The sequence below is a fragment of the Rhodococcus sp. NPDC056516 genome, from assembly GCF_042794655.1.
GTDB lineage: Bacteria > Actinomycetota > Actinomycetes > Mycobacteriales > Mycobacteriaceae > Rhodococcus_F.
In genome coordinates this window covers 1-84,711 of the sequence record NZ_JBHTTG010000013.1, presented here as the reverse complement: position 1 = coordinate 84,711, position 84,711 = coordinate 1, and the positions used below count along the sequence as shown (strand labels likewise).

The following is an 84,711-nucleotide window of genomic DNA, read 5'->3' as shown; positions in this document are numbered from 1 at the left end:
CCTCGGGGGCTGCGGGTGTGCTCCAACCCGGGCCCGGGGGGGTGGTGGTTGGTGGTGGGCGGCCCCCCCCCCCCGCCGACTGCAGCGTCGATGGGGCTCGAGCCACCTCGCTTCTGCGAGCAGTGCGGACGTCGCATGATCGTTCAGGTCAGTCCTGACGGATGGTGGGCGAAATGCTCCCGTCACGGTGTCGTCGACTCGATCGACGCCGCCCGCAGGTAGCGTCACTCTGTGTGATCTCTCTTCGGCAGACTCGTCTGCGCACCGCGATCGTGATCGCCGCAACCACTGCGGGCGTGAGCGTGCTCGTTGGTGTGCTGTGGGCGTTCTTGGCTCCGGCAGAGCACCTGTTGGTGGTGTCCGAGGGGCGCGGCGTCGCGTTGACCGGTGAGAGTCTTCACCAGTTCGACGCGAGCGCAGTATTCATCTGGCTGGCACTGATCGTCGGTGTGCTGTCGGCGGTGGCTGCCTGGCTGGCACGCCTGAGTCGAGGCCCGTATGCCCTGGGCGGGTTGATCGTCGGCTCAGCGGTAGGAGCGGGCCTGATGGCACTCGTGGGTTCGGGTGTGACCAAACTGCGATTCCCCACGGCCGACAATCCGGCGGTCGGGGAGATCATCGCGCGGGCGCCGAACATCGGCACCTTGCTCGTCCTTCTGTTTCAGCCGCTCGCGGCGTGCGTCGTGACTTTGGTTCTCGCAGTGCTCAATCCGTACGACGACCTCGGTGTGGGTGACCATCCGGAATCTGGGGATCCAGAATCCGGGGATCGGGCCACCGAGACCGAACAGACCGAAGACGAGATCCAGCCGAAGCTCCCGTAGCTGTTACGTCGCTACGCCGGCGACGTCGACGAGCGCTTCGCTTCGGACTTCATTCGCACGTCACCCAGCAGTCGGCCCGAAATCAGCGCCCCCAACCGGCGGGTTGCGAAGCGAGTGCTGATCGAGGACACCCAGTTCGGCAGTCCTGATACGACGGTCGGCGGCGCGTTGCGTCGATCCAGTGCTCGGAAAGCGGTGTCCACCACCTGAGTTGCGGTCTGCATTCGCCCGACCGCTGCGTCCTCGGAGCCGACTACGTCGAAGAACTCGGTGCGCGTCGGACCGGGGCATACTGCCAACACGGTCAATCCGCTACCGCGAGCTTCTGCCCAGAGCGCTTCGGTGAAGTTGAGTACGAACGCCTTTGATGCGCCGTAGACCGCCATGCCCGGTGTCGGCTGGAAGGACGCGGTGCTGGCGATGTTGACCAGTGCTCCGCGGCCGGTGAGAAGGTCGGGCAGGAATGTGTGCGTCAGTTCGACGAGTGTGGCGATGTTGAGCTGAATTTCGGACGTGACGCGCTCGAGGTTTTCGTCCACGAATGCTCCGTGTGTTCCGAATCCGGCGTTGTTGATCAGGGACGTGACCGTGATGTCGCGACTGGCGAGTTCTTGGCGCAGGGTCGCGCCGACGCCGGGTGCGGCCAGGTCGGCGGGCAGGACTGTCACGGTGATGCCGTGGGCGCCACGGAGTTCGGTGGCGAGTGCCTCGAGGCGGTCTGCCCGCCTGGCGACCAGAACGAGGTGTGCGCCGCGAGCGGCAAAGCGATGAGCGAATTCCACTCCGAGCCCAGCGCTGGCTCCGGTGATGAGGACGGTGGTTCCGGCTACGTCGATGGCCATGGTGGCTCCTTCGGTTCGGGTGATCCCAAATGTAGGCACTGACACCATAGTTGTCAATGACAACATTTTGATATGGTGCCACCATGCCCGCCCACGAACAGCCGTACCATCACGGCAGCCTGCGACAGGAACTCCTGGCGTCGGCCGAAGCAACACTCGAACGAGATGGCGTCGACAAGTTGTCGCTGAGGCAACTCGCGCGTGAGGCGGGCGTGAGCCACGCGGCTCCGGGCAAGCACTTTCGTGATCGCCAGGCTTTGCTCGATGCCTTGGCCGAAAGTGGATTCCATCGGATGACCGGTGCGCTCGAGCGGGCAGTCGCGGATGCTCCACCGACCGCGAGGGCCCGGTTCTCCTCGCTCGCCAATGCCTACGTGGATTTTGCGCTGGACCATCCCGGACTTTTGTCGTTGATGTACAGCAACAAGCATGCACCGGGCGCCGCCGAGACTGTCGTCAACGCGGGGCACGCGACGATGGACCTGACCGTCCGGCTCGTATCGGAGGCTCAGGCTGCAGGTGATATTGCCGCCGGTGATCCGGAAAGTATTGCGCTGGTTGCTTTTGCGACGTTCCATGGCGTCGCGACGCTTGCTGCGGGCGGAATGTTGGGCGACGTACCGGTCGGCGATGTGGTGAACGCGGCCTCGACGGTCTTCTGGGCGGGGCTTTCTCGATCTGTCTGAGGTGGGGCGCGCGCAATTCCCCAGAGTTCTCACAGAACCAGCACAAGGGAAGCACAAGATTGCGGACTTACATAGGGGTCAAGAAGTTTGATTCCGACTGGAGGTTCCGCAATGAGTGTTTCAGAGATCGCCCCGAACAGGGGAGTTGTACTTGTCACGGACATCGGATTCGAGCACGGTGCGCGCACTGCCGCCGAGTTTCTCGACGCTGGTTGGAGCGTGGCAGTCACGGCGCGGACGGTCACCGAATTGGTGCGCGTCATGGCGGGAAAACCCGCCCATCGCTTCTTCGCGATTGTCGCCGATCCGACGGATCGTTGGCAGGCCGATCGGATTCTCGATCGGGTGACGGCGCGGTTCGGTGCAATCAACCGGGTCATCGATCCGGCCGGCGCCGTGGCCTCGGTGTGGTTGCAACGCGGAAATCTCGAAGCCGTTGCCTGACAGTGTGATCGGTGTCAGCTCGGGGGCCGTAGTGCGGCAAATTCGTCGGTGACCCGCAAGGTGGAGTCGGTGAAACGGTACAGCGCCGGTGGACGTCCACCCGACTTGCCGGACGGTGCGGTGTTGCCGGTGGGAGTCAGAACGCCTCGACGCCCCAGGACGCGTTGCAAGTTGGTGGCATCGACTTGGTAACCGAGTGCAGCGCAGTAGATTTCGCGAAGCGTCGACATCGCGAACTCTTCGGGCGCCAGCCCGAATGCGATGTTGGTATAGGAGAGTTTTGCAGCCAGTCGATTGCGCGCGTGCCGCACGACAGTTCCGTGGTCGAACGACATCTCCGGCAGTTTCGAAACCGGGTGCCAGGCAGTGTCCGGTGGAAGTTGTGGATCGGCACTGAGGGGAACGAGTCCGAGGAAGGTCGACGCGATGCGGCGCGGGCCCGGCACTCGTTGTGGATCACTGAAGACGGAGAGTTGTTCGAGGTGGGCGACCTTTCGTAGGTCGACCTTCTCGGCGAGGAGACGTCGAGCGGACGTCGTCAGGTCCTCGTCGTCGCGCAAGGTACCCCCGGGCAGGGACCACGTGCCCTTCTGTGGGTTGAGTGCACGCTGCCACAGCAGCACGGCCAACTCTTCGCGTCCTTGTGGGCAGTGATCGCCGTCACCTGCGGCGATGCTTGCGGGGAAGGTGCGAACTTGGAACACCGCTGCAAGCACTTCGTGGGTGGTGTTACTATTGGGCACGTTTTCGATCCTAAGTCGAAAACCTCGAATACGGAAATCCGGGCCAGCCCGTCCGGATTTGAACTGGGTGACGAGCCCGGGTTCACGGTGAAGGAGAACGCCATGACGACCACGACGTTATGGGAGGGATCGGCCTCGCAGATTCACGACGGCCCCGGCGGATACAACGGAGTCGAAGCGACCCCCGAGTGGGCCGCTGAGATCAAACGTCTGGCTCGCGAACGCGGCGCGACGATTCTTGCGCACAACTACCAGCTGCCTGCGATTCAGGACGTCGCCGATCACGTCGGAGATTCCCTGGCTCTCTCGCGAATCGCAGCTGAGGCACCCGAGGACACGATTGTCTTCTGTGGTGTGCACTTCATGGCCGAGACAGCGAAGATTCTGTCGCCGTCCAAGACCGTGCTGATCCCGGACGAGCGGGCCGGTTGCTCGCTGGCCGACTCGATCAATGCCGAGCAGCTTCGTGAGTGGAAGGCCGACAACCCGAACGCGCTCGTGGTGTCGTACGTGAACACCACGGCAGAGGTGAAGGGACTCACCGACATCTGCTGTACCTCGTCCAATGCCGTCGACGTGGTCAACTCGATCGATGCCGACCGCGAGGTGCTGTTCCTGCCGGACCAGTTCCTGGGAGCTCACGTCAAGCGCGTGACCGGCCGTACCAACATGCAGATCTGGGCGGGCGAGTGCCACGTGCACGCCGGCATCAACGGTGACGAGCTGACGGCCAAGTCCAAGTCGCACCCCGATGCCGAGCTGTTCGTGCACCCTGAATGTGGTTGCGCCACTTCGGCTCTGTACCTAGCCGGCGAAGGCGCGGTCCCCGCGGACAAGGTCAAGATCCTCTCCACCGGCGGAATGCTCGACGCTGCCCGCGTCACCAAGAGCAAGCAGGTTCTGGTCGCAACCGAGATCGGGATGCTGCACCAGTTGCGTAAGGCGGCGCCCGACGTCGATTTCCAGGCCGTCAACGACCGCGCATCGTGCCCGTACATGAAGATGATCACGCCTGCCGCGTTGCTTCGCTGCCTTCTCGAGGGCAAGGACGAGGTCCACGTCGATCTCGAGATGGCCAAGCGTGCGCAGAAATCGGTGCAGCGCATGATCGAGATCGGTAAACCGGGCGGCGGCGAGTGACCAGCCCTGCCGGGCGTTTCGCCTGGGAGGCCCATGCCGACCTGGTCGTCGTGGGAGGCGGTGTTGCCGGCCTCACCGCAGCGCGCACCGCTTCTCTGCGGGGACTGAAAGTACTCACTGTCAGCAAGGGTGGTCCGACGGACACCTCGACTCAGTACGCGCAGGGTGGCATCGCGGTCGTCGACGATCTGAATACGGATTCCGTCGAATCGCACGTTGCGGATACGTGTGAGGCCGGCGTCGGTTTGTGCGACGAGGAAGCCGTCTATTCCATCGTAGAAGCTGGTCACGATGCTGTTGCAGCGCTGGCCGCGTTGGGAGCGGTCTTCGATCGCGGGCGAGACGGCGAGGTGTCGCGCACCCGCGAGGGTGGGCACAGCACACGTCGGATCATCCACGCCGGCGGCGACGCCACGGGCGCGGAAGTGCAGCGGGCTCTCAATGCTGCCGGCCTGCCCGTCCTGTTCGGTGCAGCGGCAGTTCAGGTGGTGACCAACCGCCGTGGGGTGTGTGGACTCGTCGTCTCTTCCCCGGAAGGGCTTGGGGTGATCCATGCACCAGCGGTCCTGCTCGCTACCGGCGGACTCGGTCAGCTGTATGCCTGCAGCACAAATCCGCCTGGCGCAACTGCGGACGGAATCGCGTTGGCACTCGAAGCTGGTGCGGCGATTGCGGACCTGGAGTTCGTTCAGTTCCATCCGACGGTGCTCTTCACTCCGGGTGGGGTAGGCCGCCGACCCCTGATCAGTGAGGCGGTCCGCGGCGAGGGTGCGATTCTTGTCGACACCAACGCTGATTCGGTGACCGCAGGTGTTCATCCGCTGGGTGATCTCGCCCCGCGTGATGTGGTTTCGCGGGCAATCGCAGCACGCCTACGAGATCTCGGCACCGATCACGTCTATCTCGACGCACGAAAGCTCGACGGCTTCGATTCGAGATTCCCGACCATCACCGCGTCCTGCCTCGAAGCCGGTATCGATCCACGCACCCAATTGATTCCGGTCGCTCCGGCTGCGCACTATTCGTGCGGGGGAGTCGCCACCGACGTCCATGGACGAACGGGAGTGCCTGGACTCTACGCAGCGGGTGAAGTGGCTCGCACGGGATTGCACGGCGCGAATCGCCTTGCGTCCAACAGCCTTCTCGAGGGTTTGGTAGTCGGGGAGCGTGCAGGAATCGCAGCTGCCGAGCGTCGCGATGTCCATGCCGAAGTGGTCAACGTGGTGCGCAAGCCGATGCCGATCCTGCCGCGAGAGACCGTGCAGTCCGTCATGACGGCACACGCGTCGGTGGTTCGCGACGGAGGCGGTCTCCAGACTGCGCGAGCCGCGCTTGCCGACGCCGAACAGACAGTGGCGGTGGCCGCTCCGGATCTCGAAGACGCGGCGCTCACACTGACCGCGACTGCATTGGTCGACGTGGCCGTGGCGCGAACCGAGAGCCGTGGCTGCCATACCCGCACCGACTATCCTGAGACAGATCCGAATCAGCGTCGCAGCACTCGGATCAAGATGGGCGCCGATGGAGCGCTCGAAATACCCGACATGTTGTTGACAGGAGTTCATTGATGACCGAGCAGAAGATCCTGCCCGCGCCGCTCGACCGTGACGAGCTGCTCACATTGGTCAGGCTCGCTCTCGACGAGGATCTGCGCTATGGCCCCGATATCACCTCTACCGCAACGGTTCCCGCTGATGCGGTCGCGAAGGCTTCGGTCGTGTCACGATCATCGGGTACCGTCGCCGGCATCGACGTCGGACTGCTTGTTCTCGACGAGGTGATCGGCGCGGGAAACTACGAGGTAGTCGATCGGGTCTCCGACGGAACTCGGGTTGCGCCAGGTCAATCGGTGCTCACCGTTGTCGCGCCCACCCGCGGACTTCTCACGGCAGAGCGGACGATGCTCAACCTCGTCTGCCATCTCTCGGGGATCGCGACGGCGACATCACAGTGGGTCGACGCCATCGCCGGCACTCATGCCAAGGTGCGCGACAGTCGAAAGACGTTGCCAGGCCTGCGCTCTCTGCAGAAATATGCAGTTCACGTGGGCGGGGGAGTCAACCACCGCATGGGGTTGGGTGACGCCGCATTGATCAAGGACAACCACGTTGCTGCTGCCGGTTCGGTGGTTGCTGCACTGCGCGCTGTCCGCGAACTCGCGCCGGACATCGAGTGTGAAGTAGAGGTCGACAATCTCACTCAGCTCGATCAGGTGCTGGCGGAAAAGGTCGAACTTGTTCTGCTGGACAACTTCCCGCTGTGGCAGACGCAGATTGCGGTCCAGCGCCGCGACGCTGTTGCTCCCGAAACCAAGCTCGAGTCCTCGGGCGGTCTCACCATCGACGTTGCCGCAGAGTACGCCCGAACCGGCGTCGACTACCTGGCCGTAGGTGCACTGACACACTCGGTGACGGTGCTCGACCTCGGACTCGACATGTAAGTGCCGCTAGTGCTGGGCGTCCAGCAGTAGCGGGACTGCCGAGCGAAGCGCGCTTGTCACGGTTGTGACTGCCGGGTGTGCGTCGGAGCCGGCTCGGTGGGCGATCTTGGTCCGTCGCCGAATAGGCATCGGCGTGAGCCGCACTCCCGGTGGTGGATGACTTGCTCCGAGTTCCGGGACCAGTGAAACTCCCTGTCCCGCAGCAACGAGGGCGAGAACAGTGGCGAACTCGTCGATGTGATGACGCACTTTCGGTGTGAACCCGGCAGCTTGGCACGCGCGAATGGTCATTGCGTGGCAAGCGGTTCCGGGGATCGCGGTAATCCAGGGACGTTCTACGCAGTCGGTCAGCGATGCGACAGCGTTACCGGGATCTGACTCGATGTCACTCGAAGCGAGGTACACGGCTTCGCTGCACAGCGGCAATGTCGTCAGGCCCGGTTCGGTGGGGCGAGGGACGAAGTCGTAGTCGTGAATCAAAGCCAAGTCCAAATTCCCGGCTCGTAGCGCGTCGGCGACGTCGGCTGGGTCGATTTCCGAGACCATCGGTTCCAATCCCGGGTGCTCGTGCGACAGTGCGATCAAGGCCTGAGGGAGGATCGCGCGTGCGGCGGTCGGGAACGTACCAATGCGTAGCGGTCCGGCGAGGCCACGACGAGCGTCGACCAATTCACCCGATGCCTGTTCCAGGCGTTGCAGGATGACTTCGGCGTGACGTGCGAGGTTCTCGCCTGCCGGCGTGAGGCGCACCCGACGCCCCGTGCGTTCCAAAAGAGGAACTCCGGCTTCACGTTCGAGAACGGCCAACTGCTGCGACACGGCAGAGGGACTGAACGACAACGCCTCGGCGACGGCAACGATGGTGCCGCGCAGCGCTAGTTCACGCAAGAGTCTCAGTCGACGAACATCAAGCATCAGCTCAGCTTACGCTCGACGATGGAAACGCGAACTAGACCTACAAGGTTTGTTGGGTGAGGCTGAGTTCTGTGACTACTGCTCGAATTGACCTCGCCGGAATCCATGTCCCACTGATCACCCCGTTCGAGAGCGACGGGCGTATCGCAACCGACGCACTCGAACGGCTTGCGCACCAGGTTCTCTCCGATGGTGCGGTCGGACTCGTTGCGCTCGGGACGACGGCGGAGAGCGCAACGCTGACGGAGCAGGAGAGAGTGGCCGTTCTGGACACCTGCGCGAGCGTGTGCCGTGCGCGGGGCGCGACGTTGATCGTCGGCGCCGGCGGTAGCGACACGGTGGGCAGTGCGCGGGCGCTCGACGGTCTGAGTCGGTGGCCGGAGGTCTCGGCGGCGTTGGTTCCGGTTCCCTCATTCACGAGGCCGTCGAAAGCCGGTGTGGTGGCGCATTTTACGTACCTGCAGGAATCGGGTCCGGTACCGCTCGTCGTCTATCACGTGCCGTACCGAACTGCGTGCGATTTGGACGGTCGCACACTGCGGGAGCTGGGAGCGTTGCCCGGGGTTGTTGCTGTGAAGTATGCCGCCGGCAGTATCGACGCAGCTGCCGTCGAACTCTTCGCGGATCTTCCGGACGACTTCGCCGTACTGGCCGGGGATGATCTGTTCCTCGCACCGCTCCTGGCCTTGGGCGCGTCCGGCGGCATTTTGGCTTCGGCTCACGTGTCGACTGGTGACTTCGTCCGCTTGGTAAAAGCCTGGGACAGTGGCGATGTGGACAGTGCTCGCGACCTTGGACGACGGTTGTCGAAGCTGTCCGGGGCCCTGTTTTCCGAACCGAACCCGACTGTGATCAAGGGTGTGTTGCATGCGTTGGGGCAGATTCCGACGCCTCATGTGCGATTGCCGTTGCTACCGGCGAGCGATGAATCGGTGGATCGAGCGCTGGAGATCTATCGCTCTTGACTCGAACGCGTGTTCGAGTATTGTTGGGGGTGGGGATCGGGGGATTCTATGAGTGTCTTGTTGTCGGACGTGGTGTCTGGTTCTGCGGTGGGGTTACGCGGACGTCTGTGGCAATTGACTGCCGCGGAGTTACGCGCTGCTGCTGTCGAGGCGAGTGCGGAGATTCTTCGGCTCGAAGCCGTGCGGGTGGCGGTGGTGGACGAACTCTCGATGCGCCCGGACGATCAGGTGATCGCCAGCCGCGGCGTCGGTGCGTGGTTGGCGGCGAACACGATGCTGCAGGTTCGTGACGGGAAGAAGATCGCCGCCCTGGGTGCCGCGCTACGGCCGTTTCCGGCGGTAGCGGCTCGGTTCGATTGTGGGGATTGCTCGTTAGAGCATGTCGTGTTGATCGTGGCGTTCTGTGAGTCCCCGCCGAAGGGGATGCCGGAGGAAGCGTTGCCTCGCTGCATCGACTTGTTGCTCGCGGCTGCGTCGGGTGTGGAGGCGACGACGACGAAGGTGCGGCACGTCATCGCGACCTTGGAGCGGGTGTTCGAATCCGATGAGATTCCACCTGCCGAAGATGTCGACCAGAACGAGCTTCGGATCGCCTCGACACTCAATGGCCGGGTGGTGGTGCGCGGTGATTTCGACGCCCTCACCGGCGAAATGCTGTTATCGGCGTTGTCGAATCTGACGATGCCCACCCCAGCAACCGACGGAACCCCCGACGCACGCTCGGCGGCAAAGCGGACAGCAGACGGGTTCACCGAACTGATCCGCCGGTATCTGGACTGCGCCAAAACCGGAACCGACGGTGGGCAACGACCACACGTGAACGTGCACATCAACGCGCGCGATTTGGCTGAGCATCGGGATTGTGCCGCTGCGCCTTCTGATGGCGGAGAGTCTCTGTCGGATCTTGATGTCGGGCACATGCCATGGCTCGGGCCGCTTTCGGTGTCGCAGACCAGGCTTCTGGGGTGCGATTGTTTCCTGTCGACTGTTCTGCTCGACGCTCACGGCACACCGTTGGATGCGAAACCCGGAAAACGATTGGTCAACGCCGAACAGAGAGTGGCGTTGATTGCCCGCGACAAGGGCTGCGCGTTCCCGGGGTGTTCTTGCGTACCCGCGTGGACGGATGCGCACCATATTAGGCACTGGGCGAACGGTGGTCCGACGGTGATGAACAACCTTGTCCTGCTGTGCCGCTCGCACCACCGGCTGATGCACCGCAAAACGGGGTTCGTCGGAAAATGGGAAATCCGCATCGGCGTCGACAACAAACCGTGGTTCATCCCGCCTCCCTCGATCGACCCCGGGCAGCACCCGCGGCCGGCGAACACCACCTTCAAAACCTGACCGAGTGGTGGGACACGTTCAGAGACATAACTTCACGCCGATAGGCTCCATCTCGCAGATCCATCCGAGGCGGAGCCTAGAGGTCGTGCCGCTGTGGGCCGCACCTGTGGATGGTCGTATCGAGGGGAGGGATCATGACCGTGGACGTTGTGCGGGCGATCGCAAGTGATGCGCCGGCGATCTTGGCGCTTCGGCATGGAGCGGAAGACTGGTTGGCGGAACGTGGAATCGCTCAGTGGCGTCCTCGCGAAGTGTCTCTCGAGCAGATCGAGGCCCAGATTTCGCGAGGGGAGTTCTATGTCGCGCGAGACCAGGTGCAGTCGATCTGCGGAGGAGGGCGCGGTACCTGCGGCTCGATTGTGTGGAAACGAATGTGCGATTGCGTCGCTACTACTTGGACGCCGGTTTTACCGAGGTCGGGCGTCGTGACTTCGGAGATGATGCCGACAACGGTTGGTTCAGCGTCGTGCTGTTCGAGCGCACTCTGACCTGAGCCATTCACAGCAACCTTCCAGCCGGGTCCCAGTGCCGCCAGGGTTGGAGACGCGATCGTTGACAGGACAGTAACTCGTGAAGGGACTTCCTGATGACCGCCGTTCTGCATCCGGCCCCACCTCAGCGGCCGGCACCAACTGCCCATCGAGCGGAGCCCTCGCCGTCGTGGTTCCGCACTCGCCGTACAGGATTGGCGCTGACGACCCTGTTGGCGGCAACGGCGGTCCTGTACTTGTGGAATCTGACCGCGAGTGGATACGCCAACACGTTCTACGCAGCGGCTGCGCAGGCCGGCTCACAAGATTGGAAAGCGTGGTTCTTCGGGTCCCTCGATACCTCTAATTTCATCACGGTCGACAAACCGCCCGCTTCGTTGTGGGTCATGGGTCTGTCCGGACGGATCTTCGGATTTTCGAGTGCCAGCCTTCTAGTTCCGCAGGCATTGATGGGCGTCGGATCGGTTGCGCTCGTGTATGCGGCCGTCAAACGAGTGGCGTCGCCCGCTGCGGGTCTTGTTGCGGGAGCTGTGTTGGCAGCTACACCGGCTGCTGCCCTGATGTTCAAGTTCGACAATCCCGATGCACTGTTGGTTCTGCTCATGACTCTCGCCGGCTACTTCGTGATTCGGGCAATGGGCACGGCGATGGGTCGACGAGCCGCGATGTGGGTAGCCCTCGCCGGTGTTGCGCTGGGGTTCGCTTTTCTCACCAAGATGTTGCAGGGATTGATGGTATTACCTGCATTCGGAGGTGCGTATGTGATTGCCGGACAGGCACGTCTGCGAGCTCGCTTGGTCCACTTGGCGATCGGAGCCACGGCCGTTGTCGTATCGGCCGGTTGGTGGGTATTGGCAGTGTGGCTGTGGCCGGCGGATTCTCGCCCGTACATCGGTGGGTCGACCAACAACAGCGTCATGGACTTGGTGCTGGGATACAACGGATTGGGTCGACTTTTCGGTAACACCGGTGGCGGTGGCGGAATGAACGGTGGCAGTGCAGGTTCGAGCTTCGGGGGGAGTACCGGACTGGAGCGGCTGTTCGGCAGCGAGATGGGTATACAGATTTCCTGGCTGATTCCTGCGGCACTGATCGCAGTGGTATTCGGACTCCTCGCTCGGGGACGCGCACCGCGCACAGATATTCTCCGCGCGTCGTTGATCCTGTGGGGTGGTTGGTTTCTCGTCACCGGCCTGATCTTCAGCTATATGTCCGGCACGATCCACCCCTACTACACAGTTGCGCTTGCGCCCGCCGTCGCGGGGATGATCGGGACCGGTGGATACGCTCTGTGGTTGGTCCGTGCCCGTTGGATCGGACGTTGCGGCTTGGCTGCGATGATGCTGGCCGCAGGAATCTGGAGTTGGGTGTTGTTGCACCGCAATTCCGACTGGCTGCCGATGCTGAAGTGGATTCTGTTGGTAGGCACGATCGTCGGCGCGATTCTGGTTCTGGTGGGAGCCAAGGATCGATTCCGAAAGCTTGCTGTCGCTGGATTGATCATCGGCTCGTTGGCAGGGATAGCAGGTTCGGCGTCTTACGCGATTGCCACTGCCGCAGCCGCGCACGGCGGATCCATTCCGACAGCCGGACCAGCCGGTGCGGTGTCCGATTCCGGAATGAGCGGGGGAGGAGGTATGGGTGGGGGCCCGGAGCTGCGAAACGGTGACGCTCCGCCGAGTTCTTCTGACGCGACTGTAAATCCGGCGTCGAACGGGCAAGAACTGAGTAGCGGCAGCGAAAGTGCTTCAGAGTTGACGGCAATGCTGGTCAATGCGGGCACCACGTGGTCGGCCGCGACCAACGGTTCGCAAAGCGCAGCAACTTACGAGTTGGCCAGCAATACCGCGGTGATGGCGATCGGCGGTTGGAGTTCCGATCCCGCACCGACATTGGATCAATTCATCCAGTACGTGGCAGACGGAAAAATTCACTACTACATTGCCGGTGGCCAGGGCGGAAGCCAGAGAGAGGGCCAAAGCGGGGACAGCACGTCGAGTGCCATCCAGGAATGGGTCGAAGCCAATTTCGGATCGACGACAGTGGGAAATTCCACGGTGTACGACCTCACTGGGTATGTCGGATAGTGACGTAGTTGTTGCCGTAGGCAATGATCGAGAAATGTCTGGGCACACCGCACACGAGTCGAACCGTCGTCGCGAGCAATGGACCTGGCGCGACGGGCTGGTGATCGTCTCGATCGTCGCATTGGGAACTGTTGTCGCGGCGGTGACGAACGAGGACACAGGCACGTCGATTCCTGGCTGCGATTCGGTTGAATCGCCGGGTCCGCCGGTACGATTCAACTACGGTTCCGCGGGCGAGCCTGGCTATGACGATCCGGACTATCCATGGTTCTCGGGGCCGAAGGCCACCGCTATGAGCGATGCGTTACTCCAATCGTTGCCTTCCGATGTCGAGGTTGTATTTGCGAGTCCGTCGAAATCGTTCGAGTTTGCGCCGATCCAGAATTTCCGGGGTGCATCGTTTCCTGACGGGGTCGACCCGATCGAGTTCAGCGGTTCGACGAGGGCAAGCGGGGCGGTAAGTCGCGGCGGGCAGACGGCCGATGTCTCGGTTCAGGTTCGTGCATGGGATCAGCCGGTGCCGCCGTGCTTGGAGGGTCTTGTGGATCGGCGGGAGCATCTCGCGAACGGAACAGTGCTGGACATTGCGGATTTCGAGGACGAAGTCGCTTCGGATGTCGGGGGCGAGCGAGGTGTCGTCGCGTATCTCGGCGACGGATCCCGGGTTGTTGCCAGCATCGACACGTCGACGGAGACTTCGACGGGTACTGGTCCGCTTTTGACGATGGACGAACTGATCGGGCTCGCAACCGGGCCGGGGCTTGCGGTGACTGCGCCGGTTCCAGACTCGACGCCGCCGCCGATGGCATCCTGCTACACCGATTCTGTGAATGCCGGCCCACCTGCGACGCGCATGGATGTCGACCGACTGAATCAGTTGCTCGACACACGGTGGAAAGACCTCGGCGCGGCAGGCGTCACCTTGGAACGCCCGCTCGGTTCGTTGGTTCCAGATGATTACGGACAGGGTGGAGTGTGCGAGCGGATCGTCGCTTCGACAGCGGACGGCAGCAGCGATGTCGAAATATCGGTTGGTACCGCCGTGCCGGAACCGGGTGAGACACTCACGTTGCCAGGCTCCACCGCCGTGACTCGCCTGACTGATCCTTATGGCTCGGGCGACGACACGGTCCGGGTTGTCCACCCCTCGGGCGAAACCGTCGTGGTGACCCAGTTCGTGAAATCGGCTGGCTCCACCACAGCACCACCCTTGACAATCGAACAACTCGAGTTCATTGCAACCACTCCAGGACTGATGCTTTCGGCTCAGTGAGTGTGGTGCTGGCACAATAGTGACGAATTGTTCGGACCCAGTTTTGTTCGTACCCTGTAACCTCGGAGGCTCAACGAATGGGCGATGCCAGCCCTGCTCGCGGTGACGATTTCTCCACCTGGTTCATCGACCAGTTCTCCGTGTACTGGCAGTCCGGTGGTGGGGCTCGTATCGAAGGTCGGATTGCGGGCTATCTGTTGATCAGCGAGTCGCCAGGGGTCAGTGCCGAAGAGTTGGCGCAGGCACTCGGAGCAAGTCGCGGATCGGTGTCCACCTACATTCGCCGGTTGATCGACCGGGGCTTCGTCAAACGCACGCGCAAGCCTCGGGATCGGACTCACTACTACGTCATGGATTCCGACGTGTGGGGCGGATTCCTCGAAACAGAGCACGTGTATCTCGAGAATCAACGCAAGCTTGCGACCGAGGCGCTGCAATACGCAAACCCCAACGGCCCCGCGTACATTCGTGTGCTCAACATGCGCGATTACATGGGGTGGATCATCGACAATCGCATGCTGAGCAGTGAGTGGATGCGATTCAAGAGCGAACGTGACGGCAAGAAGCCCGCATCCGAATAGGACGCGGGCTTCTCGATCGCACGGTGCGTATCTACATCACTTGTTCAGCTTCGCGATTGCCTCGTCGATCATCGGTACGTAACGCTCCAGCGACCAGGGCACGGTCAGTGGGTTGATCATCGAGGAACCCGTGACGAAGGGCTGTTCGGTCGGAGCGATCACAGTTCCCCGAGCCACGGCGGGGATGGCTTGGTAGGCGGGTTGCGCTTCGATCTCGGCGCGATTGGCCGGGTCCGAGTAGAAGGTGAAGAGCAGGTCGGACTTGTCGAGGAGGTTTGCGTTCTCCAGGCCGATGACGGCTGAGTCTGTTCCTTCCGATTCCGTCAAGGTGTAGACGACGGGATCCACCTGCAAGCCGAGTGCGCGGACCATGGCCACACGCTGCTCTTCGGCGAAGAAGACGCCGAGCGTTCCCGGGCCCGTGTTGTAGATGAAGGAGAAGCTGACGTCGGCGTAGTTCGGATGTGCTGCAGTCGATTCCGCGAACTGCGACTTGATCTTGTCGATTTCGGCCGTTGCCTTCTCGGATTCACCCATGGCTTTGCCGATGACGTTGATCTGCTCTTCCCACGTGATGGTCCACGGGCTCTCTGCGTAGGCGACGGTCGGCGCGAATGCGTTGAGTGAGTCGAACTGCTGCTGAGTGATGCCGGACCAGGGGGCGAGGATCAGGTCTGGTTCGAGAGCGATGATCGCTTCGATGTTGAGGTCGGTTCCGCCGGTGAACTGCTCGGGCAGTTCGCCACCTTGCTTCGTGACCGCTTCGTGGACCCACGGCAGATATCCGGTGTCGTCGCTGCCCCATGCGTACTTTTCGACGCCGACCGGGATCGTGCCGAGCGCGATCACAGTCTCAGCCGATCCCATGCCGAGGGTTACGATTCGCTCGGGCTTTTCCGTGATGACGGCGTTTCCGAGTGCACTTTCGATGGTGACGGTGTCGAAGTCGCTGTTGCCTGATTCGGTTTCAGCGTTGTTGTTGCTGCATCCACCGACCACTAGGGCGGCAATGACCAATCCACTCAGCGCCACAGTTCGGCGAAGTGAGCGCACACGGGCGTATCGCATGAGGAACCTTCCGTTGTCGATGCGCCGAGGAGTGAGACTCCGACGGATCGCAGCCGACGGCCGGTTCCAGGCGCGTCAGGAAGCATAGGCTAGCCTTCGCCAAAGTTTCAAATCTGTTGAAAGTTCATCCAGGGCGGTCGAAAGACGCTGATCGGCAAACGTCCGCTCGGAAGGGGAGCGATAGACGTTTGCCGATCACGTTCAGCAGGTAGGCACGTCGACCGTGATCCTCGGTTCGTCGACCAGCGGCTGGACCGGTACGCGCGCCTCGCCCTCGGCTGTGGGCTCGGTCAGATCGAACTTCAGTTCAACAGTCTGTCCTCGCGGAATGACGGCCCTCGTCATGTAGGCCGGGTGACCCTGCTCTGATCCGTTGACGGCAAACGAAATCTGCCCGCCCACCGAGACCGCGTCGAGTTTTGCTCCGGTCGTTGCCAGCAGGGTGACTGCGGCCACGTTGGTGCCCTTGGGCAGTCGTCCGGGGTTGTCGACGATCCCGCTGACGTATTCGGTCAGGTCGGCGTCGGGTGCGTTGTTCGTCAGTCGAACGGTGACCGTTGTCTTTCGGGTGTCGCCGGTGCACGTCTGCGCTGTGTAGTCGATTTCTCTTGTGAGGTAGTAGTCGAGCTTGTTGCCGGCTTGGTTGTTGATCACCACACCGGCATACGGCGCCGAATCTCCGGGGATCGTATGACCGAGGACCGTGTCGGCGAGCACCGATTGTTCGTCGGGGTGCGAGCTCCACACCGCGATTCTGCCCTCGCTGACGCCCTTGCCCAGTGCTTCCAGCAGTGCGCTCGGGGACTTGATGTTCCCGGTCATCTTCTCGACGACGCGGGCCGCGATCGTCTGCAGATACTGCTTTCGTGCCTTGTTGTCGGAAGGGAAGCGTGCGTACGCGGTCGACTCGGTCAGCTCCACGACATTGTCGGCCGTCACCGACTCCCCGTCGGGCATCTTGATCGGCCCCACCGCTTTCAGAATGTAACTCAGGGCTATCGGATCGGTCGCTATCGCACCGTCGACCATCTCACCCCCGGACTCCTGTGACCACAGGGACTGCCAGATCTGTGCCGCGTAGGGAAAGTGCGAGCTGAGGTTGCTGTTGCGAGAATCGGTGGTCGGGCGACTTGTTCCGTAAAGCTGGTTGAAGTCAGGACCAAGGTCTATCGGTTGATTGTCCAGTGTTAGTTCGGAGTTGGGGGAGAGCGTGTCCACCCGAGCGGCGCCGTCGTCGACTCGGACGATGCCGTATCCGCCCAAGAGGCCACCGGTTCCGCGGGCTTCCGCATTGGTCTGGAAACCGATGAAGTAATTGCGCGGTCCGTCGGTGCCGAGCATCGCCGGTGCGATGCGAGCCGCTGTGGCGGTGTTCGTCAAGAGGGTAGCCAGTTCGCTTGTCTGCGACTGCAATTCTGCTCGGGCATCGTTAACTCGGCCCAGGTACTTCGATTCGGGAACTTCCTGTGCCTGCGACGACAGCAATTCCGCGGCGATAGCTGTTTCGGCCAGTTTCGGTTCTGCTTCGCGTAACGGTGCGAGTGCCAAGCGTCCGCCGGGCTGCACCAATTCCGTTGGTGCGAGTGAAGTTCCGACAGTGACAGCAGGACCGAGAACGTCACGCGTGAGTCCCTGGACGACCTCGGTCATCTGGCGCGTCGAGTCAAAGGGCGACCCGATGACAGGAACAGCGGCGGCGATGTTCCAGGGAAGCGAATGGGTGTTGTCATAGGCGGTCGACGCCGCGAGATCGGCTTCCGCCGCGGCGGACTCTGCGACCCCCGTATCCCCGGCAAGTAGTGCACTCTTTGCCGATTGTGCATGGTCGCGAGCCGCTTCCAGGTTGCCCTGCGCCTCGTATGCCGTGTAACCGAGCCAGGCCACAAAACCACCCACGAGCAGTGTCGATGCCGTGATCGCGACCGCTGTTCGGTGGCTTCGGAGAAATGCAGCCGACCCCTTGGGTTCGCGCTCCTGACCGCTCGGTGGGATGTTGTCGGAGCCGATCGGTTCAGCCCCGGAATCGTCGTCGGACTTTGGTCCCACCGTGTCGTTGTTCATCCGCTGAAGCTCCTGACGTTTGAGTGCGTGAAAGCTGCGTCGACATGTCTAGCAGTGTTGGCCCGGTGGTGAAAACTTAGACGAGACAGTAGGGTTCGGTTCGGCCGTTCGTGGTGTTCGCTCCCATGGATTCACGTGATCAGCCACCGAATGTTCGTGAATAACAAGGCTGGTGAAATGTGAGGTGACGGGTTGAGTGCTTTTCCGTTGTCTCGGGCTCAGCTCGCGCTGTGGTTCGCGCAGCAACTGAGTCCGTCAACTCCGTTCGTGGTGGCTCAGTACGTGGAACTACGAGGACCGGTTGACGTCGACGCGCTGATCGAGGCAACGAATACGGCATGTCATGAAGTGGAGTCGGCGTTCGTTCGCCTCGTCGCTACTGATGCCGAGCCGCTTCAGGTCGTCGATCACTCCATCGTCGACGATCTCGAATACCTCGACCTCCGCAGCAATGACGATCCAGTTCAGCGCGCGAACGAGTGGATGACAGCGGAATACTCACGGCCACTTGACGTGATGTCGGATCGCTTGATCTCGGCGACCTTGCTGCACCTGGCAGACAATCACTATTTCTGGTATTCGCATGCCCATCACCTCGTGCTCGACGGGTATGCGGCGATGACACTCACCACGCGAGTGGCCGAGCGCTATTCGCATCTTGTTCACGGCAAGAAGCTGACTCCTTTCGGTGGTGCGGGGGTACGTGCGCTGCACGACCTCGATGTCGACTACCGATCCTCGGCGCGGTATCGATCGGACGAGCAGTACTGGACGGAGATGTCCGAGGGCCTGCCTCGCCCGGTTCGCCTCGCCGACGGCGCCGGGCTGACGTCCATGCCGCAGCGCATGATGGTGCAGACCTTGGATCCGACTCTTGCAAAACAGCTTTCGGATGTCTCGACGGAGTGGACTACGTCCGAGGTGGCGATTCTCGTCGGTGCGTTCGCGTCCTATCTCGGTCGGATGACTGATTCGGACGACGTCGTCCTCAGCCTGCCGGTGTCCGGCCGCACCACGGCAAGGTCGAGACGTTCGGGTGGAATGCTGTCCAACATCGTGCCTGTTCGTGCGCAACTTGATCGGGATCTGTCGCCACAAGAGTTGGTGCGTCAGATCTCGGTGCAGATGACCGGCGCATTGCGGCATCAGCGATTCCGTTACGAGGACATGGGTTTCCAGGGAGATCAGGGCGGATCCCGCGACTCGGCGGGCCCGGCAGTGAACGTCATGATGTTTCACGAAGCGATTCGGCTCGGTGACGTCGTCGGCGAATTTCACGTCCTCACATCCGGACCCACCGAAGATCTGTTCTTCAGCATTTATCCGTCGATCGCGGGGGAGAACGTTCGCCTGTCCTTCGAAGCCAATCCGCGCCTGTACAGCGAACGTGATCTGGCGATGCACCATCGTCAGTTCGTTCGGCTACTCGAGGGATTCCTCGACTCGGCCACGAGGGGGCTCGGTGACCTCCTTGTCCTCTCGGCGGACGAACTGAATGATCTGGTCCCCGCGCTGGGTGCGCGGACGGACGGATTCGCGACGCTCGATTCGGTCATCAGAGACGGGGCAGGGCGGGGGAGTGCCGTCGCGATCCGTGACCAAGGTGTGGACGTCACCTACGACCAACTCGGCGCTCGCGCGGATGCACTGTGCGCCTTGCTCGTAGAGAACGGCGTCGTCCGAGGTGACGTCGTCGGGATCCTCGCCCCGCGGTCGACCGATTCCGTAGTTGCATTTCATGCAGTGGCGCGGGCCGGTGCGGCTCTTCTTTTCGTGGATCCTCAAACACCCTCCGAGCGTGTCGCTTTCATTCTCGACGATGCCAACGTGTCCGTTGTGGTCGGTGGCGATCCGGCAGGCGTGCCGGCTTGGGTCTGCGTCGTCAGTCCCAGGGGCGACGAAACTGTCGATGGGCCGATCGATCGAGGTTCGGAGGCCGGTTCATCTATCGCCGACGTGTCCCTGGACGATACCGCCTACGTGGTCTACACCTCGGGGTCGAGCGGACGGCCGAAGGGCGTCGCGGTCACGCACCGAGGCATTGTGCCGTTGTTGCGTTCTCACACACGGCGACTGGACATCGATAATTCCTCCCGAGTCGCGCTCCTGGCATCCACGTCGTTCGACGTGGCGATCCTCGAGATTCTGCTTGCTCACGGCTGCGGTGCGACTGCCGTGATCGTTCCTCCCGGATTGATCGGCGGAGTGGACCTCGAAGACTTCTTGCGGCTCGAGGGTGTCACGCATTTGATCTCGACACCATCGGTTGCGCTGACGATGGATCCTCGGGAACTGCCGGATCTTCGAGTGTTGAACGTGGGCGGCGAGCGACCGCCGGGGGCGCTCGTCGATGCGTGGTCGAGTCACGTCGACATCGTGAATTCGTACGGCCCCAGTGAAGCAACTGTCGCGGCCTTTATGAGCGAGCCGCTCGTGCCTGGCGCTGGCACACCGATCGGGCGTCCGATCGACGGCGTTGCCGCTGTGGTGTTGGATTCGTGGTTGCGTCCCACTCCGGTCGGCGCCGCGGGTGAGCTGTACGTGATGGGACAAGGACTGGCGCGTGGGTACCTCTCGCCGACGCTGACGGCGGAGCGTTTTGTCGCGGCGCCCATCGGTACGGCCGACGCTGGCGCACGCATGTACCGCACCGGGGACGTGGTTCGGTGGAACGATGCCGGTCAACTCGAGTTCTTGGGCCGCACTGATCAACAGGTGAAGATCCGTGGAGTACGCGTCGAACTGGGCGAGATCGAAGCTGTGCTCCTGTCTATTCCTGGCGTCTCGCAGGCAGCAGTGGTGGAGCGATCCGGGTCGATTGCAGCGTATGTGACCGTGAGCGAAGACGGAGACGACCGACCTCGTCCGTTGAGTCAGGAGGCGGTGCTCGACCATCTGGCTTCACTACTTCCGCGTTCCATGCTTCCGAGTTCGGTGACGATTCTGGAGGCGTTGCCCGTCACAAACCATGGAAAGACAGACCGTGCAGCGCTCCCTGAACCGACGACAACCGCTGTCGCCGAGCAACGCTCGGCGGTAAGCCGCCCGATCGAGTACGACGAGGAATTGATTGCCTCGGTGATGGCCGAGGTCCTCGGTGTCGGAGTTCTCGGACCGCACTCCGACTTGTTCGCCTGGGGCGGTAGTTCTCTCGACGCCGTGTACGTCGCCGCACGAGTGAGTTCCGCCCTCGGAAGGCGGGTGGGTGTCAGGGACGTATTCGGTGCCCCGACGCCGGCGCAGCTGGCCCGGAAGATCCGCGAGGGTCGGGCGGAGTGGGTGGTGGAACCCCAGCGCATTTCCGACGACGTCACCGTGGAAATCGCTCCGGCACAACAACGTCTGTGGCTGCTCAATCGTCTGGATTCGCAGTCGTCGGCGTACAACATTGCGTTCGAGGTCTCGTTCAGTGGAGTTCTGGATGCAGCGGCGATGAGGGAGTCGGTAGTTGACCTGACCGATCGCCATCCCGTCCTGCGCACGGTGTTCTCGTTCGACCAGAACCGCGACACGTGGCCGATCCAGGCTACGTCTGCGGCTCCGGTGACTCTGATCGAGGTTCCGTCTGAGGATTACGAGACTGCGTCAGCGGATTTGGTTGCGGCCGGGTTCGACCTGGCGACCGACGCACCTCTTCGCTTGATCCTCACCTCGGAGAGCGACGCCGACCATCGCATGACCGTGGTTGCCCATCACATCGCCCTGGACGGTCTTTCGTTCGCGACGATCGTCTCGGACCTTGTTGAGGCGTACGACGCCCGCGCCGCTGGGAGTTCGCCGATCTGGCCTTCGCCCTCGCTCGACTATCGCGACTATTCCGCTTGGCACAGAACCGTTCTCGGTGATCCTGCGGATCCGCAGAGCCTGGCTGGCCGTCAGTTGGAATTCTGGGAAACAGCTCTCGCCGGCGTTGATCCGACTCTGGCGCTTCCTGCGGACAGATCCCGCCGGCCGGACCAACCGTCGTCGGCGCGGGACGTGACGTTCGAACTGTCCTCGCCCGTCCACGCGGCGCTGAACGAAATTGCCAGAGCACACGACTGCACGACCTTCATGGTGCTGCACGCCTGCCTTGCGATCGCGCTGAGCAAGATCACCGGTGCGCCCGATATCGTCATCGGAACCCCGACGTCCGGTCGAACACACCCCTCGTTCGACGGCTCCGTCGGTATGTTCGTCGGAACCGTGGCGCTGCGAACGCTCCTGCTCGATGGAGACACCTTCGGTGAGTTCTTGACTCGAGTACGCGACGTCGACGTGGCGGCACTGTCCAATGCCGACGTGCCGTTCGACTGGGTAGTCGAACGGGCGGTCGGTGGGGCCGCAGGCGAGAAGAATTCCTTCCTGCACGTGGTTCTTGCCGTCGATCCGGTAGCTTCGGTTCCCGAGATCGCCGTGGGAAAGATGACGGCTCGAGGAATTCCGTTGCCTCCCGCGCACCCGCGGTTCGATCTCGAAGTGACTGTGCGCGAAGATCGTACGGTTGACGGAGGTGCGAGCGGCATTTGGGGTACCTTCCGATATGCCGCCGATCTGTTCGATGCGGCCACCGTAGGCGGTTGGGTCGAGCGACTACGTCGAGTGTGCGACTCGGTCACCGAGAACTCGTCAATTATGTTGCGTGACATCGATGTTCTCAGCGTCGACGAGCGCGAAAAACTGCAGGTGCACGTGCCGGCGCCAGCACTTGGTGCGAACTCACTGTCCGACCTGTTCGCCGGGGTCGCGACGAAGCGGTCGAACGCGATCGCCGTGACGAGTGGAAATTCTCGGGTCACCTACGCAGAGTTGCACGTTCGTTCGGAGGCGCTCGCAGCCGCCTTGATCGATCGAGGAATTCGAGTGGGGGATCGGGTGGCCGTCGGCCTCCCTCGCTCGATCGACCTGGTAGTTGCAATTCTCGCGGTCGTTCGGGCGGGCGCCGCGTACGTCCCGATCGACCTGCAGTATCCCGACGCTCGCATCCGATACGTACTCGCCGATGCGCGTCCGAAAGCGATTCTGTCGACGCCCAGCTACGCTCCGCGTTTCGGTGAGTACGAACATGCCGTCGTATCCGTCGACGAGACGGCTGACGCGGCGCAATGCTGGCCACTTGCGCCCTTGGAGTCCGCCGCTTACGTGATCTACACCTCCGGATCAACCGGCGCCCCCAAAGGCGTGGTGGTATCTCAGGGCAACGTGTTGGCTCTGCTCGCCTCGACTCGAGAGATCTTCGACTTCGGGCCCGAAGATGTGTGGACGATGTTTCATTCGTACGCATTCGACTTCTCGGTATGGGAGATGTGGGGTGCGCTGACCACCGGCGGATCTTTGGTGATCGTGGACGGTGACGTCGCGCGCTCACCCGAAAGATTCGTGGATCTGATTGTGCGGGAACAAGTGACCGTTCTGAATCAGACCCCGGCTGCCTTCTACGCGTTGGCGGAAGTCACGCAGGAAATGCTGCTTCCGCTCCGGTCGATTGTTTTCGGCGGTGATCGCCTCGACGTGGGGCGCGTGGAGGCCTGGTTCGATCGGCACCCGGATGTGCGGGGCGTCAACATGTTCGGAATCACCGAAACCACCGTTCACGTCACCAGTGTCGAACTGTCAGCCGGCGACGGAGCTGCCTCGCCGATCGGATCTCCGCTACCGGGCTTGCGCAGCTACGTACTGGACACCGCGCTCGCGCCTGTCCCTCCCGGATCTGTCGGCGAACTGTACGTTGCCGGTCCACAGGTGGCCGCAGGCTACTTAGGTCAACCCGGGATGACCTCTTTACGATTTGTGCCTGAACCGGGATTCGACGGGTCGAGGATGTACCGCAGCGGCGATCTCGTCCGTTGGCGAGCCGGTCGACTCGAATATGTTCGCCGCGCCGACGGTCAGATGGCCCTGCGCGGTTACCGTGTCGAACCGGGCGAGGTCGAGACCGCGCTACTGGCTCACAGTTCGGTGGAGCAGGCCGCGGTGGTGGTGCGAGAACTCGACAGCGGGCCGACATTGGTCGGTTACATCACCCCGGAGAAGGGACACGACCTCGAAGGCGTATTACGCACTGCCCGTTCGTTGTTGCCCGGGTACATGGTGCCGTCGGCTTTGATGTCGCTTGCGTCATTGCCGGTCACGATCAACAGCAAGGTCGACCGTGCGTCGCTGCCGACCCCGGTGTCTCTCACGCAGCCGTCTCGGCAGTCACGAGACTTCTTCGAGCAGACAGTCGCAGCCATCCTGAGCGATTTGATGGACGTTCCGAATGTCGATCCGGTTCGGAATTTTTTCGATCAAGGGGCGAATTCCTTGATCGCCACTCGGCTCTCGTCACGACTGAACGCCGTCCTGGGCTGCAACCTCGACGTCCGCGACGTCTTCGAGCACCCATTTGTCGATCAGCTGGCCGGAATAGCTGCTGCCCGAATCGGTGTGGGGCAAGCGTCTCCGGTGTCCTTGGTGCCTCTGTCTTTTGCTCCGCGTTCGGACAATACAGAAGTGCAGCTGTCAGCTTCGCAACACCGAATGTGGATACTGAATCAGTTGGATACAGAGTCCGCCGGCTACAACATTCCGATCGTGTTGCGCCTGACGGGTGAATTGGACGTAGTTGCAGCCGAACTGGCAATTCGTGACCTGATCGATCACCATCGCACCCTGCGGACCGTGTACCCGGTTGTCGGTGAGCGCCCGGTTCAGAAGGTGCTCGACGTCAGGGAAGTAAGTCCGCCGCTTCAGCTCCAGGCCCTCGCGGGCGAGGACGCCGAGAATCGCGTCGCAGAACTGGTGTGTTCGGGCTTCGATGTCACCACGGATCCGCCTGTACGGGTGGCCCTTTTCCAGGTTTCACCCGACGAGCACGTCCTGGCCGTCGTGGTCCATCACATTGCCGCCGACGCTCGATCGCTGGAAGTGTTGGTACGTGACTTCACTGCCGCGTACATCGCTCGCGCGGAGCAGCAAGCTCCGCAGTGGACGCCGCTCGCGCTTGAGTACGCCGATTACACTGCATGGCAAAGAGAATCGGGGATTCCAGACACGGTATCCAACTACTGGAAGCAGGCTCTCGAAGGCCTTCCCGAGCAGGCGACGCTACCCCTGGACCGCCCACGCTCGACATCCGCTCGCGCGTCGAGCTGTCGAGTGGTGATCTCAGGTTCCGTACGGACGGGCCTGCAAGCGGTGGCACGATCGAACAACGCAACCATGTTCATGGTTGTCCACGCTGCTCTCGCGGCGCTGCTGGCGAGGCACACCGGCAGCAGTGACGTGGTTGTCGGCACTGTCGTGTCCGGACGCACCGCACCTGAACTCGATGAGCTCGTCGGTATGTTTGCCGGCACGATTGTTCTCCGAACCGAAGTCGATCCATCGGAGTCCTTCGGCCAGTTGGTCGAGCAGGTTCGTCAGCGCGACGTATCGGCGTTCGCGCATGCAGAGATGCCTTTCGAATCACTGGTTGATCTGATCGACCCACCGCGATCGCGCTCGCGGCACCCGTTGTTCCAGGTGGCGCTCTCGTTCCAAACAGTGCATCCCACCACCTGGTCCGTGCCGGGGTTGTCCGTCACACAGATTGCTCCTGATGTCAGGCACGCAAATTTCGATCTGCAGCTCAACGTCACGGATTCAGGGATCGGCGGCGGTCTCGCCCTCGAATTCGTCTACAACGCTGATCTATTCGGCGATCTGACGGTATCGAGCTTTGCGGGCCGGTTCGAGCGCTTCCTGGGTCAAGTGTCGATCGACCCGCAGGTCGCCGTAGGGGAAATCGACCTGTTGGACAGTGCGGAACGAGCTCTTCTCGTCCCCGCACACGGCGCGGCCGACCGGTCGGGTCGATCTCGACGTTCCGGTACGACGCTTGCCTCGATGCTGCGCTTTGGCGTCGAATCCGCCCCGGATGCTGTGGCGGTCGAGGACGAGGGCAACGCACTGACTTATCGGGAAGTCGATGCCCAGTCGAATGTCGCAGCCGACGAGTTGCGCGCCCGGGGAATCGGAGTCGACCAGGTCGTTGCCTGGACTGCAGATCGGTCCGTTGCGTCGATCGTGCAATTGTGGGCAATCGCGAAGGTCGGGGCAGCTCCGGCGTTGGTGGATCCGGAACAGCCGCAGGCACGACTACGCGGTGTCCTCGAAACACTGGGCGAAGGCACGATCGGCGGCCGCAACGCTGGTGGTGAGAACGCTGGTGGTGAGAAGGTCACAGACTCGGCGGGCGAATATTCCGACAGCCTTGCGGCATACGTAGTCTCCACTTCGGGGACGAGCGGAACCCCGAAGGCTGTCATCGTGACCAACGGCGGGCTCGACGTCATCGCCGAAGACCTGCCGGCTAGGTTCTCGGCTGGACCAGGTTCTCGCGTATTTCATCGCGGAGCACCAGGATTCGACATGACGTTGCTCGAGGTGCTCATCGCGAGTACGTCCGGGGCGACGCTCGTCCTGGCGAAGAACGACGAACTGTTCGGTTCGGGACTCGCATCAGCGCTGAGGCGCGAGCGTATTACGCATCTCTGCGCCACACCTACCGTCGTCGCCTCGATCGGTACTCCGTCGCTGCCGGACCTTGCAACGGTGATGTTCGGAGGCGAGCGGCTCAGCGGTGCGTTGGCGAAGCGTTGGCACGCCGGACGCAGAGTGATCAACGGATACGGACCCGCTGAGTCGACGATGTATTCGCTTGCTACCGAGCCCCTGTCGAGTGAACACTTGTCGACCGACAGTCACGACGGGTCCGTCGGACATCCGCTGGCCGGTGTCGACGCGGTGGTGCTCGATGATCGACTCGAACCGGTGCCGCCGGGAGTTGCCGGAGAACTTTATCTCGCAGGTCGTATGCTCGCACGCGGGTACGCCGGCCAACCTGCCCGAACTGCGGAGCGATTCGTGGCAACCAGTTCAGGCGCCAGGATGTACCGGACCGGTGACCTGGTGATGTGGAGGCCTGACATCTCCGAACCGGCAACCCAGAAGCCTGAAGGCAATAATTATCGCCTGCACTATCTCGGACGAACCGACGCGCAGGTGAAGGTCAACGGTGTCCGGATCGAGCCGGGTGAGATCGAAGCAGTCATCCAGTCTGTCGCTGACGTCGATTTCTGCGTCGCCGGGGTACGGACCCCCGAAGGTGGAAGTCCGCTGTTGGTCGCCTACGTGAGAAGTTCAGGCGCCGAGAGAGTTGACACGGGTCGACTTCGCGCCACGGTCGCAGAAGTTCTTCCGACGTACATGGTTCCGCATGTCATCGTCGACATCGAGGGCGACCTTCCGATGCGGAACGGCAAGGTCGACTTCGCCGGTCTACCGTTGCCGGCACTCGATGCTTCCCGCATAGAGGGCCCGGACACTGACACTGAGCACCTGGTTGCTGCAGCTTTTGTCGCCGTTCTGGGCGGAGACGGGGACGATCGTGACGCAGACTTCTTCTCGCTCGGGGGCAACTCGCTCTCGGCCGCGGAGGTCACGTCACTCCTGAGTAGTTCTCTGGGACAGGTTGTTCCGCTGAGGACCGTATTCGAGCATCCGACGGTTGCGGCGTTGGCAGCCCGGCTCGATTCGCTCGAGCAGGACGACTCGGTGACCGATCTTGTCCGACTGGAACCGCGCCGCGATCCCACGCCCGCACCCCTGTCACGGAACCAGCGTGCGATGTGGGTACTCAATCAGCTGGACACAGCGAGCGGTGCGTACAACCTGCCGATCTGCATCGAGATCGACGGTGAACTCGACGTGTCCGCGCTGCGTCAAGCCGCGACCGATCTTGTCGGCCGGCATGAGGTCCTCAGAACCCGGTATCCGGGCACTCCACCGGTTCAGGTCGTAGATCCTCCGTCTTCGGTGGCAGTGGAAACGCGACTGGTCGGCGACGTCGAGGTCGAAGTGCTGCTGCGAGAGTTCGGCTCGCGCGGTTTCGACGTGGCCGCAGACCTGCCGGTGCGCTGGATGCTGCTCCAACTGTCGCCGGTCAGACATGTTCTGGCGGTAAGTTTTCACCACATCGCAGTCGACGGGGTGTCGATGCGAACTGTGGTCGGCGATCTCCTGACCGCTTACGGCAAGCGCCGAGCCGGACTGGATCCGCAGTGGCCTCCGCTGCCGATCCAGTACGGGGATTTTGCCGCGTGGGAGGCAGCGAGTGACGTTTCCCTTGTGGTCGAAGAGTTCTGGCGCCGAGCACTCGACGGCGTGACGTCTGTGTCACCGCTGACGGTGGATCACACTGACGACGGACCGGTTTCCGCGGCGCAGCGAGTGAACTTTTTGATACCAGCCGTCGTCACCTCGGCACTGCAGGCGCGAGCAGACCGGATGAAGGTCTCGCTGTTCGCGGTGGTTCATGCGGCACTGTCCGTGGTGCTTGCCAAGCTGAGCGGGAATCCCGACGTCGTGATCGCGACCGCGGTCGACGGACGGCGTACGCCCCAACTCGACGGCGTGGTCGGAATGTTCGTCGATACGGTGACTCTGCGCCTGCGGATCGACGGGGACATGCCGATCGATCTTCTGTTGGCTACAGCTTTCGATGCTGACGTGGCAGCGTTCGAATACAGTTCTGTTCCTGCCGAATTGGTTGGTGAGTTGCTCGGTGGACGAACTCCCCAAGTTGCGCTGGGTCTGCAGAATTTTGCGCTCCCTGCCGTGGAGGTGGCCGGTCTCACGATCGAGGCTCGTGAAATCGAGACCGCAACAACGAAGTTCCCCATGCATGTCTCGCTCGCACCCGCTGTCGACGGATCATTGACCGGCGCTGTCGTCTATGCCGCGAGCGCGTTCGATCCGTCGAGCGCCGACGCGGTTACTCGACATCTGTCGAGAGTGCTCACCTCGATTGCCGAGGATGTGCCAGTACTCGTTTCGGATCTCGCGGTGGGCGCGGCGCCCAGTTGGACTGCTGTCGAGGTCGATTCGTCTCGGACGCTCACCGAGATCTTTGCCTCCACAGCGGCGCGATTCCCGAACAACATTGCTCTCGACGACGGACAGAGCACGGTGACGTATGCCGAACTCGACTCCGCCTCGGATGCTCAAGCCTGGGAACTGGTGGCTCGGGGAGCAGGGCCGGGCGCTGTGTACGAGATTCCGGCAGTGCGAACTATCGCTTACCTGGTCCGAATGTTGGCCATCACGAAAACGGGCGCGGCATTCGTGCCGATCGACCCTGACCTGCCGACGGCACGGTTGAAGCAGCTGCGCACAGTGCTCTCCGACCGCAGTCCTGTTCCCGGCCGGCAGTATCCGGATTCAGTTGCGTACGTCGTTCACACGTCCGGGTCGACCGGTGAACCGAAAGGCGTTGCAGTCACCCACCGAGGACTGGGCCTTCTGACCGAAGACGCAATCCGGAAGTACGGGGTGACTTCGGACTCGGTTGTGCTGCACGGATACAAACCGACGTTCGATGCAGCGATCCTCGAGATGATGTTGGCGATCGGTGCCGGGGCTACCTTGGCGGTCGCGCCTCGTGAGGCTTTCGGAGGAAGGGCACTCGAAGAGTTTGTCGCAGAACGCGGTGTCACTCACATGTTGTCGACTCCGGCCGTACTCGACACCATGGCACCGGAGCGGTTCGACTCGCTCGAGGTAGTGGCAGTCGGTGGCGATGTGCTCTCACCTTCCACCGCGCGCGCGTGGAGTCGCCGTGCACGAATGCTCAATGCGTACGGACCGACTGAATGCACCGTGGTCACGACTGTCGCCGAGGTGGATCATCGGGTCACCATCGGAGTTCCGCTCACCGGAATCGGTGCAGAGGTACTGGATACGCGACTGCATCCGGTGCCGTGGGCCGGGATTGGTGAGTTGTACGTCAGCGGACCCGGGCTGGCGATGGGCTACGCCGGAGATCCCGCCGGCACCGCCAGTTCGTTTGTCGCCGCACCAGGTGGGCGCCGCCGTTACCGGACCGGTGATCTGGTTCACCGCCGCACCGATGACACGCTCGGATTTGTCGGACGCTCCGATCGCCAGATGAGTGTGCGAGGAATCCGCGTCGAGCCTGCCGAGATCGAATCGGCCCTGCGTCGGTGCCTCGGCGTCGAGGCCGCTGCGGTTGTCCTCGTCGACGAGATCGCTGTGGCATGTGCGGTTGGTGAGTCATTGGAGTCGGATCAGCTGACAATCGAGTTGGCAGCGATGTTGCCTGCATACCTGATGCCCGGCCGAGTAGTCGTGCTGGAGTCGATCCCGCTCACGTCGAACGGAAAGCTGGACGCAGACGCGTTGCGGCATCATGTGTTCGAGAGCCAGACACCTGACGCAGCAGTGACGGTTTCGGAGGAACTCGTCACCGCTGTCATGTCGGAACACGTGTCCGGAAGCTTCGGCGCTCTGCACAACCTGTTCGAATCGGGGGGTGATTCGTTGGCCGCGGCCGCGGTGGCAGGTCGGCTCGCCTCGATCTTCGCCCGGGACGTGCCTGTTCGAGCCGTCTTCGACAATCCGTCACCGCGAGCGATGTCTCAGTGGCTTTCGTCGAGCGCATCCGACGGCACACGCCGCGATTTGACTCGACGCGTTCCCGGGATGCCCGCGCCGCTGGCGCCCTCTCAACAGCGACTCTGGCTGATCAATCAGCTTCAGCCGGAATCGACCGCGTACAACCTGACGTTTGCAGTAATCCTGGCAGAAGGCATCGATCGCTCGGTATTGAGCAGCGCACTCGGTGACGTCGTCGATCGCCACGCCGTACTGCGAACTGTGTTGGTTCCGGGTGAGTTCGGTACACAGCAGGTCGAAATAGATTCTGTTGCATTCGATCTCACTCCGGTGCCGGCCGACGACATCCGTGCGAGCGCTCGATCCTTCTCGAATGTGCAGTTCGATCTCGAACGAGAAGTTCCGTTCCGAGTGCGTGTATTCACCGAGAATGCAGGGGTCGTCTCTGCAGGATCGACGGTCCTGGTCATCGTTGTTCACCACATCGCAATCGACGGTGCTTCGATGGGACCGATCCTGGCCGATTTCGCGGCAGCCCTCGAGGCCAGGGCAGTTGGAAAAGAATGGGATCGCTCCGCCGACGGGATCAGCTACGGCGATTACAGTCTGTGGGCGAGAGAGAGTTTGGGTGATCCCGAGGATTCTCTCAGCGTGGCTCACCGGCAACTCGACTACTGGTCGAACGTCCTTCGTGGCGTCGAGGATGTGTTGGCTCTACCCGTCGACAAACCCCTGAGTCCGCTGTCCTCACGATCCGACGAGATGGTGACGGAAGTCCTCGACGGCACCACCTACGACGCGTTGTCCGCGTTGGCCCGCTCGCACGGCGTCACGGTATTCATGGTCGTCCACAGCGTGATTGCCGTGCTGCTCGCTCGTGAGTGCGTCACGGATGATGTCGTTGTGGGAGCAGCGGTGAGTCTGCGCAACGATCCGGCGCTTCGCAATGTCGCCGGCATGATGGTGGGCACCGTCGCGTTGCGCACGAGGATCAACTCCGCCGACCACTTCACAGCAGTCTTGGACGAGGTTCGCCGCGTCGATCTGGAAGCGATGGCGAACGCGGACGTCTCGTTCGACGACGTAGTCGCGAAGGTCGATCCGCCGCGCAGGATGAACGAGCATCCACTGTTCACGGTCATGCTGGCGTATCGACGAGCGCTCGAGTTGCCGCAGATCGACGGGGTAACTGTCTTCGACCTCGACATCGCAGGGGCATCGACGGGCTACGACTTGACGTGGGATCTGGTCGACGCCGGTGACAGTCTGACCATTCGATTGTTGTACGCCACGGACAAGTTCCGGAAGTCGACCGCGGAACTGTTCATGCAGCGGGTGACACGCATCGTCGAATTGGTGACAGCCGAACCCGAGATTGTAGTCGGGGAGATCGAACTGTTGTCCGGACTCGAACGCTCGGCGTTGACCGTTGCGAATCCCCGCAGCGTCGAACCCCTGACGATTGCCGACATTTTCGAACGTGCACTGCGTCAGGCACCCGACGCAGTAGCGCTGGAAGGGAACGGCCGACTCTGGACTTACCGCGACCTGCACGAGGCGTCGTCGCACTGGACGCGCGAGTTGGTGGGCCGGGGAATCGGGCCTGACGACGTCGTCGCCGTTGCGCTCGGTCGCGGACATCTGTGGATCGTTGCGTTGTGGGCAGTGACGCGGGTAGGCGCAGCGTGGCTGTCGCTCGATCCGGCGCTGCCGACAGTGCGCCGGCAGACGATGGTCGAGGAGTGCGGTTCGGTTGTCGGCTTGACAGCAGAAGGTGCAGCCGAGAGTTTGCCCGATTGCGTCGAATGGTTGTCGATGGATGAATCACGCACTGCGAGTGAGGCTATCGAGGTGTCGGCAACGCCGGCTCGTCCCGACAACCTTGCCTATGTCATCTACACGTCGGGTTCGACGGGAAGACCCAAGGGCGTCGAGGTTTCACATCGCGGAATCATGAATGTCTACACCGCGCACGCCGAGATCGCCCAGCTCGATCGCGGCCCCCGAGTCCTGCAATTGGCGTCGTCGACCTTCGATGCGTCGGTGATAGAGATTCTTCTGGCGGCTGCGGGGTGTGGAACGTTGATTCTGGCTCCCGACTTCGTCTACGGGGGAGAGGAACTCACGAGTCTGCTGGTGGCTACCGACGTCACGCATTTGATCGTGACGCCGACCGTCCTGGCGACAGTCGATCCGGATACAGTGCAACCGTTGATCGTCGAATCGATGGGGGAGCCGCTCTCTGCGCGCCTTGCGTCGGCGTGGTCACCCCGACATCGCATCGTCAACGGATATGGGCCGACCGAATCAACGATCGCGGCATCGATTTCCGCGCGGATCACTGACGGGGACATCACTGTCGGCACTCCAGTCCCTGGTGCGACGGCACTTGTCCTCGATCAGAGGCTTCGACCGGTTCCGGATGGCGTTGCGGGAGAACTGTTCCTCGCCGGTGAGAATCTGGCACGGGGGTACGTCGCCTCCCCGGGTCTGACGTCCGAGCGCTTTGTTGCCAATCCTTATGCGGTGGGGACTCGGATGTACCGCACGGGTGACCTCGTTCGTCGTCGGCGTCACGACCGAGCGCTCGAGTATCTGGGCCGCAACGACGCACAGGTGAAGGTTCGGGGTGTTCGCGTGGAACCGGCGGAGGTCGACGCGGCTCTGTCAAGCCATGGAGCAGTGACCTTCTCGGTTACCGTTGTCTCCGACGATGAGCGCGGGTCTACTGAGCTTCGGTCGTATGTAACTCTGGCGGAGAACAATTCTGTGACGGAAAAGGAGCTGCGTGACTTTGTCTCCGGCTTGCTGCCGAAACACCTGCTGCCTTCCTCGGTAACGGTGGTGGTCCGGGTCCCGTTGCTCGCATCGGGGAAGATCGACGTCGCGGCTCTTCCTGCTCCTGCACCGCAGGTAGGGTCGAGTGTGGATCGACCCGTCTCGGCTACCGAACGTCAAGTGGCACAGGCATTCGAGAGTGTCACAGGCGCGGTATCGGTGGGCCGTCATGACGACTTCTTCGAACTCGGCGGTACGTCCATGGGAGCCGTTCAGGTGGCTTCGCGAGTGCGTGAGGCCCTGAACAGAGATTTTCCTGTTCAATGGATTTTCACCGATCGAACTGTGGCCGAACTTGCCTCTCGGTTGGACCTCGATCATGCCGATGACTTGGAGGGTGATTCGTCTCGTTCGGATCCGCTGGACACGATCGTCATGTTGGGCGGCAATCCTGACGACGTACGGCCGCCGTTGTTCTGCGTGCATCCGGTCAGTGGAATTGCCTGGTGCTACGCCGGACTCGTCGGTCGGCTCGAAGGTCGACGGGTGTACGGCATCCAGGCAACGGGAGCAGGTGAGCTACCCGGCACGGTGGCGGAGTTGGCGTCGGGGTATGTCGATGCCGTACGGATGGTGCAACCGTCGGGTGAATACCATCTGCTGGGGTGGTCTGCCGGCGGAACGATCGCGCTCGAGATGGCGAGCCAGCTCGAAGAGGCCGGCGACCTGGTCGGTTCGGTTGCAATGCTCGACGCACTGCTGCCGGAGATGATGCCGTCTGTACAAGCAGCCCCGGAGCCTTCCGAACTGTTCGCGCAGATCGGGCTGACTGAGGTTGAAACGGCTACCACAGCAGTGACTTTCGTAGACGTCGCAGCGGAAATCAGAAGGCAGACCGGTATGGATTTCCTCACCGATGCGGTTCTCGAATCGGTAGTCGGCCGGGTGGAAAAACTGTCGCGAATCGTCCGGGATCACAGGCCGAGGCCCTTTTCGGGGTCAGTGGAACTCTTTGTGGCGCAGCATGATCTGCCTGAACATCGTCACTTGGTCGAAAAGTGGTCTGAACTGGTGGGCCCGTTGCGAACGTATCTGGTCGACTGCTCTCACTCGGAAATGTCGAGCATAGAGGTTTTGGCGAGCGTCGCGAAAGTCCTCGTCGACAATCGCCGAAGCATCGAATCCGAAGCGGGGGAGCGCAATCACACTGGGGTGCAGTAGATCTGCGGCGCCGGGACTTTGGTCCGGAGTTTTCACCCCCGGGGGTCCCCATGCTTCCGTTCCGCAAGTAGAACCCGTAGCATTTTCCTTGTGGCAGTAAGCCATTCAGAAACTATCTCCGGAGGATCGTATGTTGGGTTCCCTTTTTTCCATCAGCTCTGAAATCGGTGTCCCGTCCGTCGACGCGCTCTTCGAGGCTGCTCGGACCATCATCGGCGCGCTCTTCGGCCTGAGCTGACACGTCGCAGCGACCTTCCCCCGCGGTGAAGAAGTCCCTGTTCTCCGACGAGGAGAACAGGGACTTTCGTGCAGCCTGCAGGTGAGCGTTTGCGTGGCGGTCAGTGGGTGACCTACCGGCCGTTCTGTTGATACGCGATCGCTGTCAGCGATCCGACTTCGACGTTCACGTCTGCGGTGCTGGTGAGCCCGATCTTGTGGGTCGACTGCCCGGGAGCGCTGCAGGCACCAGAAGGTCGGAACCGGGGGCCTCGACAAAAGTTGTCGCTGTGCGCGGGTAGCTCGCTCAGTCGATGCCGAGCATCTGCTTGAGTTCGTGCACGCCTGTCACTTCGACGGGATACGGCGGTGCGACAAAGTCTTCGCGACTGAGGGTGAAGAGACGACGCACGGTCATTCGGCCGTCGGCAGCCAACTCCTCTATCGTGCCGTCTGCGCGGTACCCGACTTTGGTCGACACCGTGATCGAGGCGGGGTTGTCGGTGAACGCCGACGACGCGACGCTGCGTGCGCCCAAAGAGTCGAATGCGAATGCGCAGATAGCCTGTCGGGCGAGAGTACCGATACCCCGGCCTTGGAACTCACGCCCGATCCACGAGCCGGTTTCACCGGTACGACTGTTGGGGAAGTCCGTCGCGGCAAACGCCTGACAACCTACGATTTCCCCGTCGACAACGATGGCTGTTTCGAATTTCCAGTCGGCGACGCTCATCGCTCCGCGGACCGACCAGTGATATTGGATGAACCTTCGCGACACTTCGTCCGGCGTGCCCACAGTCCAGGGGACAAGAAAAGGCATCTGTTCGGCAGGGTGAATGCCGGCTCGAACCAGCGCGTCGAGTTCGGGGAAATGGTCGTCGCGCACAGGGGTCAAGGTGACGGGCCCACACGTGATCGTTACTCCGTACGGAGGCCAGATCTCGCTCAGTGGATCAAACATCGTGCTCAGACTTTCGTTCGTGTGCGAATCGGGTCACAGTCTGGCATGCCAGGACTGTCCGAGTGAGCGACTTCTGGTCATCGAGATTCTTTTGCCCTCGCGGTACGGAGCCGTGACATTAGTGTGTGGACGGTGACTACAGACAAACCGGTACGTCTTCGTGAAGGTAGATCGCCCGACAGGCTTTCGCGTGGTGTGGTGGCCGGATACGCAGCGGGAAGTGTAGGTACGGGTGGATTCGGTGTTCTGCCAGGTCTGGTACTGGCGTACTACCTGACCGACACCCTCGGGGTTGCCGCGGCGCTCGCGTCGCTCGTGGTCATCGTTCCGAAAATCGCCGATGTCCTGATCGACCCACTGATCGGGTCGATCAGCGATCGTGGCTCTCACCGAACTGGTACGCGAGTGCCACTCATGCTCGCAGGTGCTCTGGCTCTGCCCTTGCTCTTCATTCTCACGTTCTCGGCTCGCGTGTCTGCCGGCCCTGGAGTCGGGGCGTTGTGGGTGCTCGTCTTCTTCCTGCTCGCGGCCAGTGCCTACAGTCTCTTTCAGGTTCCGTACATCGCGTTGCCGACCGAGTTGACCGGCGATTATCACGAGCGCACTCGCTTGGTATCGGTTCGAATTGCTGTGTTGGCCCTGACAATTCTGGTCATCGGTGCCGGCGGCCCCGAGCTCCGCGATGCCGCCGGGGGCGGGGCGCGCGGCTATCTCGTCATGGCGATCGGGGTGTCGGCGTTGATGTGCGGGGCAATGATCTGGGCAGTTCGCGGAGCAGCGCGCCACACGGTGACTCACGCGGATGCCCCGACCGGCTCGTTGCTTGTGCAGTATCGGGACGGGTTCGACGCGATACGACACACTCGCTCGTTCCGATTGCTGGTCATCGTGTTCGTGCTCCAAGCTCTTGCGACCGCGGTGATGTTGGCTGGGGCGCAATACCTGGCGACGTATGTGATGGGGAACGAAGGTGCACTCACCGGGCTGTTCGTCGCACTCGTCGGGCCGGCCCTCGTCGTGATGCCTCTGTGGTATCGGTTCTCTCATCGGTACGGAAAGCTTCGCGGCTACGTCGTGTCTTCGGTTCTGTTCGTCGTCGCGACGGCGTTGTTGACGCTCGCTGCGCTCGACGCCGGCCCGTGGATCTACGGCGCCGTCGCCCTTGCCGGCGTTGCCTATGCCGGTATGCAGGTGTTCCCGCTGGCGATGCTCCCGGACGTCATCGAAGACGACGCGCGAATCGGTGGTCGCCAGCGTGGTGGCTCGCTCAGTGGTATCTGGACCGCCTCGGAAACCGCAGGCCTGGCCCTCGGACCCGCCGTGTTCTTGGGTGTTCTCGCAGCTACCGGGTTTGTCTCGAAAACAGCGGGGGAGAGCGTCGTACAACCGGAATCGGCGCTCACCGGTATCGCCTTGGGGTTCTCGATCGTGCCTGCAATCCTGGTTGCGATAAGCCTGGTCGTATTACGGAATTACCACACCGAACAAGAATCCACTCACGAGAACGCAGGTGAACGATGAGTTCCACTCAGTCCGAGGCACTTCAGGGCAGAATCCTCGAGAGCTCGAACCTCGAGAGCCGAGCCGCTGACATCTTGGGCCGGTTGCGTTCGCTCCGTGAACAGGATGCTCCGACGCACGGCGGCCGTGTTCTGTCGTATGTGTACGACAGCGGTCTCGCAGCCCTCGACGAGTTGGCAGCGGACGCAGCTCGATCGGTTCAGCCCGTCAACGGTCTCGATCCGACGGTGTTTCCCTCGACTGCGGTCATGGAGCGTGAACTGGTGGCGTTCGCGCGCGAGTTCCTCCATGGAACTTCGGACACGGCGACGGATACAGACGCAGGAGCAGAAGGAGTGGTCGTCGGTAACGTCACCAGCGGCGGAACGGAAAGTTGTGTGTTGGCAGTCAAGGCCGCTCGCGACTTCCGTGGTCTCCCACCGGGGGAGGGCTCGCTGGTTCTTCCGACCACCGCGCATGCCGCTTTCCACAAGGCGGCGCACTTGCTCGGGCTGAAACTGATCCTGGTGCCGGTGGATCCAACGTCGGGGCGCGTCGACGCACAAGGTATTGCGGCAGCGGTGCGGGACGACACGGTATTGATCGTCGTCTCTGCGCCCAATTACCCTTTCGCGGCGCTCGATCCGATCGCCGAAGTCGCGGAAGTTGCTCATGCACGGTCGATTCCATTGCATGTCGACGCCTGCATCGGCGGACTTGCGTTGCCGTGGTGGGGTGATCTGCCGCCCTGGGATTTCCGGGTGGCCGGTGTCACCAGCATGTCGGTCGACTTCCACAAGTACGGATACTCACCCAAAGGCGTCTCCGTTTTGCTGCACCGTGGGCGGGATCTGCATCGCAAGCAATATTTCGGACTCACGGACTGGCCGGGCTATCCGGTGGTCAATCCCACTCTTCTCGGTTCCAAATCCGTTGCTGCCCTGGCCGGGGCGTGGGCGATTTCGCAAGTCCTCGGTCAACCCGGGTATGCCGAATTGGTGTCCCGGGCGCAGCGGGCGACCCGTGCGCTCATCGACACGGTCCAGAGCGTCGACGGGCTTCGCATCGTGGGCTCGCCGGTGGGACCGCTCTTCGCGGTCGCTGCCGACGATTCCGTGCCGCTCGAACGCCGAGTGGATCCGCATCGCTGGGTGAGCGCCGTCGGTGCCCGGGGTTTCGTCCTTCAAGGGCAGCCGGCGTCGACGCAATCCGACGGGACGACGTTGCCTCGAACAACCCACCTCACCGTCACCCCGGTAACGGAGTCTGTGCTCGGCGAGTTGACCAGCGCGCTCGTCCTCGGTGCCGACGACGTTCGCGGCCTGGCGGCAGCGCAGGCACCGCCGGCCCTGGCAGAGTTGGCCGGAGCATTCGAACGTGGCGATGTCACCGTCGCCGATGTACTCGCTTTGCCCAGTGACGCCGTTGCGGCAGCTTTGACGTCGGCGGGGCTGGAACCGCGGGGCTCTTCTGATTCTCCGCTGGACATGGCGGCGGTGCTGGCGGCAGTGGAATCGCTGCCACGCGAGGTAACCAAGCGGTTGTTGGTGGAGTTTCTCGCCGGACTAGTGGAGCCCTGAACTCAGCGACGAACACCGAAACCGTGATGAACACTGCCTAAAACTCGGACAAATGGCGCGAAAGTTTCGCGCATCGGGCGTAAGTTTTCTGTCATCGGCTAACCATCTTTTGTCGGAGGGTTGATTTGTGACTGGCGCCGCGACCAAGATTCTGACAGTTTTCGAGGACATGATCGGGGTTCCGCTTCCGATTCGAGTGCGTTGTTGGGACGGTTCCGAGGCGGGCCCGCCGGACGCCGCTGCACAGGTGCATTTCCGGAATCGGCGTGCATTGCGGCGAGTCCTGTACTCTCCCAACGAGTTGGGGTTGGCGAGGGCGTACGTGTCCGGGGATCTTGACGTCGACGGCGATATCTTTGCGCTCCTCGACGTCCCGGACCTCGTCACGCGGCTCGGCGAGAATCGATTGTCGGCGTTGCCGTTGCGCTCGATCGTGCGCGCCGCCGGTACTTTTGCCGGCTTGGGGGCGCTGGGTCTACCGCCATCACCCCCGTCGATCGAGATGCGTCGTAAGCGAGGCAAACGGCACAGCAAATCGCGCGATTCTGCGACTGTCTCCCATCACTACGACGTCGGGAATCGCTTCTACGAACTGTTTCTCGGGTCGAGCATGGTCTATTCGTGCGGATACTGGCCGGAGGGGGTCGAATCCCTCGAAGCCGCTCAGTTCGCGAAGCTGGACCTGATTTGCCGCAAGCTCGATCTGAAGCCGGGAATGCGACTGCTCGACGTCGGCTGTGGTTGGGGATCGATGGCACTGCACGCTGCCCAGAACTACGGGGTCGATGTCGTCGGGGTGTCACTGAGTAACGAGCAGGTCGAGTACGCCAAAGGGCGAGTTGCCGATGCAGGTTTGACCGACCGCATCGAGATTCGGGTGCAGGACTACCGCGACGTCGATGACGGCCCGTACGACGCGATTTCGAGTATCGGGATGTCCGAGCATGTGGGCCTGGTCAATTTGCCGGTGTACACGGCAAAACTCTACGACCTTCTCGTGCCGCAGGGGCGTCTGCTCAATCACGCCATCGCAGCGGTGAAGTCGTTGTCGGACAAGGCCGAAGACGGACCCAGTTTCATCGACAGCTACATCTTCCCGGACGGCGAGATACTTCCGCTGAGTAAAACCATTGATGCGCTGGAACTTTCAGGTTTCGAGACACGTGACAGCGAAGCGTTGCGTGAGCATTACGCACTGACGCTGCGAGCGTGGGTGCAGAACCTTCGCGAGAACTGGGACGCGGCAGTCCTACAGGTCGGTGCTCCCCGAGTGCGAACCTGGTTGCTGTACCTCGCTGCCAGTGCGCTGGGTTTCGAGGAGCCACACAGGCTTACGATTCATCAGGTTCTGGCAGTGAAACCAGGGGATCGGGGGGCCAGCGGTATGGCCCGCTCGCGTAAGAGTTGGTACCGATCGATTGAAGTCCCGCAGATCGAAACCGGTCCGCGCATCGACTGAGGCCTATACGTTGGATTTCCATGAGCACCCGGAAGGTCGTCCTCGCGGCAGTGAAGATTTCGGCCGTGGCGATCTCGGCACTGTTGCCCACGTCGCTGCTGTTCACACCGATATCGAATGCCGAACCGGTGAGCGATTTCTACGACGCGAGTCCAGACGACGTCGGTGATCCGGGATCGGTGATCCGGACGGAACCACTGCCGCTTGCCGGCGCCGTCGGCGCAGTGCCTGGTGTGGGGACTCGGATCCTGTACGCGAGTACCGACGCCCACGGATCCAAGGTGGCCGTGTCGGGTTCGTATCTGGAACCGGCCGCCCCGTGGTCAGGGGCGGGGTCGCGCCCGACAGTCGTGATCGGTCCGGGCACGCAAGGCCAAGGTGATCAGTGCGCACCGTCGAGGATGTTCCCCACTGCCGGTCAGCTCCGCCTGGCGGAGCCCGGGAATCCGTCGAACTACGGTGCCGGGGTGGACAGTGTCGGTGTCAACTACGAGTCCGCCTTCGCATTCGCTTTCCTCGCCCAGGGCGTTCGCGTGTTTGTCACCGACTACATCGGACTCGGAACGCCAGGCGTCCACACCTACGTCAATCGCGCCGAGGAAGCCCACGCGATGTTGGACGGTGCACGCGCTGCCCGAACCCTGGCGAAGGCAGGGGCGGACGATCCGATAGCGCTCTGGGGGCATTCTCAGGGCGGCGGGGCCACTGCCGCAGCAACCGAACTGGCGCCCGAATACGCGCCTGAGGTGAATCTGGTCGGGAGCTACGCGAGCGCGCCCCCGGCCGACCTGGCAAGCGTTCTGCGTCATATCGACGGTACCGGTCTGATGGCCGCGATCGGCTACACGATCAACGGCGTCCTCGACCGCTATCCAGCCGCCCGAGAACCGATCGAATCTCGACTGAACGACTACGGTCGGTCCGTGCTCGCAGATGTAGCTGGGCAATGCCTCATCGATTCCCGAACCAAATACGGGAAGCAGTCGACGGCGTCTTGGACCACGGACGGACGACCCCTTGCCGACGTGGTGGAATCGGTACCGGAGATCCAGCAGGTGATCGAGGAACAACGCATCGGGCGTCGAACCCCGGCCTCGCCGATCCTTGTCAACGGAGCGCTCAACGACGATTTCATCCCGTACGAGCAAACCCGGCGCCTGGTTCAGGACTGGTGTGCGCGTGGGGCCGAGGCGACGTTGTTCACCGACACCCTGCCCGCGGTGAATCCGGGGAGCGGCAACAATCATCTCGCACCGGCGGTGGCGGATTTCGGCGTCGGATTGCAGTACGTGCTGGACAGATTCAACGGCAAGCCGATAGTCGGCGCGTGCAACGCCTGAGTCGCCGTGTCACGTAACCACCGTCTCTCTTCTAACAGTGGTTGACTGAGCCCGTGAACGATCGACCGCACGACCTTCCGATCAAGCCGGTTCCGCGGAGCGCCCTGGGTGCCGGGCCGGCGCTGAGAGTGTCGACGGGTCTGCTGCTCGGTGTGGCCGCAGGTGTCGTCACGGCGTTGGTCGGCTATCCCCGGTTCGCGTTTCTGATCGGCTGGGATGTGGCGGCGATGGTGTTCACGGTGTGGACGTGGATTCTGGTCTGGCCCTTCGACGCGACGCTCACAGCAAGCCACGCAACGCGCGAAGAGCCGGCCCGCAATGTCGCACATCTGCTGATTCTCGGCGCCGCCGTCGCGAGCCTGGTCGGTATCGCGTTCCTGCTCCTGGCGGCACCCGACGGACATCACTACCAAGTCGTGGCGGCATCGGTTGCAGTCGGTAGCGTCGTGATCTCGTGGCTGGCGGTCCACACGCTCTTCGCCCTCGGATATGCACGGCTGTATTACTCCGGCCCCGACGGCGGAATCGATTTCAATCAGGAAGAACCGCCGCGGTACAGCGATTTCGCCTACGTGGCGTACACGGTCGGGATGAGCTTCGCGATTTCCGACACCAACTTGAAGTCGTCGGACATGCGTGCGATGGCGCTCGGGCACGCATTGCTGTCGTACCTGTTCGGTTCGGTGATCGTGGCGTCGGTCGTCAATTTGATCGCGGGCCTGTGATCGATCAAGCCGTGTGACCGATCAAGCCGCCGCGCGGCCGATGCTCGAGAGAAAGCCTGCAGCGCCGAAGAACAGACCGGCGAACACTCGATTGGTGGTTCGCTGCTGTTTGGGGGAGCGCATCAAGGTGAGCACCCGTGCGGCCAGCCCGGTGTACCCGGTCATCACGATCACGTCGACGGCGCACATGGTTGCAGCGATGATCAGATACTGCGGCAGGAGCGGCGCCGACGGATCGAGGAACTGCGGGAGCACTGCGAGCATGAAAACGACGGCTTTCGGGTTGCTCGCGTTCACGAGAAATCCGCGAAGCATCATCATCGGACCGGAACTGCTCGCGGCGGCTTCGTCGGTCTCCACCTCGGTGGGCGCCGATCGCCACTGCCTGATCCCCAGGTAGACGAGGTATGCGACACCGAACCACTTGATCAAGGAAAAGGCCACGGTCGAACTGGCGAGAACGGCGCCGACGCCGGCCGCGACAATTCCGATCTGCAACAACAATCCCAACTGCAGCCCGAAAATGTTCCAATATCCGCGCCGCAGACCGTAGGCAAGCCCCGACGACATCGACGCAATGGCACCGGCCCCTGGTGACAGGCTGATCACCCAACTTGCTCCGAAGAACGCCAACCAGACGTGCCAACTCATGTCGAAAGTCCTTTGATTCGTGAATGCTCCCGATACACCAGCCACGTACGGGATCAGAAAAGTGTAGACGGACTGCCCTGCTCACGGCTCGCGACAGTGCAATGATCGGGAGATGACGTCGTATCCCGTGCTCGACCTGACACCCGACGAATTACTGACCACAACGCGAACGGTTCGAAAGCGTCTGGATCTGACCCGTCCGGTGCCCTTGGATCTGGTGAAGGAGTGTCTTCAGATCGCCCTGCAAGCGCCTTCCGGTTCGAATCGCCAGGGGTGGCAGTGGATGGTTGTGACAGATCCGGCACTGCGAGCAGCAGTTGGGCTGATCTACAAGGAAGTCACCGACGAGTACCTTGCTTCTCACGGTTCGGCGGCAAAGCTCTTCGCCGACGACCCCGATCGCGCGCCGATCCAACAGCGAGTAGGCACGAGCGTCGCGTGGCTCGGTGAGCACATGGGCGAGGTACCGGTTCTCCTCATTCCGTGCATCAAGGCGGGTAAGACGTTGCCGGAGGGGAACCAGGCGGGTCTGTGGGGTTCGCTACTGCCGGCCGCGTGGAGTTACGCGCTGGCAGCACGGGCACGTGGACTCGGTACGGCCTGGACAACGTTGCACTTGCAGCGTGAGGCGGAAGTTGCCGAGCTGCTGGGCATTCCGGCCGGATTCCATCAGGCGGCTCTGATCCCGACGGCGTACTTCACCGGCGAGACGTTCAAACCTGCCGCGCGCGAACCCGTCGACAACGTGCTGCACGTGGACCGATGGTGAGCCTGATCTACTCGGCGATCTGCTCGATCGACGGGTACGTGGCGGACAGGGACGGGAACTTCGACTGGGCTGTTCCCGACGCGCAGGTCCATTCGTTTGTCAACGAGCTCGAGAGGGGAGTCGGCACGTACCTGCTCGGGCGCCGGATGTACGAGACGATGATTCCCTGGGAAACAATGGCAGCCGAGGACCTCGGGCGTTCGTCAGTGCCAGGAGGTTCGTCGGTTCCGGACGAGTTTGCAGGTATCGAGGCGGCGACCGTCGAGTTCGCTCAGATCTGGCGTGGAATCGACAAGATCGTGTACTCCACGACACTGAACGAGGTGTCGACTGCGCGCACCAGGATCGTCCCGCGCTTCGATGCAGACTTCGTCAACTCGATCAAGAGCGAAGCGGTACAAGATATTTCGATCGGTGGACCGACGGTTGCGGTTAGTGCTTTCGCGGCGGGTTTGGTCGATGAAGTCAGACTGTTCCTGTGTCCGGTCAATATCGGCGGCGGATTGCGAGCTCTCCCGGAAAGGCGGCTTGATCTGCAACTGCTCGAGGAGAAAACCTTCGACGGCGGCGTGATCTACCTGCGGTACGCCGTTCGCTAGGCCGCCACCATCACTGCCGTGACGACGCAGAGTAGAGCGATGTAGGCGCCGGCATGGACGCGGTCCGGAATAGCACCGACTAGTCGCCGGCTCAGCACAATCGCAGGCAGAGAGCCGGCGAGAAGCGCGCAGACGGCCAGAAGGTCGACGGCGCCGACTCTGTCCGCCGACAGCTCCGAAGCAGAGATGTGTCCGGATGCCGCCGCGTACACCGCAGTCGCGACGACGGCGACAGGCAGGCTCAACGGGTTGGCGCTCGCGGCGGCGTCGGCCATTTGAACTCCGCCGCGTCGCATCATCGGCACCGTCATGACGCTGCCGCCCACGCCGAGGAAACTTGCGACGGCACCGATTCCGATCCCGACTGTGCGGACCCCGTTGGGGCCGAGACGGTCGTCAGGTTCGGGAGGCGTCAGAAACCCTTGCCGCAGAAGGCTGTCGAGGATCGTCACGACGAGATAGAGGACAAACAGGATTCGGACGATGCTGTCGTCGACGTGGCCCGCCGCAACCGCTCCGAGCGCTGCTCCGACTGCGACGGGTCCGATCAGAGGTCGGATGTACTCCGTCCGAAGTCGTCCTGATTTCCTGAATGCCACTGTGGCACTGAGTGAATTGACCACCATCACGGCCGCTGAGGACGCGACGGCGACGTGCATCGGATCGGTGACCTCCGGCCGAAGTGCGGACGCAGCGTAAACGACTGGGACGGTGACGAACCCGCCACCGAATCCGAACAGAACAGTGGTGACTCCGGTCAGAGCGCCGAAAGCGAGCAGGATGAGGGCGTAGTGAAGCACGTGATGAACGGTAGCGATTTCCCTGCTGGCTCACATTCGAAGGTTCGCCAGATTCCATTGTCAATCGGACACCGACTCGGTAGGTTCTCTCGGGTGCGCAACATTCCGATCAACGACGTCGATCGCTCACCTCGCAGTGTTCTCGCCATCGGAACCGACTACCCGCGCGGCCACGCGCTGGCTGCCCACGATCATCGGCGAGCCCAGTTCCTCTTCGCTGTGAACGGTGCGATGAACGTCGAAACCGACGACGGTGAGTGGACGGTTCTGCCGTCCAATGCGGTCATGATTCCCGCCGGTGTCGTTCATGCGGTGACGATGGACGGTGTCAGCACACGAAGCCTCTACATCGAACCGTCCGCAGTTCCCTGGTTTCCGGTCAGGTGCCGAGTGGTCGCGGTCTCGCCGCTACTACGCGAGCTACTTGTCGCTTCAGTCGACATGGATGTCGAATTGAACGTGGAGGACGACTTCTCTGCTCACGGACGTGAGACCGCAGTAGTTCAGCTGATCCTCCACGAACTTCGCGATCTTGCACCCCTACCTGTGGAACTCCCACTGCCTCGGCACCCGGGATTGCGGGCATTGTGCACGCGGTATCTCGCAGGCCCGTCGATTCACGACTCCCCCGCGCGGTGGGCCGGGCGACTCCACATCAGTGAACGAACGCTGCACCGCTTGCTGATCTCGGAAACGGGGATGAGCGCGTCGTCGTGGATGCAGCGTGCCTGCATTCTTCATGCGCTTCCGAAACTCTCCGCCGGCGTCAGTGTGACGTCCGTTGCGTCTGAACTCGGATACTCGACGCCGGCTGCCTTCGCGGCGATGTGCACCCGAGTCTCGGGTGCACCGCCCAGCAGCTATCGGGCGCGCGTCACGACACCGACACCGGGATGATGTCGGCGACGACGTCGTGGATGAGACCATCACGGACTTCGAAGGTTTCACGAATCTCCACGGTCATGAGGCGAGTGCCGCCGATTCCCGCGTCCAGCAGGTAGGTGGTCGAGACGATGTCCCCGGCCTCCGACATCTCGAGGTCTCGGACGCCCTGGATAACGCGGTATTGGATGCCGTTTTCGAGGTCGGCGGACATCTGTGGTCCGGAGAACCCCGTCTTGAGTCCGGCTTCGACGCGGGTCGCATCCGGGGCGAAATGAACATCGGAGACGTCATGGGAGACGAGGGCGTCGATGTAGGCGCGTGCTTGCGCCTCGCGGGGTGAATCGGCCGGGTTCGGGGCTGCCGTCGCAGCGCCTCCCGCAGCCAGGATCAGGGCAGCAGTGGCAGCAGCAATTCCGGCGATCTTTTGCAGTGTTCGCATGGGGCATCCTAACGACGAGGAGTGGTGGAAATTCGGAGAACGGCTGTCATCGAGTAGCCGTGCAGCTGCGTGGAGGGTCGACGAGCGAGCAGAAAGCCGGGGCCATGACGGGCACGTAGTCGGCGCCGACGCCGTTGTCGCGAATGATCCGGCGGTAGGTGTCGACTCCGTCGGTCGGGATTCGGGTCGCGGTGGGATCGCCGAGAACATCTACGGTGTAGAGGCCGAATCGAGGTCGGTACGAACCCCATTCGTAGTTGTCGGTGATGGACCAGTAGTTGTAGCCGATCACGTCTGCGCCGCTTTCTCGGGCGCGTTCCATCCAATAGATGTGATCTCGTAGGTGATTCGAGCGTGTGTATCCGTCGGCGCGCGGCGCTCCGTTGTCGGTGGGCATGCCGTTCTCGACGATGTAGAGGGGGAGTTCGGGATACTTGCCCGAGTAACGCATCAACGCGTCGTACAGGCCTTCGGGTTGAGGTGTGACGTTGTAGAACTCGTCGAGTGCGGCGTACGCGGCAGTCGGATTGTTCAGGGCCACACCGTAGTAGTAGTCGATCCCGAGAAAGTCGAGCTTGTCGCGCACTCGATCCGTGAACACCGAATCTATTGCCTCGGACACGCCGGGAATGAAGGAGAAATTACTGCTCACACGAGCACCGGGATCGAGAACGTGTATGCGGTCGTAGATCGCCCGGTGAACCCGAACCAACGAGTCGAACATCGACGGTGCCTGGGTGAGAGCGATTCCGCCGTAGGTCAATTCGCGCTGAACATACACAGTCGGCTCATTGATCGTGATCCACAGCGCACCGATCCCGGAGTACCGCTCGACTACCTTCTCTGCGTTGACCAGCCAGTCGGCTTCGGTCTTCGGATTTGTCCATCCGCCTTGATCGACAACCCATCCCGGATACACCCAGTGGTCGAGCGTGATCATCGGAGTCATGCCCTGCGCGCGGATGTGCGTCACCACGTCGTCGTAGTAGGCGAATTCGGTCTCGTTCCAGCTCCCGGCGGCGGGCTGAACTCGCGCCCACTCGACGCCGAATCGGAAAACCTTCGATCCCAGATCAGCCGCCCGGTCGATGTCCTCGGCGTAGCGATGACGGAAGTCGACCGAGTCACCGATCTTGTCGTGGGTTCGTCCGGAGTCGGAGTATCGAGACCAGTTGCTGTCCGGCGACGATCCTTCCGATTGGAATCCGGAGGTGGCAACGCCCCAGAGGAAGTCATCCGGTACCTCAGCGGAGGCGCGGGCGGGAAAGGCGAGCGCCCCGAGCAGGCACGCCAGTGCCATCAGTGCAGGCGTAATAGACCGTGACAGGGCTCCCATGCCTGGGAGACTAAGTCATACAAGTGTCCAGTCGCAGGCGTTTCGTCCGATCCGCCCGCGACTGGACCGCATCATTCAGTCACCCTGCCGCTCAGAAAACCATGGTCATCGATCCCGGGTTCCACGTCCCGGAGCGCTGAACGGTCGCTTCGTCGATCTGGGCAGGCACTGCACTCGGATCGATCGGTGTGTACTTCTCGATCGAACCCCAGTCGCGAGCCCAGTCGTTGTCGAGGTACGACGGAATGGTCTGAGCGCTGAGCAGCAGATCGATCCACCCCAACGGTCCACCGCCGTAGTGGTCCTGCCATGCGCTCGTCACGAGCGCGCCGGAATGGTCGGGAAGGATCCGGTACTCGGGGACCTCGGCGATTCCGACCCGGTGATCGAAGGGGCGTTGGCGCGGGAATGCCAGGCCGACAGCCCAATCCAGCATGACGGGCGTCTGCGAGCCGACGACGTCGTTGAGCTTCTGGGTCTTCGGAACGCGCGGCGGGGTAACGGCCACCCATTGGTCGGCCTTGCTGTCGTAGTCGCTGACGACAAGTCGAATGCTGTTGGCTTCGACGGGAATCTGATCCAGTGGCACTCGCAGGTTCCGCCATGACGGTGCCGGCCCGATGTCGAGGGGCGCGATTTTTCCGAGTGTCTCCACATCGTCTGCTTCCGCGTCGTCGACGCCGCGCGCTGTGCCGTACTCGACCTCGACGTTCTGGCCGTAGGTGACGATTCCGTCCTTGTCGACCGATCGGACACGACCAGCCGTTGCAATGGAGATGATGTCGCCACGGGTTGCGTCTTCACCCACGTCGGGGAGTTGGTACCAGTCGCTGATCAGAGTGCCGGGGGAGGGTTGACCGTAACTGCCCATGACCGGTGTTGTCGCCGGGTCGAGGCCGAACGGCAACGCGACCGAACTGCCGTTGACTCCGGTCTGTCCGGCGCCACCACCGGTTCCGGCCGAGTTACCGGCGGTGTCCTCGGAGGTGTCGACGGTGTTCGCGCCGCCGGTAGCCGTGGCTTCCTTGTCGGCTCGAAGGTCGGAGGCGACACCGTTCGGATCGAATCCTGTCGCCCCACCTGCGGAGAGCGCCGTGGCAACGTTGCCGGAGAGTGGGGTCAGCATCGAGGAGTTCGGATCGGTTTCGAGCAGAACGTCGTTGGCGAGTCCGCAGTGTTGGCCGAGAACGGCGTCGACGTTCGCGCGGCCCACCGAGTAGGCCGGGTATTGGGTGATCACGCCTTTGGACATGGACAGCACCTCGAAGAGGACCATGGCACCTGCGGCGATCGTCAGTGGCGAGATGGCAAGCAGTCGAGCGTGCTTCGCGGACGGTTCCTTCCCGGCGGTGTACGGCTCACGGAAGAAGTACCACGCGGCGACGCCGAGCATCAGCACGGTCAGCCCGAGGAGGACGGTGCTCGCACCGAGTCCGCCGATCGACACCGGCTTGTCCCACCACGGAACGCTGTAGCTGGACACGTAGTAATAGCTGTTGCTGCCGGTGAACGCGACCGCCAGCAGGAACAGGACTGCCGCCGCGAAGAGGGCCCGATTGCGCGGCGAGCGTAGGAGTTTCGTTCCCACGGCGACGGCCGTCATCATCGCCAGAACGGCGGTGAGTCCGGCAAAGATTCCGAAGTGGTGGGTCCACTTGGTCGGCGAGAACATCAGCAGTGGCAGTGCGCCGATCGTCAGCCCCACGACGCGGCGTGACGGACCGGCGGCCAGACCGGGAATCCGACCGCCCTTGCGCAGCATCATCGCGGTGCAGACGCCAAGGCACAGAACCATGACGAACACACCGAATCTGCGGGTCAGGGAACCGTCGACGGAGATGTTGAAGAGGTACTGATAGCGGAGGTACTCGTCGAACCAGGGCTGATTCGGCGAGATCGAGTGGACGCGTTGCATCTCGATGACGGCGGCCAGACTCTGATCGCCGAACGCGGGGATGAGGATCGAGAGTCCGGCAGCCAACAGTGGCCCGACAGCTGCGACATAACCGGTGGTGCGCGCACGTTCGATGATGATGCGCATGATCGGGCGTATGCCGGCGATGAGTGCGGCGAAGCAGATGAGGCCGGAGGGCCCGGCAGTCAAGGTGAATCCGGCGATCAGAATCGCGACAGCGACCGGTAGAAGGCGTCTCGTCGCGACGGCGCGTTCGATCGAGCACCACGTCAGCAGGACGCCGAGAGCGACGATCGGTTCGGGGCGAAGTCCGTTGTTGAAGGGAAGCCAGAATGCGAGGAAGACGAGCGCACCGGTCCAGAGGGCGAGCCGGTTTCCGCGGATTGCGGCGCCGAGTCGAGGCGCGACCTCCCGACTGATGACGAGCCAGGTGATGATGCCCGCCAGCAGAGCAGGCAGGCGCACCCAGGGGCTTGCAGTGCTGACGTGCGCCAGGAGTCCGAGGATGTTGTAGTACGGAGTCCCGAACGGGGTTTCGGGGACTGCGAACCACCGGAAGTAGTTGGACATGTAGCCGGATTGCTCGGACGCCCTGGCCATCGTGAACTGGTAGCCGTCGTCGGTCGTGGTAGCGCCGATGAAATGCCACAGCACCAGAGTTCCGACCACGACGCCGTCGAGGACGGTGAACTTCCACCATCGGGCGGGCAGGAATTTGCGTGTGCCCCGGCCGTCGCGGTTGTCGAGACGGTGCAGAGCGAAGAGGGAAACGACAGCCGTGAGCGCCCCGAGAATCATGGCGAGGGTTTTGATCATCGACGGGCTCGACGTGAAGCGAGAGTCTGTCTCGATCGAGACGTTCAAACCGGCTGCTGCCGAATCGAGGTCACTGAAGACGCCGACCACCTGTGGCCGGCTGTCGCCCTCGATGACGCGCGGTTCGGAACCGGTGGCGCTGAAGGTGGTTCGGGTCGGCTCGGCTGACAGTGTGAGCGCGCATCCACTCGGCAGATCAGCGACCGGCGTCGAGAGCAACACTTGATCGCGTAGGACCACGTCCACCCGGGCGGGGGCGTCAGCGGATTCGGGGGAGACCGTGGCGACAAATCCGTAGCGCCGCGCGTCGGCGGCACCCGGGGGAGCAGTCGAGACGAGTGTTCCGCCGGCGGCGGTCAACTCGTTGATCGACGCGCACGGAATCGATGCCTCCATACGCAGCGGTGTGTACGAGACCAATGGCGCCTCGACGCTCGCCGTCGATCCGGACTGCGGCCAGTTGACAGCGGCGGTGTCCTGTTCGATCGGCAGGAACGGAACCGATCCGCATAAAACTATGCCGAGGATCGATGCGACAATCGCAACGATCCGCGCTCGGTTCGGTCCGCTGGATCGCTCGGGGGTCGGCAAGGCCGGAGGTGCGGTCGTGGCCACGTCACTGTCTGTCACGACTTTGGACCCTATCTGTGCGTGACGTATTTGTTATAAAAGCGGGAGTAATGGGATGGTCGTGTTCCCGGTCTCGTTCCTCGGGGGTGGGGTTGTCGGCGATCGAGGCGGGGGTGCTGTGCACGAAGTTCACGAGTCCATTCCGCTGAGCCCACTACTGCGGCGGTCGACGGTCGCATTGTGCGTCGTCCTCGGAATTATCTTGGTGATTGTCTGCGGGTTCGCGGTGATCGTGCAACGCGACCCGGCGGGCTACGTCGGGGCTGTGTTGTCCGCAACCCTTTGCTTCGGGTTGGCCACGTACATGTGGAAGGTGCGCGTGATCATCACCACAGACGCCGAACGGCTGACGATCGCGCTGTCTCCAGGGCTGCGTCAGGTTTTTCGGTGGGACGAAGTTGTGTCGGCAACTCCGGTCCATATCGGGATGGGCTCCGGGATCGGTTATCGGATGACCGGCCCTGGGATGCGGGTAATTCTCGCGTCTCCCGGCGACGGGGTCCGCTTTCGTCTGCATGACGGCCGTGAAATCTCGGTGGCAACACCTCGAAGGGACGAGCTGATCGAACTTGCCAGGCGGCGGGCGCCGGACCTGCAGTGAGCGTCGCAGGTGGACCGGTGAAAAATGGGGTGCGCCTATCCTGGATAATTGACGTCAGTTCTGTGTTTCGGGCCCGTTGTTCAGGCCTGTAATGCCGGACGGTTTGCGCCCGCTTGCACAGGCACCCCGTTTGCGTACGAGAGGAACTCTCATGCTTGCCCGCACCGACCTGCGTGGTCGTACCCCATCCACGGCCGAACTTCGCGCCGCGCTTCCCCGAGGTGGAGTGGATGTGGACGCGGTACTGCATCAGGTTCGCCCGATGGTCGAAGCCGTTCGTGATCGCGGTGCAGAAGCCGCGCTCGAATTCGGCGAGAAGTTCGACGGTGTTCGTCCGTCTTCGGTGCGGGTTCCGGCTGCAGAGCTCGAGCGCGCACTTCGTGAACTCGACCCGGCCGTCAAGGAAGCCCTCGAGGTTGCGATCGAGCGCACCCGCAAGGTGCACGCCGATCAGCGTCGTAGGGACACCGTCACTGAGGTGGTCCCCGGCGGCACGGTCACCGAGCGGTGGGTTCCGGTCGAGCGCGTCGGGCTGTACGTCCCCGGCGGCAATGCCGTGTACCCGTCGAGCGTTGTCATGAACGTCGTCCCGGCTCAGACTGCCGGCGTCGGATCGCTCGTAGTCGCCTCGCCCCCTCAAGCTGATTTCGGTGGGTTGCCGCACCCCACGATCCTTGCCGCGGCAGCCATGCTCGGCGTCGACGAGGTGTGGGCTGTCGGCGGCGGCCAGGGCGTCGCCCTGTTGACTTATGGCGGAACCGATACCGATGGCTCCGAGTTGGTGCCGGTAGACCTGATCACCGGTCCCGGCAACATCTACGTCACCGCCGCCAAGCGTCTGTGCCGTGGCCTGGTCGGCATCGACGCCGAGGCCGGACCCACCGAGATCGCGATCCTCGCCGACCACACGGCTGATCCGGTTCACGTTGCCGCCGATCTCATCAGCCAAGCCGAGCACGACGTCATGGCTGCCAGCGTCCTCGTCACCACCAGCGTCGAATTGGCCGACGCTGTCGACAAAGCTCTGGCCGCGCAGCTCGAGATCACCAAGCACCGCGAGCGCGTCACTACTGCACTGACCGGCAGTCAGTCGGGCACCGTGCTGGTCTCCGATGTTTCCGCCGGTCTGCGCGTCGTCAACGCCTATGCGGCCGAGCACCTCGAGATCCAGACCGAGGACGCAACCGGTGTCGCAGCTCAGGTCACCAGTGCTGGTGCCGTGTTCGTCGGCCCATGGGCGCCGGTCAGCCTCGGCGACTACTGCGCCGGCTCCAACCATGTTCTGCCGACGGCTGGGTGTGCGCGTCACTCTTCCGGTCTGAGTGTGCAGACGTTCCTTCGTGGGATCCACGTGATCGACTACTCCGAGTCGGCTCTGAAAGATGTTGCCGGACACGTCATCACGCTTGCCAATGCCGAGGACCTGCCCGCGCACGGTGAAGCTGTGCGCCTGCGATTCGAGGCGTTGCGATGAGTAGCTCTGCGATGAATAGTGCTCCTGGAGGATCGATTTCGGTCGACGCACTTCCGATTCGTGAGAACCTGCGTGGCAAGTCGGCGTACGGCGCGCCGCAGTTGACGGTTCCGGTTCAGCTGAACACCAACGAGAACCCGCATCCGCCGACGCAGGCGCTCATCGACGACGTCGCCGAGTCCGTGCGCGAGGCCGCGAAAGAACTGCACCGCTACCCCGACCGCGATGCCGTGGCTCTGCGGACGGATCTCGCTGCGTACCTGTCGAAGCAGACGGGAGTGCCGGTCACCGTCGACAACCTCTGGGCGGCAAACGGATCGAACGAGATTCTGCAGCAGTTGTTGCAGGCGTTCGCAGGTCCGGGACGTAGCGCGATGGGATTTGTGCCCTCGTACTCCATGCACCCGATCATCGCCGACGGTACCGATACCGAGTGGGTCGAGGTCTTCCGTCGGGACGATTTCGCACTCGACGTGGATGCTGCCGTCACCGTAATCGGTGAACGTCGGCCCGATGTCGTGTTCGTGACCAGCCCCAACAACCCGACCGGACACAGCGTCGGCATCGCGGAACTGCGACGCATCCTCGACGTGGCGCCGGGCATCGTGATCGTCGACGAGGCGTACGCGGAGTTCTCTGCTGCGCCGAGTGCGATGACGCTGATCGACGAGTTCCCGGCCAAGCTGGTTGTCACCCGCACCATGAGCAAGGCTTTCGCGTTTGCCGGTGGCCGACTCGGCTACCTCGCCGCCGCGCCCGCGTTCATCGACGCACTGTTGTTGGTGCGCTTGCCGTATCACCTGTCGGTGGTCACGCAGGCGGCGGCGCGCGCGGCCCTGCGTCACGCCGACGAGACCCTCGGCAGCGTCCATGCCCTGTCGGCCGAGCGTGATCGGGTGTCGAAGGCACTGGCGGACACCGGTTTCAGAGTGATTCCCAGCGACGCGAACTTCATCTTGTTCGGTCAGTTCACCGACAGTGCGCAGGCGTGGAAGGAATACCTCGACCGCGGAGTTCTCATCCGCGACATCGGCATCCCCGGGTATCTGCGGGCCACCGTGGGGCTCGAGGCCGAGAACGACGCGTTCATCAAGGCCAGCGACGAGATCGCAGGCACCCAGCTGGTCGACACGAATTCAGGAGAGACGGCATGAGCGATCGCATCGCGCGGATCGAACGGACAACTCGGGAATCAAGCATCGTCGTCGAACTGAATCTGGACGGGACCGGCATCGTCGACGTCTCCACCGGCGTTCCGTTCTTCGACCACATGCTCAACGCGTTGGGTACGCACGCCAGCTTCGATCTCGACGTCAAGGCGAAGGGTGACGTCGAGATCGACGCTCACCACACCGTCGAGGACACCGCGATCGTGTTCGGCCAGGCGCTCGGCCAGGCTCTCGGCGACAAGAAGGGCATCCGTCGTTTCGGTGACGCCTTCATCCCGATGGACGAAACGCTGGCGCACGCGTCGGTCGACGTCTCCGGTCGCCCGTACTGCGTGCACACCGGCGAGCCCGACTACATGGTGCATTCCGTCATCGGCGGGTACCCGGGCGTGCCGTATCACGCGGTGATCAATCGTCACGTGTTCGAGTCGATCGCCTTGAATGCGCGTATCGCACTGCACGTTCGGGTTCTGTACGGTCGCGATCAGCACCACATCACCGAGGCCGAGTACAAGGCCGTTGCGCGCGCTCTGCGCGAGGCGGTCGAGCCGGATCCGCGCGTGAGCGGCGTGCCGTCGACGAAGGGCACACTGTGAGCGTCCTCTTCACCTATCTGCTGTTCATCGGTGCGGGAATTGCTGTGGGCGGCGCCTACTCGATGTTCAAGGTCAACAAGCTGGCGTCGGGAATCCTCCTCGCGATGGCGGTTCTGGCCGCGGTAGCGGGCGCACTGCGTCTGTGACGCGAAGAGTTACTGCGTCTGTGACGGGGAAAGAGGCGGGTCCGGGGTTGCTTCGTACTCCGGGCATGGTCGGTGTCCTGATCATGGCGGCAGCAGCTTTCGGCGGCTGGTCGTTGCTGTTGCCGGTGGTGCCGTTGCTGGTTGCGCAGTCCGGTGGATCGGATGCGCTTGCCGGATCGGTGACCGGTGTCTTCATGGCGGCCACGGTCTTGACCCAACTGCTCGTGCCTCGGTTGTTGCGGACGCAGGGTTACCGGCGCGTGCTTGCGGTCGGGTGTCTGCTCCTCGGTCCGCCGTCGTTGGTGCTCTTGATCTCGGCCGACGCCGGTCCTGTCCTGGCCGTTTCGGCTGTGCGTGGCATCGGTTTCGGCATGCTGACGGTGGCCGGGAGTGCACTGGTGGCGGAGTTGGCGCCCAAGCGAATTCTCGGCCGTGCCACGGGCGCTCAGGGGATCGCGATCGCAGCGTCGCAGATGGCTGGGCTGCCGCTGGGGCTTGCGCTCATGGAGCGGTGGTCGGCGACACCGGTATTCGTTCTCGGTGCGCTGATCCCGGCACTCGCACTGGTGGCCATCGCCCGGTTACCGAAGATCTTCGCCCAGCCCACCGGGGAATCCGCTCGGTTGAGCGTGTTCGCAGTCTTGGTTCCGGTGCTCGCTTTGGCGTGCGTGTCCGCGTCGTTCGGCGGATTGTCGTCGCTGCTGCCGATCGCAATTTCGGAGCGTGCGGCCGTTGCAGGTGTGGTGTTGGCGACGGCCAGTGGGTCGATGTTGGTCGGCCGGTACTCGGCGGGACTGATCGCCGATCGTCTCGGCAGTGGTCGGACACTCGCACCGGCATTGGCGTCGTCGACCATCGGATTGGTGCTGTTCGCGATCAACGTGGACGGCGGTTCGACGCCGGTCTTGTTCTGCGCGGCGGTCCTTTTCGGGCTCGGGTTCGGTGCGGTGCAGAACGAATCGTTGGTCATGGCGTTTCAGGCTGCCGGCCCGAGGCAATTCGGATCCGCGAGCGCGATCTGGAACATCGGCTACGACGCCGGCACCGGAATCGGAGCGCTGGCGTTGGGATTCGTGGCTACTGCAGCCGGCTATGCGTGGGTGTTCGCGGTGTCCGCGGTAGTTGTTGCCCTCCTCCCGGCACTGGCCGCGGGCGGCAAAGTGATCGGCGCCAGGGTTGCCCGATAGAGTTGGGGCATGAGCGCTTCCACGATTGCTGTACTCGATTACGGCTCCGGCAACCTGCATTCGGCCACTCGCGCCTTGGCGCGCACCGGGGCGCAGGTGGAGGTGACCAACGACATGAAGGTGGCACTGGCGGCGGACGGTCTGGTGGTGCCCGGCGTCGGCGCGTTCGCGGCCTGCATGGAAGGTCTGCGTGCAGTCCAGGGTGACCGAATCATCGGCAGACGCCTGGCCGGTGGCCGACCGGTGCTGGGCATCTGCGTCGGCATGCAGATTCTGTTCGACCGGGGGGTCGAATTCGGTGTCGAGGCGGAGGGCTGCGGCGAATGGCCCGGCACCGTCGAGAGGCTGCAAGCAGAGGTCCTGCCGCACATGGGCTGGAACACCGTGGAGGCTCCGGAGTCCAGCACCCTGTTCAAGGGTATCGACGCCGATACCCGCTTCTACTTCGTCCACTCGTACGGCGTGCAGAGTTGGGAACTCGCGCCGTCCGAGCACATTGCGCCCCCGAAGCTGACGTGGGCCGATCACGGTGGAAAGTTCCTCGCTGCCGTCGAGAACGGTGCGTTGTCCGCGACGCAGTTCCACCCCGAGAAGTCCGGCGATGCAGGCGCCGAGTTGCTGAGCAATTGGGTGCAGAGTTTGTGACCGGGGGACCCGGACCGAACCGCGGCGACGATTTCTCCCTCGCTCGTCTGGCGTTGTTCTCGCTCGGCGCCGCGGTGGCTGCGCTGGCGGTCGCCACGGTCGTCATCGTTGTGCTCAAACCATCGCCGGGCGTCGGCCTCGTGATCGGTCTCGTGGGGGTCGTCGCCGCGATTGCGGCAATGGGCGTCGTATCCAAGCGGATGACCCGAAAAGCGTTCGGTGACCCGGAGGACGGTTCGAGGTCCTGACCTACTAGGGTTACCGCACGTGAGCCTGGTCCTTTTGCCTGCTGTAGATGTCGTCAACGGTGAAGCTGTTCGCCTCGTGCAAGGAGAGGCGGGAAGTGAGACCGGTTACGGGTCGCCCCGCGACGCCGCTCTTGCCTGGCAGAACGACGGTGCCGAATGGGTGCACCTCGTCGACCTCGACGCCGCTTTCGGGCGTGGATCGAACAGCGAACTGCTGGCCGGCGTCATCGGGGACCTGACGGTCAAGGTGGAACTCTCCGGAGGAATCCGCGACGACGCCTCCCTGGAAGCTGCGCTGGCCACCGGCTGTGCTCGCGTGAACCTCGGTACCGCCGCAATCGAAGATCCCGAGTGGTGTGCACGTGCCTTGGCCAAGTACGGCGACAAGATCGCCGTCGGCCTCGATGTTCGTCTCGTCGACGGCCAGTACCGCACCCGTGGTCGCGGCTGGGTCACCGACGGCGGGGATCTGTGGGAGACCCTCGCGCGTTTGGACCGTGACGGCTGCACCCGTTACGTCGTCACCGACGTCTCCAAGGACGGCACGCTCACCGGGCCCAATCTCGAACTTCTCAGCCAGGTCTGCGCGGTCACCGACGCGCACGTCGTCGCCTCCGGCGGTGTGTCGACCATCGAGGATCTCCTCGCTATTTCCAGCCTGGTAGATCAGGGTGTCGAAGGCGCGATCGTCGGCAAGGCGCTCTACGCGGGTCGCTTCACTCTCCCCGAAGCACTGGCAGCAGTTTCCGGATAGATTTTCCAGATGACTCCGACGCGTGACCTCGACGAACTTCTCGCGATTGCGGGTCGGCTTCTCGACGGCGTCCACGATCAGTTCGTCTCCGGTGTCGGTGCCCCGAGCGCGGTCCGCAAGGGTTGGGGCGATTTTGCCACCGAGGTCGATCTCGCGCTGGAGAAGCGGTTGAGCGCGGAGTTGTTCGAGCAGACCGGCATCGAGGTGCACGGCGAGGAATTCGGTGGCCCCGACGTCGGTTCGGGACTTGTCTGGGTTCTCGACCCCGTCGACGGCACTTTCAATTACTCGGCCGGATTGCCTACTGCCGGAACGCTGTTGGCGCTGCTCGACGACGGTGTCCCGGTGCTCGGATTGACCTGGCTTCCGTTGATCGGTCACACGTACGCCACTCGCGCGGGCGGTCCGTTGTTGGTCAACGGAATCGCCGTGCCGCCACTGGAGCCGACCGATCTGGCGTCGTCGATCGTCGGCTTGGGCGCACTCAACGTCAACAGTCGTGGCCGGATCCCCGGTAGCTTCCGACTCGACCTGCTCGCCGAGATCAGCAAGGTGTCTTCGCGGATCCGGATACACGGCTCCACCGGAGTCGATCTGGCCTTCACCGCGGCCGGAATCCTAGGCGGTGCGATCGTCTACGGCCGCAACGCGTGGGACAACGCGGCCGGGGTCGCACTCGTTCGCGGTGCGGGCGGGGTGGTCACCGATCTGGCCGGCAATCCGTGGACCGTAGAATCGGAGTCGGTGCTCGCCGCCGCTCCGGGCATCCACGGTGAGATTCTCGATATCCTCAACGCGCTCGGTGATCCGCGCGCTTCGTCCTCAGGAGGACCACAGTCATGACCCTCGCAGTTCGTGTGATTCCGTGCCTCGACGTCGACGCCGGACGAGTGGTCAAGGGTGTCAATTTCGAGAATCTTCGCGACGCCGGAGATCCGGTGGAACTCGCGGCAGCGTACGACGCTCAGGGCGCCGACGAACTGACCTTCCTGGACGTGACCGCCTCCACGTCGGATCGCGGCACGATGCTCGACGTCGTAAGTCGCACTGCCGAGCAGGTTTTCATTCCTCTGACCGTCGGCGGCGGAGTGCGCACGGTCGCGGACGTCGATCGTCTGCTGCGTGCCGGTGCCGACAAGGTCAGCGTCAATACCGCGGCGATCGCGCGCCCAGAACTGCTCAAGGAACTGAGTGAGCGTTTCGGCTCGCAGTGCATCGTCCTCTCGGTCGATGCCCGCACCGTTCCCCAGGGGCAGCCGGATACTCCGTCGGGCTGGGAGGTCACCACACACGGAGGCAAACGCGGCACCGGGATCGACGCGGTGGAGTGGGCCGAGCGTGGCGCGGAGTTGGGAGTGGGGGAGATCCTGCTGAACTCGATGGATGCCGACGGCACCAAGGCCGGCTTCGACCTGCTGATGATCCGCGCTGTCCGTGCAGCGGTCCACGTACCGGTGATCGCGAGTGGCGGCGCCGGCCTGGTCGAGCACTTCGCCCCGGCTGTCGAAGCGGGCGCGGACGCAGTTCTCGCAGCAAGCGTCTTCCACTTCGGCGATCTGAGCATCCCGCAGGTCAAGGATGCGATGCGTGCCGAGGGAATCGTCGTTCGCTAGGCGTTCTCGGCGCGGATTCCGTCGAACATGAGGCGGCTGATGGCCTGGTTCAATGCCGTGCAGTCGACGGACGAATCGGCTCGCAATCCTTGAATCGCACTTGCCAGCATCATGCCGTTGACGGCCTGTGCAGTGTTGTCGACGTCGAGGTCGGCGCGTAGATAGCCGCATTCGACTCCGTGGTGCAGGTACGCCGCTGTCAACGATGCCGACTGATCGAGTAGATCGAGCATCCGGCCGGTGAGATCGGCGTCGACGCCCGTCGTCTCGAAAAGCAGCACCCGCGGAATGCGTGGGTCGTCGAAGAAGATGCGGGGGAGTGCTTCGGCGATCCGTCCCACTTGAGCGCGGTACTCGTCCAGAGTGCTTGCTGCGTCAGGTGAATTCTCGGTGGCCAGTGCGCGGATGATCTTGGCGATCAGGTCGTCGATGACGTGGTCGATGATGTCGCGCTTGTTCTCGAAGTACCGGTAGAAGGTCCCGTGGCCGATTCCGAGAGTTGTTGCGATGTCGGCAATTCCGGTTGCGTGATAGCCGCGCTCGGCGAAGCACTCGAACGATGCGTCGATGATCTCGCGGCGTAATTCCGCCTTTTTTCGTTCCGCTCTGGTCATGGCCTTCGTCACGTCAGGAATGATACCGTTCTCCATAACGGAATGGCATGTCATTTTCTGATGTGCAGTTCATGAGTGCGTAGTTCATGAGAGGGATTCTCCGATGGCATTGCAGTACGACGCAGTAGTGGTGGGGGCGGGCTTCGGCGGAATGGGTGCGGCCATTCAACTCAAGCGGCTGGGCCTGAACAAGCTGGCCATCCTCGAGCGCGAGGATGATTTGGGTGGAACGTGGCACGTCAACCGCTATCCCGGGTTGGCTGTCGACATCGCGTCGGTCACGTACTCGTATTCGTTCGAGCCCAATCCGAACTGGTCCAGGCTCTTTGCGCCGGGCGCCGAACTCAAGAAGTACGCCGATCACGTCGCAGACAAATACGACCTGCGCAAGCACATGACGTTCGGTGCCGTGGTGGACGGAGCCCGCTGGGACGAGGATTCCTCGCACTGGGTCGTATCCGTCGAGGGGGCGCCGGACATCACTACCAAGTACCTCCTGACTGCGACGGGTTTCCTGTCGCAACCGCATCGGCCGGACATCTCCGGTATCGACGACTTCGCCGGCAAGATCATTCACACCACTGCCTGGGACGATTCCTACGATCTGTCCGGCACCAAGACCGCAATCATCGGAACCGGTGCTACCGCTGTGCAGTTGATTCCCGAGGTGGCACGTCAGGCCGCAGAGTTGACCGTCTACCAGCGCACGCCGATCTGGGTGGTACCCAAGATCGACGTCCCCATCCCGCATGCAGTGCAGAAGCTGTTCTCGCGCATTCCGCTCACACAGCGAATCGCCCGCGCCGTCAGTTCGTCGATTCTCGAAATGATCATGGTCAGCGCAGTCCTGCATTACAAGCAGGTCAAACTGTTGAACAAGGGTGCGTCGGCCGCATCGCGCGCATTCCTGCGGTCCCAGGTCCGAGATGCGACCCTGCGCAAGCAACTCACACCGGACTACGACTTCGGGTGCAAGCGGCCCACGTTCTCCAACAGCTACTTCCGTACGTTCACCAAAGACAACGTGCATCTCGAAACGACGTCGATCGACCACATTGCTGCCGACGGAATCGTCACGGCCGACGGCCGCAAGACCGAGATCGACACCTTGCTGCTGGCAACAGGCTTCAACCTCTGGGACGTGAACTTTCCGGCCATCGAGGTTATCGGGCGCGAGGGCAGAAACCTCGGTAAGTGGTGGCGTGACAACCGTTTCCAGGCTTACGAAGGCGTCGCGGTTCCTTACTTTCCCAATTTCCTCACGCTCGCCAGTCCCTACTCGTACAGCGGTTTGTCCTACTTCACGACGATCGAATCCCAGATGCAGCACATGGATCGACTGTTCGGCGAGGTGAAACGGCGCGGCGCGGAAACATTCGAGGTCACCGAAACTGCCAACGCCGAGTTCCTCGACCGGATGACAGAGAACTTGGCGGACTCCGTCTTCTACGGCGGCAGTTGCCAGACCGCGCGAAGCTATTACTTCAATCAGCACGGTGAGGCTGCGATCCTGCGGCCCACGTCGACACGCAACGCTTTCATCGAAGCGAAACGCTTTCCGCTCGACGACTATTCGATCGTCTAGGCGGACACGTGCCGATGTTCGGCTATCTGGCTGATCTGACGCCGGCGGGAACCGATATCACGGGATAGCGGTTCTGCCGGTTCAGCCGGGAAGAGACCGAACTGTGAATCAGTTGGCTCACCGCGGAGGCAGCGCCTTTTCGCGGTGAGCCGATCACGATGGTGAAGGCGTCGTACTTGTCCGCTGTCGCGAGGATGACACCGGCTGGATCTCCGTAGGTGCAGTCGTACGTCCAGACGTCGGTGTGTGAGGCGAGTGTCGAGGTTGTCTGCTCGCGTTGCGCCGCCATCTCGTCGTGCAGGCGTGTTTCGAATTGTGGTGAGTCGGTTTCGACAGGCAGGTCCTCGGACGTGATGCAGTGAACGACGTGGAGGGCTGAATCCTCCTTGGCGGCAAGCGTCAGTGCGTAGCTGAGTACATTCTTGCTGGTAGTACCTGGGCCGATGCCGAGAACGATGTGGCGGGTTCGGACGCGATCGGTACTCGGGTTCGCGAGATGGCAGGTGTACTCCGGGTGCGGACCGTCATGATGCTGATGGTTCATGTCGGATCTTCTTCCACGGTGACGGCGAAGGAACTTCCATTCTAGGGCGGCCGTGCAGGGGAATTCCACGGAAGTCACAGGTGGAAGGTATAAACGTCATATGAGCCTTGATCCCGCAATCGCGGCGAAGCTGAAGCGAAACGACGCCGGACTGTTCAGCGCGGTTGCGCAGGAGAAGTCGACCGGTGATGTGCTGATGGTCGCGTGGATGGACGACGAAGCGCTCGCGCGAACACTGGAAACCCGTAAGGGGACGTACTATTCGCGCTCGCGGCAGCAGTACTGGGTCAAGGGGGAGACCTCCGGGCACACCCAGTACGTACACGAGGTGCGCCTTGATTGTGACGGCGATTCCGTCTTGCTGATCGTCGATCAGGAGGGCGCCGCATGCCACACAGGCACTCACACGTGTTTCGACACCGACGTCCTGCTCGCCGCTCAGTAGTGACGCGACATGGCCACTGACAAGACTCCACAACCGCTCGACTACTCGTTCACCTCACCCATCGAGAAAGACGGGGCGTTCGCAATGTTCTTGACCGTGCCCGGCTCGGCGGAACTTCTGGGAACCAGACGCGCTGTCAAAGTGGTGGGGACCCTCGATGGTGAGCATCCCTTCGAGGCGACGCTGATGCCCTCCGGCGACGGACCTCACTGGCTTCCGCTGCGCGTGGCACTCTGCAAGGCGATCGGCAAGAGCGCCGCTGGAGAAGAAGTATCAGTACATCTACAGCAGCGACTGAGCTGAAAGTTTCGCTCGAACCGAGGAGCCTCATGGTCGACAAGGCAGTTGATTCGTTGCAGTTGGTGGCGCGAGAACTGAGCCCGTTCGGCGGTGACGAAGGGAAAACACGCACGCTCCGCATGTCGCGGTCGCTCGCGGCACCCATCGGCACGGTGTGGGCGGCGGTCACCGAGTTCGACCGCATCCCGCTGTGGTTCATGCCGGTGTCGGGCGAGGCTCGGATCGGCGGGCGCTACCAACTCGACGGCAACGCCGGCGGCGAAATTCTGGTGTGTGATGCTCCGCGAACCCTCCGCATCACCTGGGAATACGGCGGTGACGTGAGCTATGTGACGGTGGACCTCACCGAAAAAGACGGCAGTGCAACAAAAGACGGCAGTGCAACACTGTTCGACTTCGAACACGCCGCAGACGTCGAGCCGGATCGGTGGGCCGAGTACGGTCCTGGCGCCGTCGGCGTCGGCTGGGACTTGGGATTGCTCGGGTTGGCTCGACACGTGGAACTCGGGATTGCGACGCCGCTCGAGACACCCGAATGGTCGGCGAGTGACGAGGCCAAGGCATTCATCGCGGGAAGCAGCGAATCATGGGCCGCTGCCGCAATCGCATCGGGCGACGACCCGGATGCCGCCCGCGCCGCCGCTGCCCGCACGACGGCTGCATACACCGGGTAGATCGCCGCTACGGGGACTAACATCGGAATAGTCTGGTTGTTGCGGGACTTCCGCGCCACGAGCGGAGACGACGATGGTGTATCGGCTCATCGAAGTAGTGACGGTGTTCGTCCACTTCGGGTTTGTTCTCTATGTGGTGCTGGGTGGATTCGTGGCGTGGAAGTGGCGTCGTACCATTGCATTCCATCTTGTTGCGGTTGTCTGGGGAGCCGGCTCGATAGCGGTCGGATATGACTGCCCGCTGACCAATCTCGAGAATTGGGCCCGCCGGATGGCCGGAATCGCGGAATTGCCGTCCACCGGATTCATCTCGCACTACATCACCGGTGTGTTCTATCCAGTGAGTATCGAAGGCCTTGTGCAAGCGCTCGCGGCGACGGTGGTTGTCGGATCCTGGGTGGGATACGTGCTGCTCGGACGGCATGCGAAGGCTGACGTGAAAGCGTCGTCAGTGTCGTGATTCCGTTTCGAACGACCCCTGCCGTTTCGTGATGGAAACGGCAGGGCGGCGCATCGTAGGATTTACACGCGAGTCAGTGCCACAACCGGGATGGTGCGGATTCCGGCTGTCTTCTCCGCGTATTCGGCAAATCCGGGATATCGGCTGGCCTGTTCGTCGTAGATTCGGTCGCGCTTCTCGCCGGTTACTTCGCTGACGGAGACCGGATACGTTTCGGTGCCGACCTCGACCTCGGCCTGGTCAGCGGCAACAAGGTTGTAGTACCAGTCGGGGTTGGTCGGGGCGCCGGCCTTCGACGCGAAGACATAAACGGTGTTCGGATCCTGCTCGTCTGCCAGATACATCATCGGGCTCACGAACTCGCGTCCCGACTTGCGTCCCGTGTGATGGACCAACACCATGGGCGCACCTTCGAAAGGTCCGCCAACTTTGCCTTCGTTCGCGCGGAATTCCGCAATGATGCCGGCGTTCCAGTCGTCAGGACTCATCTCTGTTGTCTCCCTGTCTGCGAGTGGAGAAGTGCTTTGCCGCCAAGCTTTGCACAACTGGTGAATCGAGGAGAGGTCATCTTCGAACCTCTGATGATCTACTATCTACGTATGAACGCAGATAGTGGTGTTTGTCGCCGAAAACTTCCCGATGATCAAGTCGACCTCGTGGTGGAGGTGTTCCGCATGCTGGCCGACGCAACCCGTGTGCAGGTGTTGTGGGCGTTGGTCGACCGAGAGTGCTCGGTGAACGAACTGGCAGAACGCGTCGGCAAGCCGGCGCCTTCGGTGTCGCAGCACCTGGCAAAGCTGCGCATGGCGAGGTTGGTCCGAACGCGCCGTGACGGTACGACGGTCTTCTATCGTCTCGAGAACGACCATGTGCGCCAACTGGTTACGGATGCGGTGTTCAATGCCGAGCATGCCGGTCCCGGGTTGCCGGGCCATCACCGTAGTGAGGGTGAGCTTCGGGAGATTCACCCGGAGCGCTCCGCGAAGGCCGAGCGGACCGATCGAGAAGAAGGTGCGTCATGACGCACGAGCCCAGAACATCCCATGGTCATGGTCACGGTCACGGTCATGGACACGGATACGGGCCGAAGGGATTTCGATCGGCAGTCAGGGAAGCGTTCTCTCCGCACAGTCATGACGCCGCGGACAGCGTCGACGATGCACTGGAATCGAGTGAGATCGGCATCCGGGCGGTCAAGATCAGTCTTGTCGCTCTCGGTGTCACCGCGGTGGCTCAGGTTGCAATCGTGGCAATTTCGGGTTCGGTGGCCCTGCTGGCGGACACCATTCACAACTTCTCCGATGCGCTTACGGCAGTTCCACTCTGGATTGCGTTTGCACTCGGTCGGCGAGCTGCGACCAGGCGCTATACCTACGGTTTCGGGCGTGCAGAGGACCTGGCCGGATTGTTCGTGCTTGCGATGATCGCGCTGTCGGCGGTGATTGCCGGTGTGGAGGCGGTACGGCGATTGATCAATCCGGTAGAGATCGAGCATCTCGGTTGGGTAGCTGCGGCAGGGTTGATCGGATTCATCGGCAATGAACTCGTGGCGTTGTATCGGATCCGAGTCGGAAGGCAGATCGGCTCAGCTGCACTGGTCGCTGACGGACTGCATGCTCGGACAGATGGATTCACCTCGCTCGCAGTCCTTCTGGGAGCTGGGGGAGTCGCTCTGGGGTTCCCGTTGGCAGATCCGATCATCGGTCTTGTCATCACAGTGGCGATCGTGGCCGTGCTGCGGACCGCGGCACGAGACGTCTTCCGGCGGCTGATGGACGGTGTCGAACCGGAGTTGTTGGACGATGCCGAACATGCGCTACAGCGCGAGCCCGGGGTGCTCGGCGTACGTGATTTGAAGATGCGGTGGATCGGGCACCGACTGCATGCCGATGCAGAACTCGACATCGATCCCCGGGCAACCCTTGCCGAAGCCCATGCGATCGCGCATAGCGCCGAGCATTCGCTCACCCACGCGGTGCCCAAGCTTGCTACTGCCCTTGTTCACGCCTATCCGGGGCATGATTCGCCGAACCTCGAGGCGGCGCGCGGATTGCAGGCCTGAACGGCAAAAACAGACCCCGCGGAATCCTTTGCGGAATTTCTCGGGAACCTCGCGCTGCCATTTGACGGAATGGGTAGGTTATGCAACCCTATCTTTGATCAATCGGCGGACTGTGTCGAGTGGCAGCCGGTTCGGTCATTTCGCGCCGCAAGACCACAGCAATCGACGCAGGCCGTCGGTACTTTTTTCGGCAGATGAGAGAACGACGCTGTGCATGCTGATCGACGTTTCGAGCCCTTTCCGCTGACCAGCGCGCAACGCGGAATCTGGTTTGCCCAGCTACTGCGCAGTGATGTGCCGATCACGATCGCGCAGTACGTCGTCGTCGACGGGTCCCTCGACGCGGCGGTGCTCGAAAAGGCCTGCGTCACAGCAGCGCACGAGTTCGGCTCCGGAATGCTGAAACTGCTCGAGGTGGATGGCGAACCTTTTCAGCAGATCGATCCCGAGCTCAGCCAGAGCGTCGAGGTCGTCGATCTGCGCAGTGAGCTCGAGCCGGAAACTGCTGCACACGAGTGGATGCGGAACGAGTACACCCGCCCCTTTGACCTTCTCACCGACCGATTGGTGAAGTCTGCCGTCCTGCGCGTGGGCGTAAGCCGCCACTTCTGGTACTGCCGAATCCATCACCTGGTCCTCGACGGCTATGGCGCCATGAACTTCATGACACGCATCGCGGAGTTGTACTCAGCCGATGTCGCCGGCCTCGAGGCCCGAGAATCCTCGGCGCATGATTTGGGTTCCGTGTACGCGACCGAGGCCGCGTATCAGCGCTCGCCGCGATTCGTCAGGGATCGAGATTACTGGGCAGCCAAGACGGCAGAGCTTCCCGAAGTGGGGAGCCTGGCCGGCAGGCGAATGGACGCTACGGCGGGTGCGGTCGTGGTCGGCCGACCAGTTGACGGCGCGAGTGCGGTGGTGAGCGCGGACGGATTCTCTTCCGCGGCAGCGGTGGCTGCCTTCGCGCTCTACTTCGCCCGGGTGACCGGCACCGAAGACGTCGTCCTGAGTTTGCCGGTGACCGCGCGAACGAACAAGGTTCTTCGTAGTTCGGGTGGAATGATCTCCAATGTCGTTCCGCTGCGAGTCTCGGTGACTGCGACGACCACGGTTGCCGAACTGAGCGCGGCAGTCCAGCTGGAACTGACCGGTGCGCTCAGGCATCAGCGATATCGCACCGAAGACATGAGACGTGATCGAGGCGTCGGCGCCGAGCGTGGATTCTTCGGTCCCGCGATCAACATCATGAACTTTCACCCCGAAGTGGTTCTTGGGTCGGTGACCGGTCGATTCCACGTGCTGTCGACGGGTCCGGTGGAAGACCTGTCGGTCAACATCTATCCGAGTGCTTCGGGCGAGGCACCGCGAATCGATTTCGAAGCCAATCCCCATCTGTACGACGCGGATGACCTAGGCGTGCATGTTCGCCGATACGTCGACCTGCTGACTCGGTACAACCAAGCGCTGCCAGGCACTCGCGTTCTCGATCTCGAGATCCTGAGCGAAGCAGAGCGGATGTCGCTAGTCCCGGCACGCGGATCGGCAGCGTTGAAGCCGATGACACTGCCCTCGATTCTCGCCCGCGGTGTCACGGCGTCGCCGGAGGGGATCGCACTGCGCTGCGGTACTGAGCAACTCACCTACCGCGAACTCGATCGACGTTCCAATGTCCTTGCTCGAATACTCGTCCGACGCGGAGTCGGCCCCAGTGACGGTGTGGCGATCGCGCTACCCCGATCGATCGATGCCGTCATAGCGTGGTGGTCCGTTGCCAAGACCGGCGCCGCGTGTGTTCCGGTTGATCCGACGTACCCGATCGAGCGAATCGCTCACATGGTGAGCGACAGTAATGCCGTTGTGGGACTCACTGATTCGACTGTCCGTCAGGCGCTGACCGGTGATCTGGACTGGATCTCGATCGACGGTTTCAGCTATGTCGGTGACGAGTCCGTTGTCGACGATGCCGCCCGCACGGCGCCTCTGCGAAGTGATCACACCGCGTATCTGATCTACACGTCCGGTTCCACCGGTACGCCGAAAGGTGTTGCCGTCACGCACAATGCGTTGGTCGATTTCACTGCCTGGGGTCGTCCCGAACTCGGGGTCGGCGTGCATTCGCGCGTTCTGCGATTCTCCTCGGCGAGTTTCGACGCGTCCGTCTTCGAGATGGTCCAGGCGTTCAGTGCCGGGGCGACGATGGTCATCGCTCCGGCCGATGTCTACGGCGGCGACGAACTGACCGAACTGCTGCGCAGCGAGCGCGTCACCCACATCATCAGTGCGCCGGCAATTTTGAGCACCGTGGACGCCACAGGTCTGCCGGATCTCGAAGCGGTGGTTGTCGGTGGCGACGTGTGCCCGCCGGATCTGGTTCGGCGCTTCGGCCCGATCTGCCGGTTCTACAACAGCTACGGCCCTACCGAGTCGACCATCGTCATCACCACGACGCCTCCGCTGTCGTCTGATGATGCAATCACGATCGGTTCCCCCATTCAGGGCGCACATCTGATGGTTCTGGACCGCTGGTTGCGACCCGTGCCCGTCGGGGTGGCCGGTGAACTGTATCTCGGTGGCCCCGGATTGGCTCAGGGATACCACGCACGTTCGGCGCTGACCGCTGCGAGTTTTGTCGCCGATCCCCTCGGTGGTGGAACCCGGTTGTACCGTACCGGTGACGTAGTGCGCTGGAGCAGGGAGCTCACCCTCGAGTATGTCGGCCGCTCTGATTTTCAGGTGCAGGTCAACGGACTCCGGATCGAACTCGGTGAGATCGACGCAGTACTTGCACAACATGAATCGGTCGATTTCGTCGTGACGCTGGCCCGCGGCACCGTGTACTCGTACGTGAAGATCAAGCCGGGTTACAGCCTCGACGAAGAGGCTCTGACCGCACACGCCTCTCGATTCCTGCCCGCGCACATGGTTCCCTCCCAGCTGGTACCGCTTGCCGAAGTACCACTGACCCCGGCGGGAAAGGTCGATCGCCGAGCACTACCGGAGCCTGACCTTCGTTCGGCGGCTCAGCACTACCGGGCGCCGAGCGGCCCGATTGAGCGCATCATCGCCGATGCCGCTGCGTCTGTCCTCGGCGTCGAGCGAGTCGGTGTCGACGATTCGTTCTTCGCGCTGGGCGGAGACAGCATCGTCGCGATCTCACTCGTCTCACGCGCAAAAGCTGCCGGAGTCGTCTTCACGCCGCGCGATGTGTTCGAACGCAAGACGGTGGCTCGATTGGCCGAAATTGCGCTCCCGGCAGATGAATCCGTTGCACTCGAGGAACTGCCGGGTGGGGGAGTGGGGTTTGTCCCCCTTACCCCGATCGCAACCAAGATGTTGAGCATGGCGGGCAGCATCGATGCCTACTATCAGGCAGTGTCGGTCAGTATTCCTGCCGGACTTGATCTCTCGCGCCTCGCCGCGACTCTTCAAGTGGTTGTCGATCGACATGACGCTCTTCGCGCGCGCTTGCTGCCCGACAACTCCGGATTCGACATCGCCCCCAGTTGTGTCGTCGACACGTGGGTTCGGCGAACGGTCACCGAAGCGCAACCCGGTACCTCGGAGTTCGAGGAAGCCCTCACCGCGGCGGCCTCAGACGCCGCCTCGCGGCTCGATCCGTACCGCGGCGTCACTGCGCAGATCGTCTGGCTCGATTCGGCGCACGATTCGGGCCGATTGGTCATCGTCATCCACCATCTTGTCGTCGACGGTGTCTCCTGGCGGATTCTGCTTCCCGACTTCGCCGCTGTGTGGCTACAGATCATTCACGGTGCCACTCCGGAATTGATGCCGGTCGGGACTTCGCTGCGCCGCTGGTCGCACGGACTCGCCGACGTGACACCGTCGGCGGAGCTCGAATATTGGCGCGAGATCGTCGCCGCCGGTGTGTCACCCATCGGTTCACGAACTCTCGATTCGGACCGGGACCGGGGATCGTCCCTCCGCCGCGTGCGGGTCGACATCGACCATGACACGACGGATCACCTGTTGCGCTCGGTACCGTCGCACTATCGGGCCGGTGTCAACGACGGATTACTCAGCGCACTGGCCCTGGCATTTCGCACGTGGAGCGGATCGCAGCGAGTGCTCGTTTCGCTCGAAGGCCACGGACGAGACGAAGACGTGCTGCCCGGCTCGGACCTGTCCCGGACCGTCGGCTGGTTCACGGCGGCGTACCCGGTCCGCATGGATCTCACCGGACTCGGAGAAGATGCAGTTGCGGTCGTGAAATCCGTCAAGGAACAGCTGCGAGCCACACCGGGATCCGGGATCGGTTACGGGCTGCTCCGACGCGCAGGGTTGCTGACCGGTCCGGAGCCGCAGATCGGTTTCAACTATCTGGGCAAGATGTCCACCGCCGAGTTCAGTGAACTAAGGGCAGCCGGCTGGATTCCCGATGCCGGAATCGATCTCAACAACGGCAGTGGAAGCGATCTCGCGGTCAGCCACGCCATCGACATCAATGCCGCCGTCATGGACGGACCACAAGGAGAGTTCCTCTCGGCGACATTTGCCTTCCCCGAAGGCATCTTCGAACCCGGTGCAGTCGAGGAGCTTGCGCGGGCGTGGCGCGTCGAACTGGAGAAGATTGTCGCCTCCGTTGGCGATCATGCCGGTCTCACACCGTCCGACGTTCCCCTGGTCTCAGCGTCGCAGGACGAAATAGAACTGTGGGAGAAGCAGTTCGGCTACCTGGAGGACATCTGGTCGCTGTCACCGCTGCAAGCGGGATTCCAGTTTCACGCCAGCCTCACCGCCGATACCGTCGATGTCTACACCGGGCAAATCGTTCTTTCCCTGGGCGGGATCGTCGACAGCGAACGACTTCACCGGTCGCTCGCGAGATTGTTCGAGCGCCACGCCGCACTTCGGACCGCCTTCGTGTACGACTCGAACGGCGTTGCAGCACAGCTCGTTCTCGATTCCGTGACGACTCCATGGCGGGAGGTGCTCGGCAGTGATCCGCACGCCGTCGCGGGACTCGAGCGCACAACGCCGTTCGATCTGAGCGCGCCCCCGCTGCTTCGTGCAGTTCTGGTTCGCGAGAGTGTGGACTCCGCGCACCTGATCGTCACCAATCACCACATTCTCTTCGACGGTTGGTCCATGCCGTTGTTGGTGCGCGACCTGCTTTCGCTCTACGCCGCCGACACATCGCTGTCGGTTCCCGCTCGCTCGTACCGCACCTATCTGGACTGGCTTGCCGAACAGGGCAACGGCGAGGCAGTGGAAAGGTGGATCGACGCGCTGTCGGGGGCAAACGAACCGACAGTGATTGCACCACAGCGCGCAGAGTCCTCCGTGCACGTAGTTCCCGTGGACGTCGACGTTCCGCTGGAAGCCTCGTCGACCGAGGCGATCGTCGCGTTGGCAAGGCGCACCGGGGTCACGGTCAACACCGTCGTCCAGACTGCATGGGGCCTGCTGCTGGGCGGAATGCTCGGGCGCGACGACGTCGTCTTCGGCGCCACCGTGTCCGGTCGACCCGCGTCGCTGACCGGGGTCGAGGACATTCTCGGGTTGTTCATCAACACTGTTCCGGTTCGAGTTCGAGTGAACCTGGATGATTCGGTATCCGAACTGCTCGAACAAGTTCAGTCCGAGCAGGTTCGGTTGCTCGACAGCCATCACGTCGGCCTTGCCGAGGTGCAGTCGGCGGTGGGTGCCGGCGCCATGTTCGACACGTTGACGGTGTTCGAGTCGTATCCCGTGGACCGTTCGGCGCTCGAATCCGCGACGGATATCGCAGGGATGCGTGTCACGGGCATCGAGGTCGCAGATGCGACTCACTACCCGCTCGCGCTGGTCACCGTCCTCGAACCGAGCCTTCGTCTCACCATCGAGTACGCACCCGATGCGATGGACCACGACTCCACCCAGCGTCTGGGCCGACGCCTCGCATTGATTCTCGCTGCGATGACCGACGAGAGTATCCGCATCCGCGACATCGACTATCTCGACGATGCCGAGCGTCGGCTCGTACTCGACGAGTGGAACGACACGTCCCACACCCTGGTTGACGCTACGCTGCTCGATCTACTCTTCACTGACGCGGGCGTCGTCGAGATGTCTGATGATGCACTGACGTTCGGAGACACGACAGTCAGCCACCGCGAATTCCGTTCGCAGGTCAACGCCCTCGCGCGTCACCTCGTCGACTGTGGGGTCGGACCCGAGTCTCTGGTCGCGATCGCCCTGCAACGGAGTGCGCACTACGTGGTCGCGGTCCACGCCGTCATCGCAGCAGGCGGAGCCTATCTTCCGATCGATCCGAAGCATCCCGGCGAGCGGATCCGGCACGTGCTCGACATCGGAGCACCGTCGGTAGTCCTTTCGACGAGAGAGGATGCGGCTTCTCTGCCTGCGGGGATCAAGCCGGTGCTCCTCGACGAGATCGATCTCTCGCGGTACTCCACCGGGCAGATCCAAGACGTCGAGCGCCTCGGCAGCGTATCTCCGGATCACATCGCCTACGTGATCTTCACGTCCGGCTCCACCGGGAAGCCCAAGGGCGTTGCAGTATCGCACCGTGCGATAGTCAATCGTCTGCTGTGGATGCAACATCAATACCCGCTCGCGCCGCGCGATGTCGTGCTGCACAAGACACCGGCCACCTTCGACGTCTCGGTGTGGGAGTTGTTCTGGCCGTTCGTCACCGGTTCGAGACTGGTCGTGGCCGAACCCGACGGACACCGCGATGCTCGGTACCTGTCCGAGCTGATCGCTCGCGAAGGTGTCACCACCTTGCACTTCGTCCCGTCGATGCTCGACGTCTTCCTCGTCGACGGAGACCTCGAGCAGCTTCACTCCGTTCGTCAGGTGTTCGCCAGCGGCGAGGCACTTTCGCGTGCGACGGTCGTTCGTTTCCACGAGCGAATCGGTGCACGTCTGCACAATCTTTACGGTCCCACTGAAGCTGCCGTGGACGTGACGTTCCACGAGACGGATTCCGCCGTGGCAGGCCCGGTGCCGATCGGCGCTCCGGTCTGGAACACGCGGACCTACGTGCTGGATCGCCTTCTGGCGCCCAGCCCGATCGGCGTTCCGGGGGAGCTGTATCTCGCGGGAGTGCAGCTCGCTCGTGGCTATGTCGACCGTCCTGATCTGACAGCAGATCGCTTTGTGGCCAACCCTTTCGGTTCCGGGCGCTTGTACCGGACCGGCGATCTGGTCAAGTGGAATCCCATCGGCGAGATCGAGTATCTGGGCCGTACCGACTTTCAGGTGAAGCTTCGCGGACAGCGCTTGGAGCTCGGCGAAATCGACGCTGTCCTGTTGGAACTCTCGGGAGTTCTCTCCGCCGTCACCGTCGTACGTGAGGAACGCCTCGTCGCCTACATCACGGCTGATTCGGCGACCGACATAGCGCTTCTCGCCGGTCATTCGCAGGCGAAGCTGCCCGCCTACATGGTTCCTTCCGTCTTCGTGTTCCTGGATTCGATGCCACTCGGCCCCAACGGAAAACTCGACAGGCGAGCACTGCCGGAACCGGATGTGGCGCTGGGCGACTACGTTGCTCCGTCCACCGAATCCGAAAAGACGATTGCCGCAATCTTTTCCGAGCTGCTCGGAGTGGACAACATCGGCGTGACCGCCGATTACTTTGCGCTCGGTGGCAACTCGCTCACGGCTACGCGGGTCGTGGCGAGAATCAATGCGACGCTGAGATCCTCGCTGGGGGTTCGAGAACTGTTCGATGCTCCGACGGTCGGTGCGCTGGCTGAATTGGTCGCAGGCGGCGACCGACCCGGATTGCCCGGTCTCGGCCCGCGCCCGCGACCGGAACGGATTCCGCTCTCCCCGGCTCAGCAGAGAATGTGGTTCCTCAACCGATTCGATCCGGATTCCGGTGCTTACAACATCGCGGCAGCGCTCTCGTTGTCCGGCGACGTGAACATCGATGTTCTGCGCCAGGCGATCAGTGACGTCGTCGACCGGCACGAGGTGCTGCGCACTCTCTACCCGGATTCTTCGAGCGGGCCGTACCAGCACATTCTCGAGCATGTGCCGGTAGTACTCGAACCGGTTGATGTCAGCGACCCTGTTGCGGCGATCGGGGAAATGGTCGGCGCCGGGTTCGACGTCACCGCTGACGTCCCCCTGCGGGTCGCGCTCCTGCGGACTGCTGCGTCGGAGCACATTCTCGTTCTTGTCGTCCACCACATCGGTGGCGACGGATGGTCGATGCAGCCGCTGGCCGCGGACATGATGGCGGCGTACGCATCAAGGCTCGCGGGCATTGCACCACAATGGTCGCCGTTGAGCGTCCACTACGCGGACTACACGCTCTGGAAGATCGATTCTCTCGGCGCCGAGGACGATCCGGATTCGGAGGCATCGCGCCAGATCGACTACTGGCGCGGTGCATTGGCGAACATGTCGACCCGCCTCGATTTCCCGACGGATCGGCCGCATCCCGCGGTCGCGTCCTATCGAGGTGCGACGGTGTCATCGGTCATTTCCGCGCAGACGTACAGCTCTGTCGAATCTCTGGCTCGTCGCACGCGGTCAACACCGTTCATGGTGTTGCACACTGCCTTGTCGGTGTTGCTGTCGCGGATGGCGGGGGAGACCGACATCGCGATCGGCACCCCGGTCAGCGGACGTGGGGATCAGGCCATCGACAACCTCGTCGGCATGTTCGTCGGGACCGTGGTTCTTCGGACACAGGTGGATCCGGCTGCATCCTTCCGTGTTTTGCTCGAGACGACCCGCAACGCAGACCTCTCGGCATTTGCCCACGCCGACATTCCCTTCGAGCGTCTGGTGGAGGTACTCGACCCACCTCGCTCGACGGCGCATCACCCATTCTTCCAGGTGGTACTCGCGACCGGCGATCTTCCGACTCCATCCGTGCAGCTTCCGGGCCTTGTCGTCTCGCAGGTTGAGCTGGACACGCCGATCTCGAAATTCGATCTTCAACTGGATGTTTCGTCGCCAGGCCCGGACGGATCGGCGACCGCGACGTGGACCTATGCCGTCGACATCTTCGAAGAGCGGACTGTGCGCGAGCTCGCGGCTCGGTTTGCCGCCATTCTCGACACGGTTGTTGTCGAACCTGAATCAGTGGTCGGCGACCTCGATCTGCGGTCGATGCCAGAGATCGAACGTCAGGGAGCTGCCTCTACGGTCGCGCTGACGGAACTGACGCTGCCCGAGATTCTTGCCGCCGGGGTTACCAAGTCGAACGGCGGTTCGGCCATGCTGTACGGCGACTTCGAACTCTCGTACGACGACGTCGACCGGCGAACCAATCGGTGGGCGCGGGCACTCCTCGCGCAAGGAATCGGCCCCGAATCTGTAGTGGCGATCGCCATTCCGCGATCAGCGACGTCCGTCCTCGCGACCTGGGCCGTCGCCAAGACCGGAGCCGCTTTTGTACCCGTCGACCCGAGCTATCCGGCCGAGCGGATCGACCACATGCTCACCGATTCGGGCGCGGCCCTGACGCTGACGGAAGAAGCGGCTGAGTCGTTGGATCGCGCCGACGTCAGCGACGCTGGAATTCTCGATTCCGATCGCACGTCACCGATTCGGATGGATCACACTGCGTACGTCATCTACACGTCGGGATCGACCGGCACCCCCAAGGGCGTCGCCGTCTCGCATGCGGGGCTGGCGGCGTTGGTCGACGAACAGATTCAGCGATACGAACTCGACAACCACAGTCGCACGATGCATTTCGCTTCGCCCAGCTTCGACGCTTCGGTCCTCGAATTGGCCATGGCTGTCGGTGCTGGTGCCGCAATGCTTGTTGTCCCCACTGGCATCTACGGTGGCAGTGAGCTTGCAGATCTCATGCGGGCGTCGAAGATCACCCACGCGTTTGTGACCCCGGCAGCTCTGGCCACGGTCGAACCGTCAGATGTTCCCGATCTCGGTGTCGTGATCGTCGGCGGTGAAGCCTGCGACGCCGCGTTGGTCGCGCTGTGGGCGCCGACGCGAAAGATGTTCAACGCGTACGGTCCCACCGAGTCCACCGTCATGGCAACCCTCGCTGGGCCCATGTCGGCGACTGATCGGATCACCATCGGTACTCCCGTTCTCGGTACCGTCGCACATGTTCTCGACTCTCGCCTTCGTCCCGTTCCGGAAGGTGTGACAGGTGAGCTGTATCTGAGCGGGCGTGGACTTGCCCGCGGTTACCACCATCGCGGCGACCTGACGGCTGCTCGGTTCGTTGCCGATCCCGCACGTTCGGGGCTGCGGATGTATCGCACCGGCGACCTCGTGCGACGACGTGGAACGGAACTCGAGTATCTCGGCCGCAGCGATTCACAGGTCAAGATTCGTGGATTCCGCATCGAACTCGGAGAGATCGACGCGGTGCTCGCCGCCCACGCGGGAGTGCGAACTGCGGTGACCACTGCAGACGACACCGTCGGGCTGAACTCGTACGTGGTCGGTGAGCATCTGGATCCGGAGGAGGTACGCACCTTCGTCTCCGGCCGACTTCCTGCACACATGGTTCCCGCCGCAGTGATCGTTGTCGAGGAAATCCCGCTGACGCCGGCCGGCAAAGTCGACTACCGCGCACTGCCGGCGCCGACGGCGCGCCGGAATGCGTTCGTCGCACCGATCACGAAGACGGAGAAGGTGATCAGCCGGATCTTCGGTGACGTTCTGGCTGTCGACCAGGTGAGCGTGGTGGACGACTTCTTCGACATCGGTGGAAACTCTCTCAGTGCTACCCGAGTGATGGGACGGATCGGCACCGAACTTTCAGTTTCCCTCCCGGTTCGGGTCCTCTTCGACGCCAGGACGGTCGCGACCCTTGCCGCGGCAGTCGACGGTGCGCAGAGTGGTACCCGGCCCGCTCTGACGGCCGGGCCTCGGCCAGAGCGTATCCCTCTCTCGCCGGCGCAATCGCGTATGTGGATTCTCAATCGATACGATCCAGAGTCACCTGCGTACAACATCCCGCTCGTCCTTCGTCTGCGAGGGCAGCTCGATTCCTCGGCTCTACGAGAAGCATTGTCGGACATCGTTCTTCGTCACGAGTCCCTGCGAACCATCTTTCCCGAAGATACCGCTGGGCCGTACCAGTCCATTCTCGGAGCCGTAGACGTACCCTTCCAGCACACGGTGGTTTCTCCCGAACAGGTTGCCGAGCGGATTGTCGACGCTGTGCGTGAGGGCTTCGACGTCACCCGAGCAATTCCGTTGCGGGTAAACCTGTTCGAACTCTCGGCTGACGAGCACATCCTGGTCGCCGTGGTTCACCACATCGCCGCGGACGGTGCCTCAGTGGCGCCGCTCGCCCGGCATCTTGTTCTCGCCTACTCGGCACGGCGTTCGGGAACCGAGCCGTCACTGGTCCCGTTGGTTGTTCAGTATCCCGACTACAGCCTCTGGCAGCACCAGGTCCTCGGTTCGGAAAGTGACCGGACCAGTGTTGCTTCCGCGCAGGCCGAGTACTGGCGTGACCAGTTGGCCGGAGCGCCGGAGCTTCTCGAACTGCCCACCGACTTCCCGCGCCCAGCGCTTGCGTCGCTGCGCGGAGCGAGCACCGAATTGGTGTTGACGCCCGAGATGGTCAGTGCGCTCCAGCAGGTGGGCCGCACACACGGCGCCACAACCTTCATGGTGCTCCATGCCGCCCTCGCGGTGCTTCTGTCCAACCTCGGTGCGACCGATGACGTGGTGATCGGGACACCGATTTCCGGACGCGGCGAACCGGCGCTCGACGACGTGGTCGGAATGTTCGTCGGCACGGTGGCCCTGCGTAGCCGTCTCACGCCGGCGTTGTCGTTCCTGGATCTGTTGGCGCAGGTGCGAGCCACCGACCTCGCTGCATTCGAAAATGCGGACCTACCTTTCGAGCGGCTGATCGACATACTGCAGCCCGCTCGATCCCAGGCCCACGCGCCGATCTTTCAGGTGGCGCTTTCTCAGGAGCAGGAGGGAACCGCTGCGTTCGCACTGCCAGGTCTCGAGATCGAAGCTGTGGACACCGCAGTCGTTCCGGCAAAGTTCGACATCCAGATCACGATGGTCGAGCACGCTGATTCGATGAATCTCACCTGGACGTACGCCACAGATCTCTTCACCGGCGCGTCCGTGGACGGATTTGCACAGCGGTTCCGACGGATTCTCGCGCAGATTGTCGCGGCCCCCGAAACGGCAATCGCGGATATCGACCTACTGGACGAGGACGAATACACCAGGCTCACCTCCGTATCCGGTCCGGCAGCCACGCCGATCCTCACTCTCGCGGATCTGTTGACCACACACTCGGAATCCGCAGATGTGGCAATCGTCTCCGAGTCGTGTGGTGAGATGACGTACAGCGAACTGGATTCGCGGTCCTCCCAGCTGGCACGGATCCTCATCGAGCGCGGCGCCGGCCCCGAAACGGCCGTTGCTGTCTCTCTTGCGCGGTCGGCTGAATCCATACTCGCGCTGTGGGCCGTTGCCAAGAGCGGCGCAACGTACGTTCCGGTGGATCCGACGTACCCCGACGAGCGCATTGCTCACATGCTTCGAGACTCAGCCGCGCTGGTCATCGTCACCGACTCGGAGACAGCACCAACACTTCCGAGTGGTATCGACACGATCGAGATCGACGATCTCGATCTTGATCGCTACTCCGCGGCGCAGGTCACCGATGCCGATCGGATCCGCACGCTACACGCGGATCATGTTGCCTACCTGATCTACACGTCAGGCTCGACCGGTCTGCCGAAGGGTGTTGCTGTCACCCACCGGGGACTGTCTGTGTTCTCCGCTCGGACCCGCACCGATCTGGCGGCATCTCGACTCTCACGGGTGCTGCGACTCTCGTCGTCGAGTTTCGACGCCTCCATGTTCGAGATGATCCTCGCGTTCACCGCCGGTGCGACGATGGTGATCACACCGCCATCGGTCATCGCCGGCGACGAACTCACCGACGTCATCCGCCGTCACCGCGTCACCCACGTGGTGACAGCGCCGGCGGCTATGACCACCGTCGAGGCTGGAACGCTCTCCGACCTCGAAACCGTCGTGCTCGGTGGCGACGTCTTCCCACCACAGCTGCTGGGTCGCTTTCACAGCAAGACACGACTCTTCAACAGCTACGGGCCGACCGAGAGCACCATCGTCATCACCAAGACCGGGGCGCTTCTCGGTACCACGGCTCCGGTGGGTGACGGTGTGCAACACCGTGACGGTTCACTCTCGCCCGTCACGATTGGTACTCCGCTCGAAGGTGCCCACGTTCTGGTCCTCGATTCCGCCCTCGGACCCGTACCCGTCGGGGTCAGGGGCGAGCTGTATCTGTCAGGTCCCGGCTTGGCACGCGGGTACAACCGACGCGAGGGGCTGACCGCAGAACGCTTCGTTGCGAACCCGTTCGGTGCACCGGGCGCGCGGATGTACCGGACCGGCGACGTGGTCACCTGGACCGACAAGGGCGAACTGGCGTACATCGGACGATCCGACGCCCAGGTTCAGCTTCGCGGACTCCGCATCGAACTGGGGGAGATCGAATCAGCGCTCGCCTCCGTCCGTGGAGTGAGTGCCGCCGCTGCGGCCGTTCATCGTCACGACACTCTCGGCGATCAACTCGTCGGTTACGTGATCGTCGCGGACGCGGTGTCGGCAGAGTCCATCCTCGACGCCGTCGCAGCGATCCTGCCCCGTGCCACGGTGCCGACCGCTGTCATCCTGCTGGAATCGCTACCGCTGACTCCGGCCGGGAAGCTCGATCGCGCAGCACTTCCCGCTCCGGAGTTCATCGCCTCGGCGACGTTCCGGGCGCCGTCCACACTCTCAGAGATTCGTGTCGCCAGCGCTTTTGCCGACGTTCTCGGAACCGACGCCGTCGGAGCAGAAGACAGTTTCTTCGAGCTGGGTGGAAATTCGCTCAGTGCAACTCGGGCGATTGCCCGCGTCAACACCTCGTTCGGGATCAAACTCGGTGTTCGTGCGCTGTTCGAGGCACCCACTGTCTCAGAACTCGCTCTGCTGGCGGACTCGGCAGAACGCGATGATCAGCCTCGATTGGAAGCGCGACCGCGACCTGAACGTATTCCGCTCTCGCCGGCGCAGACTCGGATGTGGTTCCTCAATCGATTCGACACCGCGGCAGCCACGGACAACCTACCGCTCGCGCTTCGCCTGAGCGGAACCCTGGACGCGACGGCGTTGGCGCTCGCGCTTCTCGACGTCGTCGAACGCCATGAGTCCCTGCGTACCTACTATCCCGATACCGCGGACGGACCCCGTCAGGAGATCCTGTCAACGTCTTCGGTGGATCTCGATCTGGTACCGCACGACGTCACCGAAGCCGAAGCGTTGGAACGGCTTTTCGCTCTGGCCGGCACCGGATTCGACGTGACGACTGCCGTACCACTGCGGACGGCTCTGTATCGAATCTCGGAGACCGAGCATGTTCTCGCCGTCGTGATGCATCACATCGCATCCGACGGATCGTCACTCGGACCCCTGGCCGCCGACGTCATGGGTGCCTACGTCTCGCGTTCTCGGGGTGACGCGCCGCAGTGGGCGCCGCTGCCCGTGCAGTACGCGGATTACGCTCTCTGGCAACACGATCTGCTCGGGACCGAATCCGAACCCTCGGGTGATGCTCAGGCGCAAATTCAGTTCTGGACGTCCACGCTCGCCGGAATTCCGGACCTGCTGAATCTGCCGACGGACCGGCAGCGTCCGCCCCGTCAGAGCTATCGCGGTAAGGAGATTCACTTCACGATCGGCTCGGACACCGCCGATCGACTGCGTGATCTTGCAGTTGGATCAGGCTCGAGCCTGTTCATGGTCGTCCACGCCGCATTCGCCGTACTTCTCGCAAGGCTGGGAGACAGCGCCGACATCACCATCGGTTCGCCCATCGCGGGACGAGGACACGAGTCGCTCGACGCACTAGTGGGGATGTTCGTGAACACCTTGGCGCTTCGAACCCAGGTGAACACGGCTGCGCCGTTCACGGAACTGCTCAGCCACACCCGCGATCAGGATCTCGCCGCCTTCGCACACGCGGACCTGCCGTTCGAGCGGCTCGTCGAGATCATCGATCCGGTCAGATCGACAGCCCGCCATCCGTTGTTCCAGGTGGCACTGTCTTTCCAGAACCTCACGCCGACAATGTTTGCGCTACCCGGACTGCAGATCGCGGCAGTTGGCGCCCCAGTCGAGACGGCGAAGTTCGACCTCCACCTGACCGTCACCCCTGGGGACTCGGGTTCGATGTCGGCGTCGTTCACCTATGCAACAGATCTGTTCGACCAATCCACGGTGGCGACATTCGCCAACCGGCTGCTGCGCGTTCTCGATTCGATCGGTCATGACCCGGACATCCCGGTGGGCGATATCGCTCTGCTCGGCGACGAAGAGGTCGCGGCTACCGTCGACACGTGGAACAACACCGACGCCGTCGTTCCGGAGACGACCCTTGCGGATCTGTTCGACGCCCAGGTACGCAGAACACCGAGCGCCGAAGCACTCGTTCTCGGTGACCGTCGCCTGACCTATGCCGAGTTCGATGCCGAATGCAACCGCCTGGCGCGGTATCTGATCGGAATCGGTGTCGGTCCGGAAGTGACTGTCGCGCTGAATCTTCGGCGCTCCGTCGAACTGGTCGTTGCCATGTACGCGGTGGTGAAGGCAGGCGGGGCCTACGTTCCGCTCGACCCGGATCAGCCGGCAGAACGCACGGCTCACATCCTCGAATCCGCAGCGCCCGCAGTTGTTCTGAACACTTCTCACGATTCGCTGGGCGGGCAGTACCACGTCGTGAACATCGATACTCTCGGGCTGGACGGTATCGACGGATCGCCGATTCGGGACTCGGAACGCCTCGCGAGCCTGAGCCCGGACAATATCGCGTATGCAATTTACACTTCCGGATCCACCGGAAAGCCCAAGGGCGTAGCGATCTCCCATCGAGCGATCACCAATCAACTCTTGTGGAAGCAGGATCAGTTCCTTCTCGATGCCGATGACCGTGTGCTCGTCAAAACCGCAGCCACCTTCGATCTGTCCGTCTGGGAGTACTGGTGGGCGTTGCAAACCGGTGCCTGCCTGATTCTCGCCGAGCCAGGAGCACAGCAGGACGGTGATTACCTCACGTTGCTGATAGAGCGCGAGCAGGTGACGACGCTGCATGCCGTTCCCTCGATGTTGTCACTGCTCAGTGCATCCGAGCGTCGGCTGCCGAGTTCTCTCACCCGGATTCTGTGCATCGGTGAGGCCCTGCCGGTACAGACCGCCAAGCATGTGCGAGATCAGAGTTCGGCGCAGGTCTACAACCTGTACGGCCCCACGGAGGCTGCGGTCAGTGTCACGGCACACCGAACGAGCGATGTCGACGTGGCGACCGTTCCGATTGGAACTCCGGCGTGGAACACGCGACTGCATGTACTCGACGACCGCCTTCACCCGGTTCCGGTCGGTGTTGCAGGTGAGCTCTATCTCGCGGGAGTTCAGCTGGCCCGCGGGTACATCGGGGATCCGGGGCAGAACGCGACCCGTTTCGTCGCCGATCCGAACGGATCGGGTGAGCGCCTCTATCGAACCGGCGATCGGGTTCGGTGGAATGCCTCGGGCAGTCTCGAATACCTCGAGCGTGCAGACTTCCAGGTCAAGGTCCGAGGCTTCCGCATCGAACTCGGTGAGATCGAAACAGCGCTACGTGCCGACCCCTCGATTCAGGATGCAGTAGTCACAGTCACGACATCTGACACCGGCGAACAACACCTGATCGGTTACATCACTGTGGCCGCGGGCTCGGCTGTCGAGACGTCGACCATCCTGACCAGACTGCGCGCCGCCCTGCCCGGCTACATGGTGCCGACAGTCCTGATGACACTCGACGCCCTGCCGCTGGGGAGTACGGGCAAGGTTGATCGACATGCGCTACCGGAGCCTGTTTTCGAGGCACGTCGTTTTCGCGCACCGACCACACCGGCCGAATTGTCGGTAGCTGCCGCTTTTGCCGAGGTCCTCGGTGACGGAAAGACCGACGAAGTGGGTGTCGACGACGACTTCTTCGAACGCGGGGGCAATTCGCTCAGTGCAACTCGGTTGCTCGGGCGGATCAACGCCGTCGCAGGCACCGACTTGCCGGTGCGTGTGGTCTTCGAGTCGCCCACCGTCGCAGAGTTGGCAGCCGTGGTGGAAACCGCCGAGCTTTCGCGCCGACCCGCGCTGCGCTCACAGCCGAGGCCGACAAGGATTCCGCTCTCTCCGGCACAGACTCGTATGTGGTTCCTCAACCGCTTCGATCCCGATTCGTCGGCGTACAACATCCCGGTGGTTCTTCGATTCGCCGGTCGGTTGGATGTCGAGGCGTTGCGCGCAAGTATCGCCGATGTGGTCGCTCGTCACGAGGTCTTGAGAACCGTGTACCCGGAGCATGACGGGACGGGATATCAGGAGGTTGTCGAGGCACCTGACGCTTTCGACATTCTCGACATCATTGCGGTGGAGAAGGATTCGCTCCACGACGTGCTGGCCGGTGTACTCGGTGTGTCGTTCGACCTCACGTCCGAGATTCCGGTTCGAGCGTCGCTGGTGCAGTTGGCGGAGTTCGAGTTCGTTCTGGCGATGACGGTGCATCACATTGCGGGTGACGGTTTCTCGATGGGGCCGTTGACGCGTGATGTGATGGTGGCGTACGAGGCGCGGTCCAGGGGTGCGGTGCCGTCGTGGGCGCCGCTGGAGGTGCAGTATGCGGATTACGCGTTGTGGCAGCTCGAGACGATGGGTTCGGAAGAATCGTCGACCTCGCTGATCTCGCGACAGCTCGCGTTCTGGTCGGACACACTCGACGGATTGCCGTCCGTCCTCGAACTCCCGTTGGATCGCCCCCGACCGGCGGTGGCTTCCGGCCGTGGAGCGGTTCTGAGCGCTCGTCTCGAACCTGCACTGCAACAGGCGATTTCCGAACTGGCCCGGCGGCACCGCGCTACGCCGTTCATGGTGTTGCATGCGGCTCTGGCTGTTGTACTGTCGCGGTTCACCGGCGATCTCGACTTTGCCGTCGGGACGCCGACGGCCGGCCGCGGAGAACGCGTGCTCGACGATCTGGTCGGCATGTTCGTGGGGACCGTCGTGTTGCGCACCACTGTCGACCCAGGTGAGCAGTTCACCGACTTGCTCTCCCGAGTCCGCGACGCCGATCTGCAGGCTTTTGCCCACAGTGACGTTCCGTTCGAGCGCTTGGTGGAGGCACTCGATCCGCTTCGTTCGCAGTCGTATTCACCGCTCTTCCAGGTCGGCCTCGCACTACAGAACCATCTCGATTCACAGTTGACTCTCAACGGGCTGCACATCGAGAGCATCGAACCTGCGGTGGTGAGCACTCAGTTCGACCTCGATTTTGTTGCGGCCGAACAGTTCGACAACGACGGTCGACCTTCCGGGCTCGTCGTTGCGCTGACGTACGCCACGGATCTGTTCGAGGAATCCACTGCCTCACGTCTCATGTTCGCGTTCGAGTCGGTCTTGACTACCGCTGTCGCAGAACCGGATCGGCGAGTGGAACTGTTTGCCGTGGAGTCTGTGATTGAGCGTGGGTTGGTGTTGGGGGGTGTGAATGAGACGGATCGTTGTGTTGACGATGTGACGTTGGCGGGTTTGGTGGCGGCTGCGGTTGAGGTGTCGTCGGGTCGTGTTGCTGTGGTGTTCGGTGATGTGGTGTTGACGTATGCCGA

At 62.7% G+C, this 84,711-nt stretch carries 54 protein-coding genes; 40 read left to right on the top strand and 14 right to left on the bottom strand.

The features are described from left to right. The first annotated feature begins 15 nt into the window (after positions 1-15). Together ACFQ6Y_RS30190 and ACFQ6Y_RS30185 are read left to right on the top strand one after the other, a co-directional pair. Positions 16-222 carry a hypothetical protein gene (locus ACFQ6Y_RS30190; RefSeq protein ID WP_378640493.1) on the top strand — a complete coding sequence of 69 codons (207 nt, stop codon included), beginning with the start codon at positions 16-18 and terminating at the stop codon, positions 220-222. An 11-nt stretch (positions 223-233) separates the two neighbouring features. Then, a complete protein-coding gene (locus ACFQ6Y_RS30185) occupies positions 234-824 on the top strand; it encodes a DUF2567 domain-containing protein (RefSeq protein WP_378640478.1) in 591 nt (196 codons plus the stop codon). An 11-nt stretch (positions 825-835) separates the two neighbouring features. Here ACFQ6Y_RS30185 and ACFQ6Y_RS30180 read toward each other — a convergent pair whose 3' ends face one another. Beyond that, the gene (locus ACFQ6Y_RS30180) at positions 836-1,666 is read right to left on the bottom strand and encodes an SDR family NAD(P)-dependent oxidoreductase (RefSeq protein WP_378640475.1); all 831 of its coding nucleotides are present in this window, start codon (positions 1,664-1,666) and stop codon (positions 836-838) included. Between the two features lie 83 nt (positions 1,667-1,749). Here ACFQ6Y_RS30180 and ACFQ6Y_RS30175 point away from each other — a divergent pair, with 83 nt between their 5' ends. Continuing rightward, positions 1,750-2,352, top strand: a complete 603-nt coding sequence (locus ACFQ6Y_RS30175) for a TetR/AcrR family transcriptional regulator (protein WP_378640472.1) — start codon at positions 1,750-1,752, stop codon at positions 2,350-2,352. Positions 2,353-2,463: 111 nt separating this feature from the next. Next, on the top strand, positions 2,464-2,796 hold the full coding sequence (locus tag ACFQ6Y_RS30170; RefSeq protein ID WP_378640469.1) for an SDR family NAD(P)-dependent oxidoreductase: 333 nt from the start codon (positions 2,464-2,466) through the stop codon (positions 2,794-2,796). 14 nt (positions 2,797-2,810) lie between these two features. On the opposite strand, the gene ACFQ6Y_RS30165 is transcribed toward ACFQ6Y_RS30170, so the two are convergent. Next, complete coding sequence (locus ACFQ6Y_RS30165) at positions 2,811-3,539, bottom strand: NUDIX domain-containing protein (protein WP_007733069.1); 729 nt, start codon at positions 3,537-3,539, stop codon at positions 2,811-2,813. Positions 3,540-3,641: 102 nt separating this feature from the next. Here ACFQ6Y_RS30165 and nadA point away from each other — a divergent pair, with 102 nt between their 5' ends. The 3 genes from nadA to nadC are packed head-to-tail and all read left to right on the top strand — an operon-like array spanning position 3,642 to position 7,119. Beyond that, positions 3,642-4,679, top strand: coding sequence for a quinolinate synthase NadA (gene nadA, locus ACFQ6Y_RS30160; protein ID WP_378640467.1), 1,038 nt, complete (start codon positions 3,642-3,644; stop codon positions 4,677-4,679). Then, positions 4,676-6,247 carry an L-aspartate oxidase gene (locus ACFQ6Y_RS30155; RefSeq protein ID WP_378640464.1) on the top strand — a complete coding sequence of 524 codons (1,572 nt, stop codon included), beginning with the start codon at positions 4,676-4,678 and terminating at the stop codon, positions 6,245-6,247. The genes nadA and ACFQ6Y_RS30155 overlap by 4 nt, the downstream gene beginning before the upstream one ends. Further along, positions 6,247-7,119, top strand: coding sequence for a carboxylating nicotinate-nucleotide diphosphorylase (nadC, locus tag ACFQ6Y_RS30150; RefSeq protein ID WP_378538758.1), 873 nt, complete (start codon positions 6,247-6,249; stop codon positions 7,117-7,119). The genes ACFQ6Y_RS30155 and nadC overlap by 1 nt, the downstream gene beginning before the upstream one ends. Before the next feature lie 6 nt (positions 7,120-7,125). Here nadC and ACFQ6Y_RS30145 read toward each other — a convergent pair whose 3' ends face one another. Then, entirely contained in the window at positions 7,126-8,034 is a 909-nt protein-coding gene (locus ACFQ6Y_RS30145; RefSeq protein ID WP_378640461.1) for a LysR substrate-binding domain-containing protein, read from the bottom strand. 71 nt (positions 8,035-8,105) lie between these two features. On the opposite strand from ACFQ6Y_RS30145, the gene ACFQ6Y_RS30140 reads away from it, so the two are divergent. From ACFQ6Y_RS30140 to ACFQ6Y_RS30120, 5 genes are all read left to right on the top strand, one after another. After that, positions 8,106-8,999: a 4-hydroxy-tetrahydrodipicolinate synthase family protein gene (locus tag ACFQ6Y_RS30140; RefSeq protein WP_378640459.1), complete on the top strand. Its 894-nt coding sequence runs from the start codon at positions 8,106-8,108 to the stop codon at positions 8,997-8,999. 48 nt (positions 9,000-9,047) lie between these two features. After that, complete coding sequence (locus ACFQ6Y_RS30135) at positions 9,048-10,346, top strand: DUF222 domain-containing protein (RefSeq protein WP_378640456.1); 1,299 nt, start codon at positions 9,048-9,050, stop codon at positions 10,344-10,346. Between the two features lie 586 nt (positions 10,347-10,932). Further along, positions 10,933-12,924 (top strand): ArnT family glycosyltransferase, encoded by a 1,992-nt coding sequence (locus ACFQ6Y_RS30130; protein WP_378640454.1) that lies wholly within the window; start codon positions 10,933-10,935, stop codon positions 12,922-12,924. 34 nt (positions 12,925-12,958) lie between these two features. Further along, positions 12,959-14,197 carry a hypothetical protein gene (locus ACFQ6Y_RS30125; RefSeq protein WP_378640452.1) on the top strand — a complete coding sequence of 413 codons (1,239 nt, stop codon included), beginning with the start codon at positions 12,959-12,961 and terminating at the stop codon, positions 14,195-14,197. A gap of 77 nt (positions 14,198-14,274) precedes the next feature. Further along, entirely contained in the window at positions 14,275-14,778 is a 504-nt protein-coding gene (locus ACFQ6Y_RS30120) for a MarR family transcriptional regulator (RefSeq protein WP_317826419.1), read from the top strand. A 36-nt stretch (positions 14,779-14,814) separates the two neighbouring features. Here ACFQ6Y_RS30120 and ACFQ6Y_RS30115 read toward each other — a convergent pair whose 3' ends face one another. Then, complete coding sequence (locus tag ACFQ6Y_RS30115) at positions 14,815-15,846, bottom strand: iron-siderophore ABC transporter substrate-binding protein (protein WP_378538731.1); 1,032 nt, start codon at positions 15,844-15,846, stop codon at positions 14,815-14,817. 201 nt (positions 15,847-16,047) lie between these two features. Next, a complete protein-coding gene (locus ACFQ6Y_RS30110; RefSeq protein ID WP_378640449.1) occupies positions 16,048-17,907 on the bottom strand; it encodes a DUF4012 domain-containing protein in 1,860 nt (619 codons plus the stop codon). Between the two features lie 192 nt (positions 17,908-18,099). On the opposite strand from ACFQ6Y_RS30110, the gene ACFQ6Y_RS30105 reads away from it, so the two are divergent. After that, positions 18,100-34,320: an amino acid adenylation domain-containing protein gene (locus ACFQ6Y_RS30105; protein WP_378640447.1), complete on the top strand. Its 16,221-nt coding sequence runs from the start codon at positions 18,100-18,102 to the stop codon at positions 34,318-34,320. Between the two features lie 523 nt (positions 34,321-34,843). Here ACFQ6Y_RS30105 and ACFQ6Y_RS30100 read toward each other — a convergent pair. Then, entirely contained in the window at positions 34,844-35,497 is a 654-nt protein-coding gene (locus tag ACFQ6Y_RS30100; protein ID WP_378640438.1) for a GNAT family N-acetyltransferase, read from the bottom strand. A gap of 123 nt (positions 35,498-35,620) precedes the next feature. Here ACFQ6Y_RS30100 and ACFQ6Y_RS30095 point away from each other — a divergent pair, with 123 nt between their 5' ends. From ACFQ6Y_RS30095 to ACFQ6Y_RS30075, 5 genes are all read left to right on the top strand, one after another. Beyond that, positions 35,621-37,018, top strand: coding sequence for an MFS transporter (locus ACFQ6Y_RS30095; protein WP_378640435.1), 1,398 nt, complete (start codon positions 35,621-35,623; stop codon positions 37,016-37,018). Then, complete coding sequence (locus ACFQ6Y_RS30090) at positions 37,015-38,577, top strand: pyridoxal phosphate-dependent decarboxylase family protein (protein WP_378640432.1); 1,563 nt, start codon at positions 37,015-37,017, stop codon at positions 38,575-38,577. Before ACFQ6Y_RS30095 ends, ACFQ6Y_RS30090 begins: the two co-directional genes overlap by 4 nt. Before the next feature lie 127 nt (positions 38,578-38,704). Beyond that, positions 38,705-40,036, top strand: coding sequence for a class I SAM-dependent methyltransferase (locus ACFQ6Y_RS30085; RefSeq protein ID WP_378547908.1), 1,332 nt, complete (start codon positions 38,705-38,707; stop codon positions 40,034-40,036). 20 nt (positions 40,037-40,056) lie between these two features. Next, positions 40,057-41,376, top strand: coding sequence for a lipase family protein (locus ACFQ6Y_RS30080; RefSeq protein ID WP_378640430.1), 1,320 nt, complete (start codon positions 40,057-40,059; stop codon positions 41,374-41,376). A gap of 53 nt (positions 41,377-41,429) precedes the next feature. Next, entirely contained in the window at positions 41,430-42,101 is a 672-nt protein-coding gene (locus ACFQ6Y_RS30075) for a DUF1345 domain-containing protein (protein WP_378538706.1), read from the top strand. A gap of 21 nt (positions 42,102-42,122) precedes the next feature. On the opposite strand, the gene ACFQ6Y_RS30070 is transcribed toward ACFQ6Y_RS30075, so the two are convergent. Then, the gene (locus ACFQ6Y_RS30070; RefSeq protein ID WP_378449596.1) at positions 42,123-42,752 is read right to left on the bottom strand and encodes a LysE family transporter; all 630 of its coding nucleotides are present in this window, start codon (positions 42,750-42,752) and stop codon (positions 42,123-42,125) included. Between the two features lie 112 nt (positions 42,753-42,864). Between ACFQ6Y_RS30070 and ACFQ6Y_RS30065 the strand changes: the two genes are divergently transcribed. Beyond that, complete coding sequence (locus ACFQ6Y_RS30065; protein ID WP_378640428.1) at positions 42,865-43,521, top strand: nitroreductase family protein; 657 nt, start codon at positions 42,865-42,867, stop codon at positions 43,519-43,521. Further along, positions 43,515-44,120 carry a dihydrofolate reductase family protein gene (locus ACFQ6Y_RS30060; protein WP_378640426.1) on the top strand — a complete coding sequence of 202 codons (606 nt, stop codon included), beginning with the start codon at positions 43,515-43,517 and terminating at the stop codon, positions 44,118-44,120. Before ACFQ6Y_RS30065 ends, ACFQ6Y_RS30060 begins: the two co-directional genes overlap by 7 nt. Here the strand turns inward: ACFQ6Y_RS30060 and ACFQ6Y_RS30055 are convergent. Beyond that, a complete protein-coding gene (locus ACFQ6Y_RS30055) occupies positions 44,117-44,920 on the bottom strand; it encodes a sulfite exporter TauE/SafE family protein (protein ID WP_378640424.1) in 804 nt (267 codons plus the stop codon). The two genes, ACFQ6Y_RS30060 and ACFQ6Y_RS30055, sit on opposite strands and share 4 nt — an antisense overlap. Positions 44,921-45,013: 93 nt before the next feature. Between ACFQ6Y_RS30055 and ACFQ6Y_RS30050 the strand changes: the two genes are divergently transcribed. Beyond that, the gene (locus tag ACFQ6Y_RS30050; RefSeq protein ID WP_378640422.1) at positions 45,014-45,817 is read left to right on the top strand and encodes an AraC family transcriptional regulator; all 804 of its coding nucleotides are present in this window, start codon (positions 45,014-45,016) and stop codon (positions 45,815-45,817) included. Here the strand turns inward: ACFQ6Y_RS30050 and ACFQ6Y_RS30045 are convergent. The 3 genes from ACFQ6Y_RS30045 to ACFQ6Y_RS30035 all read right to left on the bottom strand — a co-directional run bounded on the left by ACFQ6Y_RS30045 (position 45,795) and on the right by ACFQ6Y_RS30035 (position 50,926). After that, positions 45,795-46,244, bottom strand: a complete 450-nt coding sequence (locus ACFQ6Y_RS30045; protein ID WP_378640419.1) for a hypothetical protein — start codon at positions 46,242-46,244, stop codon at positions 45,795-45,797. The two genes, ACFQ6Y_RS30050 and ACFQ6Y_RS30045, sit on opposite strands and share 23 nt — an antisense overlap. Before the next feature lie 46 nt (positions 46,245-46,290). After that, positions 46,291-47,544 (bottom strand): glycoside hydrolase family 1 protein, encoded by a 1,254-nt coding sequence (locus tag ACFQ6Y_RS30040; RefSeq protein WP_378640490.1) that lies wholly within the window; start codon positions 47,542-47,544, stop codon positions 46,291-46,293. A 127-nt stretch (positions 47,545-47,671) separates the two neighbouring features. Next, a complete protein-coding gene (locus ACFQ6Y_RS30035) occupies positions 47,672-50,926 on the bottom strand; it encodes an arabinosyltransferase domain-containing protein (RefSeq protein WP_378640487.1) in 3,255 nt (1,084 codons plus the stop codon). Positions 50,927-50,996: 70 nt separating this feature from the next. Between ACFQ6Y_RS30035 and ACFQ6Y_RS30030 the strand changes: the two genes are divergently transcribed. The 11 genes from ACFQ6Y_RS30030 to hisF all read left to right on the top strand — a co-directional run bounded on the left by ACFQ6Y_RS30030 (position 50,997) and on the right by hisF (position 59,374). Next, entirely contained in the window at positions 50,997-51,542 is a 546-nt protein-coding gene (locus ACFQ6Y_RS30030; protein WP_378538693.1) for a hypothetical protein, read from the top strand. 151 nt (positions 51,543-51,693) lie between these two features. Further along, the gene (gene hisD, locus ACFQ6Y_RS30025; RefSeq protein ID WP_378547931.1) at positions 51,694-53,016 is read left to right on the top strand and encodes a histidinol dehydrogenase; all 1,323 of its coding nucleotides are present in this window, start codon (positions 51,694-51,696) and stop codon (positions 53,014-53,016) included. Positions 53,017-53,027: 11 nt separating this feature from the next. After that, positions 53,028-54,170 carry a histidinol-phosphate transaminase gene (locus ACFQ6Y_RS30020; RefSeq protein ID WP_378538689.1) on the top strand — a complete coding sequence of 381 codons (1,143 nt, stop codon included), beginning with the start codon at positions 53,028-53,030 and terminating at the stop codon, positions 54,168-54,170. Further along, positions 54,167-54,781, top strand: a complete 615-nt coding sequence (hisB, locus tag ACFQ6Y_RS30015; RefSeq protein WP_003942383.1) for an imidazoleglycerol-phosphate dehydratase HisB — start codon at positions 54,167-54,169, stop codon at positions 54,779-54,781. Before ACFQ6Y_RS30020 ends, hisB begins: the two co-directional genes overlap by 4 nt. After that, positions 54,778-54,927: a hypothetical protein gene (locus tag ACFQ6Y_RS30010; RefSeq protein WP_230813421.1), complete on the top strand. Its 150-nt coding sequence runs from the start codon at positions 54,778-54,780 to the stop codon at positions 54,925-54,927. The genes hisB and ACFQ6Y_RS30010 overlap by 4 nt, the downstream gene beginning before the upstream one ends. Positions 54,928-54,992: 65 nt before the next feature. Then, on the top strand, positions 54,993-56,114 hold the full coding sequence (locus tag ACFQ6Y_RS30005; RefSeq protein ID WP_378640484.1) for an MFS transporter: 1,122 nt from the start codon (positions 54,993-54,995) through the stop codon (positions 56,112-56,114). Between the two features lie 9 nt (positions 56,115-56,123). Then, a complete protein-coding gene (gene hisH / locus ACFQ6Y_RS30000) occupies positions 56,124-56,759 on the top strand; it encodes an imidazole glycerol phosphate synthase subunit HisH (RefSeq protein WP_003942389.1) in 636 nt (211 codons plus the stop codon). Beyond that, positions 56,756-57,007, top strand: coding sequence for a hypothetical protein (locus tag ACFQ6Y_RS29995; RefSeq protein WP_378640417.1), 252 nt, complete (start codon positions 56,756-56,758; stop codon positions 57,005-57,007). Before hisH ends, ACFQ6Y_RS29995 begins: the two co-directional genes overlap by 4 nt. A gap of 19 nt (positions 57,008-57,026) precedes the next feature. Then, positions 57,027-57,761 (top strand): bifunctional 1-(5-phosphoribosyl)-5-((5-phosphoribosylamino)methylideneamino)imidazole-4-carboxamide isomerase/phosphoribosylanthranilate isomerase PriA, encoded by a 735-nt coding sequence (priA, locus tag ACFQ6Y_RS29990; protein WP_003942371.1) that lies wholly within the window; start codon positions 57,027-57,029, stop codon positions 57,759-57,761. Positions 57,762-57,770: 9 nt separating this feature from the next. Continuing rightward, positions 57,771-58,604, top strand: coding sequence for an inositol monophosphatase family protein (locus tag ACFQ6Y_RS29985; RefSeq protein WP_378449586.1), 834 nt, complete (start codon positions 57,771-57,773; stop codon positions 58,602-58,604). Next, complete coding sequence (gene hisF / locus ACFQ6Y_RS29980) at positions 58,601-59,374, top strand: imidazole glycerol phosphate synthase subunit HisF (protein WP_095969965.1); 774 nt, start codon at positions 58,601-58,603, stop codon at positions 59,372-59,374. Before ACFQ6Y_RS29985 ends, hisF begins: the two co-directional genes overlap by 4 nt. Here hisF and ACFQ6Y_RS29975 read toward each other — a convergent pair. Next, complete coding sequence (locus ACFQ6Y_RS29975; RefSeq protein ID WP_378640481.1) at positions 59,371-59,988, bottom strand: TetR/AcrR family transcriptional regulator; 618 nt, start codon at positions 59,986-59,988, stop codon at positions 59,371-59,373. The genes hisF and ACFQ6Y_RS29975 overlap by 4 nt on opposite strands. A 103-nt stretch (positions 59,989-60,091) precedes the next feature. Here ACFQ6Y_RS29975 and ACFQ6Y_RS29970 point away from each other — a divergent pair, with 103 nt between their 5' ends. Continuing rightward, positions 60,092-61,573 (top strand): flavin-containing monooxygenase, encoded by a 1,482-nt coding sequence (locus ACFQ6Y_RS29970; protein ID WP_378640413.1) that lies wholly within the window; start codon positions 60,092-60,094, stop codon positions 61,571-61,573. Positions 61,574-61,595: 22 nt separating this feature from the next. Here ACFQ6Y_RS29970 and ACFQ6Y_RS29965 read toward each other — a convergent pair whose 3' ends face one another. Further along, positions 61,596-62,117, bottom strand: a complete 522-nt coding sequence (locus tag ACFQ6Y_RS29965) for a universal stress protein (protein WP_378547943.1) — start codon at positions 62,115-62,117, stop codon at positions 61,596-61,598. Between the two features lie 100 nt (positions 62,118-62,217). On the opposite strand from ACFQ6Y_RS29965, the gene hisI reads away from it, so the two are divergent. The 4 genes from hisI to ACFQ6Y_RS29945 all read left to right on the top strand — a co-directional run bounded on the left by hisI (position 62,218) and on the right by ACFQ6Y_RS29945 (position 63,996). After that, positions 62,218-62,562: a phosphoribosyl-AMP cyclohydrolase gene (gene hisI, locus ACFQ6Y_RS29960; RefSeq protein WP_378449583.1), complete on the top strand. Its 345-nt coding sequence runs from the start codon at positions 62,218-62,220 to the stop codon at positions 62,560-62,562. A 9-nt stretch (positions 62,563-62,571) separates the two neighbouring features. Continuing rightward, a complete protein-coding gene (locus ACFQ6Y_RS29955) occupies positions 62,572-62,865 on the top strand; it encodes a DUF1905 domain-containing protein (protein ID WP_378640407.1) in 294 nt (97 codons plus the stop codon). Between the two features lie 26 nt (positions 62,866-62,891). Further along, entirely contained in the window at positions 62,892-63,536 is a 645-nt protein-coding gene (locus ACFQ6Y_RS29950) for an SRPBCC family protein (RefSeq protein ID WP_378640405.1), read from the top strand. 73 nt (positions 63,537-63,609) lie between these two features. Then, a complete protein-coding gene (locus ACFQ6Y_RS29945) occupies positions 63,610-63,996 on the top strand; it encodes a DUF2784 domain-containing protein (RefSeq protein WP_378640403.1) in 387 nt (128 codons plus the stop codon). Positions 63,997-64,058: 62 nt separating this feature from the next. Here the strand turns inward: ACFQ6Y_RS29945 and ACFQ6Y_RS29940 are convergent, their stop codons facing one another. Continuing rightward, positions 64,059-64,484 (bottom strand): nitroreductase/quinone reductase family protein, encoded by a 426-nt coding sequence (locus ACFQ6Y_RS29940; RefSeq protein ID WP_378640402.1) that lies wholly within the window; start codon positions 64,482-64,484, stop codon positions 64,059-64,061. Positions 64,485-64,595: 111 nt separating this feature from the next. Here ACFQ6Y_RS29940 and ACFQ6Y_RS29935 point away from each other — a divergent pair, with 111 nt between their 5' ends. The 3 genes from ACFQ6Y_RS29935 to ACFQ6Y_RS29925 all read left to right on the top strand — a co-directional run. After that, positions 64,596-65,018, top strand: a complete 423-nt coding sequence (locus ACFQ6Y_RS29935; protein ID WP_378538663.1) for an ArsR/SmtB family transcription factor — start codon at positions 64,596-64,598, stop codon at positions 65,016-65,018. Further along, positions 65,015-66,058: a cation diffusion facilitator family transporter gene (locus tag ACFQ6Y_RS29930; protein ID WP_378640399.1), complete on the top strand. Its 1,044-nt coding sequence runs from the start codon at positions 65,015-65,017 to the stop codon at positions 66,056-66,058. Before ACFQ6Y_RS29935 ends, ACFQ6Y_RS29930 begins: the two co-directional genes overlap by 4 nt. Positions 66,059-66,268: 210 nt before the next feature. Then, the coding region (locus ACFQ6Y_RS29925) for a non-ribosomal peptide synthase/polyketide synthase (protein WP_378640396.1) at positions 66,269-84,711 on the top strand (18,443 nt) is incomplete at its 3' end.

What these genes read in the sequence shown, in the direction of transcription:
- ACFQ6Y_RS30180 (WP_378640475.1), bottom strand. Translation starts at nt 1,666, where the DNA reads ATGGCCATCGACGTAGCCGGAACCACCGTCCTCATCACCGGAGCCAGC.
- ACFQ6Y_RS30175 (WP_378640472.1), top strand. Translation starts at nt 1,750, where the DNA reads ATGCCCGCCCACGAACAGCCGTACCATCACGGCAGCCTGCGACAGGAA.
- ACFQ6Y_RS30170 (WP_378640469.1), top strand. Translation starts at nt 2,464, where the DNA reads ATGAGTGTTTCAGAGATCGCCCCGAACAGGGGAGTTGTACTTGTCACG.
- nadA (WP_378640467.1), top strand. Translation starts at nt 3,642, where the DNA reads ATGACGACCACGACGTTATGGGAGGGATCGGCCTCGCAGATTCACGAC.
- nadC (WP_378538758.1), top strand. Translation starts at nt 6,247, where the DNA reads ATGACCGAGCAGAAGATCCTGCCCGCGCCGCTCGACCGTGACGAGCTG.
- ACFQ6Y_RS30145 (WP_378640461.1), bottom strand. Translation starts at nt 8,034, where the DNA reads ATGCTTGATGTTCGTCGACTGAGACTCTTGCGTGAACTAGCGCTGCGC.
- ACFQ6Y_RS30135 (WP_378640456.1), top strand. Translation starts at nt 9,048, where the DNA reads ATGAGTGTCTTGTTGTCGGACGTGGTGTCTGGTTCTGCGGTGGGGTTA.
- ACFQ6Y_RS30130 (WP_378640454.1), top strand. Translation starts at nt 10,933, where the DNA reads ATGACCGCCGTTCTGCATCCGGCCCCACCTCAGCGGCCGGCACCAACT.
- ACFQ6Y_RS30125 (WP_378640452.1), top strand. Translation starts at nt 12,959, where the DNA reads ATGTCTGGGCACACCGCACACGAGTCGAACCGTCGTCGCGAGCAATGG.
- ACFQ6Y_RS30120 (WP_317826419.1), top strand. Translation starts at nt 14,275, where the DNA reads ATGGGCGATGCCAGCCCTGCTCGCGGTGACGATTTCTCCACCTGGTTC.
- ACFQ6Y_RS30115 (WP_378538731.1), bottom strand. Translation starts at nt 15,846, where the DNA reads ATGCGATACGCCCGTGTGCGCTCACTTCGCCGAACTGTGGCGCTGAGT.
- ACFQ6Y_RS30110 (WP_378640449.1), bottom strand. Translation starts at nt 17,907, where the DNA reads ATGAACAACGACACGGTGGGACCAAAGTCCGACGACGATTCCGGGGCT.
- ACFQ6Y_RS30100 (WP_378640438.1), bottom strand. Translation starts at nt 35,497, where the DNA reads ATGTTTGATCCACTGAGCGAGATCTGGCCTCCGTACGGAGTAACGATC.
- ACFQ6Y_RS30090 (WP_378640432.1), top strand. Translation starts at nt 37,015, where the DNA reads ATGAGTTCCACTCAGTCCGAGGCACTTCAGGGCAGAATCCTCGAGAGC.
- ACFQ6Y_RS30080 (WP_378640430.1), top strand. Translation starts at nt 40,057, where the DNA reads ATGAGCACCCGGAAGGTCGTCCTCGCGGCAGTGAAGATTTCGGCCGTG.
- ACFQ6Y_RS30070 (WP_378449596.1), bottom strand. Translation starts at nt 42,752, where the DNA reads ATGAGTTGGCACGTCTGGTTGGCGTTCTTCGGAGCAAGTTGGGTGATC.
- ACFQ6Y_RS30065 (WP_378640428.1), top strand. Translation starts at nt 42,865, where the DNA reads ATGACGTCGTATCCCGTGCTCGACCTGACACCCGACGAATTACTGACC.
- ACFQ6Y_RS30060 (WP_378640426.1), top strand. Translation starts at nt 43,515, where the DNA reads ATGGTGAGCCTGATCTACTCGGCGATCTGCTCGATCGACGGGTACGTG.
- ACFQ6Y_RS30045 (WP_378640419.1), bottom strand. Translation starts at nt 46,244, where the DNA reads ATGCGAACACTGCAAAAGATCGCCGGAATTGCTGCTGCCACTGCTGCC.
- ACFQ6Y_RS30040 (WP_378640490.1), bottom strand. Translation starts at nt 47,544, where the DNA reads ATGGCACTGGCGTGCCTGCTCGGGGCGCTCGCCTTTCCCGCCCGCGCC.
- ACFQ6Y_RS30030 (WP_378538693.1), top strand. Translation starts at nt 50,997, where the DNA reads ATGGTCGTGTTCCCGGTCTCGTTCCTCGGGGGTGGGGTTGTCGGCGAT.
- hisD (WP_378547931.1), top strand. Translation starts at nt 51,694, where the DNA reads ATGCTTGCCCGCACCGACCTGCGTGGTCGTACCCCATCCACGGCCGAA.
- ACFQ6Y_RS30020 (WP_378538689.1), top strand. Translation starts at nt 53,028, where the DNA reads ATGAATAGTGCTCCTGGAGGATCGATTTCGGTCGACGCACTTCCGATT.
- hisB (WP_003942383.1), top strand. Translation starts at nt 54,167, where the DNA reads ATGAGCGATCGCATCGCGCGGATCGAACGGACAACTCGGGAATCAAGC.
- ACFQ6Y_RS30005 (WP_378640484.1), top strand. Translation starts at nt 54,993, where the DNA reads ATGGTCGGTGTCCTGATCATGGCGGCAGCAGCTTTCGGCGGCTGGTCG.
- hisH (WP_003942389.1), top strand. Translation starts at nt 56,124, where the DNA reads ATGAGCGCTTCCACGATTGCTGTACTCGATTACGGCTCCGGCAACCTG.
- ACFQ6Y_RS29985 (WP_378449586.1), top strand. Translation starts at nt 57,771, where the DNA reads ATGACTCCGACGCGTGACCTCGACGAACTTCTCGCGATTGCGGGTCGG.
- hisF (WP_095969965.1), top strand. Translation starts at nt 58,601, where the DNA reads ATGACCCTCGCAGTTCGTGTGATTCCGTGCCTCGACGTCGACGCCGGA.
- ACFQ6Y_RS29975 (WP_378640481.1), bottom strand. Translation starts at nt 59,988, where the DNA reads ATGACCAGAGCGGAACGAAAAAAGGCGGAATTACGCCGCGAGATCATC.
- ACFQ6Y_RS29970 (WP_378640413.1), top strand. Translation starts at nt 60,092, where the DNA reads ATGGCATTGCAGTACGACGCAGTAGTGGTGGGGGCGGGCTTCGGCGGA.
- ACFQ6Y_RS29965 (WP_378547943.1), bottom strand. Translation starts at nt 62,117, where the DNA reads ATGAACCATCAGCATCATGACGGTCCGCACCCGGAGTACACCTGCCAT.
- hisI (WP_378449583.1), top strand. Translation starts at nt 62,218, where the DNA reads ATGAGCCTTGATCCCGCAATCGCGGCGAAGCTGAAGCGAAACGACGCC.
- ACFQ6Y_RS29955 (WP_378640407.1), top strand. Translation starts at nt 62,572, where the DNA reads ATGGCCACTGACAAGACTCCACAACCGCTCGACTACTCGTTCACCTCA.
- ACFQ6Y_RS29950 (WP_378640405.1), top strand. Translation starts at nt 62,892, where the DNA reads ATGGTCGACAAGGCAGTTGATTCGTTGCAGTTGGTGGCGCGAGAACTG.
- ACFQ6Y_RS29945 (WP_378640403.1), top strand. Translation starts at nt 63,610, where the DNA reads ATGGTGTATCGGCTCATCGAAGTAGTGACGGTGTTCGTCCACTTCGGG.
- ACFQ6Y_RS29940 (WP_378640402.1), bottom strand. Translation starts at nt 64,484, where the DNA reads ATGAGTCCTGACGACTGGAACGCCGGCATCATTGCGGAATTCCGCGCG.
- ACFQ6Y_RS29935 (WP_378538663.1), top strand. Translation starts at nt 64,596, where the DNA reads ATGAACGCAGATAGTGGTGTTTGTCGCCGAAAACTTCCCGATGATCAA.
- ACFQ6Y_RS29930 (WP_378640399.1), top strand. Translation starts at nt 65,015, where the DNA reads ATGACGCACGAGCCCAGAACATCCCATGGTCATGGTCACGGTCACGGT.